Genomic DNA, 115,343 nt, shown 5'->3' on the forward strand with positions numbered 1-115,343 from the left:
CTACTGAAACTATTTTTGTAAAAGTTGCAAACAAAGAAAATCCTGACTGTATAGCAACTACCTCTTTTAAAATTGCCGTTTTAGCTTTGCCGGTAGTTACTGCAACTGCTAATTTAAAACAGTGTGACGACGATATTGATGGTTTCAGTATTTTTAATTTAGAAGAAGCCATTTCTAAAATAACAACAAATGCTTCAAATGAAACAATTGCTTTTTTTAAGACGATAGCTGATGCACAAAACAATACTAATTCAATATCTAATACTACAACTTACACTAATACAGTTGTGAGTAATGATGTCGTTTATGTTAGGGTTAGTAATGCCAATACTTGTTTTAGAATAGCGCGATTAAACCTGATTGTCTCTACAACTCAGATTCCTTCAAGTTTTTCAAAATCGTTTACACAATGTGATGATGTAGTTTCCGGAACGAATACTGATGGTCTAGCTACGTTTGACTTTAGCGGTGTTACCAATCAGATTCAGGCTATTTTTCCTTTAGGTCAACTTTTAGATATTACGTATTATAAAAATCTGAATGATGCTTTGGCCGAAAAAAATACTATTGCAAATATTTCTAATTATAGTAATATTGGTTATCCCAATTCTCAAAAAATATATGTTCGTGTAGATAGCAGAGTCAACAATGATTGTTTGGGATTAGGCGGATACATCACTTTAAATGTTGAACCAATTCCTATAGTGAAATCTCTCATAGAAACTCAATGCGACGACAATCAGGATGGATTATTTGCTTTTGACACATCAACTATTGAATCCCGAATTTTAAATGGATTAACAAATGTATCGCTTTCATATCTGGATCAAAATAACAATCCATTATCCAGTCCGTTACCTAATCCATTTGTAACGGCTTCTCAAACCATAAAAGTAAAAGTAACAAACAATACTGCATCAGCTTGTTCTTACGACACTACAATTGCATTTGTAGTAGATCGTTTACCACATGTTTTTCCTATCCCTACCTCATTGACAACTTTTTGTGATGATGAAATTGACCCTGTACTACAAGACGGAAAATATCCTTTTGATACTACTGCTTTTCAAGATAATATTCTTGGAAATCAAACCGGAATGATTGTAAAATATTATGATGCAAATGGCAATACCTTAGCAAGTCCATTACCAAATCCGTTTTTATCAGCAACACAAGATGTTAAAGTAGAGGTTATTAATCCCGTAAATCAAAATTGTACTGCAACAACAATTATCTCGTTCAAAGTTAATTCAGTTCCAAGTATTCAATTAACAGGAGATGAATTGGTATGTAGTGATTTGCCAACTTTTACCAAAATAATTAATGCTGGTTTAATAGATGAAACTCAAAAAGCAAATTATACCTACACCTGGACATTAGATGGAAACATAATTGTTGGTGCAAATCAATATGATTTAACCGTCAACAAAAAAGGAATTTATAAGGTAGAAACCACTAATAATAATGGCTGCTCCAGAACAAGAACTATCACTGTAAACGCATCTGACAAAGCAACCGTAAAAGTCGATATTGTTGATTTATCTGAAGAAAACAGCATAACAATTTTAGCAACCGGAGCCGGAGACTATGTTTTTTCTTTGGATAATGAATTTGGAGAATATCAAGATAACAATGTTTTTCAAAATGTTCCATCAGGAATTCATACCGTTTATGTAAAAGACCTGAATGGCTGTGGTATTGTTCCAAAAGAAATCGCTGTTTTAGGAATTCCAAAATTTTTCACTCCTAATCAAGACGGTTCAAACGACACTTGGAATTTAAAAGGAGTCAATGCTGTTTTTAATGCAAAAACAACTATTCAAATTTTTGATCGTTATGGAAAATTACTTAAAGAAATAAACCCAATGGGCGAAGGCTGGGATGGTACTTATGTTGGTCAACAAATGCCGGCAACAGACTATTGGTATTCGATTAGACTAGAAGATGGCAGGTTTTTTAAAGGGCATTTTGCTTTAAAACGATAGAAAAATTTTGCCCTTTTTCTTAAATCATTAGTACTAAGGCGATGTATGTGTCTAAATCATAAACAAAATGGTTCAAAAAATGTTCCGTTAGAAATACTTAACATCAATCTTCAGAGAAATCTGGAACTTTTTTGTTTATTATAATTTTTTATCGATTTACTTTGTATCACACGAAAGAATTCGTTCGGGACTTGGGAAAGAACAATACAATTTAATTTGGAGATAATATGTTTAAATTTTTCAAAAAACAAAAAAAAATCCACTTGGTGGGATGGGAAAAAGATCTTTTTTCAAATCTTTTTAAATTATTAGGAGATGAATATAATTATTTTAGAGAACAAGTATCGGAAGGAATAATAGAATCTATAAGGCTTGAGAAAAAAATACCTAATTACATAAATTTCAGATTAAATATTATATTACTTAATAAATTCGAAAAGAAAAAGGAGCCCTTTTTTACTATAAATGGAATCAAGATATTTGATAAAACGTCTGGTGCTTATAGACTTCTGAGTTTAGATCTAGGATATGGTTTAATTTTAGGATATTCAACTTCAGATATTTTGAACTTTAATCCTGATCCTGATATACAAAAAATAGTTATTGATTCTATATATATAACATATCCCGACAATGAAGATTTTAATAAAATAAAATCTTTGCTTTCCAATGAAGAAATAAATTTATTAAATGCTTCGGATATCTATGAAGTAGAACTTGAAGGAAAGATGTATTATCATTTAAAAGATCTTGAAGATGGTGACTTTATTGGTATGGATATGAACAAAAATATTTATAAAATCACTCATGATCCTTTTCAAATTATCGTAGAAGAAAATCAATTAATAAACCTTCTTAAATAATTTTTTTAATTGATAAAAAATAAAAGCTACAGCTTAAACTGTAGCTTTTTGCATATTATAAATTCGACGATTAAGAATTAACGAAATTAGATGAGTATTGCATTATATTATAATAATCTTCCATAAATTGGTTAGATATTTGAATGCTTCCCGCTAATAAGTAAATACTTTGTAAAAATGTTGCGCTGTTCTTTAAAAGATAGTTTATAATATCTTCTTGGTTCCCCACAGTTAGAGATTATACTGAAAGAAATCATTTTAGTCCACATTTTCTGTCACTTACTTTCTACTGAGTTTATATACGCTTTTTTCATAAGTTTTTTAATTTCTTTATCATTATTAGCATACATATATTCCCATGCTTTTCTTATCCTGTCATTTTGAATTTGTCTCATTTCAATTTCTTTGTTATTGTCGCTATAATGTATTCCCCAATTATAAAGATTGCTTAAGGCTACCATCATAGCAAGCCATAAAAACCACCTTCCAAAAACAATTTTATAAAACAGTTTCGCATCCTGTTCTGGAAATAACAAAATCTGAAACTTCCTAACGATACTTTTTGGCTGCCTGCCAATCATAAATTTAATATCCAGGAAGCTTTTTTGCAGGATAGCCTCTATTGGTTTAATATCCAATGGTTCCAAAACATTTTTTCCCGGTTTATGCTCCTTTATAGATACATCGATTTTATTCCCTATGTTATTTATGGCAATAATAAGCGCCTCAATATGCTGATTATTTGTCTTCTGTTCCTGGGCAAATTCCTCCAATACTAATTGTAATGTTTCTCGTTCTATATGTCCTTTGTTTGCATCTGTTTCCATACTACTATTTTTTAAAATATTATCTCCTTAATGATGGTCTCTTTTTTTTCTTTTGGAGTCTTCTCATTAATTCAGGATCAATATAATCCGGTTCATATTCAGAATTCATTAGTTGACCTGTAAACCCTAAAATCTCTTTAACAACTTCCTCTCCTGTTCTACCTGAGTTATAGCTTTGCTTTTCTTCGTTCTGCTTTCCAGTGTTGAAAGAATTGGATATTGACTGACTATCTTTATTACAATTTTTTACTTCGTCTGTATTTCTCATAACAGGCTGTTGTTTCTGACGTAATATTTTTTCAATTTTCAGCAATGAAAAACCAATTTCACTCCCTTTTATTTTTACTTTTTTATCATCTATAAAAGAAATCCCCCTACCTTTAAGAACTTTATAACCCAAATCCCGCATATGTCTTTCAAATGATAAATAAGAACTGGCAGATTTTAATGTCTGTTGGATATCTGCTTTTAGTTTTTCTTTTCTAATATCATGGCGAGGCAATAACCTATCTTTAGTAGATAGGAATGCTCTTGGACTTAATACTTCTTGAAGACCATATTTCTTTTCAAGACGACGACAAAGTTCAGCCATGCGTTTATAGTTATTGCTATCATTGGCAACCTTACCATCAAAGCCTACTCTATTGGCTGCAATATGAATATGCTGCTCTTTGGTATCCTTATGCAGTACACAGATATATTGGTTGTCTGCTATACCGAACTCCTTAGCACATTCCCTGCCAACCTCTCTCAATTGTTCTTTAGTCAATGTATCTTCCGGGGCTAAACGTAATGTCAGATGCAACACTGGTTTTTCAATACGCCTGCTTAATTTTCTAACATCGTTAAACTGCCCAGTAAGCTCATATTTGTTTCCAAAACATTTATTGTATTCTAATACTTCCGCACGCTCTTTATGCTGCAAATGGTCTTGCATTGCAAGTGCATGTTTTTTCGATTCAGACAATTCTCTTTTATCTTCCAAGCAGTAGCTTATGCAATGGTAAAAGGAGCTGCCTATACTTACATGACCTATCATGACATAAAGTTTTTAATTTGGACAGCAAGATCTTTAACCTGCCCAGACTGCACTTTTAATTCTGCCCGTTCAAGTGGACTTAATTCATCGTTACTATTTCTCTTTTTCGCGATCTGGTTTAGGTTGGCTGCCATGTGATTGAGTACTCCAGTAAAACTTAGAATTTCTTTCGGAAGGGCTTTATTTCTGTAATCAATCTTTGCCGTGAGTCCAATTTCACGAAGGTATTCGGAAACGGTAAGATTTACTTTTTTTGCTTTAGATTCAATTATTTTACGCTCGTTGGGTGTACATTTAATCGCCATCAGTTGGTCTCTCTTTATTGCCTTTTTGGGTCTGCCTCCTGTATTTTTTTTAGTTTCATTCTCTTGTTCCATAATCTTTCATCATTTATTTTTTGAATGCGGATGCATGAAAAAAATCCCTCTCAACGAATGCGCCAGCATGAGGGGAGCCAGCGTTTTGGTTTTACCAAAACATAGCTGGCTACCACCGGGACGTCATATAGATCGCCTAAAACTATGACCTCGCTTAACTTGTTGTTCCTGGTTTAACCATTCGTTTAAATCTTTCTTTTGGTCGTATAAAAAACTTTGGTCGGTATATTTAATAGAACCTCCTTGTAGGGCTTGGTTAGTAAATTTTATACCTCCCGCATCTCTGTCTAAATAGAGATCGACTCTCTCGTGTTTTTCCATTAACTTTAGTGACTTGTTAAAAAAAGATAGTGAATTAAGTATCAGGAAATTTGTTTGTAGGTCAACCGATTTTTGATTCATCATTTTATAAGAGAGGTAATCAAAAAAGCCTTCAAAAACGATTACTGATTTTGCTTGAGTATCTATAAAAGTGATATCTTTTGGTGAACTGCTACCCTTAAATTTTTCACTTCGCAATTCATATCCTCCTGAAATATTCTGAAATCCAATAGCAGTCTGCTTTCGATTATTTAAAGAAAAATCAACCTCTTTACAATGATGTCTTGCAATCTCTTGTGAAATACTTCGATTATCTAAATAAGTCATCAACTGCTTATTTTCCAATGTCCGTACATCAACAATGATTATTTTATCAAGGGAATTATCTTTCTTTTCATTTGCAATTCTTAGACTTGAAGACTGTCGATTCTCATTCTTAAGTGATAAACTTATACCGGAGGAAATGCTATTACCATTTAAAAGCTGTAAAAATTCAGAGACAGTGCATCTAAAATATTCAATCCCAAAATCGACTACATTTCCGCCCTTGCCTGATCCATGGTCATACCATAAATTTAATTTTTGATTCACTTTAAAAGAGGGTGTATTTTCATTTCGCAGTGGGGATAGATACCAATAATCCTGATTTTTTATTTTTGATGGCTCGTGCCCTAATGTTTCAAGATAATGGACTAAATCAATTTGATTTGCAATTTTACAATTGAACTTTTCCATAATTATTTTTTTTAAATAAATCTTCTATTGATTTGATTCAAGTCTTTTTTTGCTAATGAAAAAAAGAACAGAAATTTTTTCTTTTTTTGATGTTTTGATGCAAATACGTTCTAATACATTGATTATATTAGGATTACACTGCATCAATAGCTGCATCAGTGCATCACTTTATTTTTGTCCTGCATCGGTTTTGCATCAAAAAAGATTGTTTCTTAATTTGATGCAAGGTTTGATGCAGATCCCTTTAGTTCAATTACAAGACTTTATACTAATTTTGCATCAAAGCATCAAATATTTTATAAAACAAAATCTTTTTGATGGTATAAAAACGTCCTCTTCGATCTACTTTCACATATTCACCATGCGACAATAATTCAATTCCACAATAAGACTTCGTATTATCTTTGGGTGTAAAACCCCATCGCTTCAGAATATTTCTTATTTCATTAGCAGAAATATTTATTCTGTTATTTTGCTTCCTCAGTAGAATGAAAATATCATTAGGAGCTAATTTCAACTCATTCTCATCCATTTTCTCAAAACATTCATGAATCAATTCAAGCATAAGGATTTCTTCTTTATTTCGATTTACAAGCTTTAACAGAGAAGCGGTCATAATCTGTTCGGGTTTAAACCACATTCTCGTTTTTTGTTGAGAAAAATAATTTCTCATTTGCAGGTACTTTAAGAAATACGGAATTTCTTTGTTCAGTTTTTTAAGAAAGAATACATCTTCTGTATTTATAGTACGAATTTTACGAATCCAAAAACGGATTTCTTCTTCATCTATTTGAATAAAATTATCTTCATTATTAGAACAAAGAATAAATTTTGCAAAGAATTCAATTTCTTGTCGATCCTTTCCTTTTGCTTCTATTTTATCTTTGTCAGTGGTAGAAAGATACTTTAATCGTTCTGTAATCTCCTTTTTATCAAAAAAGACTTCATCAATCGCTACGAGCAACATACTCGCCCAATCGGAATTAAACTGCGAACCAAATGAATCGCCTTTTATGTAAGTCATATTCATTCCAAAAATTGCTTTCAACCACTTTATAAAAGAGCTTTTTCCTGTCGATCGTTCTTTACTTACTAAACAAAGAATTGGCAATGTTTGAGTAGGTTTTTCATATAAAAGTTTTATGTAGTCTAAACCTAATTGCGTTTGGTCTCCAAAAATATGTTGAATAAATTGCAATGAATTCGGAATCAATTTTTCAAGTTCATGAATTGAAAAATCCTTAACGATCGGTTGGTTAGGCAGTTCATGATAGGTATTATAGAAATCATCTACAATTTGCTCATAACCAAAATGATTAGGAATACAGCAAAAACCATCTAGTTTGGATATATCGTTTAAAAACGATTTTCCGTGATCTGAAATGATTGTTTCACGATTCCACCGAACCATCACTTTTACTTTGTCACCAGATATTATAGGTTTATCAATAATTTTGAAATACGAAGTTCCTACTCGTAAATATTTTTCTTTCATTTTGTACAATGTTTTTTTATTGTATATATAGCTTATACAATAGATCAGATAATAAAAAAACAAGTATAGAAATGGTACTTTCTATACTTGTCTCTTATATTTCAGGGATTTTACTTCATTAAGAGAGTCAAATAACTCTTCGTGATTTATTAAAATTCTTCTCCCAATAGAAGAAGCTTTAATATTACCATTATCAATATGGTTTCTAATGGTCTGGCGATCCACATGTAAGAGTTCTGCCGCTTCTTTGACAGTATACATGTTATTCGATAAATCTTTTTCTGGTTTAGTCAGAAGTTGTGCAACTAAACCTTTTAGCTCTTTCAATTCTGATTGAATTGTTTCAAATGGATTTTGCATAAAATTGTAGATTTAATTTTTTACAATTTTATAACTTAATCGTATTAATTATAATTTATTTCTATTCAATATCTTCAATTGAATTCAATTGAAAATGAGTTAAACTATATTTGGTTAAAAATGGAATAATCATTTTCATAATATTTTTCATGATGTGCTTTAATTAGATTGTTTTCCTTGGAAAGATCATATTTTGTTAGCATCGTTGAATTAATTTTAATATCTAAAAATTGGCTAGAAACCTCACAAAAATCTTTGTTTTCAATTGTGTTTTTAAAATAATTATTCTCTTTTAATTTAGAAAACAATAAAGCGAAGTATAAAATCTCTTTTTCCTTATATAACCATTTACATTTTTGGTCAATTAATCCAATTTTAATCGCATTATTTTTAAAATTCAAATAACACAATTCATCTTTAAAAAAATTTTTAAACCGAACTTCTATTATATTATTTTCATCATTCGAAAAATCATAATTTACTATTGCTGAATTTATTTTATTCCTCTTATCTGTCTTATAAATCAAAAGACGAAAATATAAAACAACCATAATTGCTGCCGAAAATGTTATTCCTATAGCAACTAGTCTAAATATCCCTCCTGATTTCAGAAAAACATTTTCGAAAAAATAAAAAGCAATCAAAAAAAGAAAAACCATAATAAGAATAATTACACCTAGTTTAATTTCTCCCCTAGTATTCTTATTATCAAGAGGCTTTAAATCAATAAATTCTGATTTCTTTTTAAAATATTTCTTTTTAAAATCCATACTAAACGATTTTCAATTTCAATTCAACATTAAAAACTTCATCCATGGCTTCTTTTTTCTCTGGTTCACTAATCTGGTAATACTGATTCAAAGTCTTCATATCGTTGTGTCCAGTTATAGATGCAATTAATTTATCACTTTTACCTTGTCTTTTCATCATAGTAATAAAAGTTCTTCTTGCTGTATGGGTACTTATTCTATTGTAGAAGAACATTTCTTCTTTAATATTTTCTTTCCCTTTAGTTGTAACTTTTTGAACTTTATTATTGTATTCCATCTCCTGAAATACTTCTTTTATATATTTATTCTGTTTTTGATTGGCAATTAAAGGCAGTTTATAATCATATTTTAATAAAATATGTCTAGAAATACTGGTTAAAGGTATCTCCCTAGTTTCTTTAGTTTCATCTTTATTTTCTTTTAATAAAATAAAATCATTAGTTACATTACTTCTTCTTATCAAAGATAACTCACCAAAACGCATACCAGTCACACAAGCAAAGACAAAAACATCACGAACTTTCCCTAGCTTTTCACTTTCAAATTCGTGTTGCATCAACTTATTCAAATCATCTATTGTTAATGCAATTTGATTTGTAATTACTTTCTCAACTTTTTTAAATTCTACAAAACTATCATTATAAGTGAATTTATTTTTCCTAGCCCAAAACATAAAGGTTTTGAAAAGCCCTAGATTTCTAGCATAAGTATTATTAATATGCTTTAAATCATCCATACAATAGGAAGTGAATTCACGATGAAATGTTTCATCGATCTTACTAAATGTCAGTTTGAATTTTCTAGCTGCTTCAAATTTTTCTAGAATATTTTTTATATTTTTATACCTCTTAATTGTTGACGCCGACCATTCTTTACCTTTTTCCTTTTCGGCTGTAAACTCATCATACGCATCAAAAAATGTATTTTTCCCGGACGGAGCTTTTTTAAACTCTTCGTCAAAAACTTTTTTTAAATTCTTCGAAGTAAAAGGTTCATTTATTCTTTTATATAAGCTTTCTGTTTCAAGAAATAAATCAGAGTATCGATTCATCTGAAGTCTTATACTTTGAACAAATTTTGATCTCTTTTTCCCATTTACAAAAGGGAATCTATTTTCAAAATCCCAATTTTCAGGCATTATTTTCTCACCAGTTGAAAAGACAAATTTCTTATTCTCATTTTTAAAATAGCATGAAAATAAAATCAAAGTTTCTTTATCACTCTTCGGCTCTTTAAGATTAAAAGTGTATTTCATCAGTTGACAATTTAGTTGACAATAATGCTATATTTAGTTATAAAAACTTAGTTATAACAAATATAAGAATTACTACAAAACAAGCGTTTCTTACTGATAATCAATTATTAACAACCAACTCTGATATAATTAGCGGAATAGCCGGCGACTCCACAAAAAAAATCGTAATTACCTAATAACTGGTAATTGCGATTTTTCATTTTATATTTTTCCGACATTGGGTCAGAAACTTAAAAGATTAATTTTTTAATCTTATACATTATTTCATGTTATATTTTTTTCTAATTTAGAACATCCTATTAATCAGCAGATTCAGTTCTAAATTACGATAAAAATTAATTATATGGAGATTTTACCTTCCACCGTTTTAGCACCATATATAAAGAATTATACCGTTGTTACGATTAATAAACATCTTGATAACGAGGTTTTTTACCCAAGCGGATATGTAGACTTTATAGTCAATATCTCTGAAGGTGCCGCTGCTACAACTATCAATGGTAAACGAAAAGATACGCCTGCTATAGAATTACTGGGCCATCTCACTCTTCCTACCAGACTTACTGTAGCCAAAGGTACTTCGGTACTTATAGCTCGGATTTATCCGCACGCCAGTGCATTGTTCTTTTCAGATCCGCTATCGGAATTCACTAACTACGCCACCGACATGTATGATGTAGCTTTGAATGAAAACAGAGTCTTATACAATCGTATGATGGAGGCAAATGAACTTGCCTCTAAAATTAGCATCTTAGAATCTCACTTTCTGCAGCAATTGAAAAAAAACGAAACCCGATTAAAGAAAGTATCGATTGTAGAGGCTATTAATCAACAGCTTTTATTTAATCATCAACAATTGGATTTACCTGCTCTGGCGCGACATTCAGGGCTATCAGAAAGATATATTCAAAAACTTTATCTCTCAAATATTGGTATCAGTCCTGTAGCTTTTACTTCGGTAATGCGCTTTAACAAGAGCTTGCAGCTAGTTCTCAATACCTCGCAATCGTTGACCGAGATAGCTTACGACAGCGGGTATTACGATCAGGCACATTTTATCAAAGAGTTCAGAAAGTTTACGGGTATCACTCCTTCTGCTTCCAGAAACTCGTTGATAAAAAATGATACAGATTTTCAACAAGCTGTAAACATTGGTTTCTAATTTTATTTTGCCGGATGGTTGCTGCTAAACATATCTCGATACATCTTCCAGCCGTTTTTTGTGTTTTTCCAGATGACAATCACTTTTCCGTCGTCCAGTTTTTTACCATCGGGATCAGTCATCTCATAAAAACTTTCCTCTGTGACTGATGTTTTACCATCTCCGTACAAGTGTTGAATCGTAAACTTTACATGCACTTTGGGACCACCTTTATAGAATGCAAGCAGTTGTTCACTTCCGCATACAGGTTGAGCATTGGGCGGAAATAAACAGGCATCATCTGTATATCTGGTAAGGATAGATCTATCGCCTTTATTAGCGAGATCTGCATAGATCTCATTACTGGCTTCTATAACTTTTCTGACTGACTTTAATGCGGGATCCGCAGTTTGAGCATTACACCAAAAAGTGAACATCAGTAATCCGTTTAAAATAAGAGTCTTTTTCATTTTGATTGTTTTTATACCAACAAAGTAAGTCATTCGCTCTGGCAAGAAATTGTAAAATTACGAACAACTTTATTTTCAATATCCGATTAGTATAAATCATAAAAAAACCACTCCAATAAAAAATCAGAGTGGCTTTCATAACCTCTATTTAAAACTAATTCTACTTAAAAAAGTACCCTATTGCTATTTGAAAAACCCGATTCTTCATATCATTATTTATAAAATGATTTACATCGCCTTCTTTGAAAACATTAGAATACGAAATATTATATCTTGCATCTGCATAAAATTTATCTATAAATTGATATCCCAATCCAAAGTTTACAGAAGTATCTATTCCTGTTGAATAATCTTTCAGATTAAAACTTTCGTGATTTTCATATCCTAAAAAGTTATCCTGATATTTATTATTAGCTTTTAAAAGTATTCCTATTTGAGGACCGGCTTGTATGCTTAATCCTTTTATCACGTAATATTTCAGCATTACAGGAATGTTTAAATAGTTCAATTCGATTGTACTTTTAAAATTCGAATTTGTTACCTCCGGATCAGAAAAAGAAGTTTTTGTTCCTTGTTGACTAAACAATAATTCGGGTTGAAGCGAAAAGTTTTTTGCCATAGGAATTTCGACCATAATCCCTGCCGTAAATCCAGTTTTACCTGATGAGTCTAGTTCACTTTCATCAAAAGTAAGGCTGGCGATATTTAAACCTGCTTTTACGCCCAATTTAACTTTTTGAGTCTGGGCCATACAAGCCGCACCCAAAAATAGTGTGCACAGTATTAGCGTATATTTTTTCATACTATATTTTTGTTTTTTAAGAATGGTAACTCTCACAGAGGAGAGTTACCATGTTCTATCTTTAATTTTGTTACTTCTTAATAATCTTGGCAGTATATTTTTTATTCTGTACTGTACAGTCTAAAACATACACTCCCGGCGTTAATCCGCTTAGATTAATAATTGACGGCATACTTGCATACGATTTACTCCACACTGCTTTACCATCTGTGGCGTAAACATTGATTTTTGTTTCACCTTCAATTTTATCTGCCAGGAAGATATTTACATTATCAACAGCCGGGTTAGGGAATACTCTAAAAGGATTTGTAATTTTTCCAAGTAGCATTCCTTTTGAATCAAATACTGTCGAAATTCTGTTACATCCATTATTATTCGTTGTTTGAAGACTATAGTTTCCTTCCCAAATTGCAATAATAGATTTTTCAGTTGCGTTTGGTATTGGTCTTTCGTTTAAGAACCACTGATACGAAGCTGCATCAACTGAAGCTGTTAATTTTTTATCTCCTATTACCTGAATTTCCGGTACAATGTTGTTTTCAAGAATTGAAATGGTAGTACTAAAAGTTTTACCAATGCCATTTTCATTAAAAACCGTTACAAAATAATCTCCACTTTCTGTTATCACGTGAGTTGGTTCTGTTGCTCCGTCAAACCATTCATAAGATTTGTATTTTCCGGGAGACAAAACAACTTCAGGACCACAAAGATCTCCACTTTCTAACTCTGATTCGAAAGCATCAAATTTTGCTGTTATAGTTTCTGTAAGTGTACATCCATTTTTCATAACTAATGTTACCGTATAATCTCCTGCCGTATTTATTGCAATACCGTTAGAGACATCACCTGTACTCCATTTGTATGAAGCGACTTTTAATTTTTTTGCCGCAACATTTGTTTGAGCATCAACGTATAAAGCTTTTCCAGCATATCCATAAATTATTGGATTGTCAAATATTTTAAAATCTGACGGTACTCCCTGATAGATATAGTTTTTTATTATATTATTTTGCTGAATAGCATCATTATCTAATTTTGCCGTAACATTAAACACATGTGAGTCCCCGCTTTCATCCAATTTAGGCTGTTTTTTCAGCATATATTCTATGCTTCCGCCAACAGGAATTCCTTCTGTAATTGGTTCTGAAATAACTTCATTCGTGTTCATATATTCTACCTCTAACTGAATTGTATTTGCTGCAATGGCAATTTGTCCTTCATTGGTCAGTTTCACTTTAAATTCAGATCCGCCACATATATCTCTTGGCGACAATATTTGGACTGAAGCATCTACAACAGGATCAGTGATTAATTTTAAATCATCTAATACCATGTAAGAATATCCTCCTTCTTTAGCATGTCTTAATCTTAACATTACAGATTTCCCCGCATATTTATTTAAGTTTACTGCTCCTCTTTTCCATTCGGTATCTGAATAACTTCCTTGTTTAGAGTCTTTCCATATCTCGGTCCATTCGCCTCCTACTGTTTTAATATCTATACTGAAAGAATTGATATAATTACATTGCATTCCGTAATAGAATTCTAATGCAGTTGTATTTTCAGCTAGTTTATACATCGGAGAAACTATTTCTCCATAAACAGCATAATTTTCAAGCTGACTGTAAAGCATCATTGCAGAAGCATCTTCTGTATGATCTTTCTTAGGCAGCGTCAGGTTTGTATTATCTGGTGTAGTAACGTTTCTCCAAGGATAATTGTCATCACTTTGATTCGAAACATATCCTTTTGATCCAAAAACTGATCCCTGGGCAACACTTGAAAAGGTTTCAATATCTAAGTTTGGTGCCTTAGCAATAACCTCAAAAGATTTTGTAAGCGTTGTTGCATCAGCTTTTAGCTGTCCGTTTGTAATTATTTTTACATTGATTTCATAATTTCCTGCCGGCAACTGCGGAATACCATCTATTGTATAGGTAATGGTCTGATATTGTTGAATTTGATCATTTCTTTCTGATACAACCGGTTCGCCAACAGCTTTACCATTTTGGGTAATTTGATATTCGATTGTAGCTTTTTCTACTTTATTATAAAATACATTTCTTGCAGCAATAAAAAATTGGTGCGAAGGTGCATCTTCATATACAACCTCAGGCATACTTAAATTAGATAACTGAAGATATTCTGATTTCTCTGTAATCTTAATGTTATCTACTGCAAAACCATTGGCAAATAAACCATTATCATCATGCTGGAATGCTACCAGAACACACGATTTTCCTGCATATGGAGTTAAATCTACATGATACTCGATCCAATTATCGATATAATACATTTTAAAAGCCGTATTCCAGGTTTCACCGCCATCTGTACTTACTTTTACATATCCGTCTGAAAGTCTCTGACCATCGCCGAAGCCATCAAATGATAAGTGTGCTTCTTTATAATTGCTCAAATCTAATACGGGAGAAATTAACATATCATTTGCAGCGTCACAATTACATTTGTCATCGTTACTCGCCATAAATTGCGTGTGATCTGTTACGAAAAAACTTGGAGATCTTAAATCTGTATATGTTCCGTGTTGCCAGCCGGCAGCATCTTTGTTTTCAAAAGTTCTCCATCCTTTATATTTAGTCACATCTTCGAAATCCATTGTATATGGAAGTACAGATATTTTCATATCTTCATTGTTCCAATTATCGTAACTTAATGTGAATGAATTATTTTCTGGTGTAGCATCCTGAGTTACATCATCAGGAAAAACAGAAACCGAAATGGTATTCCTACCAATACTTTTTAAGTTGATATTTGGAATAGAATATGCTATCGTATCTCTAAATTTACTAAAAACCAATGATGCTTTTTCTGTTTTTGAATACACTTCATTTTGTGCACTATCCAAAATTTTCACTGTAACATTTACCTGCTCGGCAGTTGTACCAAAATTATTAATGATCTTAGTTTTTATTGTTACATTATTATTGTCGATCTTACAGGTACCAGCATCTACTTTTGCATCTAAAAGTACTAAATCATAAGGTGCATTATCTACATGAATATTATCTATAAAGGCTCCTAAAAAACCATCATTATAATCATCTGTAGCAACACGGAAACGAATAGCTCCTTTTTTACCGGCAAGGTCATTTAAACGTATTCCAATTGGTTTTTTCTTGAAATCATTGTTAATTCCGGTAAACCATGGTCCCGATAATGCAGATCCACCATCGTAATGTAGAGTTGAAGGATAATCGATACCGGTAACTTTTTTCCAGTTTTGGTTATCTTCAGAATATTCAACAATTAATCCGTCATATCCGTTATGGAATAAGGAAATAATATCAAACTCAACATATGGAAAAGCAACATTGGTAAAATCAAATACTGGTGATTGTAATGTAAAATCAGCATTCAAGGCCATTCTTTCACCGGTTTCGCCAAGTTGTACTGTTGCCCATAAATATTTAGACTTTGTATCTCTAAAGGTGTAAGCAGATGCCTGCCATACAAATTTTTGATTTGTAGACAATGATTTTGAATACCAGCCTCCTGGTGTTCTTTCAAAATCCATTGTATATGGAAATTGAGTTATAATACCACTGTAAACACCATTTATCCCACTATTATTCGCTGCTACCGGATCCTTATCATAGGATACAAAACCTTCATAGGTATGCAGACCGTTTGCAGATAAATCAATAGTAGTATCAAAAGAAATTGTCATTTCTGAGTTTCCTTTAAAAATAGTTTCTAATGTAACGTCTTTCCATACTGTTTCGCTTCCGGGAAGTGTATTGGCATATCCTACTTTTAACTGAGATCCAGCCGGTATATCCTGACAACCCAAATTAAAGATTGTAATCGCTAAGGTATGATTTACTGACAATGCTGTCCCTGAATATTCCGGAAGGCTTAATCCTGTAACTTTTAGGTCAAAATCTTTTTGAGGGGGATAAACCATAAAACTTGAAACAAAAGAAATTCCGTCCTTTGCACCAAACGCATCAATAGGTTTAAAATCAAATTTAACCTCAACATAGTTTAGCTTAGTTGTACTTATTTCATAAGGAATGGTTTCCTTAGTTTTTATAACCCTTTCTTCACCAACCGCCAGATCTTTATCAAAACTAATGGTATTATCGGCAGAGTATAGCGTATTTAACCTACCGCCAAAACCGGGAAACATTAATCTTAATTTGTAATATAAACTTTCATTTGCTTTAATTACAGTAGATCCTGTGTTTTTAATTGTAATATAAAATGGCTCATCTCCTTTTAAAGTACCACAAGCAGCAACAGGTTTTTCTACTGAAACAAGCGCTATTTGTTTGTCTGCAAAAGCAGTTCCAATACCAATAGCATACCAGGCATTGCTAACTTGTTTGTATTCTTCAGAACCCATTCCATATAAATCTTCTGTAACCATTAAGGTAGCCTGACGCATATCACTAAAGTTTGAAGAAGGAGATAAATATTCCGTAAGCGTGATATAGGCAATTTTCTCCGCCTTATCAAGACCAATCGCTTTAACATCATAACTGTTATTAAGGTCATTCGTGCCCTGTCCACCTTCGCTTAAAAGGTAAAACCAGTAGTTTGTGATTCCGCTGTTAATGTGTACACCTCCGTTATCATAACTACTATTTGCCGGATTTGCCCAATTTACTCCTCCGTAGGTATCCGGCTGACTTTGTGCCTTTGGGTTTGACATACTTCGCATACTTCCATGTGTGTACAATTCATTACCCAACATCCAAATATTTTCTTTTTTGTCTTTTCCAACATAAGCCTCAACAGATACACCAAATATATCACTGAAAGATTCATTCATAGCACCAGATTCTCCCTGATAGATTAAACCCGCTGTGAAACGTGTTACTCCGTGAGTTAATTCATGCGCAGTAATTCCTAAACCAACATAAGGACTAGCAACGCCGTCTCCAAATTGTGCCCAACCTCCGGTCCATGAAGCATTTTCGACATTAGTGCCTAAATGCGCCAGACCAATAATTGTCATTCCTTTGTCATCGATACTATTTCGGTTAAATTTTTCTCCATAATATTCTATGGTTTTTTGCATACCCCAATGAATATCCATTGCGACCTCATCATGATCTTTATTGTGCAGTTCATTCCAAATATTATCTTCATCAATAAATTCCGTGATTACTTCATCTGAAGCCTCATCTGCATGATTCATATTCCAGGTATACATGGGAACATTATATTTCCCTTGTAGCCCTTCTAATCTGTAACCGTCCGCATATTGCTTAGTATTAAATTCTACTTCTCCGGAATATCTTGATTTACCTTTACCCAGACTTTGACCTGAAAAATCAGCATCATTATTTAAATTTATGGTAAGGATTATTTTTCCTGTATTTGCATCCACATACATCGTCTGACTTGATTGCGGATTGGTCGCATATATATCAAATTTCCATGCCAGATAATAATCTTTTAATTCAGAAGAAAAATTAGGCCCAACATAAACCAGTTCCCCTTGTGGTTTAGCACTTATTTTTTTGTCCAGTAGAGCACCTAATTTTTTACTCTCCCAAATATATTGCTTCGCATTTACGGTTCTTAGTGCGTTTTCTAAAGCTGTTGCTGCATTTATTTTATAATTGCTGCTTACAGACACTTTCTTTGCTGTAGAACCAAATGCATCAATCTTAGTTTTATTTTCTCTAACCTTATAAATTGCGCCTTCAACAGGAATAGAATTATGCATTTGCTGATAAGTAGCAAGGGTTCTGCCATGATTATCCGAAATTGATTTTAATTGCATTTTATCCGATGTAGACAAATCAAAATCTCCTTTTTTAACTTCGAATATATTTTTGGCAGTTAAGTTGGCCGATTTAGCAAAAGATCTAACTTTTGTGCTAATGGAATCCTGCGGGTTTGTTTTCGCGGTTACATTCGTTAAATTTTGTCTAAATAGTTTTTGGCTTTCCTGTAGTTGCTTTTTCACTGCGTCACTTTCTGCTGCAGAAAGTTCTATCCCTTTTACTTTTTCTTCTTGCGGAGTAAAGAGATTATTGGCATCATTGTCCTGATTGGAAACTTTATCAGCAGTTTTCTTAGAAACCTGATCTTTTTTTGGATTTGCGACCGACATTTCTAATGCGGTTTTTGCATTACCACTTTGTCTATTTTGCAAAGGTGACTGAGCCATTCCTACGGAACAGGCAAAGAAACCCAACAAAACAAACAAATACTTGGTCTTGAAGTAAATTTGATTCATTTTTTTAAATTTAAATTAATATTACAGTTTGCTTGGTTAATAAACATGACACTTCAATGGTTCATAGCAAAACCATTGAGGCCATTTCTAAAAATCAATTCAAAGATTGATTTTCAGAATTATCGTTGGTTATTTTTTTCAGAATCTTTAAAAGGGTTTCCTTTTTTGTTTTTGCTTCTTCCAGAAGCTGTTCTAAACTTTTAAGAGGTTTGTTTTTTTTCTTTGCGTTCATCCAAAATTTATTTACATCGATTTGGTAAATGTAAAAGGGACATTTGTGCTTTTGAAAAAAAGGACTATTACAAAAACACTCTCAGGTAAAAAAGTATCACCTGAAAAACACTCAAAAAAAAGTAATCCAAACTAAATCAAGTCATTAGTTTGGATTTATAATATCTTTAATAAAGTTAGATTGTATTGAGATAAGTAGAGAGATTTACTTTTTCATTGGTTAAATCGAACTTTTTACGAAGTCTTGTTCGGGAATTTTCGATTGCTTTGAAGGATTGACCTGTAATTTGAGAAATTTCTTTTGTAGATAAATCCAAATATAAAAGGGCACATAATCTGCGGTCTTTTGGAGTAAGAGAAGGATAATCGACCGTTAATTTATCAAAGAAAGATTTATGAACCTGTTCAAAACTGATTTCAAATTCTTTCCAGATATCTGTATTCAAATTCTTTTCCAGACGTTTTAAAACTATATCAATAGCTTGCTGCATTTCTTTATTAACAGTTTTGAGTTTAATCTGTTTCAGATCAGTCAGGATTTCATTAATACTATCTGTACGATGTATTTCTGCCATTGCTTTTCCAATAAGCACCTGTTTTTGGGCTTCAAGACTCTGGTTTAAAGCTTGCATTTTTGTGTTTAATTTCTCTTTTTCCAGTTGATTTTTAATATTCCTGTTTCGGTATCTTATCAGTAAAATAATTAGAATCAATATACCAACAACCAATATTAAGCCAACAACATAATGTTTAAATCGCTGCTTTTGTTCAATAAGTGTTTTTATCTGGGTTCGAACTTTGTAATCCTGCTCGAGCTTTATTCTTTCTATGTTTACTGCCTTTTCTTCGACATTTATACTGTCGCTGATTGCATTATATTTCTGAAAATAATAAACCGCATTTTTGTAATCCTCTTTACTTACATATACCTGATACAATATTTTATTGAGGTTTAAACCTGAATAACTATATTCCGTTTCTTTGCATAATTCTAATGCCTTTTTTGCATTTACAATTACCGCATCGTATTTTTTTTCTTTTAGCATATATTCAGAAAAAGACTCATATACAAAAGATTCTACTATATTATTAACGCCTTTATTTACTAAAGAAAATGCTTCATTAAAATAAAAGTCGGCATTTGTATTGTCTTTTTTTAAGGAATAAGCCCGGGCTATATTAGTACAAACATTAACCTTTAAGTTATTGTCTTTTATCTTCTTATTTATTAAATAAGCCTTCTGATAGTAATACAAAGAGGAATCTAAATTTTTCTTCAGATATATTGTACCTATATTGTTTAATATTTTTATGAGCTTAACAGAATCGTGCTTAGACTGTTGATAGCGATATACATTTAAGAAGTATTGGAGTGCTTTTTCTTTATTATTTCCTATGGCATAAATAATTGCAAGATTGTTTTCTAATTTAGATGCTTCTTCACTGTTATTGTTATTTTTGTGAATCTCATACGCTTTCAAGTAATATTGTAAGGCGATATCTAAAACCTCTTTTGAATCATACATTTTACCTGCCGTTATATAAACCTGAGCCAAAGTGAGTTCTGAGTTGTTTGTTTTTTTTGCTTCAGCTTCAGCTAGCTCTATGTATCTTATAGCTCTGTCCCAATCCGTTTTTTGAAGTCTTAATGCGATTTTACTGCAGAGTTCTACTTTTTTCTGATGGTCGTTAATACTGTTTAAACTATCAATCAGCTCTTTTGTCGAAGACTGCGAATGAATGCTAAAAGAAAGTATAAGAAAGAATAAAGAAAATAGTCTTGCCATCATGTATAAAAGCTCTAAAAATAAATTTCAAATTTAAATAAAATGCAGGATAAAATGACCCAAAAAGAAAAAGTATCAATTGCATCAATTTCAAGATTATAACTATTTTAAATCTAAAAAATTGTAATTGAACGATATCTCGGTTTAAGTTATTCAATTTCATTTTTTTTAAGAATCAGTCAACTCATTAAAACGCTTTTTATCTACTATTAAAAGTAATTCTGCTAGGTCAAGCGTCTTTTTCTTTCTTTTGTTTAAATATAATATAAAGTCATTAAACAAAGCACTATAATCTCTTAAAATTCCTATAATGTAAAATAAAAAAAATTAATTTTATAAGAAAAATATCATTATTTTTAATTAATCTTAAAAAAGAAAAGATTTAATTTGTGAGAAAATTTAGCATATTAAATAATCTTTTAACATTAACCTTAATTAAAAATTGAATTTTTATGAGAAAATTACTTCTTATTGCGTTAGCGCTGAACTTCGTAGCTTGTTCTACAGACAACAATGAAACCACTTCTACTCCTTCTGCTCAACTAACAAAAAGTGCCTTTAACCCAAATCCAACTCCGGCAGATTACAGCACTGCAAAAGACCCTAATTATATTCGAGATGAAAAAGCTTTATCTGAATTAAAAAAAGGGTCTGCTACAGGAAAAACCGCAGCAGTTTGGGTTAATACATATGTTCCGGATCCTAATTTTAGATTAGCATTAATTAATGCCGGTGCCGGACAAGAAGATGCCGTAATTGGCAATGATTATATAAATATTGATAAAACCCGTGTAGGGTTGTACGTAGCAGGCGCAAATATTAGTAATGCAACCGGTATACAAGCTTTTACATCTCTATCGCAGTTAATTATAAGTGGAAATCAGCTGACTTCTTTAAACGTTTCAGCAATTACTACCTTAACCTGGTTAGAATGTCAAAATAATCTGCTAACGACTTTAAACCTTTCATCAAACATTAATCTTACTCAAATCTGGTGTCACAGCAACCAACTTACGAGTTTAACAATTCCTTCTAATGTTGCTGGGCTTTGGGGACTTTGGTGTTATGGTAATCAATTAACTACTTTAAACCTTAATGGAAATACTAAGCTTACAAGTTTATTTATCCAGTCTAATCAGTTGACTTCAATAAATTTGGCCCCATTAACTGTTTTAGGAAAGACGAACGTTTCGTCAAATAAATGGACTACGTTAAATTTTGATTCAAATTCTCAACTAACTTCTCTTTGGTGTTTTGGCAATACATTATTGACTGATCTAAGTATCAAAAACACCAATAATTTTGCTATAACTCTTCAAGATTTCACGCAAAATACAAAACGTCCTAAAATACATGTTGACGCTAATTTTCTACCTCAGGCATATACTTTATGGCCTGCTAGTGGAGGATCTGTTTATCAATTGTAAAATTCCAGACTTACTTTAATAAAAAAGGGAATAGTTAAATAAACTATTCCCTTTTTGTAATAAAATAGATTCTAGTTCTTTAATTCGAATTGGTTTCTATTCTTATTCCAGGCTAATAAAACTAAAAGTTTTTTACTAATATATTGTCTTTCCTAAAAACAAAAACCGACCTTTTTAGAGGTAGTTTTTGGAAAAATATAGAACAATTTATTTTTTGTCAAGTTTTATCCATTCGTTAAAAGTTGCTTCACCTCCAACTCCTTTAATAAAATATTCGTCTCCGTCTTTTTTAATAAGGTAATTAGGTTTTGATTGTTTACAACGGTCATCTTTCTCGTTGTAGTAAACCTCTAAAATATTATCTTTTTCTACTCCTTTGTAATTTCCTTCACATAAAAAATCTCCCCTAAAAGCTTCTGCCTTTAATACAATTTTGTTTGTTGTAATCGTAAAATAATAAGTGGTCTGTCCCGTCCCATCGTTAGTTAATTCGCCTTTTGTACTTACTTCAAATTGACCCAGAAATTTTTCAGGAATTGGTGTGCTAAATTCTACTTTATCGTTTAATAGAAGATCATTATAAAGTGAAACCCCTCCTTTGTCAATTTTATTCGTTAAAAGCTTTTTTATAAAAACCCATTTGTTATTTTCGTAAATATAAAAATACGTATAAGCATCTTTCTTTAATTCAAAATCTCCTGATCCATCATCAAAATACGCTATCGATTCTTTTGGTAAGAAACTGGCAACAATATAATATTCATTTATTTTATTATCTAAAATTTGACTTACTTTATCATTTATTAGCTTTGAATTACCCAAAGCTTGATTTATGTCTTGAAATTGAGAAAAAAATCCTTTTGAATTTGAAACATTCCAATAGTTTTGAATTACTTCTGATTTTCCGATATAATTAACGCTAAATATTCCTAATTTTTCATTAGAAAAAGAGTAGGTTGGAAATGTTGGAGAATAATCAGGGAGACTATATCCATTATTTTTATACTTTTCTTCCAAAAAATCAATAGGAGCGGATTTAAAATCGTCATCTCCATTTTTAGAAATTTGATTTTTACTGAGTTCCTGATCTTTGCTTTTGGTTTTATTAAAATCATTCTTAGTTTCTGGTTTACAACTGATAAATACAATTAATAATAGAACCAATAGTTTTGTACAATATTTCATCTTTTTTGATTAGGTTATTTTTATATTTTTTTTGTGCTAAAATAGAATATTCTTTTAAACAAAAAACCTACCTGATTAGGGTAGATTTTTATTTCTTAAGCCTCTTTTTCTAGCCTTAATTCTTTATTTTACTGGTAGGTTTTCATAAGTTGGTTTTTGAGCTAAATTCTTATTTAAAATATAACCTTTCCTAAAACTTACCCTATCGTAAATATCAAGCCATAAATTATTATTATTTGATTGTTTATTTACAGTATCATTTACAATAACCCAATCATTATACTTTAGTTTTGAAACAACTTTAGAAGTCGTATCAGGTTGTGTATAGATACTAATCTTACTTTTTGACGAAACAAAACGAATTGGGTTATAATTTTTCCAATATTTATATTTTTCTTTTAGTTTAAAATAATACGGTTTTTTGTAACAAACCGTATCTAAATTTTCGTCATTATCCTCTTCTTTACTCCATAAACCTTTAGTTAATACAATTAGTGAATCTATGTTTTTTTGATTTATAAACAAATATTCTTCGCGTAAATCAAGATTTTGGCTATAGGTTCTCTTAGAGTTTTCTTGTTTCCAGGGAGAAGATGGAATGTATTGAAATTTCCAAACATCATCTTTTTTATTAACTAGCGAAAATTTAATTTTTGCATCTTTATCTTCCCATTCATCAAATACTACTATCTCATAATTTAAATTATCCTTATTGGTGTGATCCTTAATCCTATACAATTGATTTTGATTGGGATTTGCCTCGTCAGAATAAAAAATATTATCAATCGTTGCGTCATTAATAAGTCGTTTAACATTGAAATTAAGTGTTACATCTTCAAAATCTCCTTTTTTTCCTAAGAAATAAAAATATTCATTTTGATAAAGAACACTATGAAAAACCTGACTTTGAAGCTCTTTTATTTTTGTATTATTTTTAACTAAAACTACTTTTTTATCATCTGTTTTTTCAACATTTGTTTTTTTATTCGAGCAAGAAATAACAACTAAGGAAAATATAACCATAAACAAATAACGCATATCTAATGAAATTAAGTTGGAATAAATATAGCATCTTTTTTAAACTGTGAAATTCTTTTTAAAACAAAAAACTACCTGCTTACAGGTAGTTTTTGGAAAAATATAGAACCATTTATTTTTTGTCAAGTTTTACCCATTCGTTAAAAGTTGCTTCACCTCCAACTCCTTTTATAAAATATTCCCCTCCGTCTTTTTTTATAAGATAATTAGGTTTTGATTGTTTACAACGGTCATCTTTCTCGTTGTAGTAAACCTCTAAAATATTATCTTTTTCTACTCCTTTATAATTTCCTTCGCATAAAAAATCTCCCCTAAAAGCTTCTGCCTTTAATATAATTCCGTTTGTTGTAATCGTAAAATAATAAGTGGTATGTCCCGTCCCATCGTTAGTTAATTCACCTTTTGTACTTACTTCAAATTGACCCAGGAATTTTTCAGAAATTGGTTTTACATTATCTTTTAATAAAAGATTCAATAAATTATAAATTTCCTGATCATTAGCTTTAGCATAACTTAAAGCTGAAGTCTCTTCTAAATCAACTTGATTTACATCTGCACCTTTTTCTACCAATAGTTTAACTGCATCTCTATTTTTACTCTTTACAGCTTCTATTATAGGAATAGAAGCCATTTCAGTTTGTGGATTATACTTCCCTTTTATGTCAGCATTATGATTAATTAATGCTTCAACAATATGAAAATTAGAAAATTGACAGGCAAAGGAAAGTGGTGTAAGACCACCCTCTGTATAGGTACTATTTACATTTGCTTTATTTTCTAAAAGTAAATCAACTATTTTTTCATTTTGATTCTCTATTGCAACATAAAGTGCATCATATTGATAATCTTCATCCTCTTCACCCAATGTTATATCGGCTTTTTTTGAAATAAGCTTTTTTACAAAATCATATCTGTCAAATTTACAGCAATATCCTAATATTGTATAGGAATTGGATTCATCAAATTTGTAAAAAGCATTTATATTTTTAGTCGTATCTATATAATGAACAAAATCTGCCTGATCTAATTCTATTGCTTTTTTTATATAATTTTGATCTTGATTTCCTTTAGAAGATTGAGTTGACGCCGTTTTAATTACATTTTCATTTTCTGATTTTTTACAACTCAAGAATATAATTTGTAATAATAGCAGACATACTAATTTTGATTTTTGCATTTTTTAATATTAAGGATGAATGGGTCGATTTGATATTTTTCACAAGATTTCACTTCTATTTATTAAACATTTTATTTATCATATTCTTTTCTGGAGTCATAATCTTCAAATAAGACTTTTCCAAATTTTTTGGGAGAAACCATAACACTTGGCGGTAACATTTCTGAACTATCTTTTCTTTGAAAATAATCTCTTTTAAATTTTTCTAAAGTGATAGATTTTGTTTTTATATTATATTGGAAAGTAATATTGTCATTTTGAAGATCATCAAATTTATCACAAGTACCTTGTTCTATTGAAATATTATTACTTTCTACAATTAACTTTTTAATCCCCATATTAGGGCAATTATAAGTTGCGGTATAAATAATATTATCGTTTTTTGAAACGCTAAACTTATTTTCCCCTTCATTTATCAGTACATAAAGAGGAGAATTCATTAAAGAAGAACCATATTCTTCCAGTGGTTTAATTTCTTTAGGTTCAAAAATTATTATTAAATCTTCTTTTCCATCTTTATTTAGATCGCATTTTACTTCTTTCTTTATCCTGTAGGTACCTAATTCTGATTTTAGCGACTCTATTGTTTTTATATGTTTATTGTCTTTTGCCTTAACAATTGCAATGATTTTTTCTAAAGAAACATATTCGCTTTTAATCTTCTTATCAAATTTGATTTCTGGTTGGGTAGTTTTACCTTTAAAAAAAAGAACAGGCAAAAAATCTTGATTTTTAGGAATAAAAATATTTCCATCCCTTTCAACATTATCTGTTGCAGACATAAGTAATTTGTTATCCGAAATTACAATTTCTAAGATATCCCACGGATAACCAAAAAAATAGTTATTTGATTTACTCTCGTCAATCAACATTGGTGTAAAATACAATAACGGCTCTAATCTATTGTTTTTAATATCATAAAAGGCATAATCAATACCATCTTCCTCGCCGGAAGCTCTAAATAATTCCATTAAATTATCATTATCTAAATTAACGAAAAACTTATAATTAATACTTTCATGAAATTCATTCTTCAAGAATAATTTATAATCCGAGGTTATCCAATATTCGATATTTACACCTTTTTTTGAATCATATACGCTACATATGTAATCTTTTTTTAAATCATTATCAAAATCAATAGCTTCAGTAATAATACTTTTACTATCATATTCTTCTGGAATTAAACCCCTTATTTCATTGTTCAATGATGCTTTTTCAGCTTTTATTAAATACGAAATTACTTTTTTTTCGCTTCTCTGATCTTTACAGGAAAACAGAATCACAGAAATACATATAAATACTATTTTTTTCATTTTTGTGTGTTTTTATCTGGAGTTTTATTAAATGTTAGTTCAGTTATAATATTTGGATCAACTTTATTTCCGGTTCTGGTCTTTTCGCTTTTAATTTCAAAATGTAAATGGGTTTGTTTAGCTGTTAGGCTTCTTGCATTTCCTGTTTTTCCCGTTTCTCCAATAGAATCTCCAGCTTTTACAGAATCTCCATCCTTAAATTTTACCGCTTCATTTAGATGCGCATAAAAGAAAAAATACGTTTGACCATTATAAATCCCCTCAATTGTTACTGTATTTCCGTATGTTCCAGATTCATAAGGATCTCTTATTATACCATCAATACAAGCATAAGCTTTAGTTTTTACTGGGGCATATAAGTCTAGTCCATCATGTTTTCCTCCAGTTCTACCATGCCAATCGCTTTTTCCAGGTGTCCATTGTGTTTCTGTATACCATCCTCTTAATTCCATAATATCAAGCGGATTACGCCATTTTAAGTCAGTTTTTTTCTTTTTATCATCTTTTACATTTACACTTGCAATATTATCACTTTTATTTCCTTCTTTCAAACTTGCATAATATTTTACTATAAGTTCTTTTTTTTGAATTCCATTATCATCCTTATCTAAACCTGGATTTGCTTTATAATCAGATGTACCTTTTTTATATAAAGTATCTGTGTCTTTTTTACCTACAAAATCAGGAGAAAATACAGCTACATAAATATCTTCTGGAGTTCTAGGTAAGCGAACAACATTTTTAAAATATTTTCTTACCTTCTCAAGCTGATCTACTTCAGTCATATTTGCATATTCCAGCTTTAACTTGTGTAATTTATCAAAACCTTCTCCATCTTTAAATTCTTTCATGCTTACAAGTGCAACTTGAGTAAATTGTATCAATCCAACTGCTCTTGAACCCTTTTCTCCTGTTTTTTCATTGTTGTTTTCAAAATATTTTGCAGTCATTTGGTCTCTCGAAATAAGTCTTTTGTAGCCTGCCATTTGATTGGCTGCAAATGTGCCATTCGTTTCCCTATACATTACAGCCATTAGTCCATTGGCCATTTCTACTGTATTTTCAGGCCATAAATCTTCACAAATTTCTATTACTTTTTCTCTGAATTCTTTTGTGACTTTTGAACCCCATGTTAGATTTGCCATATTTTTCTTTTTACCACCTGCTCCCACCACCATATTTATCATCTTATTAGTCAAATGCTTCGTAGAATATGCCTCAATCCCCACATAATACTTATTTACTGTTCCTTTTTTTAATTTCTTATCAAGGTTCCTCAACAAGAAAGTGGCTATTGCAACTCCTTCAGAATTTACTGTTGCTGCTTTTGTGTAGATTGGTTTCTCTCCCACTTTGTGGGCTGTCAATACAATTTCTTTTCCAATCCTATTTTGTGTTTTGGCTACAATAGTTATAGTTGTGCCTTTTTCGTTAAACGGAATCTCATCTTGTGATGTTACTCTCCTGCCGTCATACATAAAATAAGCATCAAGAATTTTTACTTCTGTCGTAACAGATACAAGAGTATCTGACTCGTAAGTAGTTGGTGTCTTAAATGGATATGGCTTTCCATTTTGGATTCCTAACAATTTAAACCCAATCTTAGCATTGTTTCTACTCTGGAATCCAATAAGTTTCCTGAAATTAGAATCAAATTTTATTTCCTGAAAAATCGCTCCGTTTTCATTGGTTTTTACATCACAATAATATTTTGTTTTTACTTTATTCAGATAAAAATATACTCTTACAGTCTGATTATTATAATATGGAATATTTGCTTTTACCCAATTACTTTCACCTTCAAAACCAGATGCTTGTTTTTTACTTCCACCACCAGAAGCCCAATAAGCCTCGGTTACTTGTGGACGTGTTATTTCTATATTAAAAACTGACTTTGCTTTGCCACCTTGTGTGGTGTCGCTATAAGCTTCTACCGTATAATTCCCTTCTTTTTTAGGAAATGGTACATCAAAATAACTCCATTTATGCAAATGCATTTTTTTAGGATTATTGTTGTCAGTCATTACTACAGATCCTGGTGGTAAGTATGGTTTATTATTTGCATCATAAATTATCCATTTTACATCTTCTTTTTCTTCGTCAGTAGCTGGATTTATTCTAAAACTTTTGACTTCTAAAATCAAATTGTTTTTTGGATCGCCTACCAAAAAGATATGATTATTTGCTATTTTGTTGACTTGACCAATACTGGTAACTTCATTTTTAATTGCATTAAATTTATAATCCAGATTTAATGCATATTGATCTTTACTACGTACTTTTATGCAATATTCTCCTAAATTTGGAATAGGAAATTTAACAATACCTGTTGAATCTAATTCTCTTTCTTCTGAAATTATATTTACTTTATTAGCTGTTTTGCTTTCAACCTGATAGTACAATTTTAAAGGATTTAATGATTGCACTTTATGATTTTTTAAGGCAACTTTAAACGTTTTTTCTTTTGTAGAAGTTCTTGTAAGTCCGTCTTTAGTAATTCCCGAAGATGTAATTACAATTTCCTGAGCTATAATCTCTAATTTTACAAAAGCGGATGATTCTATAGTTTTACTATTATTTGATCCCGGATTTCCTCCATAAGCTTCGACTTTATAAGTTCCCGCTGTATCAAAATTATAACTAAACGAAGTTCCTTCGTTTACAAAAACAGTTCCTTTATCATTCTTCTTTTTAGTATTATAAATAATCCAATTGATGTCTTCTTTTTTATACTCATTATGCGGTTTTATAAGAGCTTCATCAAGAATAAATTCCAGACTTTCTCCAACAATAAATGAAGTTGCATCAGTATTTTTAATTTTAACCGCTCCTTTCTTTACCGCTCTTCCCGTAATCTCGTTGTTACTTACCTCTTTTAAGAATACATATACAGCCTCTTTACCAATATCTGCGTATAAATTGGCAGTTAGATTAGGATATATTTTGGTTTTAGTGGTTATTGTAATGGTGTCTGGCAACTTATCAAGCCCTTCAACTTCTTTTAGTAATAAAAATAGTTCGTTGTATCGCTCAAAAAGGTTGGCAACATTGACTGTATCATTGTTTAATTGATTTTTAATTATTTCCCAACGACTTTTACCTGCTTGAGAAATTTTTCCTTTAAGGATATTATTATCAATTGACTCAACCATTTTTTTGCGAACAACATCCCAATTAAAATTTTGAGAAATTATAGGTATCTGATTTGATTGTTTCAGCATCGCATACATTTCTGTAAACAATATATTATTTGGTTTACCATCAAAATCCTGAACTTTAGCTTCTTCATCAAAAGCCTTAGAAATGCTGGTCCAATAGGCTATTGCAGCAAAATCTTTTTCATTAATAGCCTGAGTTAATTTCTTTTTAATTTCTGCTATTACAGCTTCTATAGTTGGTTCTCCACTATTTGCCTGCAACGCTTGAGGAACCTTCAAAGTTTGCTGAGCTACCACATTAGCGTAGGCTTGTGTCGTTGTACTATTGCTAAAATTTAAAGCACTATTTCCTGCTCCCAATGTCGGAGAAGTAGTGTTGACTGATGCGGGAGAACTCGTGATTGTACCGCCAGTGGTATCAGCAACGCCTTCTCCGATTGAAGCGCTTGAAGTTGTTGTCTCTGAAACTGAAGAAGTAATACCAACTTGCTTTAATGTGCCGTTGATGCCTTCTCCAGTTGAGACGATATCGTTTGCTATTATTCCCTCAGAAACCGAAGAAGTAATACTGTCAGATAATAACTGTTTTTCGCTTTTTTCAGCAACAGTATTGACAGCGCCTTCTTCGATTGAGGTACTGGAATTATTTGCAATAGCAGTCGTATTCAGAGTTTGTTGCTCCTGCCATATTTCCACTATATCTTTTTGCTGACTCATTTCTTTTGAAACTTTGGCTAACTCTTTTATGATAGCTTCTGTTAACTGTTCTGAGCTTTTTATATCAGCACTGTTTTTTATTGAAAGATTGAAATTGTGAATTGCATTTTTACTCATCGCTATAGTATTTTTTCTGGGTGTAAAAGTACTATCGATATGTGTCATTTTAAAATTTCAAACAACTAGTATTCAGTAGTTTCAGCAAATTTACTTTCTACTGAAACTACTGAATCCAGAGGACTTTTTCTTGCTCATTTTCTATTCTTCTGTCTTACTTTTACACCCTCAAATATCAAATAGAAGTGTCTTTTTATATACCTTAATAAGTTACTGAGCCTTCGATTATTTCTCTCAAAACAATCACAACATTTTATATTAATCATTTTAAAAACAATAACCATTATGGATTATGTATTCTCAAATGGCATTACTAAAATGCCTAAAATACCTGACAAGAAGAACTTACAAGACAACGACAAAAAATAGAATTCATTAAAACTTACTTACATAATTAAAAAAAGAAAAAGTATGGCAATACAAACATTAGAAACTATAAAAAACTGGTTTAGAACTGGTAGAAAACCCAAGCAAACTCAGTTTTGGGACACGTGGGATAGTTTTCGCCATAAAAGTGAAGAGATACCTGTAGCAGAAATTAATGGAATTGATGAATTACTGCAAAATAAAACGGACAGCGAAATATTTGAAAATCACTTAACAGATCCAAATGCTCATGCTGAATGTTTCGTTGAAAAGCTCGATAAAGGAGGTTTTACAGGAACAGCAAAAAATATCGACGACAGATTATCAGCCATAGAAAATCCGGATCGGGTTTTAAAATTTGGCACAATTACTTTAACAGGACTTAATATAACAATTCCGGCTAACGCTTTTGTATGGGTTTTGAATAAAATTTCCTACTTATCCTCTGATGCTTATTCTGAAACTATTAGTGCGGCAACAACAGGGATGTATCGAAACGACATCGTTGTTGGTAATAATTTAGGAACTTATCAAATTATACAAGGACTTGAAGGAACAACTGGCACGGCAGCAGCAGAACCATCTGTTCCAATAGGAACTATCAAATTAGGTTTTATATCTGTTTTTGGGGCTATTATTACTGATTCTGGAAGTGCTCCATCTATCGAAAAAGTTACCATTGTCGATAATGACAGACTTTTTATTGAAGATAGTGAGAGTTCTTTTTCTAAGAAAGCGATTAAGTTTTTGAATATAAAGACTACTTTGACTCCTTTCTTTGAAGCACTTTTTTTAACTCAAACAACTAACCAAAATATTTCAGGAATTAAAACATTTTTATCTGGAAAATTTGGTTTGAGGAATGTAGCCAATACGTTTACTTCGTTTTTTACGAATGCAAATACTGCATCCAGAACTTATACACTGCAAAACAGAGATGGAACTTTACTTGACAATACTGACCTATCAACAATAAATACGGCATTAGGAACAAAACAAGCTGTATTTTCCGGAGTTGCAAATTATATTACAAAATCAATTAATTCAACAACTTTAGGTGTTAGTAGATTGCTGGATAATGGAACTTCGTTTGGTATAGGAACAGCTAAGTCGCCTACAAAAGATATTACTTTAGGAAACCAGATAAATAGAGAAATTGGAATAGAAGAAAGTAGTAATACAGCAATAGGAAAGGATTTAACAATATCTGCTGGAAGAACTATAAATTATACAGAAAATGCATTTTTTAATGCATTAACACCTCCATTTGGATTCTCTAGTTACGGAATGTGTTCGACACCAAGTGGAAATATTTATATAGTAACCCTGTCCAATAAATTGTATAAACAGACTTATGGTTCTGGTCCTTTTGTTGATCTTGGAACTGTTTTACCTCAAGGAACTGGAGCATTGTGCATCTGCTCAACTAGTACTAATGATTTATATATTGGTGTCTTAAACGGTGATATATACAAACAAACAAATGAAACTGGTCCCTTTGTCGCCTTAGGCCAAACATCGAGGCAATGGTATGGGTTGTGTGCATTGGGTACTTCTATTTATGCATCTGTCCAAAATGGAGATATATATAAACAGACAGGAGGAACGGGAAATTTTATAGCATTAGGTCAAACTAATAGAATATGGACAAGAATGGCAGCTTCATCTACAAGTGTTTATGTATGTGTTTCTGGCGGAGGAATCTACAAACAAACAAATGGAAATGGGGCTTTCACTCAACATTCTGCTAATAATTCAACTGGAATTACAATATCTAAGAGTAATGATATTTTTATAAATATTGGTACGGATATATTTAAGCAAACAAATGAAACTGGTCCCTTTGTCGCCACAGGCTCAACAGTTACAAGTAATGGAATTTGGGGAATGGCTACTCATTCAAATGGCAATATTTATGCTGGAGATTTCGGATCCACAATTTTTATGATGCAGAACAATGGTTCTGGAGCTCCAAATTTAGATGGTGGAACATTTAAGCATAAAGCAGGAACAGGAAAAGGAACAGGAAGAAGTAGACACGAGTTTTATACCGGGCAAAAAACAGCTTTCGGAACAGATATGCAGGTCGATACTTTAAGATGTTACATAGACGAAAATGGTTATATGATATGGGTGAATATGCCAACCTACTCCGATAATACTGCTGCAATTAGTGGGGGGCTGCCCACAGGTTGTGAATATAAAACTGTAACCGGAGATCGTAAAATAGTTTATTAAGGAGACAAAAAATAATTCACTAAAAAAATAATTTAAAAAAGAAAATAAAATGGCTATAGAAACATTAAAAACTATTAAAAGCTGGTTTAAAACAGGTCTAAAACCTACACAGGCGCAATTTTGGAGTACTTGGGATTCCTTCAGACATAAAAGCGAAAAAGTGCCCGTCGAAGATATTGAAGGGATTGAAAATTTATTAACCGGAGATAAAATTATTCCGTCCGGACAGTTTTTAATTTTTAAAGTTTATCCAAATACAGCTGATGAATTAGAAATCGGCGATAGCGTAATAGGATATTGTGAAGGTAATTTCCTTGCTGAAGCAACGTATTACGGTGGAGATACAAGTTTGATGAGCAGTTTTACTAAACCAAACAATTTAGTAGGGAGAATTATATCATTCGTTAATAACCACGTACTTACTTATGAACTTAATGGTGAAGTATTACAAAGATCTTATAGTTGCGGTGCCTATAATGGCATTGTACTTATGTACAAAAAACCAGGAATGACTGAATTTTCCAGTGTATCGCCTACTGGTTCCTACCCTGAATTATGGATATCATGGCTTGAATTAACGCCGGGTACTATTATTAAATTTAGAGATACTATTGGAAGTTTGAGCGATTCGAAAGAATTTATAGTCTAAAACTAACAAAATCCACATTAGAACATTAAACTTACAAAAAAAATGGAAAACATTATTAAAAATTGGAAAACAACATTAGCAGGAATTATCGTGGGAAGCATCGCAGTCGCAGTTGCTCTAGACTATATCACGGCAGAAGTTGGCGGACAAATAACAAGTGTCTGCATTGCTTTAGGTTTAATTGCAAGTAAAGACGGCAATAAAACAGGAGTAATAAAATAAGTTACACTCCTAGGAAGTGTAAACTAAAATAGTTTAACAAAGTTCTTAAAACTCTCACATCCGTTTTTAACAAAGACTACTCAAGATTGTAGAATAACAAACCATTCGTACAGTCTTGGGGCTTTTTGTTGTGCAAGATAAGTTCATTCAAAAAACAAAAAAATGAAAGAAAATATAGAAAAAATACCCAATAAAACCGAATCATCAACACATACTTATACTATTAATAACGCTTTAAAATTAAATACAATAAACGAAGGTGAACCAACCGACAACGTTTTGGTTTATGGTACAGATAATGAGGTAAAATCTATTCGTAGAAGTGAGTTTGAAATTGGCTTAATTAAAATTAAAGGAGAATATTCTAATAATGATGAAGCTTTGCTTAATGGGCTAGTTGATGGTGACATTTATAACTTACCTTTAAATCTAAGCCAAAACAATGTAGCCCTTTTAGCAGTAGTCAAAGATATATCCCTTGCAATTTTGACTTTAACATGGGCAAATATTGATACAGATATTTCTTCTTTTGGAATAAGTGATAAATATGATTTGGTCCAATGGAAAAATTACTTTTCATCGAGATTAAGCTCAGGAGTATTATACAGCTTAGATGTTACTGAAAATACTATTAGATTTAAATTCCAAAATTCAGTATCCATAAATCAAGTGAATTTATGGAATATGCGATTGATGGATATAGAATTAGAAAATTTTGAGCAATTGGACTACTTAGGACTAGATAACAACAACCTAACTAGTTTTAACCCAAGTATTCCTCTGCCTGGTACTTTAACTCATTTAGGTTTAAGTGGAAATCAATTAACAGATTTTAGTCCAACATTACCATTGCCTTATAGCTTACAGACATTAGAAATTAGAAATAATCAATTAGTAAATTTTAGTCCAAAGTTACCTTCTGGTTTGTCAACACTTTGGCTAGACAGCAATAATTTGGAAGAGTTTGCAATTATTAACTCTTTACCGTCCAATCTAAGATTCATTGAATTAGCATATAATAAATTATCAAATTTTGATCCAACAATTCCTTGGCCGGAATATTTCGAAAATTTAGGACTAATGGGAAATAACTTAACAAGTTTCAATCCAACATTACCATTACCAAATTCTTTATATTTTCTAAATTTAAGTGGTAATAAATTAACGAGTTTTAATCCTGTTTTACCATTACCTACTTCACTACGCGAAATATATATGTCCACAAATTTAATAACTACTTCAAGTTGGAATAACGACACTGCGTGGATAAGCTCATTAGCAAACAACGGAGTTATTAATGTAATGTCTAATACAGGCAAAGTTTCAGGAACGGCAACAGAAGCTCTACTTTTAGCAAAATCCTGGACAATTCAAGTATATTAAAAACAAACTCCTTTGAGAATTAATAAAAATTACTAAGGTTAAAAAAATGAATTTCATAATCAATTCCAATACAATATGGCAACAAATATCAATACAATTTTGGACTGGTTTAGAACCGGCAAAAAACCATCACAGGGACAATTCTGGGATTCTTGGCAAAGTTTTTGGCATAAGGACGAAACAATACCTCAAAGCAGTATTAACAATCTGGTAGGTGCGCTTGAAACTAAAGCAGAGAAATCACAACTTGAGGCTCACAAAGTTGATAAAACAGCACACACCGCTTTGTTTGAAACTAAAGAAGACAAAAACCAAAAAGGTGTTGCCGGAGGATACGCTCCATTAAATAGTTTTACAAAATTAGCAAGTCAATATTTAGATATCGTAAATGATTTAATTTCCGGTGGTTCTACTTCGCTTTTAAGTGCAGAACAAGGTGTGATTCTGCAAAACCAAATTAACAATATAAACACATTCTTAGCTTCAGACAATGTTAATCTGAATACAATTCAGGAAATTGCTGATGCGATTGAAACCGTTCAGATTTCATTAAATTCTATTTTGGTAAATGATCTGACTACCGGCGGAACAACCAAAGCATTAACTGCAGAAATGGGAAAACTATTGCAGAATACCAAAGTAGATAAATCTACCGGGAAAAGTTTACTTGCAGACATTGAAATTAGTCGTCTTGCAACACTCTTTAATTATGTTCATCCCGCAAATCATCCGCCAAGTCTTATTACTCAGGATTTAAACAATAGATTTGTAACAGATGCCGAGAAAGCAACCTGGAATGCGAAACAAGCTTATCTTGGATTCACTCCCGAAAATACAAGCAATAAAAATGTAGCAAACGGATATGCCGGACTTGGTGTTGATGGAAAACTGATCTCTTCGCAAATTCCTTCAATCACCATAAACGACACTTTTGTCGTGACTTCAGAAATTGAAATGCTGGCTTTAACTGTAGAAACCGGTGACATAGCAGTAAGACTTGATTTAAATAAGTCTTTTATCTTAAAAGGTAAAAATCCAACAGTCGTATCAGATTGGCAAGAATTACTTACGCCAACGAGTGATGTGACAACCGTTTTTGGCCGTAACGGAGCAATTACGGCACAAACAGGAGATTATACTGCTGACCAGATTAATGAAACGGCAACAAAGAAATTTCAATCTGCCAATCAACAGGCTTTTAATGATGCAACTTCCAGTATTCAAACGCAATTAAATTCGAAAGTATCAAATGCGACCCATACAGGCGATGCAACCGGAGCAACAGCTTTGACCGTAAAAGGAATTAACGGAACTTTGCTTTCAGGTTTAGCAACGGGTATTTTAAAAAACACAACTGCTACCGGAGTTCCTGTAATTGCAAATGTTCGAACAGATTATGCAGAGCCAACAGCAGCTCTTGCCACGGGTATCTTAAAAAATACAACTGTTACCGGAGCACATAGTATTGCTGTGGTGAGTGATTTCCCAATATTAAATCAAGATACTACTGGAACGGCGAATAATTCGGTAAATCTTGGTGGACAGCCATCCGAATATTATGCTCCGGTTAGCTCACCGATATTAAGAGGAACACCACAAGCACCAACAGCTGCTGCAGGATCATTCTCTGATCAAATAGCGACAACTGCCTTTGTTGCAATTACAGATTTAGATAATGTAAAGACATCCGGACATCAAACTATAAATGGTAGTAAATGGTTTAATGGTTCGGTATTGTTTGATGCCGGAGTTGTCTTTTTAAAGCAACCTTCCGGTTCAGCATATAATACGATAATGACACTACCGGATGGATTATTGTTTAGCCACAATTCTAATGGTAATTTTAGCACCGAAGTAAACTCTCATGGTATAAAATTTGGTAAACCAACGATTCAGGCAGAACTAAACATAGATAATCTAACGACTTCCAGAACTTTTTTAATACCAAACCAATCTGGAACTATGGCATTAAAAGGAGATTTTTTAACAACTCCAGGAAGTACAGCATCTACACCATCGATAATTATTCCAAATGGACCATTAACTACTTTACCACAAAACGGAGCATTAGAACGCGATCTAAACGGTGTATTATGGGAAACTCATGGCGGATTAAGAGAAAAAATAAACGTTCCGGACGTTCCGTATAAAAGCATCACAAATCTAAACACATTATTTAGTGGCTACAGACGAAGTTCGGTTAACACTTGCCAAGTAAGTTCTCAAAGTGAATTTGTTCCTGATACTTCTCCATCATGGGGAATGTTAACAAGTTGCAAAACAGATGATGCCGGAGATTATGGTACTCAAACTTACATTTCGATAGGAACAATACCTAATACTTATGTTCGAAATTGCAACAATGGAACATGGTCAGCCTGGGTGAAGTTAAATTAAGCTTCACATTATAAAATAGATATTTAAAAGCAATATTAATCTAAAGCTTACGCCAAAATCGATTGAAAAGTAAAATCCCTTTTCTCGATTTTGGCGTATTTTTTTGATACGAAAAATTTGGTTTGATTAATCCCAAAAAACACTAATTAAGTACCTTTCAAAAAAACACACAAAACAACTATAAACAACTACAAAACAATTAATTAAACAACATTTATTTTCTACTGAAACTACTGAAAACACAACTCCAATTTTTCGTTTTTCAGACACTTCTTCCTTATTTTTACATACTCTAATTCCAACAATTGGTTTGCCTGAAAGGCGCAAAAAAACTCCTGCTTTCAAAATATTTCTGAAAGTGGACCGCTCAACTATGTAAATAACTCAAACGATCATATTAACAATTAAAACAATAAACTAATCATGGATTATACACCCAAAGATTTAGGAGAAACACCTAAAACACCAGACATGAGTAATTTCAAAAATCCTTTAATGCAGGCATCAGAAGGAAGCATTTTTATCGAAAGTTTTAATATCTCGCCTTTAAGTGTTTCCGAAAAAAGCGAAAGTCTGACCGAAGCCATTAAAAAAGAAAGCAGAGACAGTAATATGTAAAGATCTCAAAGCAAAATTCTGCGGCACAACAAAAAAAAAATCTCAAAAACCCTAAAAAATGTTAGACGAAACAGCCATACAAAACCTAAAAGAAAAATACGGAACCGTATTAAAACTTACCTCAGCCGATCAATTAACATCTACTTATTGCAAAAAACCTTCGTTCAATACCTTCTTAAACTATCAAAATTTATACAAGGACAATCCGCATGAAGCGATCCTTTTTTTATTTAAAGAATGTGTATTGGATCAGGAAAATTATGATGATGAATTCATGCTTTCTGCAGGAAATTCTATTGTAGACATGATCAAAAAAGACAGCGAATTTGCGATAGATTCAACTCCGCAAAAAGATGAATTCAAAAAGTCGGCAGCCCTTATCAGATCCGCTTTTCAGGTAGATCCTTATAAACTTTCTATGGATGAGTTTTACAAACTTCTGGAAGAAGCTCTCTGGTTACAAAAACACAATGAGAAAAGAATGGAAAATACACTTATGACCGCCTTTGCACAAACATTTTCAAATTAAAAACAAAAAATAAATCATTATGAAATTCAATTTTAATGTAAACGAAATTTTAGATACCAAAGATCCTGAATATACTGGTATTAATTATAACGAATCTGAATCGAAAGATTTTATCATCGACAAAACCGGAGGCGAATTTAACCTGAGAGTTTTTGCTCCTTTAGTTTTTGAACCTCTTGTAAAAAATGATCTTAATTTGGCAAGTTTACGAATCGATGCGGTTACTGTAAATCTAAATCGTTCAAAAGTTATCAAAAAAGAAGGAATCGAAGGGAGAGATTCAACCATCAAAGAACACATTACAAATGGCGATTTTAGCATTTCTATCGAAGGATTAATTGCTAATGAAACTGGGGATGAATATCCAAAAGAAAAACTTTTCCTGTTGAAACAATTCTTAAATGCGCCTTATTCTTTAAGAGTGACACACGCCATTTTAAACCGATTTGGTATTTATGAACTCGTAATCGATTCGTACTCAATTCCTTCTATTTCCGGAACAAAAAATATTCAAAAATTTACTGCCAGCGCCACGTCAGATGAAACTGTAGAACTAATAATTAGAGACAATGTTTAAACTAAATGCGAGAATTAAAGTTTACGAAACGATAAAACTTATCCCAACTCCCAAATATTATGAATTTACTTATGTCAAAAATGTCGACATAAACAGTTCGTACAAATCCCTGACCGATACGGCAACTCTTGTAATGCCCAAAAAAGTATATACGGATACAAAAGGATTTGACCAGAGCTTATTTGCAAATGCCAGCGGTGATGAAAAAACAATTCACGACTTTTTTAAACTGGAAAATTATATCGAAATATTCCTGGGTTATGATGGCGATTACAAACCAGCTTTCAGAGGTTATATCACAGGAGTTCAATCAGATATAACAACTGCAACTATATCTTGTGAAGACACGATGTATGCTTTTAAAAAAGTAAAAGCGGTAAAAGATGATGATGTTCAAAATAAGAATGACGTTCTGAATCTTGTCGCAACAAACCCAACAACAAATGTTGAGAATTTTAATCCTAAAACTTTTTTCGAAAAAAGAATTAAAGAACTAAAATTACCTTTTAAAGTAAATGCTCTTGACGAAGAATTAGGAAATGTATTGGTGAACAGAAACCAAAGTTTGGCGCAGGTTTTTGAAGTTTTAAAAGACAAAGGAATTTACACTTATTTTAAAACCGAAGAAACTGGTCCCGTACTTACAATTACCAATAATCCGCAGCAACATACTGCAACTGAATTGGGTGGTTTTATAACCCGTAATTTCATTAAAAGTCCGTTAGCAGGAACACTTGTCAAAAAATTAATTAACCTGGGGCTTAATCTTCTAAGTTCACAACTGGACAAAGCAGGGAAATCAATTTCCGGAAGTTTCTCCGGAAAAGCGCGTTTTAGATTTCGCTACAATATTATTGAAGACAAATTGGTTGTGGTTAACGAATCTACAAAAAACACCCGCACCAGAGTTGAAAAATATTTTAAAAACTCAAACACTCCAATTTATATTGAATTGGGTGATCCGAATGGACAATTGACAAAAACCCATGTTTTGCATAATGATACCGATGATTTACCAAACGATCCAACTGCTTTCAAAAAAGCAACCACAGAAATAGCTTCCGAATTGTATCAATATGCAGCTTTGAGAGCAATGGAATCTAAACCAAGCGGATTTGAAGGTTCTTTTCTAACTTTTGGTGAACCGTTTGTGCGTCCTACAGACAAAGTAATTCTTGAAAACGCTAAGGATAAAGAGAAAAACGGCACTTTTCAGGTCGAGAAAGTAGAACGAAGTTTTGGCGAAAATGGTTACCGACAAAGGATTTTTATAGGACGAAGAGTAGAAGCAATTTAAAAAAACAAAAATGGGAAATATAACAGATCTAATAAAAGATGTCGCCAATAAAAATCAAATCATTGAAACTTTTGCGGCAAAAGTCATCGAAATAAATAACGAAATAACATCGTTCCATAATCCGGAAGATGCATATACCGTAAACATAATGCGAGCCGATGGCGCGATTCTTAAAAACGTAAGATTAAAAGCTTCAATTCTCGATGTAGAACAAGGAATTATCACTATTCCTAAAAAAGACAGCTGGGTTTTGGCTACCATTATCGACGGAGTAGAAACAAGAGCGTTTGTTTCTCAATTTTCTGAAGTCGACAGATTAATGGGAAGAATACAAGCAGCAAATGACCCAAAGTTATTTTTTGATTATAGCGCCGATGGCAATAAACTACATATTCGTTACATAAAAACGGATACTGTAACAGAAACTAATGAAACTAAAATTCTTGATGTCGCTAAGATAGAGTTTGACAAAGACAAAAACTTTAAAATTAGCTATTTCGATGAAAAAGAAAACCCATTAGCAATTACACATTTTTCAGCTGATAGTCTTAGAACGACTTTTAATTCGATTAAGAATAATGTTGTAACAGAAGGCTCGGTTTTAACAATAACAAAAAGTGCTACCAATCTAAAATTAAATGATGATAATGGTAAAAAACGAACTAGTTTATTAATAGAGCCAAGTAATATCTCAGCCCGTTTATATAATGACGATGAAGAGGAAAAGTTATCATTTGAAATGAGCGGTAATGAAAGAGCAGAAATAAAACTTACGGACTCAAACGATACAATTCTATTAGAAAAAAATAGAATCCAATTAAAGAAAGATGCTAATAATTTAATTGAACTTTTAGGTCAAAATGGTGTAAATATATTGACATCCGGTAACATTAATTTAAAGGGAGACAATGTAAACATAGACGCCAGCTCTAATATAAATATTAAAGCAAATATGGCCATAAAAGTAGAAGCAGTACAAGATACAACCATAAAAGGAGCAAACGTATTAATAAATTAATTATGGCAAAATATATATGTAACGGTGCCCTGTGCGATTGTACCATGAGCACCGAAGAGGGTGCGCTGGAGGTTAAATCTCAAACAAAAATTTTTATTCAGGATAAATTGATGGCTACTGAAAATGAAAAAACATTTTCTCTAAATTTTAAACTTTGCAATATATCATCCCCACCACCCAAATGTCAACCCAGTATTGAAACTCCTTGGACAAACACAAAAAGTAATGTATTACAGAGTGAACACAAAGGCTTATTAGAATCTTCTACTGCTTTCTGTACTTTTGGACAAGGAACAATTTCTATTAAAGATTCAAAACAAGCGCAAACAAAAAATGTTATATTTGGAGATTACTCCTCAGAGCCAAAAGAAATCTCAAAGGTTTATGCCAAAGTCAGAACTTTAGAAAATTATAAAGGAGAATTTGGCTTTGATTGGGTTGATGTCGATCCTGAAACAATGGAAATTAAAAAAATACAAGATGTGCCCTTTGAAAAAGTAGAATACTTTTATAAAAAAGGAAACACAGCTCAGGATTTAGGAAACATCATACCCATAAGTGAAGATAAACCTGCTGCAATACAAGCGATTCAGAAAAATTATGATCTAATTAATTTTTGTGATTATGTTGATACTCCTTTTGTTTTAGTAAAACCAGGTGAGCAGGCTACATTGAGTCTGGAAGTCTTTTTTGAAGGAGAAACTCAGGATGATTATATATCTATTACAGGAGATGAATTTTATAGTTTTAAAATTGACGGAGAAGAACAAAGAAAGGATGAAAACGACAAAACAACAAAGAAAAAAATAGTTGGTAATGAGAAACTCCAGCTTACAATAAATTGTTCGAAAGAATCGTTAGACAAAAAATACTTTTTTTTACATACTGGCGCAAAAGGCCCACGTGAAATAGGTGGTTTAAACATGATGGAAAATAAAGTATTGAAACTTCAATTTAGAGTTATTGCTTTAGTTTCAAACGAAGGAAATCCAAATGAGAAAGCGAAAATCTTATTTAAAAAGTTTAAAAATGCAGGTATCAAAGAGTATTTAAACAATAACTCTCTTAACCAAGCAGGTTATATCGTTGAAATTGAAAATCTTGAGGCTATGGATGCCAATAAGGTCGATGATTATTTTTATGCATTTGATAAGGAAGCTTGGGGAAAAGAAAAATACTTTACAATAGATGTAAAAAGGACAAAAAATGTACTTGGAAAAGACGAAAACGGCAACGATATTTGGATACCAGAAATACAAGAAGGTCAATTGGGAGACTGGATAGTTGAAGATGGGGTTGACGAAAATGGAGAGGTAAAATATATAATAAAAAAGAAAAATCAAATTGATTATATAACTATTAATTCATATAAAAATAAACTAAGTGCTGATTCTAAAAAATATGATTCGGGTGGGATCATAATTTTATCTGATCTTGAGTGTACCAATAGTGCTACAGCAGCATATAGCAGAATTTCTCCTTTAGATCATTATGCTCTGCTAGTATTTGCTGATGCAATTGAATCTAAATCTACTTATGCGCATGAGCTTGGTCACATGTTGGGACTAGAACATACTTTTTGCGATGAAGATGTTTTGGGAAAAAGAAAAGAAATAGAAAATTACATAACAGAAACCATCGAAAAACTCAACTTACAAATTAAGGAAGAGGAAATAAAAAATCAAATAAGTGAAATAAATAAATCTCCTAAACCTTTAAAAGATCAAAAGAAATTAATAACAGAATTTAAAGGAACGGAGAAAGAAATAAAGTATGTAAAAAAGAGAACTTTTATAGAAACAATTGATCATTCAAACGTATATTATTCTATAATAATTAAAAAATATAAAGATTATATAAATGACAAAACTAATTATAGCTCCTACATTTGGGACAGTGAAAAATTAAATAAACAACAATTTATCAGAAAATGTACTGTAGAAAAGGAAAAAAATGAAACTTATAAAAACGTAAATAATGCCGCTAAGGTAAATTTAGAAAAATATCCAAATGATAAATTAATTGATTTTAAAAGTCCTTTTTATCTTTTATACGAAGATGTGTTAAAGATTTATAACGATTATCTTAATTATAAATTAATCAAAGAATGGCAAAATGCAACTCAAAATTATTTATATTTCACTAAGAAAAGCACTTTAAATATGATGGATTATTCACAAATAACCTTACAGGGAAAAGATACAGTAGAAGGGCTTAAATATTTAGGCCATCAAATAACCATAATGAGAAAAGACTATGAAAATTACGATTAATATTATTATAATTAGCATTATACTATTAATGATTGGTTGCAAAAGTAAATCAAATAAAATACTTTCGGTTGATGCTCTTCCATGCTCATTAATAATTCAAGCTAATTCTAGCGAAGGCAGCTTTACAGATTTACCTTATATAACAAATTTTGTTTTTTATAATTGGTATAAAGTTGGAATGGATGTTTGTAGGGTAAATTCATTTATGCTTAAAGATAATTTTGAAATAATTATAAAAAAAGGAGAGGTGAATGATATTATTAGGGATGATCCTACTCGTGGATATGATTTTGGTTCAAGAGAAGGTGAATTTAGAAATGGCGTGCAACATGGTTTGTGGGAATGCAAAAGAAGTTATTATTTAGATTCGTTAGGACATCACATTTATAAAAATTATAAGTTTAGAGAAGAATATTTCAAGAATGGTTTACGAGATAGTATTTATAAAATCTATAACAAAGATGGAAAAGTAATTTATTCAACTTATTTTAAAGATGGAAATGGTATTGAAAAAGATTTTCATGAAAATGGTGCATTATATTATGAAATAGAAACAAAAGGAGGGTATTTTACAGATACGCTTCATTTATATAATAAAGAAGGCAAAAAATTTGAAAAACGTCTTTATCAAAAAGATGTTTTGGTTTACTATGCAGGGAATGACTGCAGTTTAAGATACAAATACAAACCTAATGACAGTACATATTTAGAAGTAGATTCATACGAGGTAAAAAACTTAAAACAAGGAGCCTTTAGAAATACTTTTAGTTATAAAACTAAAGAAGAATTTGAGAATGATCAATTTGCAAAAAGTACCTTAAAAAGATAAAACTAAGTTTTACAAAGTGAGGGATATTAAATTAATAATAGATAAAATATCACTTTATGAAAATAATAAAATCTGTTTTATGTCTTAGCTTATTGACGACAATTATTGCAAACGCACAGCATAAGGTATCAAAAACAACCGGAATTAAAAATAACAAGTCCAAAAAAGTAACCGAAACAAACTTTAATCTTTCAAAACGAATTAATTCTTATCCTTTTAACAAAGCTTCTCAGATAAAAATCATATCGTACAATTTAAATTCTGATGGTATGACCAGAGTTTCAGCGGAAACCTATGACAAAGAAACAGGAAGAACCGTAACAACTCTGGATTATAATATTGGTATTGAGCTCCCAAGAAAAAACTTAGATTCACTTTCACTGGAAAATGTAACTCAAATTAAAACCTTAAATCTTTCGCAAGTAGAAAAATTATCGGATATATTGTATAACACTTGTTCCAGATTAAATACTAACTGCTCAGAGATTATCAGAGGATGCTATTTGCCAAGAAATGCTATTTTATTTTTTGACGAGAACGGTAAAGTATTTGACTACTTAGAATTATGTTTTGAATGCAAAACAAAAGAATCATTTGGAAAAATAGAAAACTTAGATCTAAGTGATTATATGTACAACGATTTAGAAAAATATTTTAATAATCTAGGTATCAAAACAAAGTATGAAACCCTTGCTTCACCTTCTAAATGACTTTAATCAGATCAAAGATTTTTACAAACTATGGCAAAAAAAACAATTATCTCACTTCTACTAACTATTTCATTTATTATAGTTAGTAATGCTCAAAAAAATAAACTTTCAGAGCTTAGAAATAGTTATTGTGGCGATAATTGTGAATTCTATCATGAAAATTTAAATTTCCGCAAAACTTTATTAAATCTACCAACAGCTCCACCAGAGCCACAAGCAAAAGAAGACTCAATCGTTTTGTTTTTCAAAATTCCATTAGAAAAAACAAAGATATTATTTCCTTTTTCAACGTACGATTCGGTTTATGTTGTAACTCCAAAATACTATGAGGATAAAGAACCACGAAACTACTTAAAATCAAAATTTCATGATTCTAAAACTTTAGCTACTGAAGAACAAATGAATAAAATTTCAGATATTCTTTTTAACTATTATGAAATAAAATACGATAACATTACCGAATTAAGATACCGAATAACGGGTTGCAGCGGTATCGAAGATACTTATCCTAAGATTATTTTACTGTTTGTAAAGAATGGTAAAAGCAAAGATTACATTGCATTTCCCAGTCAGGTATTTCGAAGAACAAGTTTTAATAATAAGGAATTAGAAGGTCTAGATCTCTGTGCCGAAAAAGAAAAAATGATAATGGAAATGTTTGGTGTAAGTCTGGAAGAACCAAGTGGCGATGAAGTATTAGAAGACGAACCAGGCGTATTGCGTGATGAGTATAAAGAAAACTAATTTTCTTCTTTTTATCAGACACGAAGTATCAAAACATAATGAACTAAAATGTGTAACAAAACAAAAACTGCAACATAAAGTTGCAGTTTTTTTGTTTTATCTAGTTTAGCTTTTTTCTCAAAGTCTCTTCCATTTCGTAGAATTTACTTTCGAGATCATGAATCTTTTCATAAATATTAATTGGATCGGGCATTTGCTTAGAAGCATACATACTTGCGTACCAAACTTCCAGAATATCCTCGGCATAAATGGAATACATGGGATAATTTCCGTCTCTGTTATCAGATTTCAGGATTAATTTTCCGCTTTCTCTAATTCGGTTTAAAACCCTTTTAACCACTACTCCATCATTCTTACTGATGATAACGTAAATTCTTCCATCAAGAATATCATCAAAATTATCGACATATTTCCCAAAAAGATAATCGCCATCATGTATGGTTGTCGACATCGAATTTCCTTTAATTTCAAAACATCTGTAAGTTCCGTTTTTTAGCATTGGCATACTGAAAGAAGGAAGCGATTCCATGTATTCCGGATCAGAATAACCGTCTAAATAACCTGCGCGGGCTTTTACACCAACAAAATTAATATTTTCTTCTCCGTCTTCGTTTACCGTGATAATCTTTGGCAGATTTAAACCAACTTCTGCAGTTGTTTTATTGGTGAAAATTTCATCGCTGTCTCCAAAAAAATAATCCGGATTTACATTACAATGTGTAATTATACTTTGCAGCAAGTCAAAACCAGGTTTGGTTCTCTTTCTATCTCCGTCAGATTGCAATCTTCCAATCGTGATACTGTCTATCGTAGTACTGGTTACTCCTATTAACTTCGCAAATGAGTTATTGTTTAACTTCATCTCGTCTATAATACGTTTGATCTTAGTATGTATTTCCATGTTGTAGTTATCTTTATCTTATTATGTAATATGTTTTAGATTTTACAAAACATTCCACTATATGTTGCAAAGCTAAATAAATATAATAAAATAATTACGTCTTTCCGTAATTATTTTCAAAAAACAACTGGTTCACAGCGATTTTGTAATTTCTTTCTTATCGAATTATTACAATAATCTCAAAACAAGTAAAACATATTACTGAAATAACTGCATTTTTTAATGTAATATGTTGTATATTTTAAAACATATGTTGTATATTTGTAAAAAATTAATCCATCATATGATTCTAAAAGACTTTTATACCGAAAAAAAGAACGCAATCGAAACGGAGTTCATTTCTAATGCGCCAACAGTTCAACTTTACAGTGACGCGATTTTCAAAACTTCTATTGAAACACCAGTAGCAATGTTTAAATACGATACAGTAAACTGGGAAACATCTTCTGAAAAAAATTACAAAGCAGATGTAACCTTTTGTGTCTATATCGTATTACCGGTTGAAACTATTTCATCAACAAGTTATGCAAATGCATTCGAAATTGCGCAACGAATAGACAAAGCTGTATTGTCTACAAATAATACTAATGCTGCTATCGATACTAATTCGACTTTTAAGATAAGAGAAAAGCAATGTACGAACGAACATACATATTGGAACAAAAATGATTATTTCATCTGGGAGATCACTTATAAAACAACCTTGATCGAAAACACCTTAAAAAAGAAATACATCCTTTTCAACAACGGACTTAGCAACGAAGAATTAGAAGATTTAGGATACGATTTAACTTCGGGAATAATCGGAATAAATCCAAATCAGGTTCAGGGAGATATCGATCTAAATACAACTCGTTAATCAAAAAAGCTCATTCATTTAAAATAATAATAATATCTATGAATTAAAGCAGCAACCAAAACCTAAAAGCTAAGTAAAATTAATCCCCACTATTAAATACCACAAATGAAAAGAAGCAGAACACTATTAGACAAAAGGAGAGATTATGTTATTAACTATCTTAATAGAAATCAAGCTAAACAAATGAAAGTTGTAGTATCTGAACTTTCGGATACTTTGTTCCTGACTGAGCGCACTATTTATACTATTATAAATGAAGGACTCGCTACAGAGGCTAGAGCTTAAACCACTGAAACTACTGGTTTTGAACATCAAAAAAATTGGAAAAAGCAACCTTGAGCCTTAAATTTGTACTCGATATCAAAAGCAAATTTATCTCTTGGCCAAGAGGAAAATCCAATTAAAAGATCAGTTTTTACAAATCGTCCAAAAATAGAAATTCTGCTTTTTTGGATTCTGGATAACGAATACCATTTTAAACAATAAATCATTGACAATAACAAGTTTAACAACCTGTTACAGCCCCTCTTTTGCCCATTTTTGAGCAAAAACCCAAAAACAAATTTTTAAACAATTAAACATTTTATATTATGAGTAAATTAAACGATGTAGTGATTAACAAACTATCTGGCGGATTAGGAAGAAGAACTCCAGAACAAGACATGGTTTCAGGATTGCTTTTTAGCGGAGTTTCAACTGATGAACTTACTAACGACAAAGTAGTTCTTTTAGCTTCATTAGAAGATGCTGCAGCATACGGCATTACAGAATTAAATGATGTAGGAGGACAATCTGCTTACTACCAAATTCAGCAATTTTTCAGAATGAATCCTTCTGGTGATTTGTATATTATGAAAACAGAAGCAACTTCTTATAAAATCATTGCCGCAAAAGCAAAAGATATGCAGGAAAAAGCAAACGGAAATATTCGTCAAATGGCGATTATTTATGCTGGAGCAACAACATTTGCAGACACAGAAGATGCCGTGGCTGCAGCACAAACACAAGCTAAGTTTGCTTATGCAGATTATATGCCGTTTGAAGTTATCCTGGAAGGAAAAGGTTTTAGTATTGAAGAAGCTACTTCTTTAGCTGAATTAACTGCCGAAAACGTATCTGTAGTTATAGCTATGGATGTTGAAAAAGCAGACAAATACCCAAACTCTGCAGCAGTTGGACTGGCATTAGGAGCAATTTCTAAAGCAAAAGTATCTGAAAACATCGCCTGGATCGAAAAATTCAACTTAACTGGTGAAGGTTTTTCAAAAGCAGGTTTTGTAGGTGGAGAAGAAGTTAAGGCGCTTGGACTTTTAGGAGAGCTAAACGACAAAAGATACATTTTTGCAAGAACACACACTGGTTTACCGGGAGTTTATTTCAATGATAGCGCTACTTGTACTACAGGTACATCTGACTATGCTTATGTTGAAAACAACCGTACTATTAACAAAGCAACTCGTTTATTGCGTACAGCTTTATTGCCAAAATTAGCGTCTCCGGTTTTAGTAGATATCGATGGAAAATTGCCACAATCAGTTTCAAAAAGCTTTGAAGGTTTATGCAGATCTGCTTTAGAAGGAATGATTGCAAATCAGGAAGTATCTGCTTTTGATGTTTATGTAGATCCAAAACAAAACATTCTGGCAACTTCAGAATTAAAAGTAAAAGCAGAAATCACACCAGTAGGAACTGCCCGCAAAATTATGGTTGATCTTGGATTCAAAAATCCTTTTGGAATCGACAAAGCATAATTTATACTTCACAAAACAACAAAAAATTCACCAATGTTATCGCCATAATTCACTTGTTATAAACACAACTGAAAATAAGGTCATAGCTCCTGAGCGTTATCGGGATTATCAAAAAACAAACAAAGCTACATATGAATAAATTACCATTAATTAACGGACAACAACACAGCTGGTCATCTATCGAAGTAAGTATTGCAGGTAACATCGTTACTGGTATTACGGCTGTAAACTATAGTGATTCAGTATCTAAAGAAAACCATTACGGAGCCGGAGATATGCCGGTTCACAGAGGTAGAGGAAAATATGAGGCAAAAGCTTCAATCACTTTATACAACTACGAAGTAGAAGCTATTTTGGCTGCTTTGCCAAAAGGACAAAGATTGCAAGACATCAATCCTTTTAGCATCATCGTAAGTTATCTTGATGACAGCAACGAAGTAATTACACACACCGTAAGAAACTGTGAATTCAACTCAAACAGCAGAGGAATTAGCCAGGGAGACACTAAAATTGCAGTTTCTTTTGACTTGATCTGTTCTCATGTTGAGTGGAATTAATCAGCCGATAAATTCTTAAAACCATAATCCCCTTCCCTGTTTCTAAAACCGACTAAAAAGAGAAAACCAATATCTAAATGCGTTACGCAAAAAAGAAGTTCAAAAGCAACATGATTTTTGCAAGCAAACTATTCTACACGCTCTTTATTAGTCCGTTTTAGCCAGGGAATTTACTTCAAGAGGCTGCTTTGAGTTTATTTAACTCCAAAAAAATAACTCAGGCAGCCTCTTTTTTTAATCCGCTTACATAAATAATCCTATTTCTATAAATAATAAAAAAACGTCAATCAGTTATTGTAACTGATATGACATTTATACTTGTGTCGCAAAGTATTATAAGGTGTTATTACATTTTAATACAAACAAAAAGACACCACTAAATCTGACATCAATTACCCTATCATAAAAACAAACAATATCTCTCAAAATGGAAAACACAATCTCTAAAACTGCCGATGTTCTCGACGGAAACATTACTCAAGCACAACTAAACCAATGGAAATATAAGCACAAAAAAGTTGTTAAACTTACCATTGCAGATGATGATGAAACTCCTCTATTTGCTTATTTCAAAAAACCGGATATGAGCATTCGTTCAGCCGTATTGCAAGCTTCAAAAATGGACGAATTCAAGGCTCTTGAAGTATTGTTCAAAAATTGCTATTTGGGCGGCGATGGTAAAATTGAACAAGAAGACGATTTGCGTCTCAATATCACCACAGCATTCTCAGATCACATTCAACCCAAACCCGTAAAAGTCGAAGTAATCTAAAAAAAACCTTTTCCTGTTCTCCTTAAAACTCCATAATAATGATTGTTAAAAACCACGATATAGAATTAAAAGATACCAGCGCGTCTGAAATGGCAAGGTTTAGACAAATTATGCTCAGCATTTGGCGTCAGCAAATAGAAGATGATAAAAATAGTGTTGAGATGGAAAAATTTTGCACGAATTATCCTTATGTTTGTAATGATCAAAATTCAAAAGATTTGGACGATTCTAATGGAATCTCTTCCGGAAATGACTATGAAATTGATCAGGATGGAAATGTTACTTTGAAACGTAAAACAAAAAATAATATTGATGGTTTATATAAAGGTAATATTTTTATAGGAACAACAAACAAAGGAGCTTTAGCGCAATTAAAAAGTAAAAATATTATTAACTCTGATTTTAATGAAATTAAATTTAATAATAGACCTGATTTAGATTCATTTTTGAATTTAACGCTTAAAATCCAAGATTCGTATGATAGAGAAGTTTCTGCTTTGATGGTTGGTCAAAGAACAGCGAACTTAGATGATTTGAGAACAAAAGTATATGATTTGTTATTGGTTGGATTGAAGTATTCAGGCTCAAGTTTTGATCAAAACGGAGTTTTCCTGGGTAAGTTCAATAAACTTCCAAAATTAATGAATACTATAGGTTTTGATGGTTCAAATACTTGTCTTACGATTGATGCAAAATCTTATGATATTGCGGGATTTTATCATACACATCCTACTTTTGGAGGTCCAAAACCAAGTGGTACAGATGATGAAGATGTACCAGGCTTATTTGGAGACAAAAACGTTTATAAACATAATAATCTACCAGGTTATATTAAGACAGATATGGGTTGGTCTACTTACGGAACAGATAATCATGGAAAAGTTCAATTTGAAACTGGTGGTAAAATATATGAAGAATGAAAAAGATATTAATAATAAGTTTAAGCTGTTTCTTTTGTTTTAGTTTATCAACGAAAGCGCAATCAGTTATTTCTACTTCACTGGAAAAGACTATAATTGATTACTTAGAAACACAGAATAATAGTGTAAATAGTAAATATGTAATTGGAGGTATTTACTCAATTCCCTTTAATAAATATATTATCTATTTGAAAGGGAACAATGGAAAATTGTGTAAAGAATCATCCTCTGCGATATACAAAATACTAACCGTTAAGAATGACGTAAATTTGTATCTGATGAATAGTTTTTTTGCACCAATAACATTAAATGAAGAAAACACCCATTTTTTCCTCAATGACGACGAATGCGAAGAAAGCAAAGGAACAATATTTGAATCAATTATTGTAATGTTGCTAGTTGACAGTAAGTTTTCTATAGTAAAAGAAGTTAAAGGAACTAATTATGACTCCTTAAGAGAAGATTTATTATGTCCAACATCACCAGAATCTGTTGAAAGAGCCCGCATAAGAAAAAAATATGGCAAATTATAGTAACTGAATCATCAGATTAGGCGTAATAATATAATTTGTAAGTATGAAAAAAATCACCTCAATTTTTGTTGCAATTATTGTACTTTTTATCAGTACTTCAAGTGTTAGTATAACTTTTTAGAAGATTTTAATTTTAATGAATTAATGCCAACTGTTTTTGTTCTTGATAAAAACCTAAACGGCGTAAAAATGCCAAGTATCGCTAATTTAAATTAGATTTTTAATATCCATTTTCTACTTGAAAATTAATTTTCTTTATAATTACAATTGCAAGTTAATTCTATGAAAATCATAATACGAATATTGTTTTTTATTGGATTTTTTCTCTTTCTCTTCAGCTATTTTATTGATCCATATATTGTCAATGAAGGAGATTTAATCGTTATTGATAGCGATGTTGTAGAGTTTTTAAAAATATTATATACATTAACCAGTCTTATTTTTGGATGTTCGTTTTTTGTATTTCTTAGAGTTTTTAAAAGTAAAAGTTATTTGATTTTTTCTTTTATTTTTCTTGTCATCAGTTTAATATTTTTAGGCAAAATGTTTTTATATTATGAAAAAAATTGAATTTAGAAAAATAGATTTTAGTTATGGGTCTCTTAGTGAAGAAAAAATTATTTATGCATACGGTTTAGATTACGATAGTCTCAATGAAAAACATAAATCTTTATTTCAAATTGCATGGCAGGGTTGGACAGTACAAGAAGTTCAATTAATCATTAATGAATCTAAAAACTTAACGGGAAAAGAAATTTATGATTATGTTGTTCCTGGAACAGAGCTAACAATTTCAGTCGATAAAGATTATGCCTATTTTTTTGATTGGAAAACTCCCCAGGAAGAAGAAGATTTTAAATGGACTTTTAATGAATTTATTGATTTTATGGAAGCATTTAAAGATTTTATTTCAAAAAACCGTCCAACAGACTAATGAATACAAAACAACAAGTAATTGAAAACTTAAAAAAATGGTTTAATAAGACAAACGTAATTTCATACGAAGAACGTATACCATTAAATTGTCGGGACAAAGAATTAAAAGAATTAAGAGATGGAAAAACAAAAGAAGTTTATGTAGTATCTTTTAAAACAAAAAGCACTAATTTAGAATATGATGAAAACGGCAAAATTATTTCATTTTTTGAAGGAATGTATTGTTTTGCGTATTTTGATGCAGAAACATTAGAGTTGCTTTATATAATGAAAAAAGCAGGATTTATCGAAAGTGATGGTTCTTATTAATAAATCTGGAATCATTCAATTGGAAAATAAACCTTTTAAAATTATAAAAACAATGAAATTATATGCACTAAAAGCAGATTTTGGAACCTATATGAACAGAACTCAATCTGTAGATCCATTAGATAATTTGCCTTTTTCTGGAGAAAACTATAATGACAATGAAGATTTTACTGCTACAATAAATAAACTACACTTTCGATTAGAAAGAGATGTTTACGAAAAAAAAATGACTTCTGATTTTTTATATGAAGCCATTGATTTTTATAACGGCCCACTAATTCTTAAACCAAATCAGGCAAGAACCTTGCGCTTTTACACAATATCTCCTAAATTAAAGGAACTACTAGAAAAATTAAACTTACCTAAACACAGATTCTATCCAATTACATTAGATATTGATGCCGGAAAAGATTTACCTTATTATATATTACAAATAGATATTTTCATGATTCCATATGTTGATTTTAACAAATCAAATGTTTACGGATTGAATGTAGAGACTGAAGAACTTACTTTTTTTAAAACAGGAGAAATAAAAGATAGTGACGAATTATTTAACTTACGAGAAAAAGAACTATTTTCAAGATTTCAATCACAATATTTCACCTTAGAATTAGATTGGGTTTATATGGCTCCTTCTTTTCTTATCTCTGAGAAATCTAAACAATTATTTGAAGACAATAATATAGTAGGAATGGAAATCACACCATTTTATGAGGTTGAATCTGATTATGATGAACCAAATGATTTAGGTTACTTAAATAAATTTGGAGGCAGAGAAATTATCATCAATGGCAAAAGTACTATGGATGGTTTAGATATTAATGATTTTCCAAGAGCTGATAAAGAATAAAAAAACTTCTTATATTTATCTCAAACACCCGTTTTTCTATTCTAGGAAAACGGGTGTTTTTTTGCCTTTAATTTTCATTTTTACCAACAAACAAAACTACAAAAAGTACAAAATTCTCTACTGAAACTACTGATTTACAGCTTTATATTATTTTTACAACCCGCTATTTCGGCGTATTTTTACACTGTAATTAAAAGCACGCATTCTATCAAAATTATTATTCTAAAAAAGTAACATTTACAGGATTTATTTAAGGAATTCTTTCCACACTAAATAAATTTCAAAACACAAATAATCTTACCGAATAATTAAAACCGTGATTGTTTTTCCAAGCAATCGGGAAAGGCTTTTTATTCTCAAAAAACGAAATCATTAATAAATACAAATATGGATCAAACAACAAAAAAACACATTGATTTGCTTCATCCTTCGGTCAGGGAAGAAGTTGCCAAAATTATTGCCGAATGTGATCTTGCCTTAACCGGAAGGGCAAAAGTACGCATTACACAAGGGCTTAGAACTTTTCAGGAACAAGAGGATCTTTATGCTTTTGGCAGAACAAAACCCGGAAAAAAAGTTACGAATGCCAAGGGCGGACAGTCTATTCACAATTATGGATTTGCTGTAGACATTTGCCTCATTATAGACGGCAAAACCGCTTCCTGGGATACGGCGAAAGACTGGGATAATGACCAAGTTTCGGATTGGCAGGAATGTGTCAAAATTTTTGCAAAATACAACTGGAACTGGGGCGGCGACTGGAAAACTTTTAAAGATCTTCCGCATTTTGATAAGAAAGGATATAGCGACTGGAAAGTACTTAGCAAACTAAAACGTGACAGAAAAAACTACGTAATCTTATACAAATAAAGAGATGAAACATTTGAAATTAAAGTTTGTAACATTTTCAATCGCCGTTTCGTTTGCAATGACCTCTTGTGTTTCGACAAAAACGGCATTATACGATCACTATTCTTATCAAAAAACGACTGCTTTAAAAGTCGAAACTTCAAAATTAATGGATCAGGCGACGACTCCTTATGTTCTTCATAAAAAAGAGGTCGAAGCATTATTACTTGACATTGAAAAATTGGGTGAATATGAAAAAAACAAACCCAATAACGAAATCACTTTTGCAATGTGGACGATTTTAAATGATAAAGAAAAAAATCTTTTGGCGGGATTTTTTAAACGTTGGGAAATAAAAGGAATTCTCTCTCAGCCTTTTCTGGATGAATCCAAAAAACAGGTTTTAGATGCTTTTGATTTACTTATTCAATATGAAATTAAAAAAGACAAAGAGTCAAAAGATGCAATTTTAGATTTAATCAACGGTAAAACATAAATCTTATGGAAAACGACAAAGTATTGGAGGAGTTAAAAACCAAACTAAAAACTATTATAACAAATAGTTACAAAGACTTCAAACCTGAATTAGAGAAAGATTTAAATTCATTTTTGGAAACATCCAAAGAAAAACTGGAACGCTGGATGCTTCTTTTCTCTTCGGGAAATCTTACTGAAGACGAACTGGAATGGCTCTTAAAAAGTCAATTGGATCTGGTGACTTTACAAGCACTTCAAACTGCGGGAATTTCAAAAATAAAACTGAATGCTATTAAAAATAATATCATAAAAATAGTTTTTAAAGTAATTCTCGAAATAATTATTCCTGTTGTTTAATAGTCAATTCACGATAAAAAAAAGAACAACAAAAATATCACACAAATACCTTATTATAAACAAGTTATAACTAACATTTAACTTACTGAAACTACTGAATACGAAGCTTCAAAATCTTGTTTAAAGAGCATCCATGGTGTATTTTTACAGTATCAAATAAAACAGCTTCTTTTGAATATGGCGCGCAAATTCGAGGAAGAAATTAATTAATAAAAACAACAAATAATAACGACATATGAAAGATTTTATCATAGATGATGACTTGTTAATTATCAACGATGCTTTAGGTTTTGGAGACTTCGCCATTCAAGAAGCAGATCAGCAAAACATCGAACATTTATTGCTAAGTCAAAAAGGAAGTTATAAAGAGTTTCCGATCCTGGGAGTAGGAATTAAAAAATACATTAACAGTCCGGATGCCACATCCAGGCTAAGACTAGAAAACGAAATAGATAAACAATTATCGTATGACAATTTTTATGTAAAAACATTAGATGTCAACGATTTACAAAACATTAAAATCGATGGAAACTATTAAACCACAAGAAAACCAAAACATTTTTGACTTGTCTTTACAAGAATACGGAAGTATCGAAAAAGTATTCGACATTTTAGAAGACAATGATAAGTTTAACATTACAGAGGATATTTCTGTATATAACGATTTAAAAATTGGCAGGGAAGCCTTTAAAAAAGATATTGTAGAATATTACAATTCCAGAAATCTAAAACCCGCAACGGCTCTTACTGAAGAGGAGGAATTTTTACTGGACAACTTCTCCGGAATTGATTATATGATTATTGAAGATGATTTTATCATTTATTAATACAAAAATCTTCTGCCAAAATTACCTGAAACATCAGTTCTAAACCATTAAACAGACTGAAGTTCTACATTTAAATCGGCATTTTTTAGATTTCTCTAAAAGAAAACTACGTCTCAGTAGTATTTACAAAAAAAACATAAACAATTCTCTATAAGCATATTACACATGTCTTACAGGCTAATCTATATTAAAAAATTAAAATATGGCACGTACAATTGCTGAAATACAGAAGGATATTCTGGACGAAAAGGACAAACAACTTTCCTTGAAAACATTAACAAATGACTCAAAAACAGCCATTTGGAAACTCTGGATCAATATAGTCGCGACTGCTATTTGGGCTCACGAAAAAATAGTCGAAAAAAATGCTTTGATTTCAAGACCTCACACTTTGAACTGGTATCGAGAACAGGCTTTAAATTTTCATTACGGAATGCCTGTGGATCCGGATTCGAGCAACAATATGTCGCTTGTCTGGAGAGATGGATCATACCAGTTTGACACGACAGACCTTTCGGACGATCAGATCGAAGATTCTAAAATAATCAAACATTGTGCTGTAAGCGAAGTTGACTTAGAAACGGTGCTTGATCCAAAGAAAACGGACCCAAAAGAAATTTTCTCAGATTATTTTCATAATAAAGTTGGCGTTGTCTTTATAAAAGTTGCCACTGTAAAAGATGATAAAATTTCGAGAATTGATGTTCCCAATGAACTTTATGCTTTTAAGGAATATATCGCCAAAATCAAAGATGCAGGAAATCAAGTTTATATAACTTCTGACCAGGGAGATATCTTAAAATTAAGTCTGAATGTTTATATCGATCCTTTGACGATTTATATCAATCCAAAAGATATTGAATATTATCAAGCAAAAATTCTAAATGAAAACGCAAATCCGGATGGCATAACTCCAGTTGATACTTACGTGGTAGACGAGTTTAATGGTTCATTGATCTCAGATAAAAATGTATTTCCTGTAATGGATGCTTTACAAGATCATTTGAAAAACATTGAATTTAATGGAGCATTTGTTAAAACATATTTGGTTGATGCCGTACAGAAAGCGCAAGGAGTTAAAATTCCGGTTTTAACAAAAGTTCAGACTGATCCCGCAACAAATCCAAGTGACGAGCCCAATACTTCGCCAACCGATGTGACCAAAATAGAATATTTCATTCCACGAGCAGGCTATTTTGATATGGAGACTCTTGATATTGAGGTCAACTATATTCCTTATACATTTTACAGAGATAAACAATAGTCTAATACTTAAACAATGAATAAATACACGATTCTAAAATGGGAAAAGCTGTTATTATGGCTCATCCCTCCTATTCTCAGGAAAAAAACACATGCAGATTGGCTCAATGTTTTGCTCTCGCCTATTCGCTCGATTTATGAAGAAACTCTTTATAAAATGCAGCATACAGGTCAGGTGATTTATCTGGAAAAAATACTGAATGAAACTTTCAATCCTACCAAAACTTACGATCCTAATGCAAGCACGGAGCAAAAACGAGTTGACGAGTTAATTTATATAGACGAATCTGTCAAGCCTACTTTGCAATATGTATATCTGCACAAAGAATATTTTGAACCCGATCGTATTTTATTGGATGGACCCAAAGTGAAAGGAGCTTTAATGATTCCGCAATTAAAAGTATATACGCACGACGACTACAAAAAAAGCAAGAACAATAAACCTGTTTATCTGGCGCATCGCAAAGATTATACAACATTGGCTTATGCAAATTTCAGGGTATTTATTCCTGAAAGTTTAATCTTAAGCGGAGCCATAACGATCCAACCGGATAAAAATGGGTCAGTATCAAAAACAGCTGCCATAAAAGTTGCAAACATTGAGTTTCACAACCTTCTTAATTTCTATAAACTCGCCGGTAAAAGCTACGAAAGCTATCCGTATTCACCAGAAGTTTTAGATAAATAGTATAAAAACAACAGACATTTAAATCAATAAAAATGAAACAAGTAAATTTTAGTCATGCAGGAGGATTTCCTCTCGAGCAAGAAACTTTAGAAAGACTTCAAACCGCATATAGGTCAGAGTTATTCGAAGCCTTAAAAAGTCATTTAAGCATCGACCTTGGCAACGATTATATTCTGGCTTATGCAACAAACGAAAAAAAGGGCTGGGCAGTTATTCGTCAGGAAGATCCTGAAAATGAGACAGGAGTTTTATTTCCTATTAACATTGGAGATCGAACAAATTATTTAAAAACGACCAGAACAGAAACCAATTTAATCTACGGAACGGGAGAATCTCAAACAGCCTATTATGATTATGAGGCAGAATACAGCCCAGCAAAATATGATGATACTGTTATTGTTACTGAAAATGGTCAAGTCCAAACAATCAAATATTATGTTTTAAAAGATTTTGAAACTGTTACAGACATTCATACAATTGATACAATTCTGGCAGCAATTCAATCTAACATTGATGCAATCGAAGTCAATATCAATGTAATTGAAGGAAATATTAATGCCATTGAAGCAAACATTGATGTAATTGAAGGTGATGTTACTGCAATTAAAGGAGATATTACTGGAATTAAATCAAACATCAATGCTATCGAAACAAACATTGATGCAATTGAAGGCGATGTTACTCAAATAAATGGTTATTTAGCAAAAGCTTTGGTTGACACCAGTATTCCAGGAACTACAAATCTTACTCTAAATTATCAGTCTAATTGGACAAACACTCATGTAGGTGGAAAAATATATTTAGACAATACCAATACAAGTGCTGAAGATTTTAGTACTGCTACAACCTCTTCAGATTCTTTATTAATAACTGATAGTGCTAATCAAGTACTTAAAAGCAACAACTTACTCGACTCATTACTTAAACGAATTACTGCTTTAGAAACACAAAACACATCTGCAATTCCTATTGGTATGGTTGCTATTTGGGGGAAAACCGAGCCAATTCCTAATGGTTGGGAAGAATATGTGCCGCTGAAAGGAAGAATGCCTGTTGGACTTAATATTCTAACTTCTGAAGAAAAAAGTGATGCACAAGACGGAGACGGAGGTAATGGTATTAGCTACTATAAAGATTATTATGGTTCGATAATATATCCATTTGAAACGTTGGGGAATGCTGGAGGCCGAATGGGTAAAAAATTGCTTATCGAAGAACTTCCTCCACACAGCCATAGTTATGATAGAGCTGTGCCAGTGCGAGGTTACGATTTTCAAGACAGAACACCTCCTTTTGGTGGTTACGAGTCAGCTGATACATCAATAGTGGGAGAAGGTAAATCTTTCCCAATTCTAAACCCTTACAGAGTAGTTCAATTTATTGTATATACAGGAATTTTACGTGAGACAACACCACCAACAAAACCAACCTTATCGTTTTCAAACGTTGGTAATTCGACTTTACGTTTAAACTGGACAGCTGCAAGCGACGAATCTGGTGTAACAAAATATCTAGTTTATAAAAATGGTAATTATTTAGGAGAAACAGCAGGGAATGTCGTTACTTATTATGTAAGTTCTTTAACCGCCGGAACACAATATAATTTCTATGTGATTGCGCGAGATGCCGCAGGAAATCTATCACCACGCAGTGATAATGGAGACGTAACAACAACATCCATAATCGCTCCAACAATACCTCAAAATATACAAGCTAACTCAGAAGGTCAAGGTCAAATACTTGTGGAATGGGAACCTTCGACTGATGATAATGGTAGTGTCCAATACGAATTATATCGAAAAACGGCTGGCGGAACTTACATTGCATTTATGATGAATCCTGATTCTTTTTATTTAGACTCGGGTTTATCCCCAAACACAACCTATTATTATAAGGTACAAGCTTTAGATGCTCAACTAAATCCATCTGGCTTTAATGGTGAAGCTCATGCAACTACAGATCCGGCAACAGGTGGCGGTGGTGGAGGCGGATGTTTTGATGTAGAATCTTTAGTGACAATGGCATCAGGACAATCTAAAAAATTAAAGAATATCGAAATTGGCGACAAACTTCAAGGATTTTCTTTCCCGAATGAAATCGATGAATCTGATGGAGATTACATGGTTTGGAACGGAAAACTAAATGAAGCTGCAAAAGCAGAAGTAACTGTAGTAGGCAAAAAAGCAAGTTTACAACCTAATTATTTCGAAATTAAAACAGCAGAAACGACTATTAAAGCCACAGGACAACATCCGCTATTGGTATCTGAAGATGGTGAGAACGTAAAATGGGTTTGTACAAAAAATGTTGTACAAAGCATGTTATTAATTGACAAAACAGGAAAAACAAAAGCTATCGAATCAATCGTCTTTAAAGAAGAACCATTGGAAGTAATACTTCTGGATGTTGAAGATGTAGATAATTATGTTATTTCCGGAATTGTTGCTCATAACAATAAACAACCAATAGAACCATAAATTACAATCTTTAATAATCTTTTGGGGTTTTATGCCCCAAAAGATTATTTATTCTAAAATCATTAATCATAAAAAGACTATACATGAAAATTGTGAAATTTATTTTTACAGCTTTAGCATTGCTGTGGCTTTCAATTACAATCTTGGCAATGATACCCTTAACTATTTTACTTCTACCAACTCTATTTATTTCGAAAAAACATTACACAGAATGGACCCTTTTTTTGTTTGCATTGATTTGTTCTTTAGGCATCTACCCTATTTGCTTTGTATATGCCGTTACAAAATGGAAAGGCTTTTTAAGCTATCTGAGAAAACTTAGTCTAGGTATTGACATTGGTGGAAATATCGTAGTCGGAGCGCTATTAAATGACAATTTTATTATCGCTTCATCTACCAATCAATTTGGAGTTATTCGGGAAACCATCAGCGACAATTTAGGCGAAAATGAAAGAGACAATACACTATCGGTTTTCGGAAAAAGATTTACCAATTTGCTTGGAGTAATTGATTTTGATCACGCCAAAAAATCTATTGTAGAAGACTAAAAAAAACAGAAAAACCTATGATGCATAAAATCTCAGAATATTCAAATGAACTAAAATTATTGCTTTATGGAGTCTTTGTGTACTTAGAAATGGATATCGAAATTGTCAAAGTGCTGTTTTACCTAATGGTAATGGATACTTTTCTGGGTATAATCAAAACCATAGTGCTAAATAATGCTTTTAGCTTTAAAAAATTAGCCTTAGGATTTGTATCTAAGTTAGCCGTATTACTAATACCAACAGCTTTGGCGCTAATGAGTAAAGGACTTAATTACAACTTTAACTGGTTTGTAACCATAGTTATGGATTTACTTATTGTGAGCGACGGAATTTCAATAATAAGCAATATAATCGCCATAAAAACAAAAAAAGAAGTCGAAAATTTCGACGCAATGACATTGATTCTTAAGTCGATCAGAGAACGTTTGATACAATTATTCAAACGTCTGCTGATCACAATTGATCCAAAATATAACATCGAGAAATAAACAAATACCACATCTCAAAATACGATCTGCAACAATTCGCGCAAATATTAAAATAAATAAAAAACTACTTTCTTTTTTCCTCTAAATCTAAATTTAGGCCTTTAAACTAACCAACCAATTTGAAAGTGGAAACTAAAAATGCACCGTACCAATTAGACCGAATATTTAAAATCAGAAGAATAAAAAACACAATAGATTTAAGCGATTCCTTTTCTATTGTGAATAAAAAAGAATCCGTGGCAAACTTTGACGCCGAAATTTACAAAGTAACCTTTAGCACAATAATACAACAAAAAATAAAAAACTTTGATCTGTTCTTATCCGGCAATGAATTAATCGACGACCAGGAAATCGAGAACTTAAAAGAATCCTTGGGCATCGTCATTGCCGGAGACGGATCACTATTTGAAATCCTCGATTACAAAACAGATTTCACCATACAATTCGATCAGGAAAACAGTTCTTTTCTTGAATCTGATGAGGTGAGAAATGGTTTGATCGTTTTTAGGAAATAAAATAACACAGAAGGACAAAAAATCCTAATGAGAAAGTAATCGTTAATCTTATTGAAAGTAAATTTTCAATTGAACATGAATTATTAAAATAAATATTAACTACAAAAAACATAAAAAATGAGTGAATACTCAATTGGAAAAAAAATACTTCTTAGAGATGTTGAAGAGATTTCAATATCCGAAGAAAAAGTACTGGTAAGAGGTGCGGATCAAATCATTAAAGAAGTTGATAAAAATTCTTTTGGTGGTAGTTCGGCTATTTCTGTGACTAAATTTGAATTGGATAATTTGATCCGCAATAATGCTTTAATCCCTGGATCTTATTATATAGTAAGCGGAGTTCATCCGGCATTATACGATGATGGAACTTCGAATGGAACAACTATTTATATTAGGGCAGCAACAAATAACAAACTAGAAAAAAATGGTCATGGAGAATTTTGGAATCCTAGATATGATCAAAGTGTAGATGGTTTTGGAATATATGGAACAAAACTAGCAGAAACTGCTACATTTGAACGTTCAAATATATTTGCAACTGGTGTCCCTACGTACGGAAGTACAAATAGTTTACATGCGAATAGTTCAGGAGTTTTATTTGCATCCGGAAATGACGGAAGAATTGCGCGTATAGAAACTAATGGAACTGTTTCCATATTAGTTTCAGGATTAACTCCTCAATATACCGGGTTACCATTTGTCATTAAAAATGACGATTGTTTGTATGCCATTCCTGCAATACCAAATAAACCTTTCAAAATTTTAAAAATTGATTCTAATGGTAATGTTTCAGATTTTTGCACTCTTTCTTTATCATCTGCTAATATGTTTAAAGATAGAGACGAGAATATATTGATATGGAGCTATCATGATAATGTAATTAAATCTGTTGATAATTTTGGTAATGAGCAACATTTTGCCAATGTCGTAAACCCAGTTGATGTTAGACAAAATAACAATGGGGATATTGTAGTTTTAAAAGGCGATGGTACTGTTGTACAACTAGATTCAACTGGTACAGAAACACTTATTTGTACGTTTCCATATCTTGCTCGAAATTTATATATAGATGGTTTAGATAATATCTTTGCTACAGCTACAGAAGGTGATGTGACACAAAACTCTATAAAACATGTATATCGTTTTCTTAATGGAGGCAGTTCTGTTGAACAAATCTGGTCTGGAACTAAATTTCCGTGGTTCTTAGCAGGAGATTCTCAAAATGTATTATATATCTCTACACATTATACTGATTCTATTATAAAAATAACATTAGATCTCGAAATATCTGTTATTGATAGAACTGACGAAGGAAATACCTGGAATACAATACATTTGGATAAAGACAATAATTTATATATCCATTGCGAAAATAGTATGATACTTCGTTATCTCTCTGCAAAAACACTATATGATAAAATTCTGGTCCCCCAAGTCTCTTACATTGTTCAGCCTTTTGATATCGGCGAGACTATTACAGCTAATAATGGAGCAAAAGGCAAATTAGTCACAAATTATAATGATACCAATATATCACCAGTAAAATTCGAAATTATATCAGGAAATTGGATTAGTGCCACAGGAATACAAGGTGATAATAGTGGAGCTCTGGCAAGCATTAAAAATGTTACTTTGGCTCCAGCCTATCAATCAGGTGACCAAGCTATATGGGGAGGTTATCAATGGCTTAACTCAACAGGTAATACCGGTTATTATTATAATGATTTTCAACTAAATGAAGATTGGAGTAAATTACAGTACAATGACGATAATTACAATCAAAGTTTAGATGTAATTGAGTACGATTATGAAAATGATTGGATCTCTCGACGATATGAAGTTGAATCAGGAAGTGATGTTGTATATTCTAAAATTGACAATACTGATATGGGATATTATTCAGCTATTTCATCTTTTCAATTTGGAAATAAATTTTCTGATAGCTACTACAAAGGACTTTTGAATATAGAAGTTAATCATGCATATTTTAATAATGTGAATTTCATAGGGGAACATTTAAAGTATATTACTTTAAATCAAAATTCCTCAATATCAAGCACAACTTGGGCCTTGGATTGTTATATTCAATCTTTAAGTATGAATCAGAAGTCATTTATGGGAAATTCAATTTTTGCAGAAAACTCATATATAGTGAATGTTGAATTAAAATTAGGTTCCAATATAAATTCAATAAATATTCCAAAATATTCTGGTTTAGAATTATTAGTTATAGAAACATATGCTTCAATAGTGCAGGTTGGAATGTTAATATTTAACAATAACATATCCAAAATCATATACAACAGACCTGACGGTACTCCTAAGATTCGTTACTACGATAACGACGATAATTTAGTTATAAATGATATTACTGATTAATTAAAAAACACAAGAAAATGACTAAGAAAAAATACGGAGTAAGAACAGTAAATGGCAATCAACCTGATCCGGAAACAGGAAATGTTAATGTATCAAGCGGAGGTTCACAAGACTTAGAACAAACATTGGCTAATGGAAATACAGTAGGTGAAGGATACAATATTCAATTGCATGGATCGAATAATACATCTAGCATTCAAAATGATGGGATTTTCTTTTTTGATTATGGTACTGGAAACAGTAGTATAGTGAACGCTAAATATTATAAATCAGAATTAACTCAAGATGTTTCAGGTACTCTGTACAATACTCGTAATTTTAGTAAATATAATGGGAATGAATTGGTTTATAGAGAATTCAACACATCTGATCCTGCATTATCTTATACCTTAAATATTACGTTAGCCAAAAACGGGTTGCCTTTAGGTAATAATAATGTCAATATTGAATGGCCTGTGCTTCCTGACGGAAATTATACTGTGGCTACTAAAGATCAACTAGTAGCTCATACTCTTCAAGAAACTGTCACAGCAGGAAATACGATTACAAACGGAACCACAATTGTAAATAGATATGGAGAAAATGATAAGGTCGAAATCGGATTTAGTTCTCTTCAGGTTCATGGAGAAAATGATCGATTAGTCCAATTGGATGCAAGGGCATTATTATTTCAAAAAGGAGGGCAAAGAGCCGTTATATATGGTGAAGGGGGTAATGGAACTTACTTTCTGCAAACAAAAGATAATGGTAATTATGATTTAGCTACAACTAAAGATTTTCAAATTCTAGTAGAAAATTGCAGAGTTATACGAGATACCTCTATTGAAATTGATAATACTACTACAGGAGAAACTACTGATTTTAATCCTAGTGGAATATTATCTACAACATCAGACGGTAAATACCTACAACACAAAGTAGCTGGTATTTATTCAGGTGATTTTAATACCGGAATAGGAAACAATCTAAGATTCAATAATAGGACGGCCTCTGGATTTGCAAATTATGATTTCCCAGAAAATAAACCTGCGGGTACGTATAAAATTGCTACTACTGATGATTTGCTAGATGCCACTGATTCGACAAAAGGATTAGTCAGCTTAAATGGTGATTTAGGCGGTACAGCAGATGCGCCAACAGTTCCGGCATTATCAGGTAAACAAGCTACATTAGTGTCGGGTACTAATATTAAAACTATTAACGGAACCTCATTATTAGGTTCGGGAAATTTATCAGTAGGCAATTCTCTGAAATCATTTTCAATATTTGATGATAATTTTGAAGATGGAACGGCATCATTAACATTAAGCGATGGTTGGTCTGTTGGTAGTGATGGAATTGCAATTTCTAGTAGTGGAGGTTGGGGAAATTCGGCTTTATTAAATAAATATACTACTATTGATCAAGTATCGTCACGAGCATTAGTTCAAATAATAAACACCGCATCTGTTTTTTCTTTAATTAGAAAACCAACAACTTTAAATCAATTTGGCACAGTCGCTCAAGTAGATTGTTCAACATCAATGTTAAAAATATATGCATCGTGGGATGGTTCCACAACTATTCCCACTGTCGCAAAAAGCATTAGTATTCCTTTTTCAATTGTAGCGAACCGAAAATATTTGTTAGAATTGAAGAAAAACAAGGCTTTTACAACATTTACATTTACTGATACAACCAACCTAAACAATACAATTTCCTTAACGTATAATCAAGAAACTGAAACAATTTCAGGTATTGGTCGCCAATGGGGTGCTCCGGGAGTAATGTTTAACTCAGGAAATATTAAACTTAAAAGGTTTACTTATTCAAGTGAATTTCCAAACGCTCCGAAAGTTCTTGTAACTGGTCACTCATTTGTTGAAGGTTATGCACTGTATGCTGAAGGTGATTCCGGTAAGACATATTCAAACTTACTGTTTAATTCATTAAATGGTGATGTTGCTATTGCAGGAAGAGGTGGTGAAGATATATCAACAATTAATACTCGAAATGATATTGATTTCTTCTCACCCACATATCATTTAGTAGACATAGGCTCTAACGATACTGTGTATGCGACGTGGTTAGCTGGAATTCAAACATACATTAGCAAAATACAAGCATCTGGTGCAATTCCTGTATTAGCAACTATAGTTCCAAGATCAGATCGCCAAACATTTATTAATCAAGCTAATGATTGGATAAGGTTAGGCGCTTATAACTATGTTGATTTTGCAAAAGCAGTGACAGTTAGTAATGATGGTCTTACACAAGATGTTTCCTTGTTTTGGACTGATTCTGTGCATCCAAATATTGCAGGAAATGCGAAGATGTTTCAACAATTAAAAATTGATGCACCTTACTTGTGGGATGGCTATACAAAGCCTCAGATAGCAGTTGTTAATTTAGATATTACCGAAGTTAGTAAAATTGCTAGTTTTACAGTTTCCTTAACTGATTCGGGTAAGTTATATGTAATTAACTCTTCTAGTGCCGTTGTTGTTACTTTTCCAACTGGAATAACAGCGGGTAAATGGTGGGAATTTATAAGTATTGGTACTGGTGCGGTTTCATTTGTTGCAGGATCAAACGCAACGTTGATTTCACCGGATAATAGGTTAAAGTTAAGAGCGCAATATTCACAAGCTAGGATCTTGGCTAGAGCATTAAATCAAGGAGCTTTGGGAGGAGATATAATATTATGATTGGCTTTTATTCAATTTACCCTAACGTTATAGATTACTTATCTACAACGTATGCAAATCCAGTTGGTATTGCTTATGATGTTACTGGAAATAGAATTGCAATTGTTGAATTTAAAACAAAAGTTACTTTTATAGATGCAACAACATTTAAAGTGTTAAATACTATACTTGCATCCAATTTAGATCTCTTTATTGCTTCTATAGGTTTTGATTCTGTAAATAATAGATTTTTTGTTGGTTCAGATAATGTTAATGGAAAAGTACATATAATATCAGGAATTAATTATTCAATAACTTTAAATGCTATCTACGTACCAACAGAGTCCGTTTATAGAGATTTCCGTTTTGATCACTCGACTGACAGAATGTTTATCTCTTGTTATGGAGCTGTAAGCCAACCTATTTCTAAAATATCAGTACATAAAATCTCTGATTTAACTTTAATTACATCTTTTAATGCAGATAAAGCAGCAGGAATTGAAATAGATACAACTGCTCGAAAGTTGTATGTTGCAGGGCATACCAGTGCTAATATCAAAGTTTACGATCTAGATACTTATTCTTTATTGAATACAATTACAGGCAGTGGAGATTTTACTCTATCATTAGTGTATGGAATAACTCAAGATCCTTCCAATTCTGACTATCTGATTATTCAAGATTACAATCTAAACAAATTATGTTTACTACAAAAATCAACAAACACAATTATAAAGCAGATAAAAGGATTTACAACCGCCAGGCTTTCAGTTTTTGTCAATGACAAAATTTATGTTACTCTAGGTACTACCACCAACAGAGTTGCAGTAATAAAAAGATTTTACTAAAAATAAGAATAAAAAAAGCTCTCAAGTTGAGAGCTTTTTTTATTATAGATCTGGCAGAATAACAAAGCAATTGAATCTTTTCAATCGTTTTGATTATCAATAAAGTTTATTAGAATACTCAAACACTTAATTTCTAATCAAACCTAAAACATTTTTAATCAAATTTAAAAGTCCCTATTCGAACTCCTTTTTACCTTCGTTTTAATAACAATTTAAAGAAAAACGAACAATTTCAATGTAACAAAAATCTAAAAAAAGCTACTTATACAACAAATTAAAATAGCAATTTTCTGTCAATATTATTGTTTTTAATAATGATATTGATAGTTTTGCGTTTTAGAATTAAACCCAAATTTAACCTACAAAACCTTATGAGAAAACCCATTTCTTATTTTTTGTCTTGTGCACTTTTCGCGGGAGTCCTAGTTGGATGCAGCGACGATTCAAAAGATGAAAATTACAATCCTACGTATTTGTCGAGTATCGACGCAACAAATTTACCCGCAGGCAATAAGCCTATGACCATGTTTGAAGATGGTGAAAGTTCTTCGAGAATGTACGACAACAAAGACCGTTGGTTTCGAGTTAATCAGCCAATGCAAGTCATTCAAAAAGGAAAAGATTCTGTACAAATTTCCCTTTATTCACCAGTTGGACTTACAGATGTAAAAGTCTATGCAAAATTACCTAACTATGACAAACGATTTGTAGTTCTGGAATTTACAAAAGTTCCGGCTTTTCATCGTTCGTTTCACCAACTTCCTTTAGTAGATGGAAAACATGATTACAAATTAGAAGATGGTAAAACCGTTACCATTGACAAAATCAACGGATTTTCTTCTGGTGCAATCCAGTTTTCGGTAGAATCGAGTGATCCTTTATTCGAAAAATTCAAAAAGATAAAATCAAACAGATTAGTACAATTCAGCACGCAGTACCACCTTAATAATCCTGCTGATGATCCTAATAAATTTTCACCAATGAATCCTGTTTTGGCCAAAGAAGCCATTACAATGATTATCAATTATTCGTACGCAATCAGTCATCCTTTGTATTATGATACGTTCATGAATTTTGACCGTTTCAAAAAAGAGCAGGCAACAACAGCCGGAACTGCTACCGTTAATGGTGCCTTAAACTGGCACGGAAATGCGGACGATGATGCTGCAAACGGTGTTTATGATTATCTGACCAAAGCTCAAATTGAAACTACTTATAATACGTACATCGATAACCGAACTTTGAATATGGCAATGGTTGGAGGAGGTTCGGCCTGGGGCGGTGGCGCATTAGCTTCGCAATGGGAATCCGGTTATGTAACCGGACACTGGAAAGGCGAAATGTCTGTTTGGTCACACGAATATTCTCACCATAGTGGATACAGCCACAGCAGTAATTTGGCTAATAGTGGCGAAGGCGGCGGTCAGCAGGAAATGTTAACCGAGTTTTATAAATATCTGATTTATTTAAATGATCTTCCTTTTCTTGATCCGGATGTATTAAAAACGTATACAAAAACGGCTTATTTAACAGGTACTTACAAAAAACCTATATTTACTATTAATCCTAAAAATTCATTTTTAGTAAAATATAAAGGAGAAGGAAAATGGAAATAAATCGCAAAACTATCATGAACAAAATACCTTTTTTTATAGCGTTACTTTGCCTTTTTACCAATTGCAGCAAAGATGACAACCAAGGAGATGATTCGCCGCAATACAGTTATTATTACCCAACAGAAGAAACTTCTATTACTGCCGCTAAAATTGGAACCGGAACCGGAACATTAGACCCAAAAGGAATTACAATTGCAAACAACAAATTGTACGTTTGTAATGGTGATGTTCTGGAAATTTTTGACGCACTGACATTAGCGCATCTCAAAACAATCACAGCTTATACAAAAGGAACAACTACAATTCCGTTTACCAAACTTTCTTCGGTTAGTGTTGATAGCGGACGTATTTATATCGGAAGCGTTGATTCAAGACTTTTTGTAATGGACGAAGCTACAAATGCCGGAATTAATACGGTTGGAAACGGTCAATGGTGGAATACTTTTGTACACGTTTTTGGAGTTATCGTCAAAGACGGATTAGTATTTGTAAAAGAAAAAAATACTACTATTAAGGTTTTTGAAACGACACAAATCACTGAAACCAGCAATTGGGATCTAAAACCAATTGCGCTGTTAAATACCTTAAACGGTTACGATCAGGTTTATTCTTTGGATGTTGAAGACGGAAATTTAGTCGTTGCAGGAAGAGATGCTAAAAGTTATTTGTATTACAAAATTGCCGCTATTAAAGCCAATGCTGCAGCTTCACTTACAGAACCTTTAAAACCAACAAATACTACTTTTGAGGCTAAACCTATTGCATTGCACTTTAGCAAAGATTGGGCAATTACATCCGAAACCGTTGGAAGTTTAAACTATTTGCGTCTGTATCCTAAAGCAGAATTTCTAGACAAAAAATACAATGCAAGAGTGAATGTTTCTGATATTATGGGACAAAATCCTTTTGGAACTATTGTTAGTACAGCGCAACTTAATGATCGCCTTTTCTTGTCTGATAATACAAATCAAAAAATAAGAATTATTAAACTTAATCAATCCACAATTACAGAACATAAATAGACTTTATTCTATAATTTTCAATACTCAAAAGGGAATAGTTTCATAGCTATTCCCTTTTTATTTTAAAGTAATTTAAGAAACTTATCTTTATGAAAATTAGACAATTGTAAATGCCGAATTAAAAATAAATGGTAACTTTTCATGCTTTTTTAAGACAAATATATTTGTATTATACGATCACTAAAAGTTCTACTTAACACGCGGAACCATAGATTTTATGTGTAAAAAAGCAAACAAAAAGAAACATATTTCTTTCGCATAGCGCTCTATGTGCATTTAAATAAGTAAAACGCCTTTTTTTGAGCGCATAGGATCTATGTATCTATGTGTTTAAATTAATATAGCCAATGCAGTTCCAAATATCAAAAAAACAATGACAACAGATATCATAGAATTAAACAACTTTATTGTTTTAATCGAACAATCTAATACTTCTAAAACTTTTGTTCAGAAGTGTGAAATTGAAGGCGATGCAGTTGGTTTTGCTTTTTATGGTTCGGGAAATGTCGAGTTAGAAATCAAGCATAACAATCAAACCAAATATCTAACGAATACAACCGGTTTGGCGATTTGTTTTTTTGGAAATCAAAAAGTAGAATTCGCACATAAAATAGAACCCCACAAACCCTTGCAATCCATCAGTATTTTTACAAAACCTGAAAAACTGCATTATTTGCCTCAGGCCGAAAAAGAAATCTTCGAAAATCACCTTCCGGAATTACTAAACCCGAAAGAACATTTTGTAGAAGGTCCGTCTTTTTATATGACGCTTGATATGCAATTGGCAGTCCAAAAAATCTTCAATACCACCTATACCGGCAATACCAGATTATTGTTTCTAAAAAGTCAGATCAATGAACTCCTCGCCCATTTCTTTGCACTTTTAGCAACAGGAACAAAAATTGACTTTTCAGAAATAGACAAAAACAAACTGTATAAAGCCAAAGAAATTGTAACCAATAGTTATTCAAAACCACCTTCGATTACGCAATTATCGCAAATGGTAGGTTTGAATAGTAATAAACTAAAGAAGAATTTCAAAGAACTTTTTGGCATTCCTGTTTTTAAATATGTTCAGGAAGAACGACTTCATAAAGCGTATGAATTACTCCGCGAAAGCGAAAAAACGGTACAGGAATCGGCTTGGGAAGTGGGTTATGAAAGTTTAAGTTCATTTTCGAATGCCTTTCATAAAAAATTCGGAATGCGTCCAAATGAAGTTCGGCAACAATTCCTTTCAAACAAATCTTAATTCTTTTCAGACAAATGATTCTTTTTTAATGGCTGCAACTTTGTGTCAGTAATCAATTAAAAACTATCATCATGAAAAACACCAAAATTTTAGTCTTGGGTTCCAACGGAAAAACAGGACGTAGAGTAGTCGAAAGATTAGAACAAGTAGAGAATATCGAAATTCGTTTGGGTTCCCGAAAGGAGAAAATTCCATTTGATTGGGAAAAACCGGAAACCTGGGAAGCAGTTCTTCAGGATATAGATTCGGTTTATATTACTTTTCAACCTGATTTAGCAATTCCCTCCGCAGAAGATTCAATTGAAAATTTCACCAATCTTGCCACAAAATTAGGGGTTCAAAAAATGGTTTTACTTTCCGGAAGAGGCGAAAAAGAAGCGCAAATTTGTGAGGAAATCGTAAAGCAAAATGCCAAAAACTGGACGATTGTTCAGGCAAGCTGGTTCAATCAAAACTTTAGCGAAAGCTTCTTTTTAGATCCAATTTTAGCCGGAATCGTAGCTTTGCCAAGAGCAGAAGCATTGGAGCCTTTTACAGATGCTAATGATATTGCCGATGTTGTTACGGCGGCGCTTCTCGAAGATAAACACAACGAACAAACGTATGAATTAACAGGTCCAAGATTATTAACTTTCAAACAAGTCATAAAAGAAATTGCTGAGGTTACTGGCCGAAACATCACTTTTCAGCCTTTAACTTTACAAGAATACAACCAAATGCTACAAGAATACCAAGTTCCGGAAGATCACATTTGGCTAATAAATTACCTCTTCGAACAAGTCTTAGACGGCAGAAATTCAACTATAACATTCGACATCGAAAAAGTTTTGGGCAGGAAAGCAAAAGATTTTTCCGCTTTCGCGAAAGAAACAGCCCAAACCGGAATCTGGAATTCTTGAAAAAATTAGCCGCGAGGGCACTAAGACACAAAGTTTATTTTGTTTGAGGTTTTAGTATTTCACACAAAATAACCACAATATTTGTCATTGCGATTTCTATGATAAAATCAAAACTTTATTTGTTTCAGCTGACTAGAATCCATTGCTACAACAAAAATTCATTCCGCTGGATTTTTTAGGCAGTTCCACAGGAACAAAATATATTGTAGGGATGGATTTTAATCCATCATTCGCAATCAAAACCCAATCTTGTCCTTGCGAGTAACGAAGCAACCACACTAATAATTAAAATAAAACTTGATTTAGCAAATGAGATTGCTTCGTTCCTCGCAAAGACAAGATTACAAATAAAAATCCGCGTAAATCCGTTCAATCTGTACAATCGATGGGCCATAAAAAAAGCTTGTCCACAACAGACAAGCTTTTAATTCTTAAAAGAAATATTAGATTATATCGTTACTTCTTTCGCTTCAGTATCTTTCGATTTCACCAATTGATTTACTCTCCAGATCAAAAACACAGTACAAAGTGTAATTACCGCAATTACATATCCTAGTATATCATAGTTCTCTATCGGAGACGTTTTTGTTTTTTGATGCACAATAAATCCGGCACAAACCGCTGCGATTCCACCAGCAATTTGCTGCAGAGAAGACGAAATCGACATATAAGCGCCACGATCTTCCAATCCAGGAATAGCTGTATTAAGCGTAGTTGCAGGAATCATACGACTCATAATTCCCATGAACAAAATCATATTGATCACTACAATTTCCCATAGTGGAATTGGATTTAAATTCGTATAAATTAAAATCATAATGATAGAAAGTATAGAACCCGCTGCAAACAATTTGAACTTGCTTATTTTATCACTTAACTTTCCGACCAAAGGCATTATAAAAAGAACCGAAAGTCCTGTAAAGAAAAATACCATAGGCAATTCGAGTTGGCTAATATGGATATTATTGACTAAAAAAGCACTTCCAAAAGGCTGTAACATAAAACCTCCAACCGAAAGGAAAGCAATAGAAGCAAAACCAACCTGATATCGTTTATTGCTCAAAGTATGCCAAAGATGTAAAAACGGACTTTTGTCTGATTGTACTTCTAAATGTTTGATGATTGGCTCCATTTGCGTAATAATCCCAATCAGAATTAAGACTCCTAAAACGGTAATCATGATAAATGCTGAATGCCAACCCCAGTTATTAGCAAAATACAATCCAACCGGAATTCCTAAAATCTGACTGGTGGCAAAAGCCATTTGTATGAAACCCATAACGCGTCCTCTTTGGTGAATTACGAATAAATCCGTTACAATCGCCAAAGAAACGGAGCCAATTACGCCGCCAAATAGTCCGGTAACGATTCTTGCCATCAACAACATCGTATAACTTGTTGAAAGTGCACAGAAAACAGTACCAATGATGAATCCGGTATAGAAGAAGATTAAAAGTTTTTTTCGGTCAAATTTATCAGCAAAACCCGCCGCCATTAATCCCGAAATTCCGGCACTAAAAGCATATGCAGAAACCGCAAAACCAAAGTTTGCAGTTGTCATATTCATGGTTTTCATTAAGATATCTCCCAGCGGAGAAATAACCATAAAATCAAGGATAACAGTAAATTGTAAAAGCGCTAATATCGCAATAATGATTTTTTGGCGTGAAGTAAATGCGGGGCTGTCCCCAATAGTTTTTTCCATATAAATTGGTTATTTTTTTTGATTAAGATAATTCCTGGCATTCGTGACCAAACTCATTGATCATATCGATAATGGCATCAGGTTTTAATACATCCGAAACGACACGAAGCACGCAATCAACATCTTCATGATCGATGCTCCATTGTTGTATATCCGAATGATTATCCAGTGTTTTATGCATCTCGCAGTCTGGATTTCTTTGTTTAATATTCGTTTTAAAAACGTGTATGGTATTCAAATTTGCTTCCATAATTTTTCATGGTTTTAAAGCTTTAATTGTACCGGTAAAAGCTTCTTTCATAATTTCCTTGGTAAGTTTAAAGGGTCTTCCTCCCATACTCTTACCCTCAGTATGCATGTTCAACAATGTGTATAACGGTCCGTAAGCGACAGACCAAAAAGCCTCAAATGTCATCGGAATTAGTTCGTTATTACGAAGTCCGTTATCCATAAACTCATTCATAATCTTTCTAAAATCTGCAAACTCTTTAATAGAATCCAGAATAGTTTCTGAATGAGGCGAATGTTTTATGATCTCAAAAAATGCAACTTCTTTCGGATACTTCATGGTAAAGTTGGCGCGGTTTTCCCACTGTTTCCATAAACCTTCCTCAAATGACATTTCGGACGAAAAATCTTTTACTGTACCGGTAAAAAACTTCAGCGCAATAATGGCACCTATTTTTTGGATCAAATCATCTTTGTCTTTGTAATAAATATAGAGCGTGCCAACAGAAATCGAACAAGCTTTCGCCAACTTGTTCATACTGAAACCCTGGAATCCGTCCCGTACAATTTGATCAATTGCCATTTCGATTACCAATTTTTCTTTGTCTACATCTCTTACTCTCATACTGATTATTTTTGACAAAGATAAAATAATAAATGAATGAACATTCTTTTATTTATTATTTTTTTTATTGAATAATAACATTGACAAATCCGACAGATTTAGAAATAAAGTTTTAAATAATCTTGATATGAAAAACTTAGCCAATGGATTAAACCGTTGGTTAAACAATATATTACGATTCGTTTTCCATGGTTGAAACCACGGGCTAAGTGAAATATAATACAGCTAATTATGAAAATGATTGCACTAGCCCCGATAGAAGTGGAAATCCTTTTGTGCCGGGGTTCGGCACAAAAGATTGTAACGCATAGCGGGATTAGCTCCTAAAAAAAACAAAATTGTTTTACTCCATAAAAAAACTCCTGCTCGAAAGAACAGGAGTTGCAAAAAAAACAAATCAAATTTCTATTTTTTTAATTACAATTATCTTAGACTAAACCTCTTGTCAGCCAGCCTCTTTTATTGGCGGTAACAATGGCGTAGGGTGTGATCCAGAACAAACTGAAGGTGTAAAAAACGCTATAAGAATACGCCCAAAGCGAATCTGCAAGATTGTATCTCTTAGCATAAAACAACACTGGAAAACTCGATACAATTAAGATCCCCAATAATGTAGAACTCAAAAATAATAAGGGATGCATGGCGATAAAAACAAACATAAAAATCATAAACGGATACGCCATAACAATTTTCAATGATTGGTTCAGCCACAAAAGTCTGGCACCAAATTTAGATCCTTCTCTAAAATCTGTAAAAACATATTTCGCCATAGCAATATTCTCACGTACATTACTTCTACTCCATCTGATAAACATTTTGTACAATCCCGTATATTCTTCCGGAACGTTCGTAAGCACATAAGCATTTCTCTGAAACAATACATGTTGTCCTTGTTTCAAAATCATATTCGTCATCGCACGATCTTCGCCAATATCAGACGGTTGTCCCATAAAAGTCTGGTTGATCCATTCATCCAGGCAAGCAAAAACTGAAGTTTTACGATATGCTGCTGCCGCTCCCGGAGTACAAAGAACAGAACCTAATTTACTTTCTGCCGAACGCATAAATTCAAAACTCATTACGAAACTCACATTAAGCATTTTTGGCAAAATTGCTTTTTTACTGTTCAATACATGAACATTTCCTGCAACTGCACCACATTTTTCATCCACCACAAACGGACTTACTAAATTACGTAAAGTATCTTTTTTCACGATCGAATCACTATCAACCGTTACAAAAATCTCTCCCATTCCCAATTCAAAACCACGGTGAAGAGCGTGACGTTTTCCTGCATTTTCAGGTTGTTGAAAAATTGTCAAACGATCTCCCAATTTTATTTTGGCTTGTTGCATCCAGTACCAGGTATCATCTTTACTACCGTCATCAACGGCTAAAATTTCTAATTTATGAGCGGGAAAATCACTTTCTGCCAAACTCAATAAAGTATCCCAAACCAGTTTTCCCTCGTTATACGCAGGAACAATTACCGTAACGGTTGGCAACATTTCATCCGAAACAGATTCGATTGGTTTGTATTTAATAAACAAGTATAAATTATACAGAAAAACTCCCGTCTGAAAGAAAAACAGCAAACCTGCTACCACCAAAAACGGAAATCCCCAGTTAGAGTTCATTCTATCAAGCTGAAACTGATCAAAGTCTGATTGTAAATAATATACGGAGTACGCCCCCACAAACAGTAAGACAAAGGTACTTACGAGTACAAATAAGCCAAACTTACTTTTGGTGCGCTCACTTACTTTTTTTGTTGCTACATTGTCATTACTAATACGAAAAATGGAACTATTTAAGGCATGTCCAGCGTTATCGCTATTGGTATTTGAAGTATAAAATTGTTCTGAAGTTAAGGTTTCACTTTTCATATGACACTACTTTTGATTGCTATGTATGGGCTTTTATTTAAAATTGCTTTCCTTCCGATTTCATTTTTTTAATTTTCGGAAAGGAATTCACATATTCCCATTTTGCAAGCCACGTGCCATAATCACTTTTTACTGGATTCTAGCGATTTAGCTTTTTTGAGTAGTTTTTGAGTGTGTAATTATTATACGTTTTGGTATACAGGATACAGATTTTATTGGGGTTTGGGAGGTTTTTGAGTTGAGGTTTTAGGAGCTATTTCCTGCTGTCCTTCCAATCTTTTGTGCCGAACTCCGGCACAAAAGGATTTTCCCTCCCATCAGGGCTAGGGCTTTTAGGGTTCACTAGGCTTTTTTGAATAAAATGAACTATCGAAAATTGAACTAATTTTATTGACTAACAGATTAATATGAACACGGGAGAAATACTTATATATCAAAATCAGAAAGGCAATATTAAAATCGATGTGCGACTTGAAGAAAAAACAGTTTGGCTAACTCAAGACCAAATGGCACAATTATTTGGAAAAGCCAAATCTACTATTAATGAACATATTAAAAATATTTTTGAAGAAGGAGAACTTCAGGAAAGCTTGTGTATGCACAAATTCGGAAATTCCGAATTTGTGCAAAAAGCGCCTAATTTTTACAATCTTGATGTCATAATTTCTGTAGGTTACAGAGTAAAATTGCATCGAGGAACGCAATTTCGTATTTGGGCAACCCTGCGATTAAAAGGATAAATTGTAATTATCATAAAAAGAACAAAACAAAAACCCTATTTCCCTTTCAATAATTTTTCTAAATATTCAACTTTTTCTTTTTCTCCCTGAACCAAACGCTCATAAAGTTTTTTATTTTCTTCATAAGCTTCAATCAATTTATCTAAAGGATTGAATGTGGGTTGAAAATTCACAGAACTTGAAATCAATGTTGAGCTATCACTACTTGTGTTATGATAAGTATTTGAAATTATATTAAAAACAGATTCATCACTATAATTTTTTATTGCTTCAACAGAAACACCTAATACTTCAGCTATTGCTTTAAGTTTTTCTTCATCAATACTTTCGCTCGCTTCAATATTAGATATAGATTGTTGACTTATACCAATTGCCTCGGCCAAAGTCTCTTGCTTCATATCACGTAACTCTCTGATTCGGCTAATATTTCTGCCTATATGTTTTGGTTTTGTTGCTGTACTCATACTTCAAAGATATTTAAAATTCTTTTAAAAAATAGATTTTGGTAGAAAACAAGTGCCATTTGTAAGATACAATCATTTATTGGTTCGATACACTGTTTCGTTAAATGTACTTGCCAGATAATAAACAAAATAGAAACTATGAAAGCACTTGAAAATAAAAACACTGAAAGTTTAGAACAAGTAATCTCCAGATAGTGGAAAAAAATTTATTTTAACATTATTATTTTTAAGAAAAATATTATAATACAAAAATAACACTTATACTTGTGGTAATCAAAATCTTACTTTTATTTTCATTAAAGCAAAGTGCACGTTGCAGAAAATTAAATTGATGTTGGTTATTTTAAGATAACTATTTATTAATTAAAAAACTAAAAATTATGAATTTAGAAAGTTTAAAATTAGACAAGTTTAAAGACTGTACTTTAAAAAAAGAACAATTGTTTATGCTAAATGGAGGTGGTATTAAATCGGATCCAGGAACCGTTTGTGGTCTACATGCGGGTAAGCTGCAGAAATATGACTATGGCTATGATATTGAAAGAGGAGGACATCTAACATTTCATGACAGATTTAACGTCCGTCAATGTGACCCTATTCTTAAACTAACAGAAGAAGATCGTCTTCCTTTGCGATAAGTTATTTTCTCTTAATAAAATAATTGTCACAATTGAACGAGTCTGAATCCTTAAAATAAATTCAGACTCGTTTTTACACAACCAAAATAGGCTTCCATTCCTTGTTTAATTTACTAAACTTATTATTTTGAGAAAAACTTATATAATAACGCTAATTATTCTAATAAACATTGCTTTTATCAATGTGTCATCGGGACAGAGCCAACCAAAACTTATAACTTATAATCAAAAGAATTTTGAAAAAAACAAAGTCTTTGATGAAGTATATAATTTATGGAATGGAAAAATGTATTGGCTTCCCAAATCAAATGACAGTACATCTTATTTTGTAGATGACAGGAATTATAAAGGGACTATTAACTATGGAGTAACATTTCGAAGCAAGACATATAAAAACTTTACTTTTGTAGAACATTTGTCTATGTGTTTTTTGAAAGTAGAGATCAGTAAATGTACTTATAACCCAAAAGATAACAGTATAGACATAGAAGGTTTTGTGAGTGGGAATGATGATTGGGGCTCAAACATACTATTTAAAACAAAAAAAACAAAAAACTACATTGACATTTTTATCGGAGAAAAAACAGATACTTTAAAGGCTCGTTATCTGGGTAAGATTGTTAATAAAGATAGTGTAGAAGTAAAACTGAAAAACAAAGAAATAGATCAGGCTTCTACAATTCTGGACACATTTCCTGCTTTTTATTTTAAGAATTATTCTCACTACAAAACAATTCTAGGAACAAGACTGCCCTTTAAAATAAGTGGAAAAGTCACAAAAAACACTTTGCTTGCATTTGGCTCATCCTCAAGCTATTCTGAGATTTTTGATTTAGGTTCTATGATTTATGACCCGAAAAAAAATCAACAAAAAAAAATAATACCCAAAACAGAAATTAATTGTAGACCTCTGATTACTGCTAACGACCTAATAGCAGATATTGAAAAAGAAAAAGCACAAAAACAAGAAATCACTTATTATACTTATACACAAAAAGCTGAGAATTATATTCTAAGCAGACAATATGCCAAAGCTAAAGAAGAATATAATTTGCTGAGCCAAAATTATCCCACTTTGTATGCAAGAGATATTCATAACGCTGTTCGTTGTGCTATTTTGTCCAGAGATATCAAAACTGCTTTTGTATGGAGCGAAAAACTGGCCTTAAAAGGGATTGAATTGCCGTATTTTAATGCTAAAATTTTTAACGGTTTTCGAAAAAATCCGGAATGGAAAAATTTTAGTCTAAAATACGATTCGATCTGCAAAAAAGTTCAGAGTAAATGGAATTTAAATCTAAAAAAAGAATTAACAGATCTACAAAACGAAGACCAAGCTGAGTATGGATTGGAAAACCGAAAAAGTCCAAAAATATTATATGAAACAACCGAAACAGTTACCGGTAAATTTATCGATTTATTAAAAAAAGAAGGGTACCCATCCGAAGAAAAAATAGGCTCCCTTGTAAAAAGGGATACCGCATTGATCCCTTTTCCTCATTTTAATATTTTAATTATTCATGCCCTGCAACAAAAGCCTGATAATTTGCCTGCTCTAACCGAAATACTCGATAAAAGCATTGCTTCTTTTGAATATGACAGTAAACGAAGTGGTAATAATGGCAATGAATTTGGATCTTGCTTTCGTATCTATAAAGGCAACTTGTATAACTTGAAATCCTGCGGAACAAGAAGTGATGTTGAGATTAGAAAAATAAGTTTCAAATTCAATAATCCTAATAGCTTTATTATGGATTATGGCAATTTTTTAGTTGAAGGTTACAACCCTAAAAACCCAAAAATAGCAGATGACTATTATGAAGAAAACTGCAATTTAATCATGAAACTTACGGATGACTGGGAGTTTTATGACAAATAAAAAAATAGGTTATGATTTTGATATATAGCAAAGACGTCGATGATTTTGTGAATAATGTTATGGATTGTCTAGACGAAGATTTTGTAAGGATCGGCGAATCTGATAAAGTCAGTATTGAAGCAATGGATTTTAGCAATGAAAAAAGTTCTTATGTATTAAAAACCGGTTATTTAGAAAATATAGAATTAGAAAAAATTCAAAGTATCTGGTTCAATGGCGGCTGTATTAATTCTGGAGGAAGTGATTATGAGAATAAATGTTATGAAGTTCTCAACGATGCTTTTATGCTGCAAAAATCAATTAAAAAAATCGGAAAAAGAATTGCTGATTTCGAAACGAACCGTCTTGATATCATGCTGGAAGCAAAAGAACAGGGATTGAAAATTCCGCATACTTTAATAACCGGCAGTAAAGAAAAATTGCTGGCATTCTATGATATTTTTGCTAACAAAAACGGAATTGTTTCTAAAAGGATATTGGATACACTCTATTATCAGGATGATGATTATTTGTATAATTTTAATTTAACTTTTCTAATAACTCCAGAAATCCTTCAGAAAACATCTACTGAATTTGCTATTTCATTTTTTCAGGAAAGAATAATAGCCGATTTTGAAATTAGGGTGATTTATATCGATGGTAATTTTTATTCAATCGCTATTCACATTTTTGACGATACAATTGATTATAGAACAAAGTTTATTGAAATGGATAATATAAGAATTGTCCCTTTTAAATTGCCCATAAACATTGAAGAAAAACTCGATAAGGTTTTTAAAAAATTCCATCTCAATTATGGTTCGGCAGATCTTATGTATTGTAATGGTGATTATTATTTTCTTGAAATAAACCCAACAGGACAAGTAAGCTTCATGAACAACACCTGCAATTATTATCTGGAAAATAAACTAGCTGAAATCTTAAAAAATGGAAAACAAAAAACCAATCAATATTTTTAATGGTTTAAAATCTAAAGTAGATAAACAACCACAAAATCAAACAAAACCAAAAAGTAATCTGATTGCAATTAGATTTTATCAAAATTCTAAAAATATCTCAAAACCATTTGTCAAACCAATTTCTAAAATAATCTGATTTGAAACAATCTAACTTTATTCTTTTTGCCGACTGTATTCCCGTTAAAGGAATTAACAGAAGTATTATTTGTGATACCAAGAATAACAATTTCTATTTCATTCCCAATGGATTATATGATATTTTAGAACCGTACAATGGCAAAACCATTGGAGCTATAAAAAATGATTTTGAATATCAATACGATGAAATGATGCATGATTTTAAGGCTTTAATACCTCAATTCGAATCCTTAAAATGTTCTTATATTCAGTTGAGGTTTTATAAAGAAATAAGTCTTGATTATATAAAAAGTATTGTTGAATTATTAAAAAAAGAAAAGTCCAGAATTGTTTCGATTGATTTTATAATTCCCTATCATGAGAAATTTAAATTGGAAGAATTAAATATACTATTATCAGAAAACAGCAGGATACATTCGATCATAATTTTTAATTCGCCTTATGACAAAAGTTTTGAACCTTTAAGACAACAGATGGGTTATATAATGCTCACAGCAAGAAACATTATTAACGAAAAAAATTGCGGAATAATAAAAGATGAATATTTCTATTCAAACATCAAACTTTTCAGTGAATCCCTTCACCACAACACTTGCCTAAACAGAAAGATATCTATTGACAAAGATGGCTATATAAAAAACTGTCCGTCGATGTCTGCAAGTTTCGGCAATGTAAAAGATACTACTTTAGAAGAAGTTTTAGATCAACCTCTCTTCAAAAAATATTGGAATATCACCAAAGATAAAATAGCAGGTTGTAAGGATTGCGAGTTTAGACACATTTGTACAGATTGCCGTGCCTATATCGAAGAACCAGAAAACTTATTCTCAAAACCTTTAAAATGCGGTTACAATCCATACACAAATGAATGGTTAAAATGGAGTACAAACCCTTTAAAACAAAAAGGAATTGAATTTTACGGAATCTAAACATCCCCCAATCATCCGTAATTTCTCCCAACCATTCTACATCGCTTGGTTTGTAAGTTTTGTGTCTTTGCAGACTAGTTTTCATTTTCAGGAGTATTGTTAGGTTCAAAAAATTCTTTTTCAATGTCTTCAATACTAGGTAAACTCGATTTAAGGTCGTCTGGCAATAATTGTGTGAGTTCATATTCAGAAACTCCAATGGGTTTGTTTAGGTCCCGCAAGGCATATTCGGCAAAAATTTTGTCTTTGCCTTTGCATAGTATCAAACCTATAGTAGGCTTGTCGGTTTCGTGTTTTAATAAATCATCAACTGCCGAGCAATAAAAATTCATTTTACCTGCATACTCGGGCATAAAATCACCTTTTTTCAAATCTATAACAATAAAGCAACGCATTTTGAGATGGTAAAATAGTAGGTCTAGCTGAAAATCTTTGTCACTGATTTCTAGTTTGTATTGTCGGCCTACAAAGGCAAAACCAGCACCTAATTCGAGTAGAAATTTTTCAACGTGTTTTACGAGTTCCAACTCCAGTTCTCTTTCAGAAAACTCGGTTGCGAGTGTAATAAAATCAAAAATATAAGGATCTTTAAAGGTTTGCTTTGCCCAAAGTGAATGAGAATTGGTAAGCGTATTGTCGAAATTATGAACCAATGCACCTTGCCGTTCGTGAACTTTACTTTTTATTTGTGCTAGCAAAGTATCTCGGCTCCAACCTTCTTTCAAGATTTGTTGCATATACCAATAGCGTATGGGCAAATCTTTTATTTTTTGAATTAATATGATGTGATGTGCCCAGCCAATTTTTGTAATTAGTTGTTGATTAATAACCTCTAATTGCGCAACGGGTAATTTCGTAATTGCATCATTTTCTAATTCGGCAACGGACAGTTGCAAAATTGTGTTCGTTTCTAATTCGGCAACGGGTAGTTGCCAAATTGAGAAATTAGAATATTCAGTATAAAAAGAAACCATCGTTCTTATATTCCTTTCGGAAAATCCCTTCACTTCAGCCAGTTCGTTTTTTAAATCGATAGCCAATTTGGGGATAACGCCTTTTCCCCAGCCTTTTTGTCGCTGCTGGTTATAAATCATTCTACCAATGTCCCAATAGGTGACCAACATTTCGGCATTGGCTGCAAGATTGACTTTTAATTGTCCTTGACGGACCCTATTTTTAATGTCGGTTAGTAAACCTTTGTATATCTCTATTTCGGCACTCATTTCTGTACAATTTATAATATTGAATAACCCTACTTAATTGTCGTGACAGTACAACTACAATTTTTAGATTAGTTTCTATTCAACATAATTTTTATTCGTCCTGGCTGTCATATCGGTTCCAATAAAAAAGTGCCCCTTCAGTATCAACGGTTTTATAATAGTCCACTAATTTAATGTATAAAGCATCTCCAACACCAAGTATTGTCAATGATAATAAATTGTCAAGCAAAAACTCTATGGTACTATTATCGGTACATTTTTCGCTAATAATCCTGTCCACTTCTTTTTCTAAGGCAGGAAGATGTTTTTCCAACTCAGCATTAAAATTATCTATTAAAGCTTTAATATCATTTACTGACTTATCCATTTTATTTTAATGCTAAAATTTCAACAATTAAACCATCGCTTTCTTTTTCTAAAGCTAAAATATCAGCTGTAACTTCTTCGATATTTCTTAAAGGTTTTTATCTAACAAATATACAATATCTTCGTAATCATGACTACCATAGAAATCATCATATCGCATATCGCAATATGCGATATTGAATTATTAAAACAAAATCAATCTCCTACTCCTCATACATTTCCATCCACAATCTAGTCTCTTCCAAATCCAATTCCTTTTCAATCTTCCTAAAAATCTCCTCATTGACAGAACCAGACTTATGCATCGATTCTAATTTGTCACGTTCAACATTCAGCAAGTCGATTTGAATTTTGGTAAAATCATTGAAGATCTCTCCTCCCACTAAATTTCCTTTTCCGAAGAAGTTGGCAGGAAGTTCCGTTTTTTGAAGGCGGTTGAATTTTACTTCGTACTTGCTTTTGATGTTGTGAAGCAAGTCATCGTTGAGCAACGAGAAATTGTCTTCGATATGGGTAATAGTTTGTGAAACGATGATGTTTCGAATCTCATATTCTTCGGCAAGAATAGAATATTTTTCAATTTTTAGTTTTTTGATCAGCCACGGCAATGTAAGTCCCTGAATGACCAAAGTGGAAAGAATCACACAAAACACCAGATAAATGATGAGGTTCCTTAGAGGGAAAACCTCCGTTTTATTCATCATTAACGGAAGTGCCAAAGCCGCCGCCATCGACACGACACCACGCATTCCGGACCAACCGAAAACAATCATGTTTCTAAAATCAAATTCTTCCTGTAAACGGATCTTTTTACTGATATATCGTGGAAGTAAAGTTGCCGGAATCACCCATAAAAAACGCACCAGAATCACGACCAAACTTACCGAAGCACCCCAAACAAATAAGGACCAACCAGAATAATGCTCAATTCCCAAAATGATTTGTCGCAACTGCAATCCGATTAAGATAAAGATCAAACCGTTTAAGATATTCGTTAAAACGCTCCAAATCGTTCCTGTCGTCATTCGGCTTTCGTGCGTGAAAATCGTTCCCGATCTGGCCGAAAGAAAAAGTCCGGTTGCCACAACGGCCAAAACTCCCGAAGCTTCAAAATGTTCGGCAATTAAATAAGAGGCAAAAGGCGTTAAAAGCGTTAAGGTTGCCTCAATTACTTCATCACAAACAAATCTTTTATGAATAAAACTCATCACATATCCAACACCTAAACCAATCACAATTCCTAATACCGACATTACAACAAAGTTTAATCCTGCTTGCCAAAGCACAAAATTTCCGGCTGTAATCGCGGTTAACGCATATTTGTAAGCGACCAGACCACTGGCATCATTCACCAGACTTTCGCCTTCTAGAATCGCAATTAATCTCGGGTGCAAACCCAAACCTTTGGTAATAGAAGTTGCTGAAACCGCATCTGGTGGCGAAACTATTGCGCCCAAAAGAAACGCTAACGGCCAGGAAATATCATCAATCAACATATGTGCGGCAATCGCAACAGCAACCGTGGTAAACAGAACCAAACCGACAGCTGCAAGCGTAATTGGTCGAATAGTTTGTTTAAAATCAGCCCAACTGGTGTACCAGGCGGCATGATATAAAAGCGGCGGCAGAAAGACAATAAATACCACTTCGGGACTTAATGCAATTACCGGAAGTCCAGGAATAATACTGATCACCACACCGCAAAGTACCAACACAATCGGAATGGGGAAATTGTACTTTTTACTAACAAGACTCAGAAAAGCGACTCCAAATAGTAACATGATAATTACGGTAATATTCTCCATTTTTTATATTATTTTGGTAATTCTGGTATAAGAGTACGAATATAATATTTTTAAAGTTTTCTTTTTGCCACTCCCGAAACTTCGGGATAAAATGATTAAAATGATTTTGTTTCACGCAGATTCTACAGATTAAAGCAGATTTAAATAGATTTTTATTAAAATTAATTTGCGTCAATCTGCCTAAATCTTTTTTAATCTGCGTGAAATTCATATTAAAAAATTGTGTGATTCTTTTTATCCCAATAACTATCTTGATAAGAAGATTAGAATAATTTTGTTTCACGCAGATTCTACAGATTAAAGCAGATTTAAAGAGATTTTTATTAAAATTAATTTGCGTCAATATGCCTAAATCTTTTTTAATCCGCGTGAAATTCATATTAAAAAAATTGTGTGATTCTTTTTTATCCCAATAACTATCTTGATAAGAAGATTAGAATAATTTTGTTTCACGCAGATTCTATAGATCAAAGCAGATTTAAAGATATTTTTATTAAAATTAATTTGCGTCAATCTGCCTAAATCTTTTTTAATCTGCGTGAAATTCATATTAAAAAATTGTGTGATTCTTTTTATCCCAATAACTATCTTGATAAGAAGATTAGAATAATTTTGTTTCACGCAGATTCTACAGATTAAAGCAGATTTAAATAGATTTTTATTAAAATTAATTTGCGTTAATCTGCCTAAATCTTTTTTAATCTGCGTGAAATTCATATTAAAAAAATTGTGTGAATCTTTTTTATCCCAATAACTATCTTGATAAAAAGATTAGAATAATTTTGTTTCACGCAGATTCTACAGATTAAAGCAGATTTAAAGAGATTTTTATTAAAATTAATTTGCGTGAATCTGCCTAAATCTTTTTAATCTGCGTGAAATTCATATTAAAAAAAGATACCTATATACTTGAGTGTACCAACTAGCAACACCTTAAAAATATAGGTTTTTGTTTTTAATATATATACTATAAAAATACAAACTATGAAACCATTATCACAACACATTCAAGAAACATTTAACAATGAGTCTTTAAAAGAGGCTTTTGAAGAAAAACTTGTCGATGAAGAATTGGATGCTTTAAATCGTACAGCATTTGCCATAGAAGTTCCTAAAGCAGATAAAAGTTCATTGGTAGATAAGACGATTAGTGGGAAATAAGAGATTTTATTGATTTAAGACGTATTGAATTTGTTTTAGTAAATTTCCTTGAGGTATTAATTCTACAAATTGCACAAAATTATTTATTTCAAACAATGCTGTTTTAGAAGAAATCAATTCAGTTGAAATAAATGATACTTCTATTTGATTGTTAATATATTCTATTTCAATTGAAAAGTTCACATTTTGATATGTTACTGCATATTTAACACTATGTGGTTTTACTGAATTAGTAAGCGGTACGATTGTAAATAAATCTTTCCTAAAATATCCTCGAATATAATTGTCGACAGTACTTTTAATAAGATTATATACAATATTCATAAATTTCCTTTTAAAATAAGGAATAAAGGTACTTAAAATTTTATACAGACGAAGTTTGAACATAGAAATAGATGTTTAGATTATGTATAATATAACCACCTTTCAGAAGCAAAATCAGAGATATTCTGTTCATAAACTATCAAAACATTATAGACTTTCATTATTCCGCCTCGTTCTTTTTATTTATTTTTGTATTGTAAAAATATTCGTGCTTAATTACGTTATTGCTAAATCCGAATTACCACCCTGAAGCTCAACAGCTTCTCGATTTAACAAGCAAATAATGTATGTGAGGTACGCCGTCATGGCGTGGCTTTGCATCATTGCTTGTTTAAGGGTGTGGTAATCCTGGATTTAGCTTGGTGTAATGTCCACGCTTATTTTTGCAATAAACATTTATAAATCCAAATTACCACAAAATGAAAAAGCACTATCAAAAGTACTGCATGCATTTGACGTACGCCATTATTTCCTCTTCCACATTTCTATTTACTACCAAGACATTTAGTCAAGAAAAACTCAAAATCACTCCAGAGTTTTCCAAACAAATTATTGAAAAGTACCAAGTAGAATCTTTCAAAATTTTTCCTGTTACTATTAAAGCGTTTGAAGATAAATCAATAATATATGTGATGTCAGAGAATCCTGTTGAGCTAAATGTTTTATCAGGAGATTTTATCAAATTACCTGATAACTATATGCTCTCGAATAAAGAAATTCCAAATAGATTCATGAAAAATGAACTGTTTACAGAGAAAAATGAATCTTATCAAAATTTAGGTGGCACTTTCGATAGATTCCCAATCATCAAAAAAATAAGTACAGATGAATTATTTTATGTTATGTCCAATAAATTTATGGGTCAATTAGAAGTTGAGACTGATCAGTTCAATTTTAAAAATCTTGGAAATACTGTTGAATATAAAACATGGAAAACTAAATATTTGACATTACTACAATCAGCACAAACAAATGTAAATACTTGCAATGCAATAATTAAGAAGCATACTTATTTGAATCGATTAGGTCAGAAAAGATATGACTCTGATAAATTCACAAAGCAAGAAAAGTTAAGTTTTAATAAAAATCTTGATTCCTTAAATGAGAAATTGAAAACAATTGGAGATTTGGAAGACAATCGTGATTTCTTAGCTTTTTACAATAACAAGGTATCTACTGTGGAAGCTACAAAGTCTTATGCATTATCTAGTTTCTATAATAGTACAAGTAGAAGTTATTAGAAATATATTGACTGCAAAAGAAAAATTAAACTGTCCCAAAATGATGTCTAACTTTTTGGGACAGTTTTTTCATTTTAAACTGGATTTTCATTTTTATCACATTAGCTATTTATAACTTCTGTGTTTTCTTTTAGCGGCTCTGATACATTTGCAAATTTTATTAAGCCTAGCATTAAAACATTTGCATTAGCTTGAAGTGTTAATGTGCTAATAAACGATCGCATATATGGAAAGATAATAGGAATTGAATTAGTGAAGAAATATGATGGAATATCTTCAAATTTATACGGTTGATCAAATAAAAATTCTGAAACGGATTTTACTTTAATAACTTTTTTATTTGCATCTTTTTCAGTTGCTGTAAACGTAAAAAATAACTCATATAATCCAGAATTTTCATTATATCTTCCTGACGGATGAAATCCCATTTCTAATTCACTATTTTCCTTTTCAGTTTCCTCATACGAAAATTTAGAAATTCTAAAATCTTTAAACCTAAATGCTATTGTTTGCTCTGCTTTTATCATTGTAGAAATTATTTAAAATAAAAAAGACTCTAGTTTAACTCCAGAGTCTTTAATGTTTGATATATCATTTTTATTATCAGGAGGTGCAATAAAGACATCGAAATCCTGAGGTATTATATATGCATCATACGTTAAACAAGGTTGTGCGACAACAAATGATACTTTTTGTTGTTCAAACTCCGAAAGATCAACATTTATAGTACTAACACCTAAACTTAAAATAGGATTATTAACCTTTATTAAAGAATCATCGGTTATAAATACAATGTCCTCACCAAAAAATGTATTTTCGAAAACATCTTCAACTTCTATCTGTTTAAGAATATATGGTCGATCAGAATTAAAACAATGAACAGGTTTAACTTCTACAACATGAGTATTAATTATACTTTTGTATTCATACCTAATTTCTAGGTGTGAATGTTCACTGTATAATTCAACTAATTTTTCTTTTAAAAAGATGATAGACTCTTTCATGATAGTTTCTTTTTTATTAGACTCACAATTTCAATTCCTAGACTTAAAGCTTTATTACTGTCGTCAATAGTAACTTGAACATTATCATAATCTGCAATTTTCCTAAAGGTCTTTAATTCTTTTATTTTATTTTTTACAGTATTTCCGTAATAAGTATCAGATTTTTCAGTTACCTTATTAACCATAAGTTTTATTGGGTAATCATGAGAATTTAACTGATTTCGTTGTCCTCTCGAGTTATTAATTGTCGAAGAAATTTCTTCATATGTTTCTCCTAAACGATTTAATGTAGTTGAAATGTATTGAAAAACAGCATAGTATGAACAATGTACACTTGGTGCATAGCAACTATGTTCATCGATCAGTATTTTGGCGGCATCTAAATTGAAATTAGATTTTTCTTTTAAGAAACTCAAATTATTTGCAAAGGTATTAATTCAAACTACAATTATATAGCTCTTTTGTTTTTATTAAGAATAATATTGATCAAATATAGCATAAATTTGATATCGCCCTAATTTTTCAAAAAATAATTTTATGTAAATTCCAAAATGCAATTATAACTGAGTAATAATACCTAGTCTAATTCTTACATTTAAGACAAATTGATAGCAAACATTTGTTCTTAAAATATTTTACAAATTTATAAAAACAATATAGTAAATAAAACTATTTGTTAAGCAGTTATACTATTATGTTCGATTATTAAACACTCTCTATTCAGACGGTTCTTCTTTTTCTACAGATTCAACAACTTCTTCCTTGTTGTCATTTAGATTCTCTACAACTGTTTCTTGATCTTCTTTAATAGGTGCGAAACTTTCCTGAATGTGATCTGAAAGGGTTTTCATGGTATATTGTTTTAATATTATATAAGTATGTATAATTAAACAATCTCCCCCTGTAATGGTGAAGGAATTTGATTGTAAATATCTACTTGACAAAGATAATTCATCATATAAGAATTCAAGAATTCTTGATACCTCGTTTTCAGTAGTTTCAGTAGCTCATGATCTATGCTACTAAATCCCTATACATTAATCTCTCGTTAGCATTTAATAATGATAAATTAAATCTTTCACCATCTGACATCTTACGTGTATTATATCGATATGAAAATTCGTCACAGTATCTATGTAGATGTTTTGGGCTTGTTACGTGATAAATACCTATGATACCTCGTTTCAATTGACTCCAAAATCCTTCGATACTATTAGTATGATATGGTCCCATTTTATAAACACCTTTGTTGTGCTTGATAACTCGATGTTTATAATCTTTAGAAAGACCATTGTAAGCTAGCCAACCATCGGTAACAACAGTGGAACCTTCTTTAACCATTGCTCGTATGATAGGTTGTAATGTTTTTCCTTTAGTATTCTTTACAACTTTCGTATAAACTATACCATTACAAATCATCCCAAATACAGGAACTTTCGTTTTAAGGCTTCGACCTTGAGTATTCTTTACTCTTTTCTTTCTGCTTTTGTTCTTACCTCCAACATAAGTTTCATCAATCTGAACAAGTCCTTCAAATGGAATGGCAATTGTATCTTTCATAGCATTACGAATTCTACTTAACATGTACCAAGCAGTTTTTTGAGTAACCTCTAAATCACGATGTAATTGTAAACTACTAATTCCTTTCTTATGTGAAGTGAATATGTAAATAGCCATGAACCATTTACGTAATGAAATATGTGAGCTTTCAAACATTGTTCCGACTCTTACAGTAAACCTCGATCTGCAATCTTTACATTTATAAAGCCCTTTGAATACTCCTCTGGCTTTTAGTTTGTAGTGATATTCGTTTTTGCTTCCACAATGAGGGCAAATCGGTTCGTGTTGCCATCTAAGTTTTTCTAAAAATTCTCGACATGCAGTTTCGGTATTTAATTCGTCAATCATATGCATCATAGATTTAAAAACCGTTGCATTATCTAATTCATTATCAATTATATGGGTCATTTAAGTTTTATTAAAATTAATAAATATTGATTAAACGTGTACAACTTGTACTACAAGTTGTTAACAGTTTTCGATTGTAGTTCTTTGCAAATCTGCTTGTTAACTCAAGAAGGTTGTTTAATTTCTTATAAATGAAAACCACCTACGTCAATAGGTGGTTTTCAAAAAACAATTAGAAAATTAGACTTATCAAATGCTCAAGAATAATAGACAGTATTGCGTGAGGAATTTGATTAAAAAGGATAGTTTTCCAATTTAACTTAATCAGATTGAAAAAGTTTTTCAGACAATTTGTTACTTGCTGATGTACAGCGGAAATGAAATTTTGCATCGTTAAGATTTTAAAGTTAGTATTTGAAATCAAACAACATTGTCCAGAAAATGAATTCAGTTTTGAAAAAGCATAAAACTAGTTCGTAACGAACTGGTTTTATGGTGTTTAAAATTATTTGTTATGGTTTTGAAAATGATCTAAAACGAAAAATCCAGCTCATTTCGAGCTGGATTTTTGATGAAAACGCGAGGTAAACGCTATTTTTGAGTATTTTTGAGATTGAATATATACTAAAAACAAAAACCTATATTTTTAAGGTGTTGCTAGTTGGTACACTCAAGTATATAGGTATCTAAAAAAAATCTGTCTGAATCTTTTTATTGAGATAGCCATCGTGAGTAGCAAAAGTAATTTACGCACACGTTAAAATCTTTTTAATCCTTTTAATCTGTGGCAAAAATACTTACTTTTGAATCTTAAATTTATGCCCTAAATTATGATTCAGAAAAGATATTCAATTTGTTTACTTGCCTTATTAGCAGTCTTATTTTATACACCACTTGCCTACTCGCAAACTGCTCCTCCAAAAGCTGAAACCAAATCTTCACTATTTCAGGAAAGTGCTACCGATAGTGATTATTTAATGGCGATCGAAAAAGCCGGAGAAGTACTGGAATCGGCTCACAATGACACTGAATTTGACGGAAACAGTCATCACTTATTTGGCGAAATCAAAAGAACGCAAAACAAACTTGATCTTATTCTTGCGAGTTTAAAAGGTGCAAATCCTAATATCCGCAACCAACAAATGTATCGTATTGTCCTGAAAGAAATCGAACAGGAACTTAACGAACAAAATACGGCAATCAATTCGCGCAATTTGGCTCTCGAAAAAATCAAGGGACGAGTTATCGATTTACGCAAGGATAAAACCCTAATGGGACTTTTGAAAGATACGATTCGACGTAACCAATTTAAAAAAGAATTTGCCAATCTTAAAAACAGATACCTAAGCACGGACAGTTTAATGACCAAAAATCAGGGCATTCTAAACAAAAATAAAAAGCTGACCGTAGAAAGAAAAATTGCCGTTTCGAATGCTTTAATTACTGTCGAAAGTAAGTTGGAGCAATCCGGAATCAGCATGCTGAAAAAAGAATATCCTGCTTTATGGAGCACAAGCGATTCTACGGCTAAAAAAATCGTAGGCAAAAACATTAAAGCCAAAATCATTATAGAAGAAAATGTAGCCGCATATTACCTGAGTTACAGAGCCGGCGGATTAATTTCTTTGGTTTTGTTAATGAGTTTATTGGGTTGGTACATTTCACGCAATTTAAAATACCTTAAAAATAACGGACACGCAGAGAATCTTTCTCAATTTAATTTTAAATATTTAAATCGAGGTGTTATAATTCCCGTTGCTGTCATTGGTTTAAACATTGCCGTTGTGAGCAATTTGTATGCTCCTGCGATGTTTATCGAACTAATTCAGTTGGTACTCCTGGGACTTATTACTTTTCTTTTCAAGAATAGCTGGTCAAAAAATTCAATGCGCAATTGGGTACTTCTTTTAGTCTTATTCTTTGTGCTGTGTTTCTTAGATTTATTTATTGCAGTTGGTTTTATACAGCGTTGTGCCTTTATCGCAATCAATATTCTGGGAATTCGTTACGGTTTAGTTCAGATCAAAACGATAAAAGATCAGCTTTATATTAAGGGATTCTTCAAATGGGCTACAATCATTTTTATTGGTCTGAATGTTCTGGCGATCCTTAATAATATTTTCGGAAGAGTTTCATTGGCCAATATGTTAAGTCTTACCGCTTTTATATCTATTACCCAGATTGTTGCCTTAAGCGTACTTTTGATAATAGTGTTGGAAATTATTCTTTTACAGATTTACACCACAAGAATTAAGCGCGATATCGAAAAGATTTTTGATTATGAAACATTATCAGATACGCTGAAAAAACCTTTTATCATCGTTATTAGTTATATGTGGATTGTTGTAATCGCAGCCAATTTGAACATTTGGGAATCGTTGCGTGCCAGTTTAATCTCGCTGTTAAGTCACCCAAATACGATTGGAAGCATCACTTTTACTTTAGGAAACATTGTATTGTTTTTTATCATCATTTGGCTCGCGCATTTATTACAAAATTATGTCGCTTACTTCTTTGGAGAAGTTGATGACGAAAACGAAGAAAACATCAATAAAAGGCAACATTCAAAACTGCTTATCACACGATTGGTTGTACTAATTAGTGGATATCTTCTTGCCGTTGCAGCGTCCGGAATGCCATTAGACAAACTAAGTATTTTATTAGGAGCATTAGGAGTTGGTGTTGGACTTGGATTGCAGAGTGTGGTTAATAATTTCGTTTCGGGAATTATTTTAATTTTCGATAAACCGATACAAATTGGAGACGTTATCAATATAAGTTCTGACTCTGGTCGTGTAAAATCGATGGGATTGCGAACCACTAAAATTAACTCTGCAAATGGTGCAGAAATTATTATTCCGAATGGTAATTTATTGTCACAAAACATTACCAACTGGACTTATACAGACAATTTTAAATTGGTAGAAATTGCCATTGAAGTCAGCGGCGAAATTATGCCCGAAGAAATTAATACGCTAATATTAGAATCTCTGGAAAGTATGGAGTTAGTGAATAATACTAAGGCTCCACAGATTTATTATACAGCTATTGCCGATGGAAAATTCAAATTACAAGTAAAATTCTGGTGCAGTATTTACCGTACCGAAGAAACAATAAGCAGTGCCAGACAAATGCTTTACAGTAATTTTAAAGCTAAAGGTTTGACTTTATCCACCTAGAAAAAATATCTCAAAAGCCTTCTTATTGCTACAATCTGACGGCTTTTTTAATTACTTTTATAACATCGAATTTCATTTTTCCAAATGATTATAAAGAAAAAGAATACCTGGTTTAAAATGCTCTTTGAATGGAGAGGTTCCGTTTTGCCACAACTTCTCCCAAGACTTCTATAAATCTATATTTCTATGTGTTAAAGATAAATATACACAACGAATTATTTTAAAAATGATATTGAACATCCCAATTATATTCGGTTATGAATAGAGTATTATTAGTTGAAGACGATCCCAGAGTGGCTTCCTTTATTTCGAGAGGACTCGAAGAAAATCTCTATCAGGTCAAAACGGTTTCCAAAGGTTATGATGCTATCAATGAAGTCATGGAAAATGATTTCGATATTATTATTCTCGATATCATGCTTCCGGACATTACCGGATTTGAGGTTTGTGAAGTTTTACGAAACAGGAAAATAATTGTTCCAATACTTATTTTGAGTGCATTAGATACGCCACATGAAAAAGTAAAAGGACTGCAATCCGGTGCCGATGATTATCTGGCAAAGCCCTTTTTGTTTGAAGAACTTCTGGCGAGAATAAACGCTCAGCTTCGTCGTGCCGAATTTAGTACAGGAATATTAGACTTTCAATCTTATGCCGGAATTGAGATTAATATGAAAGAACAAAGCGCCACGAGAGACGGAAAAGAGCTCAACTTATCTTCGAGAGAACTTAAGCTTTTAATATTTTTTATGAAAAACAGAGAAACTGCTTTATCGCGAATTGCCATTGCTCAGGCAGTTTGGAATCTTGATCTTGACATGAATTCTAATACTGTAGATGTCTACATCAATTATCTTCGAAATAAAGTCGACAAAAACTTCGCCACGCCATTAATTCATACCATAAAAGGAACAGGATATATGCTGAAACAAAAAAATCATGAATCTTAAAAACAAACTGGCGGTTAATTCCAGTTTGCTTTTTGCCTTTACGGTTGGACTTGTAATGGCGGGTTCTTTCCTGTTGTTTAGAACTCATATGAAAGATCTTTATTATGATAATTTGGAAGATCATGCGATGACAACGGCTCTTTTTTATTTTGAAAAAGACGAAATCAAAGAGATTAACAGCGCGCGTTATCATCAAATCGAAATACAATACAATCGGATAAATAACGAATCGATAAGGGTTTATGATGCCAAAACAAAAAAGCTTTTTGTGCACGATAATATTAATATTGAGTTAAATGATCAATATTTGAATCTGATTAAAAAAGAAAAAATAGCACATTTTAAACTCAATGGCAGACAATTTGTAGGTTTATTTTATAAAGACAATCAGGGTGATTTCATCATTATAGTTTCTGGAATTGACAGCGCCGGAAATAGACAATTGGAGATTTTGGGCATTATGTTTATTCTTTTTTATCTCGCCGGAATTCCGATAAATTATCTTTTGGGAACATTTTTAGCCAAACAAACTTTTCTGCCTTTTGAGCGCGTTATAGCAAAAGTAAATACCATAACGACCGAAAATCTTCATTCGAGATTAGAAGTTCCTCAAACAAGCGGAAAAGACGAAATTAAAGAACTTATTACCACTTTTAATTATCTCTTAGAGAGATTGGAAAGCGGAATAATGATACAAAACAACTTTTTGAAAAATGCTTCACATGAATTAAAGACGCCGCTTACGATTATTATTGGCGATATTGATGTTTCGTTGCAACAGCCAAGAACAAATGAGCAATACGAGCAAATTTTAAAATCACTCAAAAAAGACACGTTACATTTAAAATCTACTTTGGATAGTCTTTTGGTATTATCCGGACTCGAACTTTCGGAACCACAGCAAATGGAAACGGTCAGAATTGATGAAATATTATGGAATGTTCTCGAAAAGAAAGCCATAGAATATCCTGAGTCTAAAGTTTCGGTTAATTTTGATGCTATTGCTGATGATGAAGATTTACTTTCCATTCATGGCAATAAACACATGATTTTTATTGCATTGTATAATATTCTCGACAACGCCATTAAGTTTTCTTCTCCAGAACAAGTTGAAGTATTTGCTTTTTCGAAAGAAGGAAAACTTCAGCTAAAAATTACAGATAAAGGACCGGGAATTTCAGAAAATGATAAAGAGTCTATTTTTGATCTCTTTTTTAGAAGCGATAATACAAGACATATTCAAGGTCAGGGATTAGGACTTTTTATAACGATACAAATTCTAAAACTCCATAATATTAACGTAATAGTAGATTCTGAATTAGAAAAAGGAACTTCGATTTCTTTGGTGTTTCCTTAAATAATTGTTGGGTATAATTAATTTCAACTCCCACAAAGTAACCACAATTATTGTCATCCCGAGGCACGAGGGATCTCCGTAAGTAGCTCGACAAAGATTGGCGATTTTGATTGCGGCGTATCTTGCGGAGATCCCTCGTGCCTCGGGATGACAAAAATGCGCAGACTAACTTTGACAAAAGTTGAAAGCCTGAAAATTAGATTTTTTTTCTTTCTCGCAGATTGAGCAGATTGAGCGGATCTAATTTTAAATTTGCGTAATCTAAATTGGGCAAAAAAAATCTGCCAAATCTGCTCAATCTGCGAGAAAAAATTCAACACATAGAAAGATAAGGTTTGAATCCTAGAATTTAAGGAACTATAATAAAAGCATAAAGCTGTCTCCTTTGTCATTTCGACCGAAGGGAGAAATCACACTCGCGATTCGACAAAGAGTGGCGATTTTGATTGCGTCCCGAAGCTTATGGATAATGTGATTTCTCCCTTCGGTCGAAATGACAAAATTGCGATTCTAACCGCAAAAATATTTTTTACAATGCATTTTTCGGTACGAAAGTACTATTCAATGATATCCGTTTTTTACAATCGGTAACATTTACATAACACTCTAATCTTTTTCTAATCTACTTCAAATACAAACCTAATCTACTTATTTTTAGCAATTTGTATAAACGATTGATTTTAAAGACCTAACTCCTTTAAACAGAAATAACACGTTCATAATTTTGCGTTAACAATGAATATTTTTATCATTTTAAGTTAACAAAAGCATTAAATCTTATCGAAACAAACTGGGTTTCTTTGTCAAATAAAAACTAAAAACAACATGACAAAACTAAAACTCTTTTTTTCGGCATTTATGCTTCTTGTTATGGGAAACATTTTTGCTCAAATTACAACCTCATCATTATCCGCAAAGGTTAACGATGGAACCAGCCCACTTACTGAAGCTGAGGTTACATTAACACATTTACCTACCAACGCTGTTTACAGAGGTACAACTGATAAACAAGGTAGATTTAGTTTCGAAAATTTAAATGCCGGCGGTCCTTATGAACTGGAAATTAAAAGTTCAGCTACCAAAGATTATTCTAATGCACAAATATTTTTAGCACTTGGTGACAATGATTTGCCAACAATTGTGGTGAATAAAGCAGATAACAATGTATTGGAAGAAGTTGTAATTACGAGTTCTAAACCGTCATCAAAAAATAACGGAACCAATATTAGCGAAAGACAAGTAAACGGTCTTCCGTTAATAAACAGAGGAATTCAGGATGTTACAAAACTGGTTCCACAGAGTTCTAACAACTCTTTTGCAGGAACAAATTTCAGATACAATAACGTCACTATTGACGGTTCTATAAATAATGATGCAATTGGTTTCAGCCCATCATTGGGTGGTCAATCCGGAACTTCCGGAATGCCTGGAAGCAGTACACGATCAAATTCTATCAGCTTAGATGCGATTCAGGATATTCAGGTTTATATCGCTCCTTATGATATTAAACTAGGAAATTTTCTTGGAGGAAGTGTAAATGCAGTTACTCGCAGCGGTACAAACACAGTAAGCGGATCTATTTACAGTTATGGCAGAAGTGCCGCAATTACAGGTCCAAATAATGCAGGTGACGGTTCAAAAATGCCAAGCTCTTTTGGTGATTATCAAGTTGGTTTCAGATTAGGTTTGCCAATTATTAAGGATAAACTTTTCTTCTTTACCAATATGGAATATGCTGAAAGAACGGATCCATTATTTTATAATGCAGGACAAACCAATTCTGCCGGAAAACTGACTTCATTAGTTGATAATGCTACTGCAGAACAGATTTCGAATTTCGTAAAAACAAACTACGGATTTGACACAGGAAGTTATGGTGCCTACAATAACTTTGCGAAAAGTCAAAAATTCTTCAATAAATTAGATTGGAAAATTAGCGACAAACACTCTCTTTCGTTAAGAAACAATACAGTAATTTCTGAAGCTTCAAACTTAGAGCGTGATGCGGCAAACTTCAGATTTTCAAGCATGGATTTTACACAAAAAAACCAATCTATTAGTACAGTTTTAGAATTAAAAAGTCATTTCAACAGTCAATGGTCAAACTCCTTTATTGCAAGTTACTCGGCAATTAAAGATTATCGTGATCCAAAATCAAGCAATATCATGTTTCCTCAAACAGAAATTGGTTACAAAGGAGGAACAATTTTCTTAGGAAATGATCGTGAAGCAACTGTATTTAATATGAAACAAAATACAGCCGAAATCACAGATAATCTTACGTATAAAACAGGAAATCATACCTTCTTATTTGGTACTCACAACGAGTTTTACGACATCAATTACGGATTTGTAAATGCGCTTAACGGAAGAGTTTCATACAAATCACTAGATGATTTCTACAACAAACTTCCTTCTCGTGTTCGTGGAACTTATCCATTTGATGGTTCTACAAGAGATGAAATTTTCAATAATCCGTATGCTAAATTCAAAGTAAACTTATATAGTGTTTATGCACAGGATGAGATCAGAATTGGCAGTAAATTGAAAGTTACTCCAGGTGTAAGAGTTGATTATACGGACTTGCCAAACAAACCTAAATTAAGCCCGCAAGTTCAAAATTCTCCGGCAGATCCAAACTACGGTACAACATATAATTATACGCCATTAAGCCAAATCAACAACAATTTCTTCAGCACTGCTTTAGTGTCTCCAAGAATAGGATTTACTTATAATGTTGACGAAGACAAAACATTGGTTATTAGAGGAGGTTCAGGAGTATTTACAGGACGTATTCCTTTTGCATGGTTAGGATATGCTTACTATAATGACGGTGTAGGTTATGGAAGTTATGACAAAAACAACTTAACTCCGGCTCAGGTTGCGGCAGCGGGAGATCCATTGGCAGCAAACGGATTAAACGGATATCACGATGCAACGCCAAAAGTTCAGGCAGATTTAGTAGACAACAAATTCAAAATGCCATCAGTTTTAAGAAACTCATTGGCGATCGATAAAATTATTGACGGATATAAATTTACGACCGAAGGTATCTACACAAAAGTAATTCGTGATCTTGAATTTCAACAAGTAAATAAGTTAGACAATCCAACTTATTTCTCTTACGATACCAATCACCAAATGCCAATTTATGCGGCAAATATCAACCCGGCTTTTTCAAATGCTTACTTATTGTCAAACACAAGCAAAGGGTACAGATATAGCATTACAGAAATGGTTTCAAAAACATATGATTTTGGTCTTAACTTTATGGTTGCTTATACTTACGGAGATTCTCGCGATGTTACAAACGGAATTCGTAACTCTATGGAAAGTAACTTCCAAATGAACCAATCATTGACACCAAATGATCCTCAATTGGCAACTTCAAACTTTAATATCAAACACAGAATCGTTTCGAATGTTGGATATGCAGTAAAATTGGCTGATAACAATACTTTCTCTGCCAATGTATATTTTAATGCACAATCAGGAAACCCGTTCTCTTGGGGATTTGTAAACTCAACAATTGCAGGAACCGGACAAGCAGCAGGATTGGCTTATATCTTTAAAGATGCAACAGAAGCAGCTAAATATATCGGCGTAAGTTCAACAGGAGTTACGTCGGCTACAGCAGCACAACAAGTAGCAGATTACGAAGCATTTGTTAACGGAAATGATTATTTAAAAAGCAGAAGAGGAACTTTTACCCAAAGAAACGGTGATACAACACCGTGGAATATTCAGGCAGATTTGAAATTAATGGATGAAATCAAAGTTACAAAAGTAGGTACATTCCAAATCTCATTCAGCATGGCAAACGTTGGTAACCTTATCAACAAAGATTGGGGAAGAAGCTACTTTGTTCCAAATACATACAATTCAACAGCGAGCCTTGGTTTAACAAAATCAGGAAACCTTGGAGGTGTTGCCACTGGTGATCCAACATATACTTTCCAAAAACCAGCATCAGCGCCTTATACTGTAGATCAGTTAGCGTCAAGATTTCAGGGACAATTGGGGGTTAGATATTCGTTCTAACAAAGACAGTGTTTATTTTTTATTTTTTTTGTCCGCCAGTTTCAATTATGGAACTGGCGGACTTGTTTTATAGAAACTCCGTAAATCAGCTTGCCAATTTTAATTCACTCAGAAATAACTGTTCCATCGGAACATCTCATCGGTAGCCAAATAAATTGATGTTTTTTTTACCACAGATTTTACAGATTAAAAAGATTTAGTTTCACGCAGATGTTGCAGATTTATTATAATTATAATCTGTATATATCTGCTTAAATCTTTTTAAATCTGCGTGAAAGACTCTTAGCGAAATTCAATGCATATCTTAACAGCCAAAAAGAAAATGAGATTAAACGCTGCTATTTTGTGCCTTTGCAAGAGATTTATTCGTCATATCAGTATAGCTTTTAACTTAATGATACATTGATTTTCTCGGATATGTGTATAAAATAATTCCAAAAAATAAAAATAATTATACCGATTGGTATATATTTGCAGTATTATATTTTGAATATCATGAGTAAAGCCGAAAGAACCAAGCAATTTATTATCGAACAGACCGCTCCTCTTTTTAATATGAAAGGATATAATGGCACGTCTATGAGTGATATTACCGAAGCTACCGGACTGACAAAAGGCAGTATTTATGGCAATTTTGAAAATAAAGATGAGGTTGCCCTTGCCGCATTTAAGTATAATGTGAAGAAATTGCAAGATGCATTTGGACAGGAAATTGACAAACAAAATACCTTCAAAGACAAACTACTGGTTTATCCCCGACTCTACTCTAACTATCTGGATCTTAGAGTGACAAAAGGTGGATGCCCAATCTTAAATACCGCCACAGAAGCTGACGATACGCACCCGATTCTTAGAAAAAACGTAGAACAAATTATTCTTTTCTGGAAAAAAAGAATAATACAATTCATAGAACAAGGCATTCTTGCAGGCGAGTTTAAAGCGAAAGATATAAATCCGGAAAGAACGGCATTAACAATAATTGCACTTATTGAAGGCGGTGTAATGATCTCAAAAATAACAGGAAATTTAGAAGATCTATCGACCGTAATGCTTTCAGTAAATAAAGTCATCGAAGACTTGGAATAAAACAACAAGTATTTTTTTACCATAAAATATACCGATTGGTATAATAAATTAAAATCAAACCAAAAATGGAAACAATTTCGAGATTACAAGAACTGCAAAACCACATTGACAGAGAATTTACCGCATCGCCTTCACCTTTTATGCTTTGGATGAAACCTGTTGTTATTGCTGCCGAAGAAGGAAGTGTAACTTTTAAATATCTGGTCAGAGAAGAGATGACAAATCCAATAAAAACCCTTCACGGCGGAGTCACAGCAGCAATTGCAGACGATTGCATTGGCGCAACAATGTTTTCTTATAATGAAGATAGTTTCTATATCACGATAAATCTTGTTGTTGATTATTTCGCTCCAGCAAAAGTTGGAGACATCATTTTCGCCAAAACATCGGTTACCAAAAAAGGAAAACAACTCGTAAATGCACAATGCGAAATTTGGAACGAAGATCAAACAAGAGTAATCGCAAAAGCTTCTACAAATCTACTTAAGACGGAACTTTCTAAAAGAAACTCTTAAGCAAACTCCTCAGTAAAGCAGCTACGGTGTGAACACGACTATTGTAGATCAATTTTGAACACAAAATTGCACAAATTTTAATAGGTTAACATTGTTTGTGAAATTAATTTCATAGACGAATTAGTGACAATTAGTGCAATTCGTGTTATTTTTTAATCAAAAATATACCGATTGGTATAATTTATACTTATGACACCCTTCCAACGAAAACTACTCATTTTCACCGTGATCCTCGCCGCGATTATGGAACTAATTGATATTTCAATTGTCAATGTAGCACTTTATCATATGAGCGGAAATCTGGGTGCAACTCTCGAAGATACTTCTTGGGTAATTACGGCTTATGCAATCGCCAATGTTATTATTATTCCGATTACAAGTTTCTTAAGTGCCAATCTCGGAAGGCGAAATTACTACATTGGTTCTGTGATACTTTTTACATTTTGTTCTTTCATGTGCGGACATTCTTCTTCTATTTGGATGTTGGTCTTTTTTAGATTTTTACAAGGAATTGGCGGAGGCGCACTATTGTCCATATCTCAGGTTGTTGTATTTGAACTTTTTCCAAAAGAAAAACAATCAACCGCGGGAGCTTTATTTGGAGCAGGAATTTTTATAGGTCCAACAATTGGTCCAACTCTTGGCGGTTATATTACCGAAAACTACGATTGGCCGTGGATCTTTTTAATCAATATCCCAATCGGAATTCTGGTTGCTATTTCTTGTTACTTTCTATTAAGAGAACCTCCTGTAAAACCAGAAAAAGCAAAAGTAGACTGGACAGGAATTGCACTTCTTGCAATAGGAATTGGTTCCCTTCAAACCGTTCTCGAAAGAGGCGAAGTCGAAGATTGGTTCGAAACCAGATACATTATTGTTTTAACCGTTATCGCGATAAGTACTTTGTGCTTTTTTATTTATTGGGAATTAAAGGTAGATAAACCCGTGGTAAATCTTCGGGTGCTTAAAAGTAAATCCCTGATTATAGCTGCAATCCTGACTTTTGTAACCGGTTTTGGAATGTTTATTTCTATTTATTTAAGTCCCGTTGTTGTACAGCGACTTTTGAATTTCTCGCCTTTTCAGACTGGTTTATTGTTACTTCCCGGCGCTTTAATGGCATTACTAGCCCTAAAAATATGTGGTACATTATTACAAAAAGGCGTATCTCCAGTTTTAATCATTGCCTTAGGATTTGTACTCTTTATTTATTTTAATTGGCGAATGTCAGGCATAACTTTAAATACCAGCGCGGCCGAAGTTTCTACGGCGCTTATTTTTCGAGCGCTTGGATTGGCTTTGCTTACGGTTCCGCTCACGATGCTTGCAGTTTCTTCACTCAAAGACAAAGATGTTGGTCAGGGTGCAGCACTAAACAATATGATGCGTCAACTGGGCGGTTCTTTTGGTGTATCGATTATAAACACCTATATCGCACATCGCTTTGCGGATCATCGAAATGTATTAATTTCAAATGTTACGCCAGATAATGTAAAAGCAATGGATCGAATTAATGCGTATATAAACTACTTTCAGCACAAAGGTTTCGCTTATAATGAAGCCAAAATAAAAGCCCTGAAATTGATGGAAAACGTCATTATAAGACAATCTTCATTGTTGAGTTACAGGGATGCTTTTGTAATTGTTGGATTGTTTTTTGTAATCACGTTGCCGCTATTATTATTTGTAATGAACAAATCAAATAAGGTAAAACCGGGTATTATAATTTCTGATCATTAAACCTTAAAAAATTATTAGTTCCAATCGAATTCTTTTACACGACGTTTAAAATTAATCTATCAAATACCCAATGTGTAACCACAATATTGTCATTTCGACAGAGGAGAAATCACAATAGAAATTCCGCCCGCTTAATCTCCAATCTTTGTAGAGTTACGCGTGTGATTTCTCCTCCGTCGAAATGACAGAACCTTTGCGATTTTGCGTCTTTGCGTGAGATTTATTTAATAGCCATTTCAGATATATCTCTATTTCAAACATTATGTTAATTAAGAATCAAAATAAGATCCAACTCTAAAAGTTGGCGTAATTTTGTAATTCATAAAAAATACAGATGATGATTATTAGAAAAGCCATTCAAACCGATTCAGAATTTATTGCACCTTGTTTGTTATTGGCAATGGAAGACATTATCTATAAATTTATTGGAAAGAAAGATTATGATAGTGCAAGAAACTTTCTATTATATTTTATAGAAAAAGAAAATAATCAATACTCCTATCAAAATTGTTTTGTTGCCGAAGAAAACAAGGAGATTATTGGTGTTGTAAATATTTACAATGGAGCTGATTTAATCGTGTTGAGGTTGCCGATTATTGAATACGTTAGAGCAAACTTTAATCCGGATTTTAATCCGGAAAATGAAACTCAAAGCGGAGAATTCTACATTGATTCTTTGGGCGTAAATCCTAACCATCAGGGAAAAGGTATTGGTTCAAAATTACTGCATTTTTTGATTGAAGAATTTGTCACCAAAAACAATCAGACTTTAGGTTTACTGGTCGAAGAAGAAAATCCGAATGCTAAAAAATTATACCTAAAACTAGGTTTCAAACCTGTTGGAACAAAAACTTTGGTCGGAAAAACGTTGGAACATCTTCAAATTGGTTAATTGTTTTTTGTATTCAGGTTTCAAGTTTCAGGTTTCAGGTTTCAGGTTTGAAATGAGAATAGAAACTCTTTATGATTTAAACGCAAAACACGCAAAGGTTACGGAAAGTTCGCAAAGTTTAAACACAAAGCTTTGTGAACTTTGCGTTTTTATAAAATCTTGTTTGGCAAAAAAACTTTGCGGATTTTGCGGTAAAATTTACACAAGCCTTATACACATTTCAAATAAGAGTATAAAATCTATGTTTCTATGTGTTTAAAATAATTGCATTACATATTCATCTACAAGATGTGACCGTTTTTTAATTTGACTCTTATGATTTCAATCATAAAATAGAGCTTTATGATGGAGTTAAATTTGTAAATATAAATTCTGAACGGATTTATGGTACATTAAAATTTAATTCCAAATTCAAATATTCAAAAATGAATCAATATCAAAAAGAACTGATTAAGGCTACAATTCCTATTTTGAGATCAAACGGCGAAGATCTTACCTCCTATTTCTACACCCGAATGTTTACGCATCATCCTGAATTGAAAAACATATTCAATATGGGAAATCAAGCTAACGGAAAACAAAAATCGGCTTTGGCGAATGCTGTTTTGGCTTACGCCGAAAATATAGAAGACCCAAGTGTACTAATTAATGTTCTGAAAGGAATTGGAACCAAACACAGAAGTTTGAATATCCAGCAGGAACAATATAAAATTGTTGGAACCCAATTGATCGCTTCAATTGGAGAAGTTGTTGGCGAAGCTGCAACTCCGGAAATTCTCGAAGCGTGGACGATTGCTTACAATCAACTTGCTCAAATTATGATTGATCTTGAAAAAGAACTTTACAAAGAAAATGCCGCAAAACCTGGAAGTTGGAATGGCTGGAGAAATTTTATAATAAAAAAAATAACCGACGAATCCAGCGAAATCAAATCCTTTTATCTTTATCCGGAAGACGGGCAACCCATTACAGATTTCCAATCCGGTCAATATATTAGTGTTCATGTTTTTGTTCCCGAATTAGGTTTTATGCAGCCAAGACAATATAGTTTATCAAGTGCTTTTAATCCGGAATATTATAGGATTTCTGTAAAGAAAGAAATGGGAGTTGCTTCAAATCCTGCAGGGTTAGTTTCAAATACGCTTCATTCAAAATCAGAAGGCGATATAATTTCAATTTCGGCTCCGGCGGGATTATTTCACTTAGAAAAAGATTCTGAAAATCCGTTGGTCTTAATTAGCGGAGGTGTTGGCTTAACGCCGATGTTGAGTATGCTGGAAACAAATGTTAATTCGATTCAGAATAAAAAAACGGTTTGGGTTCACGGTTGCAGAAATGAATCGGTTCATGCTTTTAAAGATCAGATTGCTTCTTTAAAAGAAGAAGTGAAATGGCTTGAAACTTTTACTTTTTATGATTCATTAGAAAGTACTAATAATCAATCGGACCAAATTATTGAAGGCCGCGTTGATCTTACTAAATGCAAAGAAGCAATTTTATTAGAAGATGCAAAATTCTACATCTGTGGACCGGAAATTTTTATCAAAAAACAATATCAATCTCTTATTGATTTAAATGTAAATCAGAAGAATATTTTTTACGAAGAATTCGGACCGCAGGTTATTAATCTCAACTAGGAATTTTTGTTTCAGGTTTAAAGTTTCAGGTTTCAAGTTCAATGCGAACTTGGAATCCGCAATACCCGACAAGTTTAAAAAAACCTGTTGAGTTTCGTTGTTAAACTCGATCTTAAAAAAACCGAAGGTTTGACAAATATTGTAGGGATGTCCCGAAGCTTCAGGATCAATCCGTCCATCGCGAAGTAATAGCAAAAATGAATTTCAAACCACAAATTAAACACAATTTTGTCATCCTGACGGAGGAAGGATCACACACGAAACTCTACAAAGATTGGCGAATTTGATTATGGAATTTGATTGCGAAGAATGGATTGAAATCCATCCCTACAAAATAAATCGTTCCTCTGGAACTTTTAAAAAGAACCGAAGGTTCAGCAAATATTGTAGGGATGGATTTCAATCCGTCCATCGCAAAGTGAACGCAAAAATGAATATCATCCAGAGATTAAACACAATCTTGTCATCCTTCCTCCGTCAGGATGACAAACTATGTGTAAAAAATATTTTTTTACTTCATTTTCTAATCTCGTTTCTCCCTTAACAAGATTTTTACTAAACCAATCCCCGAAATTGCTGTTAACTTTCTATAACTAAATAGGTATCAGTCAAAAAGTTTTATATTTGCACGCGAAAAAAACAATAATACCACATTTTTATAAGGACTTAAAAGCGCTCTTATATATTAATACAAATCTTTGAAATTTACTTTTAAAAATACTTTTTCCGGCAGGAACTTCTTCATTTTAGGAATCATCTTCGTTGTTCTTACGCTTCTTTCTATTTATATATTAAGTGGCTTAATGACCCAGATTACCGAAAAATCAAATACGTCAATTCAACATCGTGGTCTTCAGGCAAAACATGAAGTTATGGCGAAGGAATTCGCACGGTTTCTTGAAACTCAAAACGAATTAAAAAATGTTGCAGAGATAAGTACTGCCCAAAACTTATCGGATAATTTAAAAGTTTTAAGTGCAATTCATAACAACGACAGTCTTGTCAAAAACAATTGGTTCCAGATTAATAATCAAAAGATAGAATTTACTGCTTCTAAAAGCAAAGAGGACTTAAAATCTGCTATAAAATATTTTGTTTCTAAAAACGGAAATCTAAAGGAGGCAAATAGTATCGTTGAAGATCGTGAAAATTTTTTCTGGCGTATCTATTATAAATATGTTGCTAAAAATGGTACCGTAATTCGATATGGTTATGATATTGATCTGAAATCACTTCACACTTATTTTGCGACGATTGATCAGGGGGCGCAAAACTATGCTTTTGTCTTTGACAAAAAGGGAACGATTATTTTTCATCCTGAAGTAAAATTACTTAAAAAGAATATTTTTAAAGTAATAAATATAACAGCCCGCGATACCACTTTTAAGGATAAAAATGACTTTAGCAGCAAAATTGCACCTTCGGAATATTTGGGCGTGGACATTGTGCGATACACAAAACGATTGAATATAAAAGGTACGAATTGGTATTTGTGTGTCAACTTTCCTAAAAATGTTTCAACTGAAGATGTAGATGCTGTAAAAAAGTATGCTTCGTTAATTTACATTATTACGACTGCTATTTTAATTGTGTTCTTTTATTTGTTTACCATTTTCACACGCCAAAATTTTAAGGAAAAAGAAATTTTGTCTCAGGAAAAAAATAAACTTCTTCTGGAAAATGAAAAGATTAATAAAGAGAAAGCATTAATTCAGTTACAACAATTAAAGGAGCAGATTAATCCGCACTTTTTATTCAATTCTTTGAATTCGCTTTATATGCTTATTGAAAGTAATACTGGCGTGGCGCGGAAATTTACTTTGAATCTTTCTAAGATTTACAGATACCTTATTAATCCGCCCATTAATAATATTGTGACGGTTCAGGAAGAATTGCTTTTTATCGAAAAATATATATTTCTGCAACAAACCAGATTTACATCAGAATTTGTATTTACGATTACCATTGAAGACGAAAGCATTCTGGCTAAAAAAGTACCTTACCTGGCTTTTCAGATTGCGGTAGAAAATGCTATAAAGCATAATATCGCTTCTGATGAAAATCCTTTGAAAATAACCATTGATATTAAAGAAAATGTTGTCATCATTACCAATAACTTAAACGAAAAGCAAAACTTCGGGAAAGCATCTAAATTTGGTCACAAATACTTAGAAAGTATCTACAATTACTATGCTAAAAAGGATTTTAAAACCTTCAAAAAAGACGGAGATTTTACTTGCATTTTACCTTTAATTGGTTAGAAAAAAACATTCACTCCCAAAAAAAAGCCACTCACTCCTTTTTGTTTTTTTTAACAAAGCCGACATTATATTTTTATCATAAAATTAACCTAAAATTAACTTTAAATGGGGAAAAAGGCATTGTTGAGAACCCTAAAAACTATCTTAGTAATGGCACTATTATTTAGTACCGGAACGATGGTTTCTCAAAAAAAGAATAAAAAGAACAAAGAGGACAAAACAGAAGAGGTTAAAGATTCGGTTAAATCTTCCAAAGGAAAAAAATATAATGATCTTATAAAACAAGGAACTTTCAAAAAAGGATTGTTCAATACTATTCAGGTAAAAACAGATCTTTATTTAGAAATAAATGATTCCTTATTTCAAAGAGAGTTTTTAGTCGTTAATAAAATTTCAAACGTTCCTTTACCTGTTAATGATGCCGGATTAAATAAAGGAATGAATTATGAAAATAAGATCATCACTTTTCACAAAGATCTTGTCGCTAAAAAAGTTTGGGTAAAATCATCAGAACCTAAAGTTTCTTCTCCGGTTGGCGACGCGATTACTGCTTCTGTAAATAGTAACTTTTCGGAATCTATTATAGAGGTCTTTGATATCGAAACAAAAAATAACGATTCGACATCAGTTGTCATCAAGGCAAATAAGGTTTTTGACGGAAAACAAAAAAGTTTCAATGATGTGTTAAGCAATATTGGCTTTGGCGGATCTGTAAAATCTGACTTATCGTATATAGAAAGCGTGAAAACGTTTCCTAAAAATATCGTAGTAAAATCACAACTTACCACTTCTGTAAGCGAAGGCGGACCTGCTCTATCTGTGACGATTGGCGTGACTTCTAATATTATATTATTGGACAAAGTGCCTATGCAACCACGTTTTGCGGACAATCGCATTGGATATTTTGCAGAGAAACACTGGTACTTTAATGACAGTCAACATGCAGTTCTTGAAAAAGAACTAATTACACGCTGGAGATTAGAGCCTAAAAAAGAAGATATTGAAAAATACAAAAAAGGTGAATTAGTAGAACCTAAGAAACCAATTATATATTATATAGATCCATCGACTCCTAAACAATGGCGCTCTTATATTATAGAAGGTGTTCGCGATTGGCAAGTGGCTTTTGAAAGAGCCGGTTTTAAAAATGCTGTAATCGCAAAAGAACCTACTGAAGCTGATACTGATTTTGATATTGATGATGTACGTTATTCGGTTATTACTTATGTAGCGTCACAAAAATCAAATGCTATGGGACCTGCGGTTGTAGATCCAAGAAGCGGAGAGATTATCGAATCTGATATTATCTGGTGGCACAATGTAATGACTTCATTACAAAGCTGGATGCGTATTCAAACCGGAGCAATTGACCCAAAAGCAAGAGGAAATAAATTTAGCGATGAACATATGGGTGAAGCAATTCGTTTTGTATCGTCTCACGAAGTTGGACACACTTTTGGTCTGAAACATAATATGGGAGCTTCTTTTGCCTATCCGGTAGAATCTCTAAGATCCAAAGATTTCACAGCAAAAATGGGCGGAACTGCTCCGTCGATCATGGATTATGCGCGTTACAATTATATTGCTCAACCTGAAGATAATGTAGAAGCGATTACGCCAAAAATTGGTGAATATGATAAATATGCAATTGAATGGGGTTACAGATGGTATGCAGATCAAACTGAAGAACATACGGAATTAAATAATCTGATTGCAAAACATCAAAACGATCCTCTTTATTTCTACGGTGAGCAACAAGACAGAGACAGTACTATAGATCCCCGCTCACAATCTGAAGATTTAGGCGATGATGCTATGAAAGCCAGTGAATATGGACTTAAAAACTTAAAAAGAGTTGTTAGCAATATTCTGGAATGGAGTTATGATAAAGATGAATCTTATTATGAAACCGGTAAACTTTATATAGGTGCTATTGGTCAATGGAATCTATACAACTATCACGTATTAAACAACTTGGGCGGTATTTATTTGAATACAACTGTTCATGGTGATAATAAAGCGAGTTATGTTCCGGTTCCGGCTGCGATACAAAAAAGAGCTGTAGCTTATTTATTGAAAAACACGATTGCGATTCCGGAGTGGTTATTTTTTAATCCGATTTTGGATAAAACAAATCCGCTGCAAGATTCACCTCTGGGACCATACGAATATACGCCTTATACATTGGCAAGAGAATTACAATACGGTCTTTTCTATAGTATGTTAAGCGATGATCGTTTATTAAGAATGACTGAAAACGAGTTATTTCAACGTAATGGTACTAAAGAAAATATATTTACGGTTACGCAATTATTTCAGACACTACGTCAAAACATTTTTGCTCCAACCATACAAAATAAGTCCCTTACGATCTTGGAACGTATGACGCAAAAAAATTATGTTGATGTATTGATTGTTTCGACAAACAAAATTTTTGAAAAGACTGATGCCAAAAAAGGAATTCAGTTAAACGAAAATTTAAATATGCCTCAATTGTGTGACTATTTAGACGATTCAAAAATGGCGCGCAACATTAACCAGTCTTCTCTAAAAAGAGTTACAGAAGTTACTTCTGATAAAAAAGGGGAACTAAATCAGATTCTGCAATTATTGAAGTCTAAACGAAGCATTGGAAATCAAGAAACCAAGAATCATTATTTTGATTTGATTCAACGTATTGAAAGAGCATTAAACAACACATTATAAAATTTTAACCAATCTCCAAACACAAACCTAATGAAAAATTTATTTTACATGCTGAGTTTCCTTCTTGCCCTTTCCGGGTATGCGCAGGAAAGGACAATTAAAGGAAAAGTACTTGATGCCAAAGACGGACTACCAATTCCGGGAGTTACTGTTTTTCTTGAGAACAGTTCCGTATCAAACAACACACAACAAAAAGGTGTGATCCAAAGTTCAAGCCTTGGAACCGTAACTGATTTTGACGGTACATTTGAATTTAAAATCAACAGTAATATGAAAAGTTTAAGAGTAACTTATATGGGTTACCTTCCTTATACTATTGATATTACATCACAAAACAACTACACTATTTCTTTAAAATCTGACGTAGCAGAATTAAAAGAGATCGTTGTAACAGGTTACCAAAAAATCGAGAAAAGAAAATTAACATCGGCTGTTGCACAAGTTGAAATGGCAGATATCAAACAAGCGGGTGTTGCGAGTTTGGATCAAATGTTAATTGGTCAGGTTGCGGGTGTAGCGGTAACGCAACAAACGGGAGCTCCCGGAACGATCTCAAAAATTAGAATTCGTGGTACTGCATCTCTTAATGGTGCACAGGATCCGTTATGGGTTTTAGATGGTTTGCCTCTTGAAGGAAATGATGTTCCTCAAAACTATGACAAAGACAATATAGATGTATTAAGTAACTTTTCTATCGCAGGTTTAAACCCTGATGATATCAAAGATATTACCATATTAAAAGATGCTGCTGCAACTGCTATTTACGGAGCAAGAGCTGCAAACGGTGTTATTGTGGTAACGACTAAAAAAGGAAGAAAAGGAAACATGAAAGTAGACTTTAACGTTAATACTTTCGTGACTCAAAAACCTGATTTTTCTAAATTAAACCTTATGAATTCTTCTCAAAAAGTAGATTTTGAACTTTCGCTAGCTTCAAGAGAAGATTTGACTTACAGAGACACGGCTGGGGAAATTTCCCGCATTCTAAACCAGGCTAATGAATTAGGAGCCTATAGATCGGGAGGTTTTTCGTCTCTAAGTCCAACAACACAAAACTCAATCAATACTTTGAGAAACAGCAATACCAATTGGGGTGATTTATTGTACAAAGCTGCCTTTAACACGCAATACGGATTAAGTTTATCCGGTGGTGGAGAAAGATCTGATTACTATTTCTCTTTAGGAGCTTTTAATGAAGAGGGTGCTACTGTAGGAACTGGTTTTGACAGATACAACCTTACCTTAAAAAACAACTTCGATGTAACTGATAAATTGCATGTTGGTGTTGGAATTTTTGGTACTCAAAGCAAGAAAACAAGTTATCTTTCAGATACAGATGGTTTTACAAATCCTTCTAATTATTCAAGAAACGTAAACCCATACCTGAATCCATTCAATGCTGATGGAAGTTATAATTATGATAAAGATATCAAAGGATATGGAAATAGTTCTGTATATGTTCCTTTTAACTTCTTAGAAGAAAGAGAAAATACAAGTTATGAACTACTAACAAGATCGGTAAAAGCATTACTTGATG

The 115,343-nt window shown here is 32.3% G+C and carries 98 protein-coding genes (1 of these 98 running past the window's edge); 65 read left to right on the forward strand and 33 right to left on the reverse strand.

What is annotated here, in order from left to right; translation table 11 throughout:
• The coding region (locus EAH81_RS06290; protein WP_140504971.1) for a T9SS type B sorting domain-containing protein at positions 1-1,985 on the forward strand (1,985 nt) is incomplete at its 5' end.
• A gap of 227 nt (positions 1,986-2,212) precedes the next feature.
• On the forward strand, positions 2,213-2,848 hold the full coding sequence (locus tag EAH81_RS06295) for a hypothetical protein (protein ID WP_140504974.1): 636 nt from the start codon (positions 2,213-2,215) through the stop codon (positions 2,846-2,848).
• Between the two features lie 275 nt (positions 2,849-3,123).
• Here EAH81_RS06295 and EAH81_RS06300 read toward each other — a convergent pair whose 3' ends face one another.
• The 8 genes from EAH81_RS06300 to EAH81_RS06335 form a co-directional block, all read right to left on the reverse strand.
• Positions 3,124-3,675 (reverse strand): hypothetical protein, encoded by a 552-nt coding sequence (locus EAH81_RS06300; protein WP_140504976.1) that lies wholly within the window; start codon positions 3,673-3,675, stop codon positions 3,124-3,126.
• A gap of 19 nt (positions 3,676-3,694) precedes the next feature.
• Positions 3,695-4,714 carry a relaxase/mobilization nuclease domain-containing protein gene (locus tag EAH81_RS06305; RefSeq protein ID WP_140504979.1) on the reverse strand — a complete coding sequence of 340 codons (1,020 nt, stop codon included), beginning with the start codon at positions 4,712-4,714 and terminating at the stop codon, positions 3,695-3,697.
• On the reverse strand, positions 4,711-5,091 hold the full coding sequence (locus EAH81_RS06310; RefSeq protein ID WP_140504981.1) for a plasmid mobilization protein: 381 nt from the start codon (positions 5,089-5,091) through the stop codon (positions 4,711-4,713). The genes EAH81_RS06305 and EAH81_RS06310 overlap by 4 nt, the downstream gene beginning before the upstream one ends.
• 123 nt (positions 5,092-5,214) lie before the next feature.
• A complete protein-coding gene (locus tag EAH81_RS06315; RefSeq protein ID WP_140504984.1) occupies positions 5,215-6,147 on the reverse strand; it encodes a toprim domain-containing protein in 933 nt (310 codons plus the stop codon).
• 268 nt (positions 6,148-6,415) lie between these two features.
• The gene (locus tag EAH81_RS06320) at positions 6,416-7,642 is read right to left on the reverse strand and encodes a DUF5906 domain-containing protein (RefSeq protein ID WP_140504987.1); all 1,227 of its coding nucleotides are present in this window, start codon (positions 7,640-7,642) and stop codon (positions 6,416-6,418) included.
• 81 nt (positions 7,643-7,723) lie between these two features.
• Positions 7,724-8,002: a helix-turn-helix domain-containing protein gene (locus EAH81_RS06325; protein WP_059116779.1), complete on the reverse strand. Its 279-nt coding sequence runs from the start codon at positions 8,000-8,002 to the stop codon at positions 7,724-7,726.
• Positions 8,003-8,106: 104 nt separating this feature from the next.
• Positions 8,107-8,772 carry a hypothetical protein gene (locus EAH81_RS06330; RefSeq protein ID WP_140504989.1) on the reverse strand — a complete coding sequence of 222 codons (666 nt, stop codon included), beginning with the start codon at positions 8,770-8,772 and terminating at the stop codon, positions 8,107-8,109.
• A gap of 1 nt (position 8,773) precedes the next feature.
• Positions 8,774-10,027, reverse strand: a complete 1,254-nt coding sequence (locus EAH81_RS06335; RefSeq protein WP_140504992.1) for a tyrosine-type recombinase/integrase — start codon at positions 10,025-10,027, stop codon at positions 8,774-8,776.
• Positions 10,028-10,370: 343 nt separating this feature from the next.
• Between EAH81_RS06335 and EAH81_RS06340 the strand changes: the two genes are divergently transcribed.
• The gene (locus tag EAH81_RS06340; RefSeq protein WP_140504994.1) at positions 10,371-11,189 is read left to right on the forward strand and encodes a helix-turn-helix transcriptional regulator; all 819 of its coding nucleotides are present in this window, start codon (positions 10,371-10,373) and stop codon (positions 11,187-11,189) included.
• A gap of 2 nt (positions 11,190-11,191) precedes the next feature.
• Here EAH81_RS06340 and EAH81_RS06345 read toward each other — a convergent pair whose 3' ends face one another.
• From EAH81_RS06345 to EAH81_RS06360, 5 genes are all read right to left on the reverse strand, one after another.
• Positions 11,192-11,671, reverse strand: a complete 480-nt coding sequence (locus EAH81_RS06345; RefSeq protein WP_241676524.1) for a YybH family protein — start codon at positions 11,669-11,671, stop codon at positions 11,192-11,194.
• Between the two features lie 127 nt (positions 11,672-11,798).
• Positions 11,799-12,440 (reverse strand): porin family protein, encoded by a 642-nt coding sequence (locus EAH81_RS06350; RefSeq protein ID WP_140504997.1) that lies wholly within the window; start codon positions 12,438-12,440, stop codon positions 11,799-11,801.
• 70 nt (positions 12,441-12,510) lie between these two features.
• On the reverse strand, positions 12,511-18,654 hold the full coding sequence (locus tag EAH81_RS06355) for a M4 family metallopeptidase (RefSeq protein WP_140505000.1): 6,144 nt from the start codon (positions 18,652-18,654) through the stop codon (positions 12,511-12,513).
• Positions 18,655-18,748: 94 nt separating this feature from the next.
• The gene (locus tag EAH81_RS27370; RefSeq protein ID WP_161595788.1) at positions 18,749-18,886 is read right to left on the reverse strand and encodes a hypothetical protein; all 138 of its coding nucleotides are present in this window, start codon (positions 18,884-18,886) and stop codon (positions 18,749-18,751) included.
• A gap of 175 nt (positions 18,887-19,061) precedes the next feature.
• Positions 19,062-20,675, reverse strand: coding sequence for a tetratricopeptide repeat protein (locus tag EAH81_RS06360; RefSeq protein WP_140505017.1), 1,614 nt, complete (start codon positions 20,673-20,675; stop codon positions 19,062-19,064).
• Positions 20,676-21,124: 449 nt separating this feature from the next.
• On the opposite strand from EAH81_RS06360, the gene EAH81_RS06365 reads away from it, so the two are divergent.
• A complete protein-coding gene (locus tag EAH81_RS06365; protein WP_140505019.1) occupies positions 21,125-22,099 on the forward strand; it encodes a leucine-rich repeat domain-containing protein in 975 nt (324 codons plus the stop codon).
• A gap of 207 nt (positions 22,100-22,306) precedes the next feature.
• On the opposite strand, the gene EAH81_RS06370 is transcribed toward EAH81_RS06365, so the two are convergent.
• The 5 genes from EAH81_RS06370 to EAH81_RS06390 all read right to left on the reverse strand — a co-directional run bounded on the left by EAH81_RS06370 (position 22,307) and on the right by EAH81_RS06390 (position 30,855).
• Positions 22,307-23,284, reverse strand: a complete 978-nt coding sequence (locus EAH81_RS06370; RefSeq protein ID WP_140505022.1) for a hypothetical protein — start codon at positions 23,282-23,284, stop codon at positions 22,307-22,309.
• A gap of 123 nt (positions 23,285-23,407) precedes the next feature.
• On the reverse strand, positions 23,408-24,307 hold the full coding sequence (locus EAH81_RS06375) for a hypothetical protein (protein ID WP_140505024.1): 900 nt from the start codon (positions 24,305-24,307) through the stop codon (positions 23,408-23,410).
• Positions 24,308-24,434: 127 nt separating this feature from the next.
• Complete coding sequence (locus EAH81_RS06380; protein ID WP_140505026.1) at positions 24,435-25,499, reverse strand: ankyrin repeat domain-containing protein; 1,065 nt, start codon at positions 25,497-25,499, stop codon at positions 24,435-24,437.
• A 71-nt stretch (positions 25,500-25,570) separates the two neighbouring features.
• Positions 25,571-26,815 (reverse strand): hypothetical protein, encoded by a 1,245-nt coding sequence (locus EAH81_RS06385; protein ID WP_140505028.1) that lies wholly within the window; start codon positions 26,813-26,815, stop codon positions 25,571-25,573.
• Positions 26,812-30,855: a M23 family metallopeptidase gene (locus tag EAH81_RS06390; protein WP_140505031.1), complete on the reverse strand. Its 4,044-nt coding sequence runs from the start codon at positions 30,853-30,855 to the stop codon at positions 26,812-26,814. Before EAH81_RS06390 ends, EAH81_RS06385 begins: the two co-directional genes overlap by 4 nt.
• A 363-nt stretch (positions 30,856-31,218) precedes the next feature.
• Between EAH81_RS06390 and EAH81_RS06395 the strand changes: the two genes are divergently transcribed.
• From EAH81_RS06395 to EAH81_RS06460, 14 genes are all read left to right on the forward strand, one after another.
• Positions 31,219-33,411 carry a hypothetical protein gene (locus EAH81_RS06395; protein WP_140505033.1) on the forward strand — a complete coding sequence of 731 codons (2,193 nt, stop codon included), beginning with the start codon at positions 31,219-31,221 and terminating at the stop codon, positions 33,409-33,411.
• A gap of 49 nt (positions 33,412-33,460) precedes the next feature.
• Entirely contained in the window at positions 33,461-34,060 is a 600-nt protein-coding gene (locus tag EAH81_RS06400) for a hypothetical protein (protein WP_140505035.1), read from the forward strand.
• Positions 34,061-34,102: 42 nt separating this feature from the next.
• Positions 34,103-34,282, forward strand: coding sequence for a hypothetical protein (locus tag EAH81_RS06405; RefSeq protein WP_140505037.1), 180 nt, complete (start codon positions 34,103-34,105; stop codon positions 34,280-34,282).
• Between the two features lie 162 nt (positions 34,283-34,444).
• Entirely contained in the window at positions 34,445-35,665 is a 1,221-nt protein-coding gene (locus EAH81_RS06410; protein ID WP_140505039.1) for a hypothetical protein, read from the forward strand.
• Between the two features lie 75 nt (positions 35,666-35,740).
• Positions 35,741-38,062, forward strand: a complete 2,322-nt coding sequence (locus EAH81_RS06415; protein ID WP_140505041.1) for a pyocin knob domain-containing protein — start codon at positions 35,741-35,743, stop codon at positions 38,060-38,062.
• 423 nt (positions 38,063-38,485) lie between these two features.
• Complete coding sequence (locus EAH81_RS06420) at positions 38,486-38,680, forward strand: hypothetical protein (protein WP_140505043.1); 195 nt, start codon at positions 38,486-38,488, stop codon at positions 38,678-38,680.
• Positions 38,681-38,738: 58 nt separating this feature from the next.
• Positions 38,739-39,209: a hypothetical protein gene (locus tag EAH81_RS06425; protein ID WP_140505045.1), complete on the forward strand. Its 471-nt coding sequence runs from the start codon at positions 38,739-38,741 to the stop codon at positions 39,207-39,209.
• A gap of 19 nt (positions 39,210-39,228) precedes the next feature.
• Complete coding sequence (locus tag EAH81_RS06430; RefSeq protein WP_140505047.1) at positions 39,229-39,786, forward strand: DUF6046 domain-containing protein; 558 nt, start codon at positions 39,229-39,231, stop codon at positions 39,784-39,786.
• Positions 39,779-41,083, forward strand: a complete 1,305-nt coding sequence (locus EAH81_RS06435) for a hypothetical protein (protein WP_140505049.1) — start codon at positions 39,779-39,781, stop codon at positions 41,081-41,083. Before EAH81_RS06430 ends, EAH81_RS06435 begins: the two co-directional genes overlap by 8 nt.
• 10 nt (positions 41,084-41,093) lie before the next feature.
• A complete protein-coding gene (locus tag EAH81_RS06440) occupies positions 41,094-42,101 on the forward strand; it encodes a hypothetical protein (RefSeq protein ID WP_140505051.1) in 1,008 nt (335 codons plus the stop codon).
• A 2-nt stretch (positions 42,102-42,103) separates the two neighbouring features.
• Complete coding sequence (locus EAH81_RS06445) at positions 42,104-44,374, forward strand: PAAR-like protein (RefSeq protein ID WP_140505054.1); 2,271 nt, start codon at positions 42,104-42,106, stop codon at positions 44,372-44,374.
• A complete protein-coding gene (locus EAH81_RS06450) occupies positions 44,358-45,203 on the forward strand; it encodes a hypothetical protein (RefSeq protein ID WP_140505056.1) in 846 nt (281 codons plus the stop codon). Before EAH81_RS06445 ends, EAH81_RS06450 begins: the two co-directional genes overlap by 17 nt.
• A gap of 56 nt (positions 45,204-45,259) precedes the next feature.
• Positions 45,260-45,913, forward strand: a complete 654-nt coding sequence (locus tag EAH81_RS06455) for a hypothetical protein (RefSeq protein ID WP_140505058.1) — start codon at positions 45,260-45,262, stop codon at positions 45,911-45,913.
• Between the two features lie 30 nt (positions 45,914-45,943).
• Positions 45,944-46,657, forward strand: coding sequence for a hypothetical protein (locus EAH81_RS06460; protein ID WP_140505060.1), 714 nt, complete (start codon positions 45,944-45,946; stop codon positions 46,655-46,657).
• 100 nt (positions 46,658-46,757) lie between these two features.
• Here EAH81_RS06460 and EAH81_RS06465 read toward each other — a convergent pair whose 3' ends face one another.
• On the reverse strand, positions 46,758-47,558 hold the full coding sequence (locus tag EAH81_RS06465; protein WP_140505062.1) for an XRE family transcriptional regulator: 801 nt from the start codon (positions 47,556-47,558) through the stop codon (positions 46,758-46,760).
• A gap of 283 nt (positions 47,559-47,841) precedes the next feature.
• On the opposite strand from EAH81_RS06465, the gene EAH81_RS06470 reads away from it, so the two are divergent.
• The 27 genes from EAH81_RS06470 (at position 47,842) to EAH81_RS06600 (ending at position 74,219) form a co-directional block, all read left to right on the forward strand.
• Positions 47,842-48,417: a hypothetical protein gene (locus EAH81_RS06470; protein WP_140505064.1), complete on the forward strand. Its 576-nt coding sequence runs from the start codon at positions 47,842-47,844 to the stop codon at positions 48,415-48,417.
• Positions 48,418-49,007: 590 nt separating this feature from the next.
• Entirely contained in the window at positions 49,008-50,168 is a 1,161-nt protein-coding gene (locus EAH81_RS06475) for a DUF2586 domain-containing protein (RefSeq protein WP_140505066.1), read from the forward strand.
• Between the two features lie 131 nt (positions 50,169-50,299).
• On the forward strand, positions 50,300-50,725 hold the full coding sequence (locus EAH81_RS06480) for a hypothetical protein (protein WP_035684757.1): 426 nt from the start codon (positions 50,300-50,302) through the stop codon (positions 50,723-50,725).
• Between the two features lie 427 nt (positions 50,726-51,152).
• Entirely contained in the window at positions 51,153-51,497 is a 345-nt protein-coding gene (locus tag EAH81_RS06485; RefSeq protein ID WP_140505068.1) for a hypothetical protein, read from the forward strand.
• Between the two features lie 38 nt (positions 51,498-51,535).
• Positions 51,536-52,417, forward strand: coding sequence for a hypothetical protein (locus EAH81_RS06490; protein WP_140505070.1), 882 nt, complete (start codon positions 51,536-51,538; stop codon positions 52,415-52,417).
• Entirely contained in the window at positions 52,414-52,950 is a 537-nt protein-coding gene (locus EAH81_RS06495) for a hypothetical protein (protein WP_140505072.1), read from the forward strand. The genes EAH81_RS06490 and EAH81_RS06495 overlap by 4 nt, the downstream gene beginning before the upstream one ends.
• 556 nt (positions 52,951-53,506) lie before the next feature.
• Positions 53,507-53,884: a hypothetical protein gene (locus EAH81_RS06500; RefSeq protein WP_140505074.1), complete on the forward strand. Its 378-nt coding sequence runs from the start codon at positions 53,507-53,509 to the stop codon at positions 53,882-53,884.
• Positions 53,884-54,195, forward strand: coding sequence for a hypothetical protein (locus EAH81_RS06505; protein ID WP_140505076.1), 312 nt, complete (start codon positions 53,884-53,886; stop codon positions 54,193-54,195). The genes EAH81_RS06500 and EAH81_RS06505 overlap by 1 nt, the downstream gene beginning before the upstream one ends.
• A 52-nt stretch (positions 54,196-54,247) precedes the next feature.
• Positions 54,248-55,048 (forward strand): hypothetical protein, encoded by an 801-nt coding sequence (locus EAH81_RS06510; RefSeq protein ID WP_140505078.1) that lies wholly within the window; start codon positions 54,248-54,250, stop codon positions 55,046-55,048.
• Between the two features lie 387 nt (positions 55,049-55,435).
• Positions 55,436-55,918: a M15 family metallopeptidase gene (locus tag EAH81_RS06515; RefSeq protein WP_140505080.1), complete on the forward strand. Its 483-nt coding sequence runs from the start codon at positions 55,436-55,438 to the stop codon at positions 55,916-55,918.
• Between the two features lie 4 nt (positions 55,919-55,922).
• Positions 55,923-56,393, forward strand: a complete 471-nt coding sequence (locus tag EAH81_RS06520) for a hypothetical protein (RefSeq protein WP_140505082.1) — start codon at positions 55,923-55,925, stop codon at positions 56,391-56,393.
• Between the two features lie 5 nt (positions 56,394-56,398).
• Complete coding sequence (locus EAH81_RS06525) at positions 56,399-56,731, forward strand: hypothetical protein (protein WP_140505084.1); 333 nt, start codon at positions 56,399-56,401, stop codon at positions 56,729-56,731.
• 235 nt (positions 56,732-56,966) lie between these two features.
• A complete protein-coding gene (locus tag EAH81_RS06530) occupies positions 56,967-57,269 on the forward strand; it encodes a hypothetical protein (protein ID WP_140505086.1) in 303 nt (100 codons plus the stop codon).
• Positions 57,256-57,558, forward strand: coding sequence for a hypothetical protein (locus EAH81_RS06535; RefSeq protein ID WP_140505088.1), 303 nt, complete (start codon positions 57,256-57,258; stop codon positions 57,556-57,558). The genes EAH81_RS06530 and EAH81_RS06535 overlap by 14 nt, the downstream gene beginning before the upstream one ends.
• A gap of 202 nt (positions 57,559-57,760) precedes the next feature.
• Positions 57,761-58,822, forward strand: a complete 1,062-nt coding sequence (locus EAH81_RS06540) for a hypothetical protein (protein ID WP_140505090.1) — start codon at positions 57,761-57,763, stop codon at positions 58,820-58,822.
• 15 nt (positions 58,823-58,837) lie between these two features.
• A complete protein-coding gene (locus EAH81_RS06545; protein WP_140505092.1) occupies positions 58,838-59,509 on the forward strand; it encodes a hypothetical protein in 672 nt (223 codons plus the stop codon).
• 32 nt (positions 59,510-59,541) lie between these two features.
• Complete coding sequence (locus EAH81_RS06550; protein WP_140505094.1) at positions 59,542-61,986, forward strand: fibronectin type III domain-containing protein; 2,445 nt, start codon at positions 59,542-59,544, stop codon at positions 61,984-61,986.
• An 83-nt stretch (positions 61,987-62,069) separates the two neighbouring features.
• Positions 62,070-62,534 (forward strand): hypothetical protein, encoded by a 465-nt coding sequence (locus EAH81_RS06555; protein WP_140505096.1) that lies wholly within the window; start codon positions 62,070-62,072, stop codon positions 62,532-62,534.
• A 17-nt stretch (positions 62,535-62,551) separates the two neighbouring features.
• The gene (locus EAH81_RS06560; RefSeq protein WP_140505098.1) at positions 62,552-63,022 is read left to right on the forward strand and encodes a phage holin family protein; all 471 of its coding nucleotides are present in this window, start codon (positions 62,552-62,554) and stop codon (positions 63,020-63,022) included.
• A 125-nt stretch (positions 63,023-63,147) separates the two neighbouring features.
• On the forward strand, positions 63,148-63,537 hold the full coding sequence (locus EAH81_RS06565) for a hypothetical protein (protein ID WP_140505100.1): 390 nt from the start codon (positions 63,148-63,150) through the stop codon (positions 63,535-63,537).
• A 117-nt stretch (positions 63,538-63,654) separates the two neighbouring features.
• A complete protein-coding gene (locus tag EAH81_RS06570) occupies positions 63,655-65,916 on the forward strand; it encodes a hypothetical protein (protein ID WP_140505102.1) in 2,262 nt (753 codons plus the stop codon).
• A gap of 17 nt (positions 65,917-65,933) precedes the next feature.
• Positions 65,934-68,603, forward strand: coding sequence for a GDSL-type esterase/lipase family protein (locus EAH81_RS06575; RefSeq protein WP_140505104.1), 2,670 nt, complete (start codon positions 65,934-65,936; stop codon positions 68,601-68,603).
• Entirely contained in the window at positions 68,600-69,430 is an 831-nt protein-coding gene (locus EAH81_RS06580) for a hypothetical protein (RefSeq protein ID WP_140505106.1), read from the forward strand. Before EAH81_RS06575 ends, EAH81_RS06580 begins: the two co-directional genes overlap by 4 nt.
• A 371-nt stretch (positions 69,431-69,801) precedes the next feature.
• A complete protein-coding gene (locus EAH81_RS06585) occupies positions 69,802-71,046 on the forward strand; it encodes a hypothetical protein (RefSeq protein WP_140505108.1) in 1,245 nt (414 codons plus the stop codon).
• Between the two features lie 14 nt (positions 71,047-71,060).
• Positions 71,061-72,068, forward strand: a complete 1,008-nt coding sequence (locus EAH81_RS06590; protein ID WP_241676525.1) for a hypothetical protein — start codon at positions 71,061-71,063, stop codon at positions 72,066-72,068.
• A gap of 373 nt (positions 72,069-72,441) precedes the next feature.
• Positions 72,442-73,320, forward strand: a complete 879-nt coding sequence (locus EAH81_RS06595) for a helix-turn-helix domain-containing protein (RefSeq protein ID WP_140505112.1) — start codon at positions 72,442-72,444, stop codon at positions 73,318-73,320.
• Positions 73,321-73,391: 71 nt separating this feature from the next.
• Positions 73,392-74,219 (forward strand): NmrA family transcriptional regulator, encoded by an 828-nt coding sequence (locus EAH81_RS06600; protein ID WP_140505114.1) that lies wholly within the window; start codon positions 73,392-73,394, stop codon positions 74,217-74,219.
• Between the two features lie 448 nt (positions 74,220-74,667).
• Here the strand turns inward: EAH81_RS06600 and EAH81_RS06605 are convergent, their stop codons facing one another.
• The 4 genes from EAH81_RS06605 to EAH81_RS06620 all read right to left on the reverse strand — a co-directional run bounded on the left by EAH81_RS06605 (position 74,668) and on the right by EAH81_RS06620 (position 78,663).
• The gene (locus EAH81_RS06605; RefSeq protein WP_140505116.1) at positions 74,668-75,924 is read right to left on the reverse strand and encodes an MFS transporter; all 1,257 of its coding nucleotides are present in this window, start codon (positions 75,922-75,924) and stop codon (positions 74,668-74,670) included.
• Between the two features lie 22 nt (positions 75,925-75,946).
• Positions 75,947-76,174 carry a hypothetical protein gene (locus tag EAH81_RS06610; RefSeq protein WP_140505118.1) on the reverse strand — a complete coding sequence of 76 codons (228 nt, stop codon included), beginning with the start codon at positions 76,172-76,174 and terminating at the stop codon, positions 75,947-75,949.
• Between the two features lie 6 nt (positions 76,175-76,180).
• Positions 76,181-76,777 carry a TetR/AcrR family transcriptional regulator gene (locus tag EAH81_RS06615; RefSeq protein WP_140505120.1) on the reverse strand — a complete coding sequence of 199 codons (597 nt, stop codon included), beginning with the start codon at positions 76,775-76,777 and terminating at the stop codon, positions 76,181-76,183.
• A 428-nt stretch (positions 76,778-77,205) separates the two neighbouring features.
• Positions 77,206-78,663: a glycosyltransferase gene (locus tag EAH81_RS06620; protein WP_140505122.1), complete on the reverse strand. Its 1,458-nt coding sequence runs from the start codon at positions 78,661-78,663 to the stop codon at positions 77,206-77,208.
• Between the two features lie 407 nt (positions 78,664-79,070).
• On the opposite strand from EAH81_RS06620, the gene EAH81_RS06625 reads away from it, so the two are divergent.
• Positions 79,071-79,403: a virulence RhuM family protein gene (locus EAH81_RS06625; RefSeq protein ID WP_140505124.1), complete on the forward strand. Its 333-nt coding sequence runs from the start codon at positions 79,071-79,073 to the stop codon at positions 79,401-79,403.
• Positions 79,404-79,438: 35 nt separating this feature from the next.
• On the opposite strand, the gene EAH81_RS06630 is transcribed toward EAH81_RS06625, so the two are convergent.
• Positions 79,439-79,867: a helix-turn-helix domain-containing protein gene (locus EAH81_RS06630; protein ID WP_140505127.1), complete on the reverse strand. Its 429-nt coding sequence runs from the start codon at positions 79,865-79,867 to the stop codon at positions 79,439-79,441.
• Between the two features lie 380 nt (positions 79,868-80,247).
• Here EAH81_RS06630 and EAH81_RS06635 point away from each other — a divergent pair, with 380 nt between their 5' ends.
• The 5 genes from EAH81_RS06635 to gwsS all read left to right on the forward strand — a co-directional run bounded on the left by EAH81_RS06635 (position 80,248) and on the right by gwsS (position 84,410).
• A complete protein-coding gene (locus tag EAH81_RS06635) occupies positions 80,248-80,505 on the forward strand; it encodes a hypothetical protein (RefSeq protein ID WP_140505129.1) in 258 nt (85 codons plus the stop codon).
• Positions 80,506-80,632: 127 nt separating this feature from the next.
• Complete coding sequence (locus EAH81_RS06640; RefSeq protein WP_140505132.1) at positions 80,633-82,384, forward strand: hypothetical protein; 1,752 nt, start codon at positions 80,633-80,635, stop codon at positions 82,382-82,384.
• 11 nt (positions 82,385-82,395) lie between these two features.
• The gene (locus EAH81_RS06645; RefSeq protein ID WP_140505134.1) at positions 82,396-83,343 is read left to right on the forward strand and encodes a hypothetical protein; all 948 of its coding nucleotides are present in this window, start codon (positions 82,396-82,398) and stop codon (positions 83,341-83,343) included.
• Entirely contained in the window at positions 83,312-83,479 is a 168-nt protein-coding gene (locus EAH81_RS27375; RefSeq protein ID WP_161595789.1) for a hypothetical protein, read from the forward strand. Before EAH81_RS06645 ends, EAH81_RS27375 begins: the two co-directional genes overlap by 32 nt.
• A gap of 1 nt (position 83,480) precedes the next feature.
• On the forward strand, positions 83,481-84,410 hold the full coding sequence (gene gwsS, locus EAH81_RS06650; RefSeq protein ID WP_241676526.1) for a grasp-with-spasm system SPASM domain peptide maturase: 930 nt from the start codon (positions 83,481-83,483) through the stop codon (positions 84,408-84,410).
• Between the two features lie 74 nt (positions 84,411-84,484).
• Here the strand turns inward: gwsS and EAH81_RS06655 are convergent, their stop codons facing one another.
• The 3 genes from EAH81_RS06655 to EAH81_RS06665 all read right to left on the reverse strand — a co-directional run bounded on the left by EAH81_RS06655 (position 84,485) and on the right by EAH81_RS06665 (position 87,804).
• Entirely contained in the window at positions 84,485-85,633 is a 1,149-nt protein-coding gene (locus EAH81_RS06655; RefSeq protein ID WP_140505137.1) for a YhcG family protein, read from the reverse strand.
• 91 nt (positions 85,634-85,724) lie between these two features.
• Positions 85,725-86,000: a hypothetical protein gene (locus EAH81_RS06660; RefSeq protein WP_140505139.1), complete on the reverse strand. Its 276-nt coding sequence runs from the start codon at positions 85,998-86,000 to the stop codon at positions 85,725-85,727.
• A gap of 202 nt (positions 86,001-86,202) precedes the next feature.
• Positions 86,203-87,804, reverse strand: coding sequence for a Na+/H+ antiporter (locus EAH81_RS06665; protein WP_140505141.1), 1,602 nt, complete (start codon positions 87,802-87,804; stop codon positions 86,203-86,205).
• Positions 87,805-88,788: 984 nt separating this feature from the next.
• On the opposite strand from EAH81_RS06665, the gene EAH81_RS27380 reads away from it, so the two are divergent.
• Positions 88,789-88,965 carry a hypothetical protein gene (locus tag EAH81_RS27380; protein ID WP_161595790.1) on the forward strand — a complete coding sequence of 59 codons (177 nt, stop codon included), beginning with the start codon at positions 88,789-88,791 and terminating at the stop codon, positions 88,963-88,965.
• Positions 88,966-88,971: 6 nt separating this feature from the next.
• Here the strand turns inward: EAH81_RS27380 and EAH81_RS06670 are convergent, their stop codons facing one another.
• Positions 88,972-89,289: a hypothetical protein gene (locus EAH81_RS06670; protein WP_140505144.1), complete on the reverse strand. Its 318-nt coding sequence runs from the start codon at positions 89,287-89,289 to the stop codon at positions 88,972-88,974.
• 419 nt (positions 89,290-89,708) lie between these two features.
• Here EAH81_RS06670 and EAH81_RS06675 point away from each other — a divergent pair, with 419 nt between their 5' ends.
• Positions 89,709-90,530: a hypothetical protein gene (locus EAH81_RS06675; RefSeq protein ID WP_140505146.1), complete on the forward strand. Its 822-nt coding sequence runs from the start codon at positions 89,709-89,711 to the stop codon at positions 90,528-90,530.
• Between the two features lie 101 nt (positions 90,531-90,631).
• On the opposite strand, the gene EAH81_RS06680 is transcribed toward EAH81_RS06675, so the two are convergent.
• The 5 genes from EAH81_RS06680 to EAH81_RS06695 form a co-directional block, all read right to left on the reverse strand.
• Positions 90,632-91,057, reverse strand: coding sequence for a protein-export chaperone SecB (locus EAH81_RS06680; protein WP_140505149.1), 426 nt, complete (start codon positions 91,055-91,057; stop codon positions 90,632-90,634).
• A 12-nt stretch (positions 91,058-91,069) separates the two neighbouring features.
• Positions 91,070-91,534, reverse strand: coding sequence for a hypothetical protein (locus EAH81_RS06685; protein WP_140505152.1), 465 nt, complete (start codon positions 91,532-91,534; stop codon positions 91,070-91,072).
• Positions 91,531-91,950, reverse strand: coding sequence for a HEPN domain-containing protein (locus tag EAH81_RS06690; RefSeq protein ID WP_161595791.1), 420 nt, complete (start codon positions 91,948-91,950; stop codon positions 91,531-91,533). Before EAH81_RS06690 ends, EAH81_RS06685 begins: the two co-directional genes overlap by 4 nt.
• A gap of 300 nt (positions 91,951-92,250) precedes the next feature.
• A complete protein-coding gene (locus tag EAH81_RS28015) occupies positions 92,251-92,385 on the reverse strand; it encodes a hypothetical protein (protein ID WP_262711756.1) in 135 nt (44 codons plus the stop codon).
• 163 nt (positions 92,386-92,548) lie between these two features.
• Complete coding sequence (locus EAH81_RS06695) at positions 92,549-93,502, reverse strand: IS1595 family transposase (protein ID WP_140505157.1); 954 nt, start codon at positions 93,500-93,502, stop codon at positions 92,549-92,551.
• 770 nt (positions 93,503-94,272) lie between these two features.
• Here EAH81_RS06695 and EAH81_RS06700 point away from each other — a divergent pair.
• The 12 genes from EAH81_RS06700 to EAH81_RS06755 all read left to right on the forward strand — a co-directional run.
• A complete protein-coding gene (locus EAH81_RS06700; RefSeq protein WP_140505160.1) occupies positions 94,273-96,621 on the forward strand; it encodes a mechanosensitive ion channel family protein in 2,349 nt (782 codons plus the stop codon).
• A gap of 257 nt (positions 96,622-96,878) precedes the next feature.
• Positions 96,879-97,571, forward strand: coding sequence for a response regulator transcription factor (locus EAH81_RS06705; RefSeq protein ID WP_140505162.1), 693 nt, complete (start codon positions 96,879-96,881; stop codon positions 97,569-97,571).
• Positions 97,561-98,928: a sensor histidine kinase gene (locus EAH81_RS06710; protein ID WP_140505164.1), complete on the forward strand. Its 1,368-nt coding sequence runs from the start codon at positions 97,561-97,563 to the stop codon at positions 98,926-98,928. Before EAH81_RS06705 ends, EAH81_RS06710 begins: the two co-directional genes overlap by 11 nt.
• An 825-nt stretch (positions 98,929-99,753) precedes the next feature.
• Positions 99,754-102,969, forward strand: coding sequence for a TonB-dependent receptor (locus tag EAH81_RS06715; protein WP_140505166.1), 3,216 nt, complete (start codon positions 99,754-99,756; stop codon positions 102,967-102,969).
• Between the two features lie 495 nt (positions 102,970-103,464).
• The gene (locus EAH81_RS06720) at positions 103,465-104,055 is read left to right on the forward strand and encodes a TetR/AcrR family transcriptional regulator (RefSeq protein ID WP_140505169.1); all 591 of its coding nucleotides are present in this window, start codon (positions 103,465-103,467) and stop codon (positions 104,053-104,055) included.
• A gap of 65 nt (positions 104,056-104,120) precedes the next feature.
• Positions 104,121-104,570, forward strand: coding sequence for a PaaI family thioesterase (locus tag EAH81_RS06725; RefSeq protein ID WP_241676527.1), 450 nt, complete (start codon positions 104,121-104,123; stop codon positions 104,568-104,570).
• 189 nt (positions 104,571-104,759) lie between these two features.
• A complete protein-coding gene (locus EAH81_RS06730; protein WP_140505172.1) occupies positions 104,760-106,310 on the forward strand; it encodes a DHA2 family efflux MFS transporter permease subunit in 1,551 nt (516 codons plus the stop codon).
• A 334-nt stretch (positions 106,311-106,644) separates the two neighbouring features.
• Positions 106,645-107,202 (forward strand): GNAT family N-acetyltransferase, encoded by a 558-nt coding sequence (locus EAH81_RS06735; RefSeq protein ID WP_317130490.1) that lies wholly within the window; start codon positions 106,645-106,647, stop codon positions 107,200-107,202.
• Between the two features lie 425 nt (positions 107,203-107,627).
• A complete protein-coding gene (gene hmpA / locus EAH81_RS06740; RefSeq protein WP_140505174.1) occupies positions 107,628-108,839 on the forward strand; it encodes an NO-inducible flavohemoprotein in 1,212 nt (403 codons plus the stop codon).
• Positions 108,840-109,642: 803 nt separating this feature from the next.
• On the forward strand, positions 109,643-111,100 hold the full coding sequence (locus EAH81_RS06745; protein WP_241676528.1) for a histidine kinase: 1,458 nt from the start codon (positions 109,643-109,645) through the stop codon (positions 111,098-111,100).
• Positions 111,101-111,205: 105 nt separating this feature from the next.
• Positions 111,206-113,806 (forward strand): zinc-dependent metalloprotease, encoded by a 2,601-nt coding sequence (locus tag EAH81_RS06750; RefSeq protein ID WP_140505178.1) that lies wholly within the window; start codon positions 111,206-111,208, stop codon positions 113,804-113,806.
• Positions 113,807-113,836: 30 nt separating this feature from the next.
• Positions 113,837-115,343, forward strand: partial view of a SusC/RagA family TonB-linked outer membrane protein gene (locus EAH81_RS06755; RefSeq protein ID WP_140505180.1) — the beginning only. The gene runs 1,835 nt beyond the window's last position; the window shows 1,507 of its 3,342 coding nt (coding positions 1-1,507); the start codon lies at positions 113,837-113,839; its stop codon lies beyond the right edge, outside the window.

This window comes from Flavobacterium pectinovorum, from assembly GCF_006438875.1.
Taxonomy (GTDB): domain Bacteria; phylum Bacteroidota; class Bacteroidia; order Flavobacteriales; family Flavobacteriaceae; genus Flavobacterium; species Flavobacterium pectinovorum_A.

Excerpts from the sequence above, each read along its gene's own strand:
- EAH81_RS06295 (WP_140504974.1), top strand. The coding sequence starts at position 2,213 with ATGTTTAAATTTTTCAAAAAACAAAAAAAAATCCACTTGGTGGGATGG.
- EAH81_RS06300 (WP_140504976.1), bottom strand. The coding sequence starts at position 3,675 with ATGGAAACAGATGCAAACAAAGGACATATAGAACGAGAAACATTACAA.
- EAH81_RS06305 (WP_140504979.1), bottom strand. The coding sequence starts at position 4,714 with ATGATAGGTCATGTAAGTATAGGCAGCTCCTTTTACCATTGCATAAGC.
- EAH81_RS06310 (WP_140504981.1), bottom strand. The coding sequence starts at position 5,091 with ATGGAACAAGAGAATGAAACTAAAAAAAATACAGGAGGCAGACCCAAA.
- EAH81_RS06315 (WP_140504984.1), bottom strand. The coding sequence starts at position 6,147 with ATGGAAAAGTTCAATTGTAAAATTGCAAATCAAATTGATTTAGTCCAT.
- EAH81_RS06320 (WP_140504987.1), bottom strand. The coding sequence starts at position 7,642 with ATGAAAGAAAAATATTTACGAGTAGGAACTTCGTATTTCAAAATTATT.
- EAH81_RS06325 (WP_059116779.1), bottom strand. The coding sequence starts at position 8,002 with ATGCAAAATCCATTTGAAACAATTCAATCAGAATTGAAAGAGCTAAAA.
- EAH81_RS06330 (WP_140504989.1), bottom strand. The coding sequence starts at position 8,772 with ATGGATTTTAAAAAGAAATATTTTAAAAAGAAATCAGAATTTATTGAT.
- EAH81_RS06335 (WP_140504992.1), bottom strand. The coding sequence starts at position 10,027 with ATGAAATACACTTTTAATCTTAAAGAGCCGAAGAGTGATAAAGAAACT.
- EAH81_RS06340 (WP_140504994.1), top strand. The coding sequence starts at position 10,371 with ATGGAGATTTTACCTTCCACCGTTTTAGCACCATATATAAAGAATTAT.
- EAH81_RS06345 (WP_241676524.1), bottom strand. The coding sequence starts at position 11,671 with ATGACTTACTTTGTTGGTATAAAAACAATCAAAATGAAAAAGACTCTT.
- EAH81_RS06350 (WP_140504997.1), bottom strand. The coding sequence starts at position 12,440 with ATGAAAAAATATACGCTAATACTGTGCACACTATTTTTGGGTGCGGCT.
- EAH81_RS06355 (WP_140505000.1), bottom strand. The coding sequence starts at position 18,654 with ATGAATCAAATTTACTTCAAGACCAAGTATTTGTTTGTTTTGTTGGGT.
- EAH81_RS27370 (WP_161595788.1), bottom strand. The coding sequence starts at position 18,886 with ATGAACGCAAAGAAAAAAAACAAACCTCTTAAAAGTTTAGAACAGCTT.
- EAH81_RS06360 (WP_140505017.1), bottom strand. The coding sequence starts at position 20,675 with ATGATGGCAAGACTATTTTCTTTATTCTTTCTTATACTTTCTTTTAGC.
- EAH81_RS06365 (WP_140505019.1), top strand. The coding sequence starts at position 21,125 with ATGAGAAAATTACTTCTTATTGCGTTAGCGCTGAACTTCGTAGCTTGT.
- EAH81_RS06370 (WP_140505022.1), bottom strand. The coding sequence starts at position 23,284 with ATGAAATATTGTACAAAACTATTGGTTCTATTATTAATTGTATTTATC.
- EAH81_RS06375 (WP_140505024.1), bottom strand. The coding sequence starts at position 24,307 with ATGGTTATATTTTCCTTAGTTGTTATTTCTTGCTCGAATAAAAAAACA.
- EAH81_RS06380 (WP_140505026.1), bottom strand. The coding sequence starts at position 25,499 with ATGCAAAAATCAAAATTAGTATGTCTGCTATTATTACAAATTATATTC.
- EAH81_RS06385 (WP_140505028.1), bottom strand. The coding sequence starts at position 26,815 with ATGAAAAAAATAGTATTTATATGTATTTCTGTGATTCTGTTTTCCTGT.
- EAH81_RS06390 (WP_140505031.1), bottom strand. The coding sequence starts at position 30,855 with ATGACACATATCGATAGTACTTTTACACCCAGAAAAAATACTATAGCG.
- EAH81_RS06395 (WP_140505033.1), top strand. The coding sequence starts at position 31,219 with ATGGCAATACAAACATTAGAAACTATAAAAAACTGGTTTAGAACTGGT.
- EAH81_RS06400 (WP_140505035.1), top strand. The coding sequence starts at position 33,461 with ATGGCTATAGAAACATTAAAAACTATTAAAAGCTGGTTTAAAACAGGT.
- EAH81_RS06405 (WP_140505037.1), top strand. The coding sequence starts at position 34,103 with ATGGAAAACATTATTAAAAATTGGAAAACAACATTAGCAGGAATTATC.
- EAH81_RS06410 (WP_140505039.1), top strand. The coding sequence starts at position 34,445 with ATGAAAGAAAATATAGAAAAAATACCCAATAAAACCGAATCATCAACA.
- EAH81_RS06415 (WP_140505041.1), top strand. The coding sequence starts at position 35,741 with ATGGCAACAAATATCAATACAATTTTGGACTGGTTTAGAACCGGCAAA.
- EAH81_RS06420 (WP_140505043.1), top strand. The coding sequence starts at position 38,486 with ATGGATTATACACCCAAAGATTTAGGAGAAACACCTAAAACACCAGAC.
- EAH81_RS06425 (WP_140505045.1), top strand. The coding sequence starts at position 38,739 with ATGTTAGACGAAACAGCCATACAAAACCTAAAAGAAAAATACGGAACC.
- EAH81_RS06430 (WP_140505047.1), top strand. The coding sequence starts at position 39,229 with ATGAAATTCAATTTTAATGTAAACGAAATTTTAGATACCAAAGATCCT.
- EAH81_RS06435 (WP_140505049.1), top strand. The coding sequence starts at position 39,779 with ATGTTTAAACTAAATGCGAGAATTAAAGTTTACGAAACGATAAAACTT.
- EAH81_RS06440 (WP_140505051.1), top strand. The coding sequence starts at position 41,094 with ATGGGAAATATAACAGATCTAATAAAAGATGTCGCCAATAAAAATCAA.
- EAH81_RS06445 (WP_140505054.1), top strand. The coding sequence starts at position 42,104 with ATGGCAAAATATATATGTAACGGTGCCCTGTGCGATTGTACCATGAGC.
- EAH81_RS06450 (WP_140505056.1), top strand. The coding sequence starts at position 44,358 with ATGAAAATTACGATTAATATTATTATAATTAGCATTATACTATTAATG.
- EAH81_RS06455 (WP_140505058.1), top strand. The coding sequence starts at position 45,260 with ATGAAAATAATAAAATCTGTTTTATGTCTTAGCTTATTGACGACAATT.
- EAH81_RS06460 (WP_140505060.1), top strand. The coding sequence starts at position 45,944 with ATGGCAAAAAAAACAATTATCTCACTTCTACTAACTATTTCATTTATT.
- EAH81_RS06465 (WP_140505062.1), bottom strand. The coding sequence starts at position 47,558 with ATGGAAATACATACTAAGATCAAACGTATTATAGACGAGATGAAGTTA.
- EAH81_RS06470 (WP_140505064.1), top strand. The coding sequence starts at position 47,842 with ATGATTCTAAAAGACTTTTATACCGAAAAAAAGAACGCAATCGAAACG.
- EAH81_RS06475 (WP_140505066.1), top strand. The coding sequence starts at position 49,008 with ATGAGTAAATTAAACGATGTAGTGATTAACAAACTATCTGGCGGATTA.
- EAH81_RS06480 (WP_035684757.1), top strand. The coding sequence starts at position 50,300 with ATGAATAAATTACCATTAATTAACGGACAACAACACAGCTGGTCATCT.
- EAH81_RS06485 (WP_140505068.1), top strand. The coding sequence starts at position 51,153 with ATGGAAAACACAATCTCTAAAACTGCCGATGTTCTCGACGGAAACATT.
- EAH81_RS06490 (WP_140505070.1), top strand. The coding sequence starts at position 51,536 with ATGATTGTTAAAAACCACGATATAGAATTAAAAGATACCAGCGCGTCT.
- EAH81_RS06495 (WP_140505072.1), top strand. The coding sequence starts at position 52,414 with ATGAAAAAGATATTAATAATAAGTTTAAGCTGTTTCTTTTGTTTTAGT.
- EAH81_RS06500 (WP_140505074.1), top strand. The coding sequence starts at position 53,507 with ATGAAAAAAATTGAATTTAGAAAAATAGATTTTAGTTATGGGTCTCTT.
- EAH81_RS06505 (WP_140505076.1), top strand. The coding sequence starts at position 53,884 with ATGAATACAAAACAACAAGTAATTGAAAACTTAAAAAAATGGTTTAAT.
- EAH81_RS06510 (WP_140505078.1), top strand. The coding sequence starts at position 54,248 with ATGAAATTATATGCACTAAAAGCAGATTTTGGAACCTATATGAACAGA.
- EAH81_RS06515 (WP_140505080.1), top strand. The coding sequence starts at position 55,436 with ATGGATCAAACAACAAAAAAACACATTGATTTGCTTCATCCTTCGGTC.
- EAH81_RS06520 (WP_140505082.1), top strand. The coding sequence starts at position 55,923 with ATGAAACATTTGAAATTAAAGTTTGTAACATTTTCAATCGCCGTTTCG.
- EAH81_RS06525 (WP_140505084.1), top strand. The coding sequence starts at position 56,399 with ATGGAAAACGACAAAGTATTGGAGGAGTTAAAAACCAAACTAAAAACT.
- EAH81_RS06530 (WP_140505086.1), top strand. The coding sequence starts at position 56,967 with ATGAAAGATTTTATCATAGATGATGACTTGTTAATTATCAACGATGCT.
- EAH81_RS06535 (WP_140505088.1), top strand. The coding sequence starts at position 57,256 with ATGGAAACTATTAAACCACAAGAAAACCAAAACATTTTTGACTTGTCT.
- EAH81_RS06540 (WP_140505090.1), top strand. The coding sequence starts at position 57,761 with ATGGCACGTACAATTGCTGAAATACAGAAGGATATTCTGGACGAAAAG.
- EAH81_RS06545 (WP_140505092.1), top strand. The coding sequence starts at position 58,838 with ATGAATAAATACACGATTCTAAAATGGGAAAAGCTGTTATTATGGCTC.
- EAH81_RS06550 (WP_140505094.1), top strand. The coding sequence starts at position 59,542 with ATGAAACAAGTAAATTTTAGTCATGCAGGAGGATTTCCTCTCGAGCAA.
- EAH81_RS06555 (WP_140505096.1), top strand. The coding sequence starts at position 62,070 with ATGAAAATTGTGAAATTTATTTTTACAGCTTTAGCATTGCTGTGGCTT.
- EAH81_RS06560 (WP_140505098.1), top strand. The coding sequence starts at position 62,552 with ATGATGCATAAAATCTCAGAATATTCAAATGAACTAAAATTATTGCTT.
- EAH81_RS06570 (WP_140505102.1), top strand. The coding sequence starts at position 63,655 with ATGAGTGAATACTCAATTGGAAAAAAAATACTTCTTAGAGATGTTGAA.
- EAH81_RS06575 (WP_140505104.1), top strand. The coding sequence starts at position 65,934 with ATGACTAAGAAAAAATACGGAGTAAGAACAGTAAATGGCAATCAACCT.
- EAH81_RS06580 (WP_140505106.1), top strand. The coding sequence starts at position 68,600 with ATGATTGGCTTTTATTCAATTTACCCTAACGTTATAGATTACTTATCT.
- EAH81_RS06585 (WP_140505108.1), top strand. The coding sequence starts at position 69,802 with ATGAGAAAACCCATTTCTTATTTTTTGTCTTGTGCACTTTTCGCGGGA.
- EAH81_RS06590 (WP_241676525.1), top strand. The coding sequence starts at position 71,061 with ATGAACAAAATACCTTTTTTTATAGCGTTACTTTGCCTTTTTACCAAT.
- EAH81_RS06595 (WP_140505112.1), top strand. The coding sequence starts at position 72,442 with ATGACAACAGATATCATAGAATTAAACAACTTTATTGTTTTAATCGAA.
- EAH81_RS06600 (WP_140505114.1), top strand. The coding sequence starts at position 73,392 with ATGAAAAACACCAAAATTTTAGTCTTGGGTTCCAACGGAAAAACAGGA.
- EAH81_RS06605 (WP_140505116.1), bottom strand. The coding sequence starts at position 75,924 with ATGGAAAAAACTATTGGGGACAGCCCCGCATTTACTTCACGCCAAAAA.
- EAH81_RS06610 (WP_140505118.1), bottom strand. The coding sequence starts at position 76,174 with ATGGAAGCAAATTTGAATACCATACACGTTTTTAAAACGAATATTAAA.
- EAH81_RS06615 (WP_140505120.1), bottom strand. The coding sequence starts at position 76,777 with ATGAGAGTAAGAGATGTAGACAAAGAAAAATTGGTAATCGAAATGGCA.
- EAH81_RS06620 (WP_140505122.1), bottom strand. The coding sequence starts at position 78,663 with ATGAAAAGTGAAACCTTAACTTCAGAACAATTTTATACTTCAAATACC.
- EAH81_RS06625 (WP_140505124.1), top strand. The coding sequence starts at position 79,071 with ATGAACACGGGAGAAATACTTATATATCAAAATCAGAAAGGCAATATT.
- EAH81_RS06630 (WP_140505127.1), bottom strand. The coding sequence starts at position 79,867 with ATGAGTACAGCAACAAAACCAAAACATATAGGCAGAAATATTAGCCGA.
- EAH81_RS06635 (WP_140505129.1), top strand. The coding sequence starts at position 80,248 with ATGAATTTAGAAAGTTTAAAATTAGACAAGTTTAAAGACTGTACTTTA.
- EAH81_RS06645 (WP_140505134.1), top strand. The coding sequence starts at position 82,396 with ATGATTTTGATATATAGCAAAGACGTCGATGATTTTGTGAATAATGTT.
- EAH81_RS27375 (WP_161595789.1), top strand. The coding sequence starts at position 83,312 with ATGGAAAACAAAAAACCAATCAATATTTTTAATGGTTTAAAATCTAAA.
- EAH81_RS06655 (WP_140505137.1), bottom strand. The coding sequence starts at position 85,633 with ATGAGTGCCGAAATAGAGATATACAAAGGTTTACTAACCGACATTAAA.
- EAH81_RS06660 (WP_140505139.1), bottom strand. The coding sequence starts at position 86,000 with ATGGATAAGTCAGTAAATGATATTAAAGCTTTAATAGATAATTTTAAT.
- EAH81_RS06665 (WP_140505141.1), bottom strand. The coding sequence starts at position 87,804 with ATGGAGAATATTACCGTAATTATCATGTTACTATTTGGAGTCGCTTTT.
- EAH81_RS27380 (WP_161595790.1), top strand. The coding sequence starts at position 88,789 with ATGAAACCATTATCACAACACATTCAAGAAACATTTAACAATGAGTCT.
- EAH81_RS06670 (WP_140505144.1), bottom strand. The coding sequence starts at position 89,289 with ATGAATATTGTATATAATCTTATTAAAAGTACTGTCGACAATTATATT.
- EAH81_RS06675 (WP_140505146.1), top strand. The coding sequence starts at position 89,709 with ATGAAAAAGCACTATCAAAAGTACTGCATGCATTTGACGTACGCCATT.
- EAH81_RS06680 (WP_140505149.1), bottom strand. The coding sequence starts at position 91,057 with ATGATAAAAGCAGAGCAAACAATAGCATTTAGGTTTAAAGATTTTAGA.
- EAH81_RS06685 (WP_140505152.1), bottom strand. The coding sequence starts at position 91,534 with ATGAAAGAGTCTATCATCTTTTTAAAAGAAAAATTAGTTGAATTATAC.
- EAH81_RS28015 (WP_262711756.1), bottom strand. The coding sequence starts at position 92,385 with ATGAAAACCCTTTCAGATCACATTCAGGAAAGTTTCGCACCTATTAAA.
- EAH81_RS06695 (WP_140505157.1), bottom strand. The coding sequence starts at position 93,502 with ATGACCCATATAATTGATAATGAATTAGATAATGCAACGGTTTTTAAA.
- EAH81_RS06700 (WP_140505160.1), top strand. The coding sequence starts at position 94,273 with ATGATTCAGAAAAGATATTCAATTTGTTTACTTGCCTTATTAGCAGTC.
- EAH81_RS06705 (WP_140505162.1), top strand. The coding sequence starts at position 96,879 with ATGAATAGAGTATTATTAGTTGAAGACGATCCCAGAGTGGCTTCCTTT.
- EAH81_RS06710 (WP_140505164.1), top strand. The coding sequence starts at position 97,561 with ATGAATCTTAAAAACAAACTGGCGGTTAATTCCAGTTTGCTTTTTGCC.
- EAH81_RS06715 (WP_140505166.1), top strand. The coding sequence starts at position 99,754 with ATGACAAAACTAAAACTCTTTTTTTCGGCATTTATGCTTCTTGTTATG.
- EAH81_RS06720 (WP_140505169.1), top strand. The coding sequence starts at position 103,465 with ATGAGTAAAGCCGAAAGAACCAAGCAATTTATTATCGAACAGACCGCT.
- EAH81_RS06725 (WP_241676527.1), top strand. The coding sequence starts at position 104,121 with ATGGAAACAATTTCGAGATTACAAGAACTGCAAAACCACATTGACAGA.
- EAH81_RS06730 (WP_140505172.1), top strand. The coding sequence starts at position 104,760 with ATGACACCCTTCCAACGAAAACTACTCATTTTCACCGTGATCCTCGCC.
- EAH81_RS06735 (WP_317130490.1), top strand. The coding sequence starts at position 106,645 with ATGATGATTATTAGAAAAGCCATTCAAACCGATTCAGAATTTATTGCA.
- hmpA (WP_140505174.1), top strand. The coding sequence starts at position 107,628 with ATGAATCAATATCAAAAAGAACTGATTAAGGCTACAATTCCTATTTTG.
- EAH81_RS06745 (WP_241676528.1), top strand. The coding sequence starts at position 109,643 with ATGACCCAGATTACCGAAAAATCAAATACGTCAATTCAACATCGTGGT.
- EAH81_RS06750 (WP_140505178.1), top strand. The coding sequence starts at position 111,206 with ATGGGGAAAAAGGCATTGTTGAGAACCCTAAAAACTATCTTAGTAATG.